A 115,343-nucleotide genomic window follows, 5' to 3' on the forward strand; every position below is an offset into this window, starting at 1 on the left:
CCAGGCCGTTCGCCATGACGGCGGCGGAGGCGCCACCACCGATGTCGAGGAAGTTGGCGGGCTTGACCCCACCGTGCGCCTCACCGGCGTACGCGACGACGTCCAGGGTGCTCATGACGAGACCCGCGCCGTTGCCGATGATGCCGACCTCGCCGTCGAGCTTGACGTAGTTGAGGTTCTTCGCCTTCGCGGCGGCCTCGAGCGGGTTGGCCGACGCGTGGTCGACGAACTCCTCGTGTCCCGGCTGACGGAACTCGGCGTTCTCGTCCAGCGAGACCTTGCCGTCGAGGGCGATGACGTCGCCGGAGGCGACCTTCGCCAGCGGGTTGACCTCGACGAGGAGGGCGTCCTCCTCGATGAAGGTCTTCCACAGCGTCACGAGGACGCCTGCGACCTTGTCGGCGACCTCGGCCGGGAAGTTCGCGGCCTCGACGATCTGGCGCGCGACCTCGGGGGTCACACCCACGTTGGCGTCGATCGGCGTCTTGGCGACGGCCTCGGGGCGGGTCTCCGCCACCTCCTCGATCTCCATGCCGCCCTCGACGGACGCGATGGAGAGGAAGGTGCGGTTGGCACGGTCGAGGAGGAAGGAGACGTAGTACTCCTCCAGGATCTCCGGGGCCGTCTCGGCGATCATCACCTTGTGGACCGTGTGGCCCTTGATGTCCATGCCGAGGATGTTGGTCGCGTGCTCGACCGCCTCGTCGGCGGTCGCGGCCAGCTTCACGCCGCCGGCCTTGCCACGCCCGCCGACCTTCACCTGGGCCTTGACGACGGACTTGCCACCGAGACGCTCGGTGGCTGCGCGGGCCGCCTCAGGCGTGTCGATGACTTCACCGGCCAGCACCGGTACATCGTGCTTGGCGAAGAGGTCCCTCGCCTGGTACTCGAACAGGTCCACGCGCTTCCGTCCCTATCAGTGATCTCGCGGTTCGTTGTCTGCGTGGGCGTGCCGCGAGGGCAACGTGACGTCCGCCGTCTGTCAGTCACAAGGGAGGCGCACACGGTGTCCGAGCGCGCGGCATGTCCGTCTCGCAGGTTATCGCTGCTTGCAGGAGGCCCCTAAATCGAGGGTCACACCTGAGCGGTGATACCTGTCACATGATGCCGGGATCACTGGCACCCGGTGCCGGGTGTGAGGAGATCGGGAGGAGACGGGAAGGGCCTCACCGGGTTGGGGTTGACCCGGTGAGGCCCCCTGAACAGCCCTTTGAGGGCTCAGGTCGGTCGATCCTCACCCCAATGAGGATCACTCGACCCCACCCGTGAGGTTTCGGTCGGACGAACCGGTGGCTTTCGGCCGTCCGGGGGCCTGCCGCCTCACGGAGTCAACCGGTCAGACGGGAGGGGCGTCTGTCCCTAGCCGGGGAAGACCGGGATGTTCCGGTGCCCGTCCCGGGTACCGGCCGCCTCGGAGCGCGCGGCACCGCCGGGCACCAGCCGCAGCGGGATCCGGTGACGCGGGGTGACGGCGTAGGTGTCGCCGTGCCGGGACGCGCCGCCGTCGAACACCGACGCACCGCCGCCCAGCACGCCGTCACGGTCACCGGCGGGTCCGCGGCGCACCGGCCCGGGAGTGTGAGCAGGAGCGTCGGCGGGAGCTTGGCCGGTGCGGGCGGACGCGACCCGGTGACCGACGTCGACCGAACCGCCGACGCCGGTGCTCACCGGGCCGTACGACGCCGTATCCGCATCCACCGCCGTGTCCGCCACCGCCACCTTCGCGCTCACCGGAACCGCCGGAAGAGCCGGAAGGGCGGGGAGAGCCGGAAGGGCGGGCAGACTCGGGAGGTCGGTGAGGCCGGCGACCTCAGGGAGCTTGGGAAGATCTGCAAGCTCGGGAAGCTCGGGGAGGTCGGGAAGCTTGGGGAACTCGGGAAGCTTGGGGAACTCGGGGAGCCCGGAAAGGTCAGGGAGGTCGGAAAGGTCAGGGAGGTCGGAAAGGGCCTGCTCGATCGGCTGCCTCGGCGACGACGAGACCGGCGGCGGCGACACCCGCGCCGAGAGCCGTTCACGCTGTTCGCCCACGGTCGCCACCACGACATCGCCGACCGCCGGAACCGAACTCAGGCCCTCGGCCTGGTCGGTCACCGCGGCCGGCACGGACAGGACCGGCGGCAGGCCCGGAGCCGAGAGGGCCGGTGCGGACCCCGCAGGTGCCGACAGTGCCGGTGCCGACAGTGCCGGTGCGGTCAGGCCCTCCGCCGCGTGTGCCTGTTCCCCGCAGAGAAACCCGAGCGCGAACAACCCGCCCACCAGGAGCGCCAGTTGCACCACGCGCCGCCCGGCCGCGCCGCGCAGGACGCGCAGGATCCGCAGAGCGGCACCAGGCGGGGTGGTGAGCCAGGTCAAGGGGGGAAGTTCCTCCCGTGCGGCGACTACGTGCCCCCGATCCTTGCATGTGCCCCCCGCGTTGCGTCAGGCGGTGTCCGGCACGGGCAGCGGGCGCTTCTCGATCGCCGCCGCCATGACGTCCGGGAACAGGTCGGGCGTACAGGCGAACGCCGGTGCGCCCAGCGCCGCGAGTGCCGCCGCATGCTCCCGGTCGTACGCGGGCGTCCCTTCGTCCGACAACGCGAGCAGCGCGACGAACTGCACGCCGGACGCCTTCATCGCCGCCACGCGCTTGAGCATCTCGTCCCGTATGCCTCCCTCGTACAGGTCGCTGATGAGCACCACCACCGTCTCGGCGGGCCGGGTGATCTGCGCCTGGCAGTACGCGAGCGCCCGGTTGATGTCCGTACCGCCGCCGAGCCGGGTGCCGAACAGGACGTCCACCGGGTCGTCGAGCAGGTCGGTGAGATCGGCGACCGCGGTGTCGAAGACGACGAGCCGGGTGCTGATCGACCGCATCGACGCCAGCACCGCCCCGAAGACCGACGCGTACACGACCGACGACGCCATCGAACCCGACTGGTCGATGCAGAGGATCACCTCCTTCTTCACGGACCGCGACGCCCGTCCGTACCCGACGAGCCGCTCCGGCACGACCGTCCCGTACTCGGGCAGGTAGTGCTTGAGGTTGACGGCGATCGTGCGGTTCCAGTCGATGTCGTGATGGCGCGGGCGGTGCACGCGCGTGCCGCGGTCGAGGGCGCCGGTGAGCGCGGCCCGGGTGCGGGTGGCGAGCCGCTTCTCCAGGTCCTCGACGACCTTGCGGACCACGGCCCGTGCCGTCTCCTTCGTCGTCTCCGGCATCGCCTTGTTCAGCGAGAGCAGCGTGCCCACGAGGTGCACGTCGGCCTCCACCGCCTCCAGCATCTCCGGTTCCAGCAGCAGCCCGGACAGCCCCAGCCGGTCGATGGCGTCGCGCTGCATGACCTGTACGACGGAGGAGGGGAAGTACGTGCGGATGTCCCCGACCCAGCGGGCCACCGACGGCGCCGAGGCCCCGAGCCCCGCCGAGCGGTCCCGCCCCGTCCGCGCCCCGTTCTCCTTTCCGTAGAGCGCGGTGAGCGCCCGGTCCATCTCGGCGTCCCGCCCGGAGAGCCCGTGGCCGGTGCCGTCCGCCGTGTCACCCCCGAGCACGAGCCGCCAGCGCCGCAGCCGCTCCTGTCCGGCCTCGGTCGTCGCCGCGTCGGTCGTCGTCATGTGCCCACCCCCGCAAGCTCGTCGTCGTCGGCCGGGCCGGGTTCCGGTCCCGGCCCTGGTCCCGGCCCTGGTCCCGGTGCCGACCCCAGCAGCAGCCGCACCACCGGCAGGACGGCGTCCGCGCGTCCCTCGTCGAGCCCGGCCGCGAATCCGGGTGTCCCGGAGCCCGTGCCCGGCCCGCCGCCCCGCTGCCCCGGGCCGCGCCGGACCAGCTCGCCGAGCGTTCTGCGCACCCCCGGTTCGTACGCCGAGAACGTCCGCCGCAGCAACGGCAGTACGTCCGTGAACGCGTCCGCCGACACCGCCGTGAGCCATCCGTCCACCAGGCCGAGCAGCCGTTCGTCGTGCATGAGGAGCAGACCGCCCCCGGAGCCGCCTCCGACGAAGCCCTCGATCCAGGCGGCCGCGTCCGACGGCGGTGTCCCCGGTGACAGGGCGAGCCCCATCAGCCGCGCGGCCTCGTCCTGGTCCAACTCCCCCTCGTCCAGAAGCAGCCGCACGGTCCGCCCCCGGATCACCCCGGGCACGGTGTCCCGCCCGGACAGCACCCGCAGCACCCCCCGCCAGCGCTCCCGCAGACCCCCGCGAGCCGCCCGGGCCTCACCGCCGAGTTCCCGGTCGCCCCCCGTGAAGGCCCCCGGCCGCCCCCTGCCCCCGTCCGTCTCCACCGCTCCGGAGCGGCCCCTCGCTGTCTCGGCCGCCGTCCCGGTCGGTACGTCGGTCCGTGCGTCGGCCGGTGGGTCGGCCGGTGCGTCGGGAGGGGACCCGGTCGGTGCGCCTGTCGATGCCCCGGCCGGTGCGTCGGCCCGTCCCGAGGTCGTCGACGTCTCCTCCAGCATCCCCACGGCTCCGTGCACCGCGTCCACATGGCGCCGCATCTCGTCCGCCGCATCGGCGTCCAGCGAGGCGCAGGCCGGGGGGAGGCCGACGAAGACCCGTTCGGCGAGGCCGGCGGCCACCTCCGCCAGTGCTCGGGTGTCGGTGCCCCGTACGTCGCCGTAGCGCAGCGAACGCACCAGCGCGGGCAGGGCCTGAGCCAGATGGCCGACGTCCGTGTCGAGTGCCGCCCGGTCGGCGAGGACCCGCATCACCGTCGGGAGCGCGTCCGGCAGCCCGGCCAGGAGGCAGCGCTCGGCGAGCCCGGTCACCGCGGCGAGGTCCCGCGCGGCGACGGCGTCCGCTTCCGCCTTGGCGGTCGCCGCGGCGAGCACGGTCGTCCCCCACACCCCGGCCTCGGCGGTCCGCACCGACAGCTCCGGCTCCCACCGCAGCCGCCACGCCTCACGGAAGGTGCCCGTGCTGCCGGGCGAGGCGGCCGGATCGCCCCACTCAATACGCAGCAGGCGCAGCCGGTGCAGGAGCCTGCTGCGCTCGGCGTCGTTGCCCTTGCGCAGATCGAGCGCCAACTCGCGTGCGTCCGCCTCCGGTTTGAGCCGCAGCCGGCGCTGAAGCCGGTCGAGGTCGCGCTGCAACGGCACGGCGGGCGCACCGGCCGGCACCTCCCCCAGGACGTCCCCGACCACCAGCCGGTCGCGCACCAGCGCCAATGGAACGTCCGAGCCCTCGCACAGCACCGCGCGCACGGCGTCGGACGTCTCGCTCAGGCCGGGCAGTGGCCGGCCGCGCAGGGCGGCGAGCGTCTCGGCCAGCCGGACCGCCTCGATGACATGCGCCGAGGACACCATCCGGTCCTCCGCACGGAGCAGGACCGCCACCTTCGTCAGCCAGCGCTCGACCGGCCGGTCCGGCGCACCGAACAGGTGGGCGTACCAGCCCGGCGAGTCGATACCCGCCCCGTACCCCCCGGCCCGGGCCAGTCTGCGGTGGGTCCACGGCACCCAGGTCAGGTCGGCCTTGACCTTGGGCAACCCCTTGACCAGCGCCCGGTCGGCGGCGACGGCGACCTTCCGCCGCAGCGCGGGCACATGCCACGCCCCGCACACCACCGCCACCCCGTCCGGCCCGAATTCCCTCTGTGCCGCCCGCACTTGGATGCGCATGTACGCCTCCCGCACGAGATCCCGGCCGCCGCCGTGCTCCCCTGCTTCGGTTGCGCACGCCTCCCTCAGCGCCCCCATGGCCTCCTCGATCGCGGCGAACGGCGCGAACGGGTCCTTCGCCCCCGTCGACCGGTGCTCGACGACGTCCTCCCACCACCGCTCGGGATCGTCGTATCCGGCGACCGCGGCGAGCCGCCCTAGCGGGTCCCCCCGCACCCCCTCCCAGGCACCGGGCGCCTCGTCGTCCCCGCTCGCGCCCCCGTTCCCGTCCCCGCTCGCGCCCCCGTTCTCGCCCTCGCCCTGATGCTGCCCCTCTGGTCGCGGTCCTTTCTCCAGTCCCTCCTCATGTCCCTCCTCATGGCCCTCCTTCTCCCAGGCCAGGGTGTGGGTGGCCGGGAGGTCGATGAAGCGGGCGGGGACGCCGTGCTCCAGGGCCCAGCGGAGGGCTACCCATTCCGGGGAGAACTCGGCCAGCGGCCAGAAGGACGAACGGCCGGGTTCGTCGACGGCGTGGGCGAGCAGCGCGACCGGCGGCCGCATGTCCTCGTCGGCGGCGAGCGGGATCAGCGCGTCGGCCTCGGGCGGCCCCTCGACCAGTACGGTCCGGGGCCGGGCGGCGTCCAGCGCCGCCCGTACCGACCGCGCCGACCCCGGCCCGTGGTGGCGCACCCCGAGCAGCAACGGCCGGCCCGCCTCCGGGCCCTGGCCGCCGCCCTCCGCGACCCCCGTCATCCCCTGCCCTCACGCCTGCGGGGCCACCTCGTGTCGTCGTCCACAGCCGCCCTCCACGCTCCGCGGGCCCACGCCCGAATCTCCTCGTTCCCGTTGCTTGCGTCGCTCCCGTTCACGCGCTCACCTCCCGGCAGGCCCGGTAGAAGTCCGTCCAGCCGGCCCGTTCCCGGACGACCGCCTCCAGGTACTCCTGCCAGACGACCCGGTCGGCCGCCGGATCGCGGACGACGGCGCCGAGGATGCCCGCGGCCACGTCCCCCGCCCGCAGCACGCCGTCGCCGAAGTGCGCGGCCAGCGCGAGACCGCCGGTGACGACGGAGATGGCCTCGGCGGTGGACAGCGTGCCGCTCGGCGACTTCACCTTCGTACGCCCGTCGGAGGTGACGCCTGCGCGCAGTTCGCGGAAGACCGTCACCACCCGGCGGATCTCGTCGATGCCGTCGGGAGCGGCCGGCAGGTCGAGGGAGCGGCCGATCTGGTCGACGCGCCGGGCGACGATGTCCACCTCCGCCTCGACGCTCTCGGGCAACGGCAGCACCACCGTGTTGAAGCGGCGGCGCAGGGCGCTGGACAGCTCGTTGACCCCGCGGTCGCGGTCGTTGGCCGTGGCGATGAGGCTGAACCCGCGGACCGCCTGCACCTCCTGCCCCAACTCCGGTATCGGCAGTGTCTTCTCGGACAGGATGGTGATGAGGGTGTCCTGTACATCGGCCGGGATCCGGGTCAGCTCCTCCACCCGCACCGTCGCCCCCTCCGCCATGGCCCGCATGACGGGGCTGGGCACCAGCGCGTCCCGGCTGGGCCCGTGCGCGAGCAGTTGCGCGTAGTTCCAGCCGTAGCGGATCGCCTCCTCCGGCGTGCCCGCGGTGCCCTGCACCAGCAGCGTCGAGTCACCGCTGACCGCCGCCGCCAGGTGTTCGGAGACCCAGGTCTTGGCGGTGCCCGGGACGCCGAGCAGCAGCAGAGCGCGGTCGGTGGCGAGGGTGGACACGGCGACCTCGACGAGGCGGCGCGGGCCCACGTACTTCGGCGAGATCACTGTGCCGTCCGGCAGGACGCCGCCGAGGAGATAGGTGGCGACGGCCCACGGCGACAGCTTCCAGCGGGCCGGGCGCGGGCGGTCGTCCTGCGCGGCCAGCGCGGTGAGTTCGTCGGCGAAGGCGTCCTCGGCGTGCGGACGCAATGCTTCCGCCGGCTCGTTCCCACTCGGTTCCACGGACGTCGGATCTGTCGTGGGATCTACGGACACGGACATGGCTGAGGCCCCCTCCAGCTCGGCCGGTTCGGCATCTGGTGTCCACCGTGCACCACGCCACTGACAATGCGATCCGACCTGCGAAAACGTCCTCCCGGCCACCCGCGACGGACGGCCTGCCGACGGTCGGCGGACGCTCGCCGGACCGATTGTCAGTGGTGGGATCTACCTTCGATGACATGACTCAGCAGGGGGTGCGCTGGACGGCGGACCAGGTGCTGGCACTGGCGCCTGACTCCACGTCACGCAAAGCGGGAAGCAAACTCGGCACGGCCGGTCCGTGGTCGGGCACGGGCAGTTCGCGGGAGGGGGCGGTATGGGGCTTGTGCGAGGGCAGCGGCGGCACGCCGTACCGGACGGTCGTCGACACCGCGGACGGGACCGGTCCGGCGTACAGGTGCAGCTGTCCGAGCCGTAAGTTCCCCTGCAAGCACGCGCTCGGGCTGCTGCTGCTCTGGTCGGGCGGCGAGGGGGCGACGCCGGCGGGGCGGGCACCGGACTGGGCCGAGCAGTGGATCGCGGGACGCAGGCGTACACAGGAGAAACGGGAGGCCGGCCCCACGGGTTCCGGATCCGGCCCCGCCGATCCGGAGGGGGCGCGCCGCAGGGCCGAGCGACGCGCCGAGCGGATCACCTCGGGGGCGACGGAACTGGAGGAGCGGCTCGCCGATCTCCTGCGCTCGGGCCTGGCCACCGCCGAGCAGTCGGGGTACGCGCTGTGGGAGGAGACGGCGGCCCGCATGGTCGACGCGCAGGCGCCCGGACTGGCCTCTCGTGTGCGGGAGTTGGGGGCGGTCCCGGGGTCCGGGCCCAGCTGGCCGGCGCGGTTGCTGGAGGAGTGCGCGCTGCTCCATCTCCTCGACCAGGGCTGGCTGCACCGTGAGCGACTGCCGCAGGCCCTGGCGGCGACGGTCCGCGCCCGCGTGGGGCTGCCGACCTCCCCGACGGGCCCACCCGTCCGCGACCACTGGCTGGTGCTCGCCCAGTACGACACGCCGGATCCGAAACTGACGACCCGCCGTATCTGGCTGTACGGCACCGCCTCGGGCCGCACGGCCCTCCTCCTCTCCTACGGCGCCGCGGGCCGCGCACCGGAGCTCACGCTGCCCGTCGGCCTCGCCCTGGACGCCGAAGTGTCGGCGCACCCGGGATCGGGACAACGGATCTCCCTCGGCGAGCAGTTCGCCCCACCCCTCCTCACCGGAACCCGTCCCCCGGGCATGACGACGGCCGAGGCGACCGCCCGCTACGGCGAGACCCTGCGTCACGACCCCTGGCAGGACTCCGTCCCGGTGACGCTGGACAACGTCATACCGACCCCGGACGGCGACTCCTGGCAACTGGCGGACGCCGAGGGCGACAGGGCACTGCCGCTCACCTCCGCGGCGGTCTCGCGCCCCGGCCTGTGGCGCCTGGTCGCCCTCTCGGGCGGCGCCCCCGTCAAGGTCTTCGGCGAGTGCGGCCACCGTGGCTTCACCCCGCTGACGGCCTGGCCGACGACCCCGGGAGAGGCGGTACGCCTGTGCTGAACCAACGCCCCGCATCAGCAACGACAGCCCCACCATGCGCCCTAGGCACCCCAGGCACCCCAGGCGCAACAACCACCACGACGACGACGGCAGCAGAAGGGAGTCTCATGGACACCACCCCGCCCCTCCCCCCACCGACCGCCTGGGAGGACCTGGTCACCGCCGCCCTGCTCGGCACGGATCGCCGTACGCCCCCGGGCGCGGCCCCCGGCCGGACCGCGCCGGCCGCGCTCCTGGACGCGGCGGCCGCGGAGACCGTACGCCGACGGGCCGGCCTGCGCCCGGGCCGGGCGGCCCCTCGGCCGGCGCCGGCCGCCGAGGATCCCCGTCCGGCACTGCCCGTCGCGGCGGCGCGTCGACTCGCCTTCCTGCTGGCCGACCGCCCCGGCACCGGCCCCGGTGGCCGCAGAGGCACCGCACCGGATCTCATGGAGCTGCTGCCCCAGTGGCTGACGGCGGTGAACGCCCGAGGGTTCGCCGCCCCCGCCGAGTCCCTGCCCGCGCTGCTCGACGCGGCGCGCGGACGTACGGACCTGCGCCCGGCGGCGCTGGAGTTCGCCGGACCGCGCGCCCTGTGGCTGGCCCGGCTGAACCCCGACTGGCGGTTCGCACTGCGCGCCACACCGGGCGGCGGCACCTCGCTGCCGGGACCCACGCAGACCGAACGCGCCGAAAGGCTGTGGCAGGAAGGCCTGTTCGCCGAGCGGGTCGCCCTCCTGGCGTCGATCCGCTTCCGCGACCCCGACGCAGCCCGCGAACTGCTGGCCGCGTCCTGGTCGACGGAGCGTGCCGAGGACCGGCTGATGTTCCTCGACTCACTGCGTACCGGCCTCGGCACCCGGGACGAGCCCTTCCTGGAACAGGCCCTGACGGACCGGAGCCGCAACGTGCGGGCCACCGCCGCGGAACTGCTCTCGGCGCTGCCGGGTTCGGCACTCGCCGCGCGGATGGCGGTCCGGGCCGGCGCGTGCGTGGCCGTCGACCACACCCTGGACACCCCGACGCTCCTCGTCGAGGCCCCGCACGAGTGCGACGCCGCCATGGAACGCGACGGTGTGTCGGCGAAGGCGCCGCCCGGCCGGGGTGAGCGGTCCTGGTGGTTCGGCCAACTCGTGGAGGCGGCCCCGCTCGCCACCTGGCCGGCGCGCCTGGGCGGCCGTACGCCGGAGCAGATCGTGGCGTTGCCGGTGGCCGACGACTGGCTGGGCGAACTGCACGCGGCGTGGTGCCGGGCCGCCGTCCGGCAGCGCGACGCCGACTGGTCGCGGGCGCTGCTCGGGGTGCCGTCGGCGCCGGGCGCGGGCGGGCCGGGCGCGGTCTCCCTCGCCGAACGGGCCAAGCTGCTGGGCACGCTTCCGGTGGCCGAACGGGCCGAGTGGGTCGCCGGTTTCATCGCCGCCCACGGCCTCTCGGAGGCGTTCCAACTGCTCGGCGTGTGCCCCGTGCCGTGGGCCACGCCGCTCGGCCGTGCCGTCGTGGACGCGCTCAACATCGCACGGGACGCGGGCAGTTACCCCTGGAGCTTCAGCGGCGTCATGGGCCTGGCCGAACGCTGCCTCGACCCCGAGGAGGCAACCCGCCTGGACGCCCTCCTGGCAGTACCGGACGAACCGGAGGACGCCTCCCCGGGCGCCGGCGGCTACTGGGCGGAGGCATTCCAACGACTGGGCAGGACACTACGCCTGCGGGCAGTGATGGCAGCGGAACTCAACTCAGGAACGCCGGTCCCCGTATCCAGCCCGTCCGGCGATTGAGGACGAGGCCCGTTCAGGGCCGACCGGGGGCTGGGGGCAGCGCCCTCAGGGAAGGCCCGCTCCAAGCCACCCGCACACCAACTCGCTCAGGCGCCGGCAGGCTGCCGCACGTTCGCCCGGACCCAGTCGACGATCGAAGCGGTGGTCGCCCCCGGCGTGAAGATCTCCGCGACCCCCTTCTCCTTCAACGGCGCGATGTCCGCCTCCGGGATGATGCCCCCGCCGAACACCAGGATGTCCGCCGCGTCCCGCTCCTTCAGCAGCTCGATCACCGCGGCGAAGAGCGTGTTGTGGGCCCCGGACAGGATGGACAGACCGATCGCGTCGGCGTCCTCCTGGATCGCCGTGCCGACGATCTGCTCGGGCGTCTGGTGGAGCCCGGTGTAGATGACCTCCATACCGGCGTCACGCAGCGCCCGCGCGATCACCTTGGCCCCGCGATCGTGGCCGTCGAGCCCCGGCTTGGCCACCACCACGCGGATCGGACCGGCTGCCACACCCATCACTGCCTCCATGAAGCGACTACGTCCATCCTCAACGGCACGGACACCCCGTGCCAGACCGCCCGGGGAAGTGAACGAACGTTATCGCCAGCATCCCGCAACCGGCAGTTTCACGGTGTGGACCGAGGGGGAAATCACACGAAGGGACACTTTCACCGCGCACCGATCCCCGCGCCACGGGGGAACGGTCGCACCGGGAGCCGCGAAGAGGTCGCCGTACCGTCACGCCACAGGCCGCTGGCGTGGCGGTACGGCGCATCGGAAGGCACGATGGGCACGTAGGACAGGTAAGGCACGACAGCGGGGAGCCTCGTCGCCAGACCGGCAGGGCTCCTTGTCGTCATCGGTGTAACGGGTGTCACACAAGCCGTACACGCCCCGCACGCCAGGCCGCACCCGCCCCACTCCCTGCCGTGCCCGATCGACCTCCTCCACCGCGACTTCCACGAGGGCACACGGGGGACAGAGAAGTCCTCAGCGTGCCGACAGGAGGTCGGCCATGAAGGTCACCCGGGCACTTCAGCCCTTTCTTCCGCTGTGCCAGCGTCTGCTGCCGGACATGCGGACCCTTCCGGGCATCCTGCACCTCTCCAGCCTCCCGAGCCTGCCGAACCTCCCAGGATTCCCCGGCCTCCCCGGCCTGCCCAGCAGACTGGCCGGGCTGTCCCTGACGCTCCTCAAGGCGACCGCTCTGGATCTCGCGATCCTCGCGGGCCACCTGCTCCTCTACCCCTCCGGCATCGCCCAGGAGCGCCGCGCCACGGCCTGCCCCGCGCTGCCCAGGGCGGCCGGCGCCGGGGACCCGGCACAGCTGCCGACCAAGGCCCCGCTCCCGGTCGTCCTGCTGCACGGGTTCATCGACAACCGTTCCGTCTTCGTCCTGCTGCGCCGCAGCCTCGCCCAGCACGGCAGGCACCGGGTGGAGTCGCTCAACTACTCCCCCCTGACCTGTGACATCCGCACGGCCGCCGAGCTGCTCGGCCGGCACATAGAGGAGATCTGCGAGCGCACCGGCAGCTCGCAGGTCGACGTGGTCGGACACAGCCTGGGCGGCCTCATCGCCCGCTACTACGTGCAGCGGCTGGGCGGTGACGGCCGGGTCAGGACGCTGGTCACGCTGGGCACCCCGCACTCCGGCACCCGGGTGGCGCCGCTGGCGAACGCGCACCCGATCGTGCGCCAGATGCGTCCGGGCTCCGAGCTGATCGAGGAACTCTCCCGGCCGGCGCCGGGCTGCCGTACGCGGTTCGTCAGCTTCTGGAGCGACCTCGACCACCTCATGGACCCACTGGAGTCCGCCTGCGTCGAGCATCCCGACCTGTTGGTACAGAACGTCCGGGTGACCGGGATCGGTCACCTCGCCCTGCCTGTCCACCCGGCTGTCGCCACCGGCATACGGCAGGCCCTCGACACGGCACCCACGGGAGCGACCGCCGGCACCCGGACCGGCAGCCGAGCCGGCACCCGCACAGACACCCAGGCCGGCGGCCTCACCGTCGCCTGACAGCGGCCCCGCCGACACCTGCGCCGGCACCCTCACGACCGTCCGACCGCCCGTCGAGCGCCGTCCGACCACCCTTCGAGCGCGCTCCGAGCGCCCTCCGATATCGAACGTCATTCGAACGTAGGGCCAAACCCGCGCCCGCCGTCCCCCGAAACACGGCCGAATGCCCCTTTCCCGCAGGCACGAAACCTGCGGAAGATTGTCGTGCCCGCGTACTGCCGGGTACAGTCGCCGCACTGCTCTGGCAGCCCCTGTTGTCGGCGAAAGAGAAGTTGGTGAACGACCGTCACCCGTCGGGGATCATGACCACCCCGACCCCGGCTTCCGACGCCGCTTCGGCGCACTACGCGTCGTACGGCACCCAGGAAGCCCAGTACGACGGCTTCACCACGTACCACGGTTACGAGACCGGCGCCTTCGACGCCGGCGCCCACACCACCGGCCACTTCACGCCGGCCGACCCGCTCTTCGGTGAGCTTCCGGGCGACGGCACGGCCGCCGTGACCGGCACGTACGACAACACCCAGTGGGGCACCGGCGGCCACCAGGTCCCGGACACGGGCAGTCACCAGACCCTGAACTACGACGGGTACGCGGCCCAGCACCACGCCGCCTACGACACGGGCGCGTACGACGCCACCGCCTGGTCCACGGATCACCACCAGCAGCTGAACGCCGTTCCGCAGCAGGGAACGGCACCGGATGTCAGCGGACAGTGGGACGCGAGCACTTGGCTCCAGCCCGACCAGTCCGTGAGTCCCGCCGACCAGACCCAGCAGTGGGAATGGGGCACGCAGGCCTTCGACACCGGCGCCTACGACGCCACGCAGTGGAACTCCGACGGCGGCGAGGGCGCCCAGCAGGCCTCCGACGAGCACGAGCGGCAGGCCGAGGTCCCGTTCGACCAGCAGGCCACCGCCACCTTCGAACAGGTCGGTCTCGACGAACACGCCCCGGCCGAAGGCGAGTTGTCCGAGGGCGACACCCCGCTGCTCCTCCTCGACGACCAGGAGGAGGCGGCCCCGGCCCCCGCGCCGGGCGGACGCGCGGCCGCCCGCAACGCGAACCGTTCCCGGCGCCGGATGCCCGCGAAGCGCTCCGCGCTGCTGACCGTGGCCGTGCCCTCGGCCTGCGTGATGGGGGTCGCCGGGATCGCCGCGGCCTCGGTCGGCACGCTGACCGGCGGCGACGACAAGGACACCACGGCCTCCGCCTCGGACGCGCAGCCGGTGAAACCGTCCGCCGCCAACAACAAGCTGGACGCCCAGCTCGAGACCCTCAGCGCGGGGGCCGACGACTTCGCCGACCGGGCCAGCCGGACGCAGGAACGTCTCGACCTCAAGACGCAGCAGGAAGCCGAGAAGAAGAAGGCGGCGGCCGAGGCGGCCCGCAAGGAGCGGCTCCGCCCCAAGTACGCCCTCCCGGTCGCGCAGCACGGCCTCAGCGCCTACTTCGGCCAGGCCGGCATCAACTGGATGTCCCAGCACACCGGTATCGACTTCCCCGTCTCCTACGGCACGACCGTGATGGCGGCGACCGACGGCACCGTGCGGACGCAGTGGAACAGCGCCTACGGCAACATGATGATCGTGACGGCGAAGGACGGCACGGAGACCTGGTACTGCCACCTCTCCACCTACCGCGTCTCCTCCGGTACGACGGTCAAGGCCGGCGACCCGATCGCGTACTCCGGCAACTCCGGCAACTCCACCGGCCCGCACCTGCACTTCGAGGTCCGGCCCGCGGGAGGCTCCGCGATCGACCCGCTGCCGTGGCTGCGCAGCCACGATCTCAACCCGACGTAGCCGCTCGACCCGAGGTAGCCGCTCGACCCGAGGTGAACCCGAGCGTGACTGCGACCGCTCGCCGTAAGCGCATGAAGTGAGCCCCCGCCCCCGAAGCGGGGGCTCACTTCATGCGCACAGCCACAAACACGGGCGCGGCCCCGGCCGCTACAGCTTCTCCACCGGCGCGTACCGCAGCAGCAGACGCTTCGGCTTGACGTCGCCGAAGTCGACCGTCGCCTCCGCGTTCGCGCCCGTGCCCTTCACGCCGACGACCGTGCCGAGACCGAACTGGTCGTGGGTGACGCGGTCGCCGACGGCCAGCGTGACCACCGGCTTGTCCGCGGCGGACCGGCGCGTCGCGAAGCCGGACGCGCCCGCGGCCGAGGAACGCGAGCGGGACGAGGACAGCGAGGCCGCCACACCGGAGACGGGACCGGAGGACACGGGCGCGGTCGCCCCCGTCCGCTTCCAGTCCACATGCGTCGGCGGGATCTCCTCCAGGAACCGGGACGGCGGGTTGTACGACGGCTGCCCCCACGCGCTGCGCAGCGCGGACCGCGTCAGGTAGAGCCGCTCCCGCGCGCGGGTGATCCCGACGTACGCCAGGCGGCGCTCCTCCTCGAGCTCCTTGGTCTGGCCGAGGGCGCGCATGTGCGGGAAGACGCCGTCCTCCATGCCGGTGAGGAAGACGACCGGGAACTCGAGGCCCTTGGCGGTGTGCAGGGTCATCAGGGTGATGACGCCCGAGCCGTCGTCCTCGTCGGGGATCTGGTCGGAGTCGGCGACCAGGGCGACCCGCTCCAGGAATGCGGAGAGCCCGGCCGGTGTCGTGCCCTCGCCCTCCGCCTCGCCGGTCTCCTGCTCGAACTCCAGGGCGACGGCGGCGAGTTCCTGGAGGTTCTCGATCCGGGTCTCGTCCTGCGGGTCGGTGGAGGCCTGCAACTCGGCGAGGTAGCCGGTGCGTTCGAGCACGGCCTCCAGGACCGTCGCAGGACCGGCGCCCGACTCGACGATCGTGCGGAGCTCCTCCATCAGCGCGTTGAACCGCTTCACGGCGTTCGTCGACCGCGAGGCCATGCCGTACGCCTCGTCGACCCGCTTCAGGGCCTGCGGGAAGCTGATCTTCTCGCGCTGGGAGAGGGCGTCGATCATCGCCTCGGCGCGGTCGCCGATGCCCCGCTTCGGCACGTTGAGGATCCGGCGCAGCGGCACCGAGTCCTCCGGATTGGCCAGCACGCGCAGGTAGGCCAGGACGTCCCGGACCTCCTTGCGCTCGTAGAAACGGACCCCGCCGACGACCTTGTAGGGCAGGCCGACCCGGATGAAGATCTCTTCGAAGACACGGGACTGGGCGTTGGTGCGGTAGAAGACGGCGACATCGCCCGCCTTCGCGTCGCCCGCGTCCGTCAGTCGGTCTATCTCGTCGGCGACGAACTGCGCCTCGTCGTGCTCGGTGTCGGCGACGTAGCCGGTGATGCGCGCGCCCGCGCCCGCGTTGGTCCACAGGTTCTTGGGGCGGCGGGACTCGTTGCGCTCGATGACGGCGTTGGCGGCGGACAGGATCGTCTGTGTGGAGCGGTAGTTCTGCTCCAGCAGGATCGTCGTCGCGTCCGGGTAGTCCTCCTCGAACTGGAGGATGTTGCGGATCGTCGCGCCGCGGAAGGCGTAGATCGACTGGTCGGCGTCACCGACGACGCAGAGCTCGGCCGGTGGTACGTCGTACTCGCCCGGGGGTACGTCCACGGGGTGCTCGGAGGTGCCGACCAGCTCGCGCACGAGGGCGTACTGGGCGTGGTTGGTGTCCTGGTACTCGTCGACCAGCACGTGACGGAACCGGCGGCGGTAGTGCTCGGCGACGTCCGGGAAGGCGCGCAGCAGATTGACCGTCGTCATGATCAGGTCGTCGAAGTCGAGGGCGTTCGCCTCGCGCAGCCGGGACTGGTACATGGCGTAGGCCTGGGCGAGGGTCTTCTCGAACCCGTCGGCGGCCTGGGCGGCGAAGTCCTCCTCGTCGATCAGCTCGTTCTTCAGGTTGCTGATCTTGGCGCTGAAGGACTTGGGCGGGTAGCGCTTGGGGTCGAGGTCCAGGTCGCGGCAGACCAGGGCCATCAGACGCTTGGAGTCGGCGGCGTCGTAGATCGAGAACGACGACGTGAAGCCGAGCCGCTTGCTCTCGCGGCGCAGGATGCGCACGCACGAGCTGTGGAAGGTCATCACCCACATCGCGTGCGCGCGCGGGCCGACGAGCGCTTCGACGCGCTCCTTCATCTCGCCCGCGGCCTTGTTGGTGAAGGTGATCGCGAGGATCTGCCCCGGGTGCACATGCCGCTCGGCCAGGAGGTGGGCGATGCGGTGGGTGAGCACGCGTGTCTTGCCGGAGCCGGCGCCGGCCACGATGAGCAGCGGCGAGCCCGCGTGGGTGACGGCCGCGCGCTGGTTCTCGTTCAGCCCCTCCAGGAGCGCGGCCGCGTCCAGGACGGGGCGCGGGGCGCCGTCGCGGTAGTGGGTGTCCCGGTCCGGGGGCACGTCGAACTTCCCGCCGAACAGATCGTCCGGAACCGACTCCGGTCCGTGATCGTCCTCGGGCGGTGGCGGGGGTTCCTCCTCGTGGGCGCGGGGGCCCTGGAGGTTCGCCAGGAAGCTGTCGTCAAAGAGGCTGCTCATCGCTCTCCGAGTCTAGGGGGCGCCACTGACAACCCGGCGCCGTCCCGGGAACATCTCCCGCCCTCACCCTCCGGGACACCCCTGTCACGGTCCGCGACCCGCGCGACCTCGACGCGGACTTCCGGCCGAAGGTCACGAAAATGTATCGGGCATATCGCCCATCAACCTTCACACGGACCACACGAGTTGGCTACCGTGCCGAAAGGCCGTACGACCCCCACCGGCGAACCCCGCCGGACCGCACGGCCTCCGCCGAGTCCGACGCGTCCGCTCACGCCGACGGAACCGGGGAGTCACCGAGACCTCGGGGTGAATCGGCCCAACGCCCTTCCGGGGGCGGGCCGTAGGGCAACCCTTCCGACATACCTGCCCGAACCCTCCCCCAGTGCCCGACCAGCCTGGGAGAGACCCCCACCGCTGACCCGGCAGGCGGAGCACTGGAAGGAGTCGCCTCCCTTGGCGTCGCAGCACCGCAAGCCGCGCTCCGCGGGCGCGCGCGTGGCGGGGATACGCACCCCCGCCCTCGCCACCGCCGCCCTCACGTCCGTGGCCCTGCTCTCCCAGACGGCGAACGCCGCTCCGTCGGACGACGGCAAGCCGAGCCTGGAGGAGGTCGAGAAGAAGGTCGACGACCTCTACCGCCAGGCGGAGTCGGCGACCGAGAAGTACAACGCCGCCAAGGAGAAGACGACCAAGCAGCGCAAGCGCACCGACAGCCTCGTGGACGACGTCGCCCAGCGCACCCAGAAGCTCAACGAGGCGCGGGAGGAGCTGGGTTCCTACGCGGCGGCCCAGTACCGCACCGGCGCCTCCGCGCCCGACACGGCGGCCTTCCTGCTCGCGGACACCCCGCAGGACTACTTCGACCAGAACCAGCTGATGAGCCGGCTGACCGACCGCCAGAAGGGTGCGGTCGACGACTACGTCACCGAGCAGTCCGCGACGATGAAGCAGCGCCAGGAGGCCACCGAGAGCCTCGCGACGCTCACCGACGCGCAGAGCGACCTGAAGATCGCCAAGGCCGCCGTCCAGAAGAAGCTCGGTGAGGCGCGCGAGCTGCTGTCCCGGCTGACGGCCCAGGAGAAGGCGCGCCTCGCGGCGATCGAGAAGCAGCGGCAGGAGGAGGCCGCGCGCAAGGCGGCGGAGCTCGCCCGGCAGCAGGCGGCGGAGCAGGCCGCGGCCCAGCAGGAGAGCGGCGGCGCGTCGGCGGGCACGGGGTCGTCCTCGACCGCCCCCTCCCCCTCCACCTCCGGCTCCGGCTCCGAGGACCCCTCGTACGCCACCAAGGCCGAGAAGGCGCTCGCCTTCGCCCGCGCGCAGATCGGCAAGCCGTACGTCTGGGGTGCCACGGGTCCCGACTCCTACGACTGCTCGGGCCTCACCCAGGCCGTGTGGAAGGCGGCCGGCGTCACCCTCCCGCGCACCACCTACGACCAGGTGGACGCGGGCACCACGGTCTCCCTCGCCGACGCCCGGCCCGGCGACCTGATCTTCTTCTACGACGACGTCAGCCACGTCGGCGTCTACATCGGCAACGGCATGATGATCCACGCCCCGAAGCCGGGCGCGTACGTCCGCGAGGAGTCCGTCTTCTACGACGGCGAGTCGGGCATCCACAGCGTCGTACGCCCGACCTGAGGACGAAGGGCACCCGGGACACGGGAGCACGCGCGCGTGGGGCTTCGTTCTCGAGCGACATGATCCACCCCACCCCCTGCACCCCACCCCGGGCCTGCCCACACCCCCGCACCCCCACCTCGGACCTGCGCACACCCCTCGCCTGCACCCCGGACCTGCGCACACCCCTCGCCCTGCACCCCGGACCTGCGCACACCCCTCGCCCTGCACCCGCGCGTTTTTCTGCGCGCCCGCGCGCGTGCCCCGCTTCCGCAGCGCGCCGTGCTCCTTAGCATCGGCCGCATGCCAGGCTCCCACGCCCTCCCGTCGCCGGCCCCCTCCCCCGGCTCCCCGCTCCACGTCTGGTGGGCGCAGCGGCCACCGGCGGCGGGTGCCGCGGTCATGGCGACCGGCGTCCTGTCGATCGGACTGCACCTGACGGGATACGACGTCCTGTCCCGCGTCACCCTGGCGATGGCGGGCGTCGCGTGGGTGGCGCTGGCGGCGGACTTCATCGTGCGGCTGGTGCGCAAGCGCGAGCGGTGGCTGACGGAGGCGGGCATGCCCGGGGCGCTCAACGCGGTGGCGGCGACGACCGTGCTCGGCACGCGGGTCTCCACGCTCGGCCGGCACACCCTCGCCGAGGCGCTGCTGGCGCTGGCGGCGGTGCTGTGGCCCGTGCTGCTCGTGACCGTCGTACGGCAGTGGAGGCGGGGCATGCCGGGGGTGGTGTTCCTGTGCTGTGTGGCCACCCAGGGGCTCGCCGTGCAGGGAGCGGTCCTCGCGGAGGCGGAGGCGGTGGCCTGGCTCGCGCACACCGCGCTCGTGCTGTTCTGGCTCGGGCTCGTGCTCTACGGCGTCGCCCTGGCCCTCTTCGACCTGCGGCAGGTGGCCGAGGGCGCCGGGGACCAGTGGGTGGCGGGCGGCGCGCTCGCCATCTCGGCGCTGGCGGGGGCGGGTCTCCTCGCGGCCGACGACGGGGGCCTGTACCTGTGGAACGCCGACGACACCGGCGTCCTGCGCACGGTGACCGTGGCGCTGCTGGTGCTCGCCCTGGCCTGGTACGCCGTCCTGCTCCTCGCCGAGGTGCGGTGGCCGCGTCCGCGCTACGACATGTGCCGCTGGGCGACCGTGTTCCCGATGGGCATGACGGCGGCGGCGACCTTGTCCGTCGCCGCCGCTGTCGACGTGCCGTCGCTGAAGGGACCCGGAGAGGTGCTGCTGTGGGTCGCGGCAGCGGCCTGGCTGGCCGTCGCCGTGGCGGCCCTGGCCGCGGCCCGCGTCTCCCTCAGGTCCAGAGCACCGCGATGAAGATGTTCGTCACGGTCAGCAGTCCGACCAGGGCGAACAGGGGCTTCTTCACCGCCGTCTCGTCCCGCTTCACATAGACGAGGGCGAGGATCACGATCAGCAGAGCAAGCTTCACGCCGATCTTGGCATTGTCGACGTCCTGGTCGTCCGCCCGGTTGAGGCTGACCAGGATCACACCGGTGACCAGCATGGTCACCGCGCCGCGGAGCATCAAGGGGGTGAAGCGGGCCGTGTCCTGGCCGCCCAGGGCCTTCAACTGCGTGAGGTAGCCGCCCAGAAGCGAGGCGATGCCGATGATGTGCAGGCCGACGAAAAGATGAATGAGTAAGTTCATGAGGCCGGATGCTATTGCGCGGTGGAGGTGTCCCGACAGCCGCTCTCCGCCAAGGCTCAAGCCGCATATATGCGCCCCATAGCATCTGGCCCCTTTCACTTGTCTCGAAATAGCCGTTTCGGTCAACGCGCCGCGCGAACCCGACGGCCCGGGTCCGATCTTTCGGGCATTTGTGATCATGAAGTGGTCCGCTCGTGTCACTTCCGCACTTCGCGTTACCGGACTGTCACAGCCGGGCCTAGCGTCCTCCCCCAGGTGACCGGCTCCCCACCGCCGCCCGGGCCAGGGGCGGCAGTCGGCCACCACCGCCGAGAAGGTCCGGCGGCGTCCCGCTCCCCCTGTGCGGGCCGTCGCCGGACGCGTCAACCGCCCTCCGGGGCCGTCCGTCCGCTCCCCCGACGGCTCTCCGGCAGCTGTACGGACGGATGAGGCGGTCGTACGAAAGGACGTGCAGTCCCACGTGGCAGCGCACCGCAAGCCCCGACAGCGCTCGCTCGGCGGCCAGACGGCCCGCACGGCGTTCACCCTCGCTCTCGCGGGCGCCGCGACGGCGACGGCCTTCGACGGGACCGGACAGGCCGAACCGAACCTGACTCCGGTCCAGGTCAAGGCGAAGGTGGCGAAGCTCTACCAGGAGGCGGAGGAAGCCACCGAGAAGTACAACGGCGCCCGGGAGAAGGCGACGGCGGCCGAGCAGCGACTGGAGAGTCTGCGGGACGAGGCGGCGCGCAAGGAGGAGAAGCTCAACACTGCGCGGGAGACGCTGGGTTCGATGGCGGCGGCGCAGTACCGCAGCACCGGGCTCGACCCGGCCGTGCAACTGGCCCTCTCCGACGACCCCGACCGCTACCTCGACGGCGCCGCCTTCGCCGAACGGGCCGGCGACCGCCAGTCGGCCGCCGTCACCCGAGTACGCAGACAGCTGCGGGAGATCGAGCAGCTGCGCGGCGCCGCGCGTGTCGAACTGACCTCGCTCAAGACGCGCCAGGCCGAGCTGAAGACGCACAAGAAGACGATCACCGGCAAACTCGACGCGGCGCGCCGCCTGCTGAGCCAACTGACGGCGGCGGATCGGTCCCGGATCGGCGAGGAAACGAGCGGCGGCACCGCGAGCGGCCGCGCCTCACGCTCCTCGGCAGACGGACGCGACGGCCTCCAGGCCCCCGGCACAACCACCGACCGAGCCCCCAACTCCCGTGCCGCAGATGCCGTTTCCTACGCCTATTCCAAGCTCGGCAGCCCCTACGTGTGGGGCGCGACCGGGCCGAACGCCTTCGACTGCTCGGGCCTGGTCCTCGCCTCGTACCGCTCCGCCGGCGTCTCCCTGCCCCGCACCACCTACGCCCAGATCGGCGCCGGACAGCGCGTCTCCCGCTCCGAACTCCTCCCGGGCGACATGGTGTTCTTCTACTCCGGCATCACCCACGTCGGCCTCTACATCGGCGACGGCCAGATGATCCACGCACCGAACCCGTCGGCTCCGGTGCGCGTGGCACCCATCGACGAGATGCCGTTCGCGGGCGCGACACGCGTCGTGTGAGTCCGCCCGGTGAGGCACGCCCAGTCAGGCACGCCCAGTCAGGCAGCCCGTCCCTCACACCAGCCGTCGTGCCGTGGCCCAGCGGGTCAGCTCGTGCCGGTTGGACAGCTGGAGCTTGCGCAGCACCGCCGAGACATGCGACTCGACCGTCTTGACGGAGATGAAGAGCTGCTTGGCGATCTCCTTGTAGGCATAGCCCCGGGCGATGAGCCGCAGCACCTCGCGCTCGCGCTGGGTGAGACGGTCCATGTCCTCGTCGACCGGCGGAGCGTCCGTCGAGGCGAAGGCGTCGAGCACGAACCCGGCGAGTCGCGGCGAGAACACGGCATCGCCCTCCTGCACCCGGAAGATGGAGTTCACGAGGTCGGTGCCGGTGATCGTCTTGGTGACATAGCCGCGAGCGCCGCCCCTGATCACCCCGATCACGTCCTCCGCGGCGTCCGAGACGGACAGGGCGAGGAAGCGCACCGGCCGCTCGGCGTCGGCCATCAACGGAGCGCAGCGGCGCAGTACTTCGACCCCGCCGCCGCCCGGCAGATGGACGTCGAGGAGGACCACCTCGGGCCGGGTCGCGGTGATCACCGTGACGGCCTGGTCTACGTCCGCCGCCTCGCCGACGACCTCGACGCCGGTCTGCTCGGTCTGGCCGATCTCGGCCTGCACTCCCGTACGGAACATGCGGTGGTCGTCGACGAGGACCACGCGCACATGGCGCCCGCCCGTGCCGCCGCCGGAGGACTGCGCCGGCTCGGCCGCCTCCGCCGCTCCCCCTGTGCTGTTCGTGTCGGTCGGGTCGCTCATGACGTCTTCTCCGCCCTCTCCATCTCCAGTTCGACCTCCGTGCCGCCGTCCGGGACGGCCCGCAGTCGCGCCGTGCCCCCGTGGCGCTCCATGCGGCCGATGATCGATTGTCTGACGCCCATGCGGTCGGCGGGTATCGAGTCGAGGTCGAAGCCGGGTCCGCGGTCCCGGACGGACACGAAGACCGTCCTGCCCTCGACTTCGGCGTAGACCTGCACGGCGCCGCCCTCGCCACCGTACTTGGCCGCGTTCACCATCGCCTCACGCGCGGCCTGCATCTGTGCCCCGACCCGTTCGTCGAGCGGGCAGTCGCCGACGACCACGACCTCGATGGGGACGCCGTGCTTGTCCTCGACCTCGGCGGCGTTGCGCCGCACCGCGTCGGCGACCGTGGTCGGCTCGTCGGCCTCCTCCTTGCCGGTGCCCTCGGGTTTGTAGAGCCAGGTGCGCAGGTCTCGCTCCTGGGCGCGGGCGAGGCGGCGCACCTCCCCGGCGTTCTCCGCGTTGCGCTGGATCAGGGTCAGGGTGTGCAGCACCGAGTCGTGGACGTGTGCGGCGACCTCCGCGCGCTCCTGGGCCCGGATGCGCATCAGGCGCTCCTCGGAGAGGTCCTGGGTCATACGGACCAGGTAGGGGCCGGCGAGGAGCGTGATGCCGACGAGGACGGCGAGGGCCGCCTGGAGCACGGAGCCGAGGTGGGCGGCGGAGCCCTGGAGGACGAAGATGCCGGAGACGCCGGCCGTGACGAGCAGGACGCCGGCGCCCGCGCGCAGGAGCGTGAGCGTACGGCGTCTGCGGCCGACCTCGACCCAGCGGGCCCGGCGCGCGTTGTCCGCCTGGCGCCAGACGAGGGCGACGCCCGCGCCGACGAGTACGGCGGGCAGCAGATACGCCTTGGCGCCGCTGCCCAGATTCACATTGCCCACGAAGACCATGGCGATGACGACCATGAGGAGGAGCGCGACGATCTGCCCCTTGTCCGGTTTGCGGGCGACGAGCCTGCGACGGCCGTCGGGCGCGGTCTCGGTGCCGACCAGCGCCGGGGGCTTCTGGCCGCCGACCCCGCCGACCCCGAGCGGCACGAAGAACCAGAAGGCCGCGTAGAGCAGGGCGCCGAGGCCGTCCGCCATGAACAGGCCGGCGAAGACGAGCCGCACCCACACCACGGGCAGCCCGAGATGCCCGGCGAGCCCCCGCGCCACGCCCCCGAGCCAGCGTCCGTCACTGCTGCGGTAGAGCTTGCGCGGCGGCCGCGGTTCGACGAGTGGCACTGTTGCGGCTTCCGGCATGCCAACGATGGTCACACGGGCGCCGGTCCCGGGCATCAGGGTTCGCCCCCGAGACTCCCCTGATCTCCGGGGTCCTCGCCCGTCGAACGCCTCCCCCGCCCCGGATCAGGGCCGATATCAGGGTCCGACCAGGGTCGTTCCGACTGCCGCGAGGGCGGCTCGCCCGCCACCATGGACTCATGACAGATCACCAGCACGCCGCGGACGCCGTGCCCGACGGGGGCACCGCGCCCGACGCGGCCGCCCCGTCCTCCGGCGCCCGGGGCGCCGCGGGTGAGGAACCTCGCGCGCACGAGCGGGCGGGCGCGCACGAGAAACAGGGAGAGGGCGCGGGACGCGACCCGTCGGAGGGCTCCGGCCCGGACGCGGGCACGAATACCGGCGAGGGCACGGACGCCGACGACAGGACAGTGGTCGAGGCGGCCACCGAGGCCGCGACCGCCGCCGCGGCGGCGGCGGCCCGCACCGGCGCGGCAACCAACGGCGGGACGGAATCCGACGACGGTTCGCCGGACGGAAACCGAGGGCCGGGAGAAGGCCCGGGCCCGGGGGGAAGCCGCGGACCGGGTGGTCCCCGGGCACCGCAAGCGGCCGAAGCGGTCGGGCCTCCGCCCAGGTTCCGGCGGGACCGGGAGCACAAGGTGCTCGCCGGGGTGTGCGCGGGCCTCGGGCGGCAGTGCGACATGGATCCGGTGATCTTCCGGATCACGCTCGCCGTGCTCTCCGCGACCGGCGGCATCGGCCTCATCTTCTACGGCTTCGCCTGGCTCTTCGTCCCCTACTCCGACAACGAGCAGAACGAGGTGCGCAAGCTCCTGACCGGCCGGGTCGACGGCCAGGCTCTCGCGGCCGTGCTGTTCGCGCTGGTCGGCTGCGGGGTGTTTCTGTCGATGCTGAACAACGGCAGCGTGCTGACCTTCGCCGTTGTCGTCTCCTTCCTCCTCGCGGGCGCCGGCTACTGGTCACGGCACCGGGACGCCTCGGACCCCGACCCGCTGGCCGCACAGGCCGTGGCCGACGCCCCGCCGGAGGCCCAGGCACCGCCCGCCCCCTCCGCCTACCCCTCCTGGTGGCGCGACCCCATCGTCAAGGACGGCACCCACGACGGCGGCACGGGCTATCTGTGGGGCCCGTGGGACGCCCGGGCCCGGGACATCACGGAGACCATCGACGTCGACCTCGTCGGCCACACGCGCCGCCCCGAGGACATACGCACCCTGCACAGGCCGTACGCCGGACCGCGCGGCCCGCGCTGGATCGGTGGCTGGCTCTTCCTGCTCGCCGTTCTCGCGGCCGCCCTCGTCACCCGGCTCACCTGGGACGACCACCCGCTCGGCACCAGCCTGCAGGCGGGGCTCGCGGCGGCGCTCATCGTGCTCGGCGTGGGTATCGCGGTCAGCTCGTTCCTGGGGCGGACCGGAGCGGGCTCGGTCTTCCTGGCGATCGTCACGGCGGGTCTGCTGGCCGGTACGGCCGTCCTGCCCAAGGACATCGGGACGCACTGGATCGACACGGTGTGGCAGCCCGCCGCGGTGGCGGACGTACGGACGGCCTACGACCTGGGCACCGGGGACGGCACCCTGGACCTGTCCCGGCTGCAACTCGCGAAGGGACAGACCGTGAGCACCAATGCCGAGGTGGGGGCGGGCCGACTGCGGGTGATCGTCCCGCCGGACGTGACCGTGAAGGTGAGGATCGACGTGGGGCTGGGAGACATCCAGCTGCCGGGCGACGACGAGAAGGATGTGGACGTGCAGCCGGGCAAGCACAAGGAGGTGACCCTGTCGCCGGTCTCGGGCGCCAAGGACGCCGGGACCATCGACCTCGACCTCCAGGTCGGCGTGGGACAGGCGGAGGTGGCCCGTGCTGCGTCATGAGTTCCGGCCCGGCAGGCTGGTCGCCGGCGCCTTCTTCACCCTCGCGGGCGTCATCTACGCAGGTGACGCGGGCGGCCTCTGGGAGACGCCGTGGTTCGTGGTGATCCCGGTCGTCACGGCCGGACTCTGTCTGGCGGGCGCGACGGGCGTCGTGGCGAGGAGCATACGCAGACGACGAGGCCCGTCCCACCGGACCACTCCGGCCGAGACCGGCCCGGACCCGGCCGCCTGATCGACTGACCGGCCAACCGGCCAACCGGCCAACCGGCCAACCGGCCGAGGGGCAGACGGGCTGACCGGCTCACCAGCGGAGGAACAGACGGGCGGGGGGGCAGACCGGCGGAGGGGCAGACGGGCAGTCCGGCCGGCCGGACGATCCACGCGTCGCGGTGGGCCGTCCGGGCGTAGGCCCTACCTGCCCCTGGTTCCCGCTCGCTGTCGCCGCCTGGAGCGCCAGGCGGCGTCGAGGGAGAGGACGGGGGCGCCGGCGAGAACCAGGGGCAGCCAGGCCATCAGGTAGGCGAGGTCACTGGCGTACCGCTGTTGTAGGGTCCTCCCCCGTGAAGCAAGTACGGGTCCTGATCGCCCTACGGATCAGCAACGAGACGGACGCCTCTACCTCCCTGGAAAGGCAGCTACAGGACTGCCGACAGCACGTCGCAGAGAGGGCACACCTCGGGTGGGTGGAGGTGGGCGTAGCCAAGGATGCCCACATCTCCGCTACCAAGTCTCACCCATTCGAGAGACCAGAACTCGGCGAGTGGCTCAACAATAAGGCACCTGAGTTTGATCTGATTCTCTTCTGGAAGATGGACCGCTTTGTTCGCAAGGTGGTCGACATGCAGGACATGATTAGGTGGGCATCTGAGCATGGCGGTAAGGCACTGGTCTCCGTAAAGGAACCCGTCCTCGACATGGTGGGCCCTTTCCGCCATGTCATCATCGATCTGTTTGCGGCCATTGCTGAGATGGAAGCCCAGAACATCAGCATGAGGGTCAAGAGCTTTCAGAAGTACGCCAAAACCAAAAATGTCTGGGCCAAGGGAAATCCTCCTTACGGTTACGAGACCTACCGTGGAGAAGACGGGGCAATGTATCTCCAGGTTCGGGAGAGCCAGAAGAAGGTAATCCGCGAACTGCATGAGCGGGTGATTGCCGGTGAGTCCTATTCAGGGATAGCCGATGACCTGAACGAGAGAGGTGTCCTCTCTCCAGGGGCAGAGCGCATGTCCAATCGGAGAAAGGAACAAGGTGTTCAGCCTCCCATCTGGCGGCCCCGTTCCATCACCTCCATCCTCCAGTCTGAAACCATCCTCGGCTGGAAGTGCGAGGAAGTGAAGGTTCCCGGAAAAAAGTACGGGAGGTCTCAAGCGATCCTCACCGCTGAGGGAAAAATCAGGATGGCTGATCCCATCATCGAAGACGAAGAGTGGGTCAAGCTGCAAGAGGAAATGCAGAATCGCCCTAGCTCCGCTCGACGCACGACAAAGAACACGACTGCCTATCGGGGGGTTGTCCTGTGTGGAGGCTGCGGCCGGAACCTTTACCTATTCAATCCGGAGAGGCAGCAGGGCAAGCCGGTGTACCGCTGTAATGCTGCGGCCAATCGAAAGTCCTGCGGAACGGGATACGCATTCCGTGCTGAGAAGGTTCGGGAGATCGTAGAGACCATGGTCCTGGGAGTAGTCGGAGAATTCCCCATGTTCGAGAGGATCTACGTAAAGGGATCTAGCAACACTCAGAGGCTCCGAGAGATTGAGTCCTACGTCCAGGAGCTACAGCAGTCCGTTAGGCCGGGAGGCAGGAACTCAGCCGGGTTCGCCAAGACCTCCACTGAGGCCGAGATTGCTGCTCTATTCGAAGAACATGATTCCCTGTCAGTAGAGGGAGACAAGCCGGATCGTTACGAGTTCCGGGATACCGGGGAAACATTCCGCCACATGTGGGAACGCAACAAGAACAATGAGGCTGAGAGGACACGGCATCTACTGAAGGCAGGAATCAGCATCCGACTCAATCCCCAAAAGCCGGGAGTCTCGAATACCCTCGACTTCAACGCAGAGGTAGACCTAGGGAATCTGTCGGAACCGTTCACAGCTCACTGACCAATAGCAGCAAGTAAGGGCCCGGCCCGCTCGGTCGGGCCTTTCTGTTGCCTCAAGGGCTCTGACAAATCCACAGAAGGGCTGCTTTCATCACCGACACTGGACCTGAATGGGTCATCTGAGCCCTACACAACCCCCGGCACTCGGTCGGGGGTTTTCTCATGTCCGCACGGAAAATAAGGAATCCAGGATGTGGACAGATTCAGCAAAAAGCGCCTCTCGCCCAGTAATACCAAGCCCCCGTGATTGTAGTCACACGCCTAAATTACCTCTCTTTATTGCCCCCCAAGGCCACGAGGACCCGTACGCGTTGGAAGCCTCTCTCACGCTCCGATCGGGAAACGCTCATAGGCAGACCCTCCCCCCACCCCCTGGACCCATATGAGCACTCACAAGCACTCTCAGCAACACCACGAAACGAGTGCTGCTAAAGCTTCCGTCGACATCATCGACAAACAAGTCTGAGCGCTTGCCTAAGCTCCTTTCTCCCAACCTTCGGGCTGGCACTCTCGCTCTCTTCTCTCGGCCTCTCAGATCGAAGCTCACGACGTTGCCGACACGGCAGACCAAAGCCACTCAACGTAGGTAGACGATCGGTGCCGGAGGACGGGCCACAAGGGGGCCGCTGGACGGCTCAAGACCCCGGAGTCAGGTTGGGCGCTGGGGAGGCCCTGAGATGGCGGCAGGGGGCGACACAGGGCCCCGGGGGTCTTGCCGACAAGCCATTACCCCAGACATGCCGAAGGGGCCGATCCCCAGGGGTCTTGCTGAGCAACCGTCCCGGCCACTCGATCCAGGTCAAAGAAGGGGTCCCCCCCTATGCCGACGGCCGTACTCCCTGGCTTGGGACGTCAACTCATGGGCAGTTATTGATACTTGCTCTTAGGCAGCTGGAAAACACCCCTTACCTGAAATTCACCCTCCCACTTACTTAGTTACTTAGTTACTTAGTTAGGTGGTCCACCTAAAAAAGTCTGAGACCCAGATCACAGAGACTCCGTACAACCATTCAGGCTGCCCTCGTGTCTTACCTAGTGGTCAGACTCATCGGCCGACCTACCCCAGTCGAAACCGGCTGGAAACTCGACGGCGCTTTAGCCTGCCTTAAAACTGTCCAAGTCGCATCAATGCAAACCGGAGGTCAGGCTTGCCGTTCCCGCAGATGAACCCGAGAGAATGCCGAGACGCTCTAGCCGCCGAGCTATCCGAAGTGCTGCACAAGCAGGGGCTGAGTCAGCCTGAGATATTCGAAACTTTGCAACGTCTGGGGGTTCCGGTATCCGTGGCCCACACGATCAGCCATAGCGCCAACCGCTAGTTTCATCTAAACCTTGATGTTCTATTTGATCTGAGCTTCCGCCGGACGACCAGCTCGACCCAACAATCCAATATAACGAGAACCCATCAGGGGCTAGTCATTTCGACTGGCCCCTTTTTCATGCCCAAGGAGCCAACACATGAACACTCACGACTGCACAGTCCCTCTCGGCTGCACGCCCTTCGATCCTTGCTCGACCTTCTTTGAACCTGCGACTCCCCTGGAAGACCGACGTCTTCCCGACCTCCGGCCCGAGGAGGCCAATAAGACGACTGGCCCTGAAACACCGATACCGAACGGCCGAGCGGTGAAGGCTACGTACGACGTCAAGGAGCTGGTCTCTCGCATGTTGATTGATGAGTTCGGTCCAGGCGGCTGGATTGCAGAGAACTACGGAGATCAGTTCAATCGGGAACACCTTCTCTGGACTCTCGTTCTCATCCGAAGTGTGAACGGTCGTACCGGTTGCACCCACCGAGGAGACAAAGACATTGCCCAATCTCTCGGATACACAGGGAACAACCACCCAGGGACTGAAACCCGAAAGCTACTGAAGAAGATGGGGTTCTTCATCGAGACCGGCCGGAAGAGTGGCCGGGTAAAGGAGCTACGCCTGTCGGTCCCGAGTGCACTCCTGAACTCTGAGACCTACCAAGGAACCTTTGATGACTCACTGGTGTGACTTCAGGTCTCCATGTTCCCCCTGGAGGGGGAACTAAGTAGGAAGCAGTAAGAGTAAAGCTCAGAGCCTAAAGCTCTGAGCATATAGATATAGGTAGCTCGACTGAGGGTCGAGCAGTAAGCCGACAAATGCGGCTACGTAGATATCTCTATCTCAGATGCAAGGGAACCGTAAGAGTTCCCGATAGATGTTCGTCATCCTCAGATGGATGACTTGTTATCGGCCAGCGGGCAGAGCTGGCCTCTATGTAGATCTGATCCCGAACGGATCAACCCACCGTCAGCCTTATTAATCAGGAGCCAACCCATGAGCAAGCAGAAGAAGACCAAGACCGAGAAGCTGGACGATGCGGCTACCGCCATCCTCACCAAGAATGGATGGGTAGACCAGATGGTCCCCGAGTCCAAGCGGAACGAGGACTCGTCCCCGGTCTGCGCCTCAGCCGATTGGCTTGCAGGAGGAATCGAAGATTTTCTAGACCTGAACCTGACTAACACTGGCTTCACTATCCAGGGGGAAGCCCGGTCCACTGAGGTCATCCATTACTGCCAGTGGAGGGATGCGGCTGGGGCTTGCATGGAAGAGCTGTACGGCCCCTCTGAGCGACGGGGACGGGGCCGCCCTCGGAAGTGGTGCCCGAAGCACCAGAGACCCGCTAAAAGCCGGACTGAGAGCCTTCGTGCGGCTGGCATATCGATCGAGACTCATAGGAACCTGAGCTACAGGCCGAAGAGCGAGGTAGTGGTTAGCCTGCCGGTTCCCGAGTTTCTTCGAGGGTTGGTTTCGGATCGCACTGTGTGCCTGACTGCCGACAAGGCCAAGTGGATTAGCAAGCCCTCGAACGACAGTGGATCGAATGTTGATCAGTATGAACAAAACAGAGCGGTCTGGAGGTCCGGCAACCTTCCTCGTCGTGTTCGTTAGCCGTCTATGTTCGTCCCAGAAACCTGACGGATGGTCAGGGCCGGCGGCGACCGGTCGGAAATCGCATGACGTAAGTCCAATCTTCCCCGAAGGAAGCGCTGACATCGATCTGGCACTTATTGGTAGAAGGTGAAGGGATCAGATGACCTCTCTCAAGTTCTCTCGATCTTCTTTCTCTCCGTAACAAGGTTCGTGTGGCTCCGCCGTTGTTCATGGTGGGGAAGGCCCCTGGCTTTCGAGTCGGGGGCCTTCCCTTTTGGGCCATAGAGCTTTGCCAAATCATAGAAAGGTAGGCCCAGTGAAGACGTGTGCTAGATGTCAGCACGACAAAGCGCTGACTGAGTTCAATAAGAGCCCGACCCATTCGTCAGGCCTACAGCCATATTGCCGGGAGTGTCAGCGTGAGTACTTCCGAGCGTGGTCGTCCAAGAACCAGCGAATGACGTTTCCCCGTCACGCCGCATAACCACCGAGACAGGAGCAAGAGCCATGAGTGAAGAGATTACTGAGACTGAAGAGCCCTTCCGGGCGAAGACCATGAATTCTTACGCCGACATGATCGCCATGATTCAGCGGCATCCGCAGTTGCGAGAGGGGTACGGAGATGACGAGTAACGCTACGCCCCGACTGCTCGAACCAAAGGGAGCCCGAGCGGTCTTCTACCGAGATCCAGGACTGGCGAAAAGCACCGATCGGATACCGGTGTGGCTCACCTACTCGGCCCCGGTGCTTCACCACGTGATTCCCGCCGCCCCTATCGGGACCAATAGCAGCGCTGTTGGCTTCACCCTGGTCGCTTCCCCAGACGGCGCAGTGCGCGTCTACAGCCGTCCGGCAGGGGAATACCTCGGCCTGGTCGAACGGGGATTCCGAGGATGGCTCCAACGCCTCCAGCTTGAAAGGCAAGCGCGGAAACGTGCACAGAACGAACGAGAAGCACTGAGGAAGAGCGAGAAGGCCGCCCTAGTTGCGGCCGAGATCCTGAAGGAGACCAACTGACATGACATACAACCCGACCAGCTATGAACCCGAGCGTTTCAACGACATTCCCGATATGGCTTTCAATAGGGCCCCTGCGAACCAGGGACATATTTCGGAACTGGAGCGCAGGAACCGACTTCTTGAAGCCAAGGTCGAGTACCTTTCCGATCCGACGAAGCGGAAGGATTACGTCTGCCCTGAGCTTCCATCGGCTTACTTCGATCACCCTACAGATGACAGTGGAGTGATTGAAGCTGGAGCCAAGCTGAACAAGACCCTCGATTACGTGAGCAAGCAGATCGATTCTCACACGGTTCAGATGGTGGAGTTCAATGCGGCCGTTACTTCTCTCCGTAAGGCTGAGTCTGATTACCAGAAGGCCCTTACCCAGTCTATCGAGGACGGGAAGGAAGCACCGGACTTCGAGACCGAAGACCTTTCCCCGCGACACAGGGCGCTTGACAAGCTTGAGGCTGTTATCTCGGCAGGTGTTCGCAAGGCGGAAATCGAAGCTGCCATTCTCCAGGACGAGTATTCCCGTCTGTTCGCCAGCCAGGCCTACCGAGCCTGGGCTGATAAGGAGCGTGACAAGCGGTGGGCTGACTACCGTAAGGCTGTGGACCTCGTTAATACTGCGCTGTCTGCTATCGAGAGCATCAATTCGAAGCTTCCGCATGCGTTCGGAGACGAGTACGGAATCCCCTTCGAGGCCCCGGCCGAGCGCGTGTATGGCGGCCTCAATGGGTTCGCTGAGCAGCAGGACTACAAGCCGACCATCCGAGAGGCTGTATCCATTCTCCAGGAGCACGAGCCTAAGGCTTACAGGCTGTCCCAGTTGGATGAGGACGACAAGGCTCACTACGCATTGCGTTCTGCTGAGGCAAAGATAGAGCGAGAGGATAGTCGGACCTCTGAAGAGAAGTGGCAGGATGCCGACAACGCGAATTACTCGCACTACATTGCCAGTGGCGGGATACTCAAGTGAGTGAGAATGGCGCCATGAATGAGGCGCGAGAGTGGGTTCAGAAGCGACGGGCTCAAGAGCGCGGAGTAATGCTTCCGCCCCAGGAGATAGAGCCGGAATTCGATGATCTCAGGTTGGGGCGTGGAGGAATGGACCCGAGTGATTCGGAGTCGGTTCTCGATTGGAGTATCGATAGTGACTACCACACTCCGCTGAAGTTCATGTGGTGAAACGAGGAAGCCCCCGGACCTAACCGGGGGCCTCTTCTTTGTTTGTGGGGGACGGCTGCTGTTGGTTTGCGGGCCGCCCCCTTTCCGGAGGAAGGTCGGTCCTATTCGTCTTCGCCTCCCTCGGAAATTTAGGGTTCAGCATCGTCACGGGCATGAATGGTGCGATCGGACCGAGCATGGCCGCTACCTCCTCGGGCATTCGATGTGAACATAAATCGTGTACGGCCCTGCGGACTGCCGTTCAATGACACCACGGCGCACACGTTCAAGAGACTTGATCGGCCTCAAGCAGGCCGGGCAGGTCTCGCCCCTGGGGGCGTAGGTCACGTATTCCCATTGGCGTGCGTCCGTCGTTTCGGCCGGTGCCGGTGTGCTCATCAGGTTGCCTTCCCCGCGCCGTCTGTCCGTGGGTCAATCATTGCGGACGTCGAGCGAGGATGACCCGTTTATTTCCGTGGTCGGGTAAATTCCTTGGCCCAGCCGGACAACATTTCTCGGCAGTCTTCCCCGAACACTCCGTGGGTCTCGTACCGCTCGAAGCTTTCTCGGTATGCAGTCACATCACGGTGATCACGCAAGATCAAAGCCCCAGTGCCTGTCTCGACGGTGGCAAGCCTTCGGTCGTACAGAGTGAACGTGTTGAGGGGAGTTTCCGGCACGTGGCCGGTGAGAGGGATAACCCCTAGGCGCACATTAGGAAGCCGGGAGACAGACGCTAGGCGGTCGAGTTGCATAGCCATTGCCAGGGGCGGCAACAGAGGCCACCGAACGGCTTGTTCCGTCAGAATGAACGTGAACGACTTTTCGGTGTTGAGCAAGACACTCTGCCGCTCAAGCTTCTTAGCGATGGTCTTTGACTGATCCCCAGGAACGTCGGCAATGCTGGCCCGTACATATTCGGGCGTCGCGAGTAGGCCGGTGACCATGGACAGCAGGAAGAACCGAAACTCCGTCGAGGCCGCTTCGAGCCTCGCTAGCTCGTTCTGCTTCTTGTCCAGCCCTCGACGGCGAGAGGACCAGTGATCCTGCCACTCGGTATTTGCAGTACGAGCAAGGGACAGGAGTTCTTCGACTTCCGGCCCCTCGGCCCCAAGGGCATCCAATATCAGCTCAACGTCGACTAGAGCAGGAGTGAGTCTCCCGCTCTCAATGTTGCTGACTTTGGTTTGTGACAGGTTGCAGCGGCGAGCCAGCGCCGTTTGGGTGACACCGGCCCGCTTCCGCAGCGTGCGCATTGCTTCGGCTAGGTCTGATCTGGACTGACCCAGTCGTTCAGGTTCGAGCGTCAAGACCTTTCACGTACTCCTCGAAGGGCACCGACTCAGTTACAGCGATCCGCTGGTATTCGATGAACGGAGTCACGTCACCCTCGAATATCTCGCGGCTGATCTGCCGTCCGTCTGAGTGGTAGTTCATCAGCACCACTTCGGCATGATCGAACATCCAAAAGTCCTGGACACCGGCGAGTGGGTTTTCCCGGTCGGTCACATCGAGAATGCGAATGTCTTCACCGGCCACCGAGTGAGCACGGTAGTAGCGGTGAAACTCGAACTTGAGGTAGTCGGAGAGAGGCCGAGTCACAACGTGTACGCGGCCCTGTGAGCGCCCCTCGGTCACCTGTCGGCGTAGCCGGTCGGTGTAGTCGTTCGAGACCGCCAGAGGGTCGATACGGGCCCCTGAGCGGAACGCTGCGAACTCCTCGGTCTCCGACGGCATGAGGTACTGCGGCAGGGTCTCCAGTCGCCAGGCTTCCCGCGTGAAGCCCTCGAACCGTGCTGCCCACTGCTCACCAGCCAAGAGCACGTACGGCCTCCCTCAAGACGGCTTCCGGGATCTCTACGAGCCCTTCCCCCTCGGGCGGCTGGAACGCCCCGGACACGTCCCCCTGGACGACGAACGAGCCTGAAGCGGTGCGGTAGACATTCGGGCAGTCGTCCTGACCGCACTCCCCGTTGCCGTTGCCGGTCAGTCGGGTCAACCCCTCGCGTGGCATCTGAACTCCCCATGGGCTGGCCCCTGTTGGGGCGTCTGCCTTGACCGTACGAGGGGGCCCGAGTGGCGTCCATGCGGCCGGGCCAATATTCGCGAAATCGGGTATCTCTGCGGTCGACCGACAGGCGGAGCGCCCCCCGGCTAGACACACAGAAGCCCCCGGCGGACGCCAGGGGCTCGACTGTTGGCCAAGAGCTAGGAACGTGGCCGCTTCCGCCTCCTGATCAGGGCATCTACCGAGAGGTAGGGGGCTCCGGCCAGTACGAGCGGCACCCAGCAAAACATGTACGGGAGGTCGTTGCCGTAGTAGTACGGGTCCGAGGCCCAGCTCACCGTCAGCCACAGGCTGAGCGAGATCAGGGCGCCGCCGAGCGCGGCGAGCCGGGTGAGGACGCCCAGCAGGGTGCCGATACCGACGGCGAGTTCACCGAAGGCCATCGCGTAGCCGAAGCCGACGGGGCTCTTCAGGGCCATGTCGACCAGGGCCGGGATGGCCGAGGAGTCACGGACGGCGCGCATGGTGTCGCCGATCGAGCCGGCGCCGCTGTCCTTCAGGAAGGCACCGTCGGTGAGTTTGTCGAGGCCGGCGTAGATGAAGGTGACGCCGAGGAAGATGCGCAAGGGAAGGAGGGCGTACCGGGTGGCGGTGTCCCGCCAGTCGCGGCCGCCGCCGTCGAGATAGGGGGGGTAGGTATCCGTCCGCATGCCATGAGTCATCGCCCGTAGCCGCCTCTCGCCCGGAGTGGTGGGACCCCTCAACAGACCATACGTACGAAATGGGGGGTGCGCTCAACTGTTTGCACGAGCTCTCGGCACCACCGGTTCACTTCGCCCGACCGATTCACTCCGGCCCGTCGGCCCACCCGAGCCCGAGGGGTCCCCTCCACCCCCACTGTTCGGTCCCGTTCGGTCCGGTTCGATCCGGTTCGGTTCGGTTCAGTCCGTGACGTCGATGGCGTACCGGTTGGTCTCCGCACCCGCGGCCGTGACGACCTGTACGTCCACCCGGCCCGGTTCCACGTCCGCCGGGACGGGGACGGTGAGGACGGCGTCGGTGGGGTTGCTGAATCCACCGGTGACCGGCACGAGGGGGACGTGCACATGGACCGGGCCGATGCGGACGACCATGCGGGAGAGCCGGTCGGCGGTCTGGGCGCCGGGCGGGACGAATCCGGCACCGCGGATCTCGATGTCGTCGCCGGTACGGATCGGGGCGTCGAGGTCGCCGGCCTCGCGGGAGCGGACGACGGAGAGGATGACGGGGCGGCCGCCCTCCGCGTACTTGCCGGCGAGGTAGGTCGCGGCCGAGACCAGGACCACGACCGCCAGGCCCCAGGGGAGGTCGGGCAGCTGGTCGGGGCGGCGGGCCAGCCGGACCGCGGCGAAGGCCAGGGCGACGGCGCAGATCACGACGTACTGGATGTCGGCGAAGGTACCGCGGCCGGCGTCGTCGGTCAGCAGGTCGGCGGCCCGGGGGCGGTGGGCGCGGACCTTCTGGAGCCGCTGGCCGAGGACCCGCAGGCCGACCACCCGGCGCACCAGCACGGCGATCCCGCAGACGACGGCGAGGACGGTCACCACGCCGGCGCCGCGGGAGAGATCGAGCCCGGCGAGCAGCGCGTCGCGTTCGGCGTGGCCGGAGGCGGCGGCGAGCCGGCCCACCAGGACCAGCACCGCGTAGGCCACGAGCAGCACCCAGCCGACGGCGACCGCGCGGGAGGTGGAGAGGCGGTTGTCCTCGCCGATCACGGGGGCGAGGGCCCCGCCGCGCGCCCGGTGGAACCAGGAGGCGGCGGTCAGCGCGCCGGCCACGACCAGCGCGGCGAGGAGTCCGGCGGTGCGGGCGTCGGTCCAGCCCGCGCCGATGGCGGTCAGGGACTGCACCAGCAACAGCGCCACGACCGACACCCACACGGTGACCGCCGTGCGGAGCCACAGGCGGGACAGCCAGGCCTCGCCCTCGGCGCGGCCGCGCTCGGCGACGAGCTCCGCGGACTGGGTGAGCTCCTCGGAGACCCACTGGCGGGAGGCCGAGACGGAGTGGGCGACGGCGGCCGGCAGGCCGTGCCCGGCCGCGAACCCGTCCCGTTGGACCAGGAACTCCGCCACCGCTCGCCGGTGTCCCGCGCGGGCCCCGTGCGGGCAGTCGCCGCAGGTACAGCCCCCGTCGTGAGTGCCCGGCCCCCTGCTCGACTCGGTGCCCTGTCTCGCCTCCTGTACCGCCATGTCCGACGCCCGCCTTCCCCACGACCCGATCGGATGGCGACCCTCGAAGGACCCTGTCCGGATCCCGGCCGCCGCACTGTGAACAACTCCCCCGCAATGACAGCGAATTGTGCCCTACGGCACACCCCTTGTTCCCGGCAGGTCTGGTCAGCGCGGGTGAAGCGGGCAGGGCCGTGTTGACCCGACTGCGAGAATTTCCGTATGGCCGAGATCATCCAGCGTGACGGGACCTGGGCCTTCGACGGCACATCGGTCAGGATCACCCCGGGACTCCACCGCTCCGTACCGCTGTTCCGGCAGACGTACGGGGAGATCACCGTGCCCCTGGAGGCGGTCGCCGGGATCGTCTACGAGCCCGAACGCAAGCGCGGGCGGCTGCGGATGCGGCTGCGCGAAGGGGCGGATCCGCTGCTGCACGCGACCGGCGGCCGGCTCCCCGACCGTGCCGATCCCTACCGGCTCACCGTGGACGTGGACCGTTCCGGGGTCGCCGAGTACCTCGCGGAGGAGATCCGGCACGCGCTGCTCCTCGACCAGGTCCCGGGCGAGCCGACCAAGGCCTACCTCCTGCCGGGTCCGCCGGTTCCGGTCTCCGTGCGTTCCTCCGACGGCACGGTCTCCTTCGACGGGACCCAGGTGCGGGTCGACTGGGCGGACACCTCGGACCGGGTGAAGCGGGCGACGGGCCCGCGCGTGATCAACGTCGGCGATGTCGTGCGGGTCGAGTGGCTGCCCAACTCCGGCCTGGAGGACGGCTTCCTGCGGTTCGTGACCCGCGAGACGGTGTTCTCGAAACTGCCGGCCGAGAAGGACCCGTACGCCCTGGACCTGTGGGGGAACGTGAGCCGCGACCTGCTGACGGCCCTGGTCGCGACCGCGGTCACCGCCCGTCTCCCACATCCCTCCACCCACACGGGTACGGAGCGGGAGCACGAGCGCGACCAGGAACGTGAGCAGGTACGCGAGTACGGGAACCCGGCTCGCGGGCGCGGGCTCGCGGCGTCCGTCCCGCCTCCGTCCGACCACCACGACGTCCTGCTGCGCCGACTGCGCGAGTTGGGCGAGCTGCACCGGGACGGGGTGCTCACGGACGAGGAGTTCACCCGGACGAAGGCAGTCGTCCTGCGCGGCTTCTAGAACGCGCACCGGCACGCGTCCGCCGTCCAGCACGCGGCCGCCGTCCAGCACACGGTCTCCGTCCAGCACACGGCCCCCCTTCAGCACACGGCATGCGGACACCGGCTGCGGACACGACCGCCGGGGCGGGGCTCAGCTCAGCAGGTCCGGCTCGCTCCGGCTGATGTCCTGCCACAGCGGCTGGTAGTTGATCCACGCCACGAGGTCGCCGCCGAGTTGTTCCCTGGTCGCGACCGCCGCCCGGTGGTCGATCAGGACGGGCCGGCCCGCCGCCCGCGCGGTCAGCTGGACCTGGCTGGAGCGTTCCATCGACAGGAACCACCAGGCGGCCGCGTCCACCGAGTCGCCGACCGTCAGCAGCCCGTGGTTGCGCAGCACGAGCGCCTTGCGGGAGCCGAGCGCGGACGCGATCCGCCGTCCTTCCTCCGCGTCGACGGCCACGCCGGTGTAGGCGTCGTAGAGCGCGTGGTCCTCGTAGAACGCGCAGCTCTCCTGGGTGATGGGGTCGAGCAGCTCACCGAGCGCGGCGAGGGCACGGCCGTGCACCGAGTGGCAGTGGGCGACGGCGACGACGTCCGGGCGGGCGGCGTGCACCTGGGCGTGCACGGTGAAGGCCGCCTGGTTGACGTGGTAGCGGCCCTCGACGACCTGTCCGTCGGCGTTGGCCAGCACCAGGTCGCCGACGGTGACGTGTTTGAAGGGCATCCCGAACGGGTTGACCCAGAAGCAGTCGTCGAACTCCGGGTCGCGGGCGGTGATGTGCCCCGAGACCCCGTCCTCGAAGCCGAGCCGCCCGAAGATGCGTACCGCGCCCGCCAGGCGTTCCTTGCGGTGTCGGCGCTCGTCCTCCACCGAGTCGTGCATCGGCGGCATCGCGAACTGAAGCCGGTCGGTGGGCAGGGGGGCAGGCGGCGTGGGCCCGTGCATCGGTCCTCCAGCACTGGTTGCTTTACGACGCGGAAGTTACCGTCGGTCAGTGCAAAAGGGCAGAGCCGTTATGTAAAGATGACGATTTCCGTCACCTTCGGAGCACACCGTGAGTCTCACCGACCGCCACATCACCGCCCTCATGCGCCAGATCGCGACGCGCAACGACATCGAGCTGGTCCACCCCTTCGCGGAGCTGGAGACGTTCGGCTCGCTGGTCTACCTCGCCGAGTGCTACGGCTTCCGGTACGAGAGCGTGCGCCTGGTCGGCAAACACCGCATCATGCACGTCCAGCTGGTGCGCGACTCCAGCCCCTGGGCGCGGCAGCGGGCCGCGGCGAACTCGGCGGCCTTCCCCGACCCGGGCCCCGGCCGCCCGGTGCCGGGCATGTACCTGGGCTCGCTCACCCCGGTCCCCGAGGTGCAGCCGGAGGTCGACGTGATCACGGCGCTCATCCGCCACGACGCCCTCGGCGCGGCCGCCAACCGCAAGCAGCTGCTGGGCATCGGCTGGGGCTCGGCGGTGCTGTTCCTGCTGATGGCGGTGCTGACCGGCAAGTACGCGGTCCTGCTCCCCCTCGCCGTGCTGATGCCGCTGTTCATGCTGGGCTCCCTCAAGGTCAACACGACCCGGCGCGCGAAGCTGGCGCAGCGGCTCATGGCGGCCGGCTGCACGCCGGTGCGGGACGCGGCGGGGCTGGAGCGGTACGTACGGCCGGTGCCGCAGGGTTTCTGACCCGCAGCGCTGGTGACCCCCGGCCCGGCCATACCCGACAGCGGATGTCGGGTATGGGGGCCACACTCGCCGTATGACAGCGAACTGGGCGGCCTTCGCCGCAGCCGAACCCGCACTCGCGAAGATCACCGAGCAGCGCTTCGGAGCCTTCACGCATCACGTTCTCGCGACGCTCCGCAAGGACGGCTCCCCCCGCACCACCGGCATCGAGGTCCGCTTCCTCGGGGGTGAGCTGTGGCTCGGGATGATGCCGGACTCGCTCAAGGCCCTCGACCTGCGCCGTGACGCACGCTTCTGCCTCCAGGCCAACCCCGGCGAGGGCACCGGGATGGGCGGGGGCGATGTACGGGTCGCGGGTCGGGCGGTCGAGGTGGCGGACGGGGAGGCGAGGACGGCGTACGTGACAGAGGTGGAACCGCCGCAGCCGTTCCACCTCTTCCGCACCGAGCTGACGGAGGTCGTACGGACCTACGTCGAGGACGACACCTATCTGGTCGCCCAGGTCTGGCAGCCCGGAGCGCCGGTGCGCACGCTCAAACGGACCTGACCTCAGAGGGCCTCAGAAAGCCTCGGAGAATTTCAGAGCCTCAGAAAGCCTCAGAGCCTCGGGAGGACCTACTCCCACTCGATGGTGCCCGGCGGCTTCGAGGTCACGTCGACGACGACCCGGTTGACGTCGCGCACCTCGTTGGTGATCCGGGTGGAGATCTTCGCCAGGACGTCGTACGGGAGGCGCGACCAGTCGGCGGTCATCGCGTCCTCGGAGGAGACCGGGCGCAGGACGATCGGGTGGCCGTAGGTGCGGCCGTCGCCCTGCACGCCGACGCTGCGGACGTCCGCGAGGAGGACCACCGGGCACTGCCAGATCTCACGGTCGAGACCGGCGGCCGTCAGCTCCTCGCGGGCGATCGCGTCGGCGTCGCGGAGCAGGTCCAGGCGGTCCTTGGTGACCTCGCCGACGATCCGGATACCGAGGCCCGGGCCCGGGAACGGCTGGCGCTGGACGATCTCCTCCGGCAGGCCGAGCTCCTGGCCGACCATGCGGACCTCGTCCTTGAACAGCTTGCGCAGCGGCTCGATCAGCTGGAACTCGAGGTCCTCCGGCAGACCGCCCACGTTGTGGTGGGACTTGATGTTCGCGGTGCCGGTGCCGCCGCCGGACTCGACGACGTCCGGGTACAGGGTGCCCTGGACCAGGAACTCCACCGCCGGACCCGCGTCCGCGATGATCTCCGCCTGGGCCTGCTCGAAGACCCGGATGAACTCGCGGCCGATGATCTTCCGCTTCTCCTCGGGGTCCGAGACGCCCTTGAGGGCGGTGAGGAAGCGCTCCTCCGCGTCCACGACCTTCAGCTGGACGCCGGTCGCGGCCACGAAGTCCTTCTCGACCTGCTCGGTCTCGCCCTTGCGCATCAGACCGTGGTCGACGTACACGCAGGTCAGCTGGGAGCCGATGGCCTTCTGGACGAGGGCCGCGGCGACCGCCGAGTCCACGCCGCCGGAGAGGCCGCAGATGGCGCGCTTGTCGCCGACCTGCTCACGGATGGCCGCGACCTGCTCGTCGATGACGTTGCCGGTGGTCCAGTCCGGGGTGAGGCCCGCGCCGCGGTACAGGAAGTGCTCCAGCACCTGCTGGCCGTGCGTGGAGTGCATGACCTCGGGGTGGTACTGGACGCCGTACAGCTTCTTCTCGTCGTTCTCGAAGGCGGCGACCGGGACGACGTCCGTGGAGGCGCTGACGCTGAAGCCCTCGGGGGCGGCGGAGCAGGCGTCGCCGTGCGACATCCACACCGCCTGCTCGGCCGGGGTGCCCTCGAAGAGGGTGGAGGACGAGCGGGAGACGTGCAGCTCGGTGCGGCCATACTCCCGGGCGCCGGTGTTGTCGACCGTGCCGCCGAGGGTCTGCGCCATCAGCTGGAAGCCGTAGCACATGCCGAAGACGGGAACGCCGGCCTCGAAGATCTCGCGGTCGAGGCGGGGGGCGCCCTCCTCGTACACGGAGGAGGGGCCGCCGGAGAGGATGATCGCCGCCGGGTTCTTGGCGAGCATCTCCTGGACCGGCATGGTGCTCGGCACGATCTCGCTGTAGACCCGCGCCTCGCGGACTCGACGGGCGATGAGCTGGGCGTACTGCGCGCCGAAGTCGACGACCAGGACGGTGTCGGGGGCGGCGGCAGTAGGAGTCGCTGATGACACGGGGGCCTTCCGGCGGTGGGGCGGGGTCTCTGTGTAACCCGATTCTACCGAGGTGGACGTGGGACCGGTCCCGGCACCGGAACGACCACCGCGTCTCAGGATGCGAACCGCCTCGCCAACCGCCTTGGACCTCACCCGGCGACCCTGCATACTGGCCGCATGCTCACGCACCCCACCTTCGTCTTTACCTATGGCAACCGGCCCACCGGCTGCCATGGTCGTGCTGCTTGAGCAACTGACGAGCGACTTCCCAGGCGCCCCGGGCCGACAAGGCCCGGGGCGCCTGTCGTTTCTCCCGGGTCCTGCCGCTCCGGGGCACCCGTATCCACCACAGGAGCCCCCATGACCACCATCGACCTGACCGGCGCCCGCACCCCCGAGGCGGCCGACGTGATCACCGGCGCCCGTGAGCGCATCGACTCGCTCGACGACCGGATCATCGGTCTGATCCAGGAACGGATGGCCGTCTCCGCCGTCATCCAGGATGCGCGGATCACCTCCGGCGGCCGGCGCGTGAACCTCTCCCGCGAGATGGAGATCCTCGGCCACTACAGGGACGCCCTCGGCAAGCCCGGCACGTCCCTGGCGATGACGCTGCTCGAACTGTGCCGGGGCCGGGTCTGAGGTCGGGCGTCAGTTCGGCCCCCGTCAGCCCGCTTCTCACCCGTACGGGCGCGTGACCGCCTCCCGGACGGCTTCGTTGGTCCCGGTGTCCGTTCCAGCCAGGGGCGGGCCCGGAATAACCACGCGTGGCTCGCCGGAGCGATGAGGCGTACGGATCGTGCCGTGCGCCGTGGGACCTCGCTCCGGACAAGTGACCGGACGGCAGGGGACAGCAGCCCGGTCACCCAAGAGAACGGCCGGCCTCGGGGACGCCCGGGGCCGAGCCGACCGGCGAAAAATGCAAAAATGCACAAGGGCTGGGTCAAACGGTTGCGGGCGCCGCGCTCATCCAGCACGATGCGTAGAAAGCCCCGACCAGCCCCAAGTCCCCCTCCGGGCAACCCTCTTCCGTGCGTTGCCCGCACTGCCACAGGTCCAGGCCAGCGGCGCGACCCCCCGGCGCCGCTCCCAGGCACCGGCGCTGCCCTGACGCCGGTGCTGACGATAAAGAAGGGCCTCGCGGATCCGTCCCGCGGGGCCCTTCGTCATGCCCCCGCAGGAAACGGGCGCCGCAGGTGTGACGCGCGCCATATAAAGATTCTGTGAGCCCAGTACAACTGTTCACAGCTTTGGCCTGTCACACCTAGCGAACCAAAGGCCACATCCCGACCCCCATGCGGAAGGCCTCCCACCGGATCGACCGAGGTCTTCATGAAGCTTCGCCGTACGCTCGTCACCATGGCCGCGACGGCCGCCATCGCGCCGCTCGCCCTGCTGTCCGCGCCCGCCGCCTTCGCGGAGGAGAGCGGCTCACCGTCCGCGAGCGCGTCCGACGGCACCTCCGCCTCGCCGTCCGGTTCGAGCGAGTCGAGCCCGTCCGCCTCCGCCTCGGAGTCCGACACCTCGTCCCCGTCGGCGTCCGGATCACAGAGCGGCAGCGCCTCCAGCTCCCCGTCCGGCGGCTCGTCGCCGTCCGCGTCCGGCTCGGGCAAGGCCTCCGCGAGCCCGTCGGCGAGCGAGAGCGAAGACGGGTTCGACCCGTACACGGACTGCGAGTCCTTCGAACTCGACGAGAAGCTCACCGCCCAGATCAAGGGTCTGCCGAGCAAGATCGTCGCCGGTTCCGGCTGGCACGGCTTCAAGTTCGTCGTCACGAACGACTCCGACCAGGACCTGAAGAACGTGTACATCGACGCCTTCATGGAGTACGGCGACGACACGGACGCCTGGCTGTCCGAGGGCCTCGCCGTCATCCAGGTCAAGGAGGACGGCAAGTGGACCGACAGCTTCCAGGACTATGACGTGGACGAGAACGGCAAGCAGGCCAACCTCACGAGTTCGTTCGTGGGCCTGCTCGACTCCTTGGAGAAGGACTCCTCCGCCACCCTCGACCTGCGACTGAAGGTCAAGTCCTCCGCGCCCGCGGGCTCCTCGCTCGCCTTCAGCGAAGCCGTCTACGCGGGCAAGGACTCCACCTGCTACGGCAACGGCGACCTGTACGACATCGAGATCCTCGCCGCCGGCAGCTCCGCGGACGGTGTCGACGACGCCAAGCCGAACGGTGACAAGCCCACCGACGGCGCCAAGCCCCAGGGCAGCGCCAAGCCGATCAGCGGCAGCCTCGCCTCGACCGGTTCGAACTCCGCGCTGCCGATGATCGGACTGGTCGGCGGGTTCGCCGTGGTGGCCGGCGCCGGTGCGGTGTTCGCGGTCCGTCGCCGCAAGGCGGGCACGCACGCGTAACACGCGTACAGACCAGCGAAGGGACCTGCGCTCGGAGGGGGGCGCAGGTCCCTTCGCCTTATGTCCGGGCGGATCCGCTACTGCTTGGGCGGGACGGCCGGGATTCCCAGGAACGGCAGGCGCAGCGCGCCGAACGCCTCCGCCGGTACCGCCGGGCTGACCGGCTCCACCGGCTTCAGCCGCTCGTAGGCCGCGCCCTGCGTCGGACGCGGGTCCGTCTCACCCTTGTTCGGCCAGTACGACATCGCGCGCTCGGCCTGGGCGGTGATGGTGAGCGACGGGTTCACGCCCAGGTTCGCCGAGACCGCGGCGCCGTCGACGACCGAGATGCCGGGGTGGCCGTAGAGGCGGTGGTACGGGTCGATGACACCCGTCTCGCGCGAGTCGCCGATCGGGCAGCCGCCGAGGAAGTGCGCGGTGAGCGGAGTGCCCATCAGCTCGCCCACGTTGGAGCCGGCGAAGCCGTTGATGTCGGCGGCGATCGCGGAGGCGGCCTCGGAAGCGGCCCTGATCTGCTTGGGGTTGGGGGCGCCATGTCCCTGGCGTGCCGTCAGCAGGCCGCGGCCCACACCCGTCGGCTTCAGATACGTCGTCAGCGAGTTGTCCAGGGACTGCATCACCAGGCCGATGATGGTCCGCTCCGACCAGCGGCGGTTGGAGAGCGAGCGCAGGACGAGGAGCGGGTGGCGGGCCGCGTTGGCGAGCCAGCCGGCGACCCTCGACGAACCCTCCGCGTACGGCACTTGCAGGATCGACAGGCCGCCCATCGAGTTGGAGCCCTTGCCGTAGCGGACCGGCTCGATGTGGGTGCTGTCGTCCGGGTGGACGGAGGAGGTGATGGCGACTCCGCGGGTGAAGTCCACCTTCGCCGCGCCCGTCGCCTTGCGGTAGCGGCGGTCGTCGGTCTGCGCCCCGACCAGCGCCTCCGAGTTGGTACGGGTCAGCTCACCCAACCGCTCCGAGAGGTGCGGGAGTTGACCGCCTGCCTTCATGCGGTGCAGCAGCGTCTGGGTGCCGTAGGTGCCCGCGGCGATCACCACGCGGCGGGCCTTGAAGACCCTGCCCTTCGCCTTGCGGCGGTCGTCGGTGGGGAGTGTGGCGACCGCGTAGCCGCCCTGCGAGTCGTCCGTGACCGAGACGACCGTCGTCAGGGGGTGCACGACGGCGCCCGCCTTCTCGGCGAGGTGGAGGTAGTTCTCGTTCAGGGTGTTCTTCGCGCCGTGCCGGCAGCCGGTCATGCACTCACCGCACTCGGTGCAGGCCTTGCGGGCCGGGCCGACGCCCCCGAAGTAGGGGTCGGCGACCTGTTCCCCCGGCTCGGCCTTCGCCGTCCCGTCGGCGTCCTCGCCGTCGCCGAAGAACACACCGACGGGCGCCATGTGGAAGGTGTCGCCGACGCCCATCCGCTCCGCGGCCGCCTTCAGATGCACGTCGGAGGGGGTCGTCGTCGGGTTGAGCCGTACGCCCAGCATGCGCCGCGCCTGGTCGTAGTACGGCTTCAGCTCCTCCTGCCAGTCGGTGATGTCACGCCACTGGGGGTCGTCGAAGAAGGGCTTCGGCGGTACGTAGAGGGTGTTGGCGTAGTTGAGGGAGCCGCCGCCCACGCCCGCGCCGGCCAGCACCATGACGTTGCCCAGCAGATGGATGCGCTGGATGCCGTACATGCCGAGCCTGGGGGCCCAGAGGTAGTTCTTCAGGTCCCAGGAGTTCTTGGGCAGCGACTCCCGGGTGAAACGGCGGCCCGCCTCCAGGACACCGACTCGGTAGCCCTTCTCCGTCAGGCGCAGGGCGGTCACCGAGCCGCCGAAGCCGGATCCGACGACGAGGACGTCGTAGTCGTAGGTGTCCTGGGACACGTGCTCTCCTCTTTGAGAACGGGTGTGAGGGGGTGCGCGCCGGCGCGGGCGCCCTAGCGGAAGCGGAACGCCTTCATCAGCCGCAGACTCCGGCTCATGAACTCCGCGTACTTCTCGTCGTTCATGCCCAGTGCCGGAGCCATCGGAAGGAGGCGCTGCTGGGCCACCGTCTGGGCCTCGGTGTACTTGAGGATGCCCTCGGAGCCGTGGCGGCGGCCGAGACCGGAGTCCTTCATGCCGCCCATCGGGGACTGGACGCTGCCGTAGGCCGGGGCGTAGCCCTCGTTGACGTTCACCGTGCCGGTGCGCAGGCGGGAGGCGACGTCCCGGCCGCGGCGGCCGTCCTTCGTCCAGACCGACGAGTTCAGCCCGTACGGCGTGGAGTTGGCCTGCTCGACGGCCTCGTCGTCGGTCTTGAAGCGGTAGATCGAGACGACCGGGCCGAAGGTCTCCTCGGTGCAGACGGACATGGGTTCCGTCACTCCGTCGAGGATCGTCGGCTCGAAGAAGTACGGGCCGATGTCCGGGCGGGCGACCCCGCCGGCGACGACCTTGGCGCCCTTGGCGACGGCTTCCTCCACGTGCCGGGTCACCGTCTCCAGCTGGCGCTCGCCCACCAGGGAGCCCATGTCGGCGCCGTAGGCCAGGGAGGTGCCCAGGCGCATGGCCTTGGTGCGGGCGGCGAAGCGCTCGACGAAGGCGTCCGCGATCGACTCGTGGACGTACAGCCGCTCGATGGAGATGCAGAGCTGGCCCGCGGAGGAGAAGCAGGCGCGGACGGCGCCGGCCGCGGCCTTCTCGATGTCGGCGTCCTCGAGGACCAGCATGGCGTTCTTGCCGCCGAGTTCGAGGGAGACACCGATGAGACGGGCGGCGGCGCCCTGGGCGACCTCGCGGCCGGTACGGGTGGAGCCGGTGAAGGAGACGTAGTCGGCGTGCCGGACGACCTCCGGGCCGACGACGGGACCCTCACCGAGGACGACCTGGAAGACCTCGGCGGGCAGACCCGCCTCGACGAGCAGGTCACGGGCCCAGAGGGCGGTCAGGCAGGTCTCGGTGTCCGGTTTCATCACGACCGCGTTGCCCGCGACGAACGCCGGCAGGGCGTCGCCGACCGACAGCTCCAGCGGGTAGTTCCAGGGGGCGATCTGGCCCACGACACCGCGCGGGTGGCGCAGTTCGGTCACCTTCGTCAGCGTCGGCATGGCGCCCGCGTGCCGCTTGGGTCGGAGGTAGGCGGGGGCCTTGCGGCCGTAGTGCCGGGCGGCGACGGCCACCGCCTGCACCTCCTCGTGGGCGTGCAGACGGGCCTTGCCGGTCTCCAGCTGGATGAGGTCGAGCACCTCGGCCTGGCGCTCCAGCACCAGGTCGTGGAAGCGGAGCAGCACGGCGGCGCGTTCCCGCACGGGCGTCCGCTCCCAGACCGCCTGCGCCTTGCGGGCCGCCTCGAAGGCCTTCAGTACGTCGTCGGGCGTGGACTCGGGCAGGTCGGCCAGCTTCCCGCCGGTGAACGGCGTGTGGTTGGCGGTACGGCCGGAGCCGGTCACCCCCTTGGTGAGCTGGGCGACCAGCTCCGGCGTGACCACGTCTGCGGCGGTACGGACGCCGGTGGGGGCGGGGGCGAGGGGGTTGGTACCGGTCGTGGTCGTCCCACTGATCTCGGTGCCGGTCTTTTCCGGGGCCTGCGAGTCCGTCATGAGGCGCAGGGTATGACGTGGGGAAGACTTTGGGTACCCGCCGGTAATACGGTTTCACCGACCGCACACATGGCGCCAGCGTTCACTGGCACAAACCTGCTGATCAGGACGTCATGCCCGGTCATTTACCGATCTCCAGCCGGTCGCGCGCCTCCTTGAACACCGCCGTGCCCTGCTTCTCCTCCGGCGTCCCCTTGGGCATGTCGACGCGCAGCTCGTACATGCGGGCGTCGGCGGTGAGGACGAACAGCTCCATGACGCGGGTCGGGGTGGCGTCCAGACCGTAGGTGGTGTCGGCGAGGGCGGCCTGGGCGCCGTGGAAGCTGGTGCGGGTGGTCTGGGTGCGCGCGTCCGGGGCGTGGCCGTTCCAGATCTCGTGCGCCTGGGCGGCCCTGGCCATCGGGGCGGCGGGCGCCTTGTCCCAGAGGGTGAGGCGTACGTCGACCGCGCCCGCCGAGTAGACCACCAGGCGCGGCTGCCGACCCGCGTCGGCCTGCCGGGCCGACTGCCGGTACCGGCTCGGGAGGGAGAGGACGGCGGCCAGCCCGGCCTCGCGGTGAGCGACCCACCGCGCGCCCGCGACGGCGGAGGCAGGGGTGGAGGCGGAGGCGGGGGCGGAGGCGGATGGTTCCGTCGGCGCCGAGCCGGCGTAGGTCACCGGCCGCTCGGCCGCCCCGCTGTCGGCTCCGCCGAGCCAGGAGCTGCCCCACCAGGTCCCGCCGGCGAGCAGCCCGACGAGCACGGCCAGAGTCAGCGAGCGACGCGTCAGCGGGCGCAGGAGGCGGCCCGCACCGGCCGGCCCTGGCTCGGTGGCCGGGGCGGGGTGGGGCTGTGGTCCGGGGTGGCCGTTCGCCGCGTGCCGCGTGCTCGGTCGCGCCGGGTCCGGCCCTGCCGCCCCCACGCGCACCGTTCCCGCGTCCTCACCGAACTCCCGCAAGGCCCGCACGTCCTGAGGCTCGGCCCCCTCCGCCTTCTCCCTCTCCGCCCCCTTCGCCGCCTTCTCCCCCTCCGCCTTCTCCCTCTCCGCCGCCTTCGCCCTCTCCGCTTCCTCCGACTCCTCAGTCCCGCGCTCCCCCTGCTCCCCTTGCTCCCCTTGCTCCCCGGCCGGGACCGGTCGGCCCTCCGTGATCGCCGCGAGGATCTCGGCGACCTCCGCCGGGTCGGGCCGCTGTACCGGGTCGCGTACCAGGAGCCGTACGACGAGGGGGCCGAGCGGGCCGGCCTGTTTCGGCTCCGGTGGGTCCGCGGCGATGACCGCCGCGAGCGTGGACTCCACGGTCGTACGGCGGAACGGGGACCAGCCCTCCACGGCCGCGTACAGCAGGACGCCCAGGGACCAGAGGTCGGAGGCGGGGCCCCCACCCCGTCCGGCCATCCGCTCGGGCGCGACGAACTCCAGCGAGCCGACGAACTCGCCGCTGGCGGTGAGGGACTCCTCGCCCTGGATGTGGGCGATGCCGAAGTCGGTGAGGACGACCCGGCCATGGAGGTGCCCCCGCTCGAGCGAAGTCGAGGGTGGGGGAGGGCCGAGCAGGACGTTGGCGGGTTTCACGTCCCGGTGGACGATGCCGACGGCGTGCGCGGCACGCAGCGCGCCGAGGACGGCGAGGCCGATCCGGGCGGCCTCGGCCGGATCGAGGGGGCCGCGCTTCAGCACCTCGTGCAGGGATTCGCCGCGGACCAACTCCATGACGATCCAGGGGAGTCCGCCCTCCGGGTCGGCACCCGCACCCTCCTCGACCACGACGTCGTGGATGGTGACGGCGGAGGGGTGGTCGACCCGGGCGGCGGCCCTGGCCTCGCGGTGCAGGCGGTGGGCGGCCCGGCGGTGGAAGTCGTCCTCGGGATCACCGGGCAGCCGGGGCTGCTTGACGGCGACCTCGCGTTCCATGAGCTCGTCGCGGGCCCGCCAGACGGTGCCCATACCGCCGGAGCCGATACGTTCCAGCAGCCGGTAGCGCCCGCCCACCGTCCGGCTCTCGGCGCCGCCGGGGTCCCCGTCGTTGCTCATGCCTCCATGACTACCACGATCTCCGGCGCCCTCACCTGCCCACGGCGAACCGTCCCGTTTCCAGCCGTCGCACCTCCACCGCACCCGGCCCGGCGAAGTGTGCGGGTATCACCAACTCCCCTTCCTCTGCCGCACGTTCGAGGATCCGGGCACGCTGAGCCGCCGCGAGTGCGGGGTCGAGGCAGAAGCAGCTGCTGCACTCGGGCCGCAGCACCTGCACCGGGTTGTGCAGCAGGTCCCCGACGAACACGGCCCGTTCGCCGCGCGAGGCGACCCGCAGGACGGCCGAGCCCGGGGTGTGGCCGGGGGCCGACTCCAGGGTGAGGTGCTCGTCGACGCGGTGCTCCCCCTCCCAGAGCACCGCCTGCCCGGCCCGGTGCACGGGAGCGACGCTGTCCTCGTAGACCAGGCGGTCGTCCTCCCGCACGCCGCCGCCGTAGCCGCCCGCGGGACCGAAGTAGGCGTCGTCGGCGGCCGGGAGGAGGTAGGAGGCGCGAGGGAAGGTCGGCACCCACTCCCCCTCGACGTCGAGGGTGTTCCAGCCGACGTGGTCCGCGTGGATATGGGTGTTGACCACGACGTCGACGTCCTGCGGGCGCACGCCGGCCCGCTCCAGCCGCCCCGGCAGGTCTCCCTGCCGCCGGTGGAAGTGCGGGAAGCCGGGCCGCTCCCGCCCGTTGCCGACGCCGGTGTCGACGAGGACCGTCCGGCCGGCACTGCGCACGACCCAGGTCTGCAGCGCCGACATCACCCGGTCGCTGTCGGGGTCCCAGTGGTCCGGGGCGAGCAGTTCCCGGTGCTCCTTCCACACCTCGGGACCGCAGCCGGGGACGAGGTCGCGAGCGGGCACGAAGAGGGACTGCCACTCCACCACCCGAAGGATCTCGACGTCCCCGACCGTGAAGCTCTGCACATGTTCGTCAGTCATGTCGGCGAGCCTAGGGAGGCACCCCTGAGCGTTTCGATGCCCGAACCGCTCAACCGGATACGCGTCCGCCTCACCTACGCTTCCCTCATGGACGTGGTGAGCGACGCGATCTCCTCGGTACGCACCGGACGGCCGCACTCCGACCGGCTGGGGGTGAGCGGGAGTTGGTGCACCCGGATCGCCGCCTACGAGGGGGCCGGCTTCCATGTCGTCCTGGCGGGGAGCTGCTGGCTGCTGCCGGAGGGCGGTACGGGGATCCCCCTCGGCCCGGGGGACGTCGTGCTGCTGCCGCACGGTGCGGGGCACGTGCTGGCCGACGGGCCGGTGGACGCGGCGACGGCGGCCCGTGCGGTGCCGTTCGAAAGGGTCCGGCCGCGTCACACGGCGGGTGACGTGGAGCTGTTGTGCGGCAAGTACCGGCTGGACCGCAGCCGTACGCACCCGCTCCTTGCGGAGCTGCCCCAGGTGGTGCACCTGGCGAACCGGGCCGACCGGCCGTCCGAACTCCGTGGCGCGGTCGACCTGCTGGCCCATGAGCTCGACGGCCGCCGGCCGGGGTCCTCCCTGGCCCTGCCCAGCCTGCTCGACCTGCTGCTCGTCTACATGGTCCGGGCGTGGCTGGCGCGGGCCGCGACGGGCACCTGGCCGGCCGTCCTCGGCGACCCGGTGGCCACGGCCGCGCTGCGCGCGCTGCACGCGGACCCGGCCGCGCCCTGGACCAACGACAGTCTCGCGGCGCGGGCGGGTGTCTCCCGGGCGACACTGGCGCGCCGCTTCACCACACTGGTCGGCCGTCCGCCGATGGCGTACCTCACGTGGTGGCGGCTGACGCTCGCCGCGGCCCGGCTGCGCGACACGGACGCGCCGCTGGCGGCGGTGGCCCGGGAGACGGGGTACGGCAGCCCGTACGCCCTCTCCCACGCCTTCAGCCGGGAGTTCGGGACGACCCCGGGGCGGTACCGGGCCGCTCCCGGCCAGGGACCGGCCTAGAGCTTGTCGATCTTCAGGTTGGCGATCGCGGTGTCGGCCACCTCGCGGCCGCGCCGGGTGAAGTCGCCCTTGCCCGGGTAGCCGATCATCAGTTTGTACATGTCCCCGCCGGTGGACTTGTAGTACAGGATCCTGAGCTCGCGCGGGGCCGGTTCCTGAGTGTCGGTGGTGGTGTAGACGACCGTGTTCCCGGCGGCCTTCTGGTCATGGAAGGTCATGTTGTCGTCGGTCGAGGTCTTCGGCCCCTCCGGCATTTCGAGCTCGTAGCTGCCGGACTCCTTGAAGTCCCCGTCGTCGGCGTACATCTCGGCGGCCGCGGAGGCCTTGATCTCGTGGCCGGTGTCCTCGGCCTTGCGGTCCACCAGCAGGACGACCGAGATCGCGCCGCTCGGGTCGGTGTAGCTGACCCAGTGTTCGTCGTCGGCGGCGTTCTTCCCCGGCTCGCCGCGTACGTAGGTGTCGGGCACCGCCAGCGTCGCGGTGACCGTCTTCTCGGGCTTCGTCGTCCAGCCGTCCGGCAGCGGCCCCGCGAACGGGTCGGCGACCACCAGGTACGCCGCCACCGCCGCCGCGACGACCGCCGCGCCGAGCCCGGTCCACACCGCGCGGCCGAACCGGCTCCGGGCGCGCGGGACTTCCACCTGCCGTACGACCTGGGTGGGCTGGGGCGCGGGCGGCTCGGCGGCGGCCTCCAGCAGGGCCCGCACCCGTGCGGCGGCCGGGCGGCGCGCCGGGTCCTTCTCCAGCAGACCGTTGACGGCCTCGGCGAGCGGGCCCTGGGCGGCGGCGGGCGGCGCGGGCACCGCGTTCAGGACGGACTGGAGCGTGGCCGGGGTGTTGCTGCGGCGGAACGGCGACACGCCCTCCGTCGCCGCGTACAGCACCACGCCCAGGGACCACAGGTCGCAGGCCGGGCCGGGGCGCTGGCCCAGCACCCGCTCGGGGGCGATGTACTCGGGCGAGCCGACGAACCCGCCGGTGTCGGTCAGGTTGGTCTCGCCCTCGATCTGGGCGATGCCGAAGTCCGTGAGGACGATCCGGTCGTGGCTGCCGAGGAGGATGTTGTCCGGCTTCACGTCCCGGTGCAGGATGCCCGCCGCGTGCGCGGCCTCCAGCGCGCCGAGCACCTCCAGGCCGACCCTGGCCGCCTCGCGCGCGCCGAGCGTGCCCTCCTGGAGGGCGTCGCCGAGCGAGCGTCCGTGGACCAGCTCCATCACGATCCACGGCCGGCCGTCGACGACCGCCACGTCGTGCACGTTCACCACGGCCGGATGGTCCAGCCGGGCCGCGGCCCGCGCCTCGCGGCGCATCCGCTCGAACGCGTTGGCCTGTTCACGTTCGGGAAGGTGGTCCGGTACGCGGGGTTCCTTGACGGCGACCTCGCGGTCCACCGTCTCGTCCTTGGCGCGCCACACCGTGCCCATGCCGCCGTGCCCGAGCTTGGCGAGCAGCCGGTAGCGTCCCGCGATGAGCCGCCCGACGCCCGGCTCCTGCGGCGGGGCGACCTGGACGGGCACCGCCGCCTGCTGTTGCGGTGCCGGCCTGGGCGGTTGCAGAACAAAACTCGTCGTCTCGTCGGCCTCGTGGCCGGCGCCCCCGTCGAAACTCATGGGTCCATCCATATCGCGCCAGGCAGGCCGGTATCCACCGGCGGCCCCCACCGGTCACAGACCCGTGACGCGCAACGTTCCTTATCTCCCGTTTAGGTCGATACGGCGAACGTGTCGACCGCGACGTCGAAGTACTCCCGCGCCTCCCGCACCTTCCCGACCGGCGCCGACACCCACACGTCGTACAGCAGCCCGCCCTCCTCCCAGCACAGGTCGTACGTGTGCCGGGGCCCCTCCGCCGCGCTGAAGCCGTTCCAGGTGAACTCCCAGAGGGCGGCGGGGTGCCCGCCGTGACCGGTCTCGGTGACCCGGCCGTCGTGGTAACCCGGGTTGGTGTCCGGGCCCTCGGCGGCGGCCGACTCCATCACGGCGAGCGGGCCGCCGGGCGGTGCGGCGGCGACCTTGATGCCGAGCCGGAAGACCTGCCCGGGAGACATGTAGAAGACCCGCTCGCCCTGCGGTACGCGGGTGAAGTCCTCCGGCACGGCGAGCGAGAACCCGGCGGGATCCACCGCCACGCGGTAGCCGGAGGGGGCGGTGGGCGTACCGGGACGGTCGTCCGAGGCGGGGGAGGCGGAGCCGGCCGTGGAGGACGCGGCCGGCCGGGAGGGCCGGGAGGACGTGGTGGCGCCGGACGGGGAGCGGGTGGCCGAGGAGGCCCCGGTGGGCGTGGGGCTCGTCGAGCCGCTCGCCGAGGACCCCGGCGCCGAACTCGTGGGCGTGCGCCCGCCGTCGCCGTCGCCGTTCAGCAGCAGCGCCGCCGCCGACACCCCAGCCCCCGCCATCGCGGCGACCAGCAGCGCGGCCACCAGCACGCCCCGCGTGGAGCGCTCCCGGGCCGGTGCCTCCCACCGCGGCCGGGGCAGGTCCGCCTGGGTGGGCGTGTACCTCGACGACACCGGCGTCGGCGTACGCCCGGTGTCCAGATAGGCGCGCAGCAGCCGCTCCGCCTCCTCGGCAGCCAGTCGCCGGTCCGGATCGCGTTCCAGCAGCCCGCGCACGACGGGCAGCAGCGGCTCGGCCTGCGCGGGCGTCCGGATCTCGGCGAACACGACGGCGTGCAGAATGCCGCCCAACGAGTCGCGGCGAAAGGGGGATTCGCCGCTCAGCGCCGTGCACAGCAGCGCGCCCAGCGACCACAGGTCGGCTTCCGCGCCGGTCCGCGCCCCGGACATCCGCTCCGGCGCGGTGTACTCGGGCGAGCCGACGAACGACCCGGTCTCGGTGAGCGTGGTGGCGCCCGCGACCTGCGCGATACCGAAGTCGGTGAGGACGACGCGGTCGCTGTCGCGTTCGAGCAGGACGTTGGCGGGCTTGATGTCCCGGTGCAGGACCCCGGCCGCGTGCGCGGCGCGCAGGGCCCCGAGCAGGGCGATACCGATCCGGGCCGCCTCGGCGGGCTCGATCGGTCCCCGCGCGGCGATCCGGTCGGCGAGCGAGCCGCCGTCGATCAACTCCATGACGATGTACGGGCGTTCGCCGTCCTCGACGACGTCGTGCACGACGATGATGTGCGGGTGGCTCAGCTGGGCCACCGCGCGGGCCTCGCGCAGTGTCCGGTCGCGACGGCCACGCGCCTCCTCGTCGGAGAGCGTGTCGTCCTGGGTCAGCTCCTTGACGGCGACACGCCGTCCGAGCAGCTGGTCGGTGGCGCCCCACACGACCCCCATGCCTCCGCGCCCGAGTCTCGCGTCCAGCCGGTAACGGCCCGCGATGACCCGTACGGCGTCCCCGCCCCCCTCTGTCCCCATGGGCTCATCATGCCCCACCGGACGTCACGCCTCCGGGGCGCCGTCCGGCCAACTACCGGGACGGGCAGAACTCTACGAAGTCGGCTCCCGCCAGCTCTGCAGTACGGTCTTGAACTGCTTGGCCGCCTCGGTCCAGTCCTCGGCGGGCGAGGACATGTAGATCGCGTACTCGGTGCCGTCGCGGGACACGTACGTCTCCTCGATCGCGCGGCGCGGCCCGGGGAACTCCGTGTCCTTCGCCAGCGCGGTCCAGGTGTACTCCCACTCGGAGCCCTCCCGGTCCCGGTAGACGTTCTTCTCCAGGGTGACCCGGTTGTAGGCGACCAGCCGCTTGAGCTGCTGCTCGAGGTCGATCTGGTGCGCGTACGGGTCGCTGAAGTCGGGGGACCTGTCGAGGGCGATACGGATGAAGTGCTCGCCGCCGTCGGGCGTGTAGTCGATCTGCTTGAGGTCGCCGTCGTCCTGGTACACGTCCCGCTCCCAGCCCTCGGGGAGCGAGAGCCCGAAGCCCACCGGGTCGTTGATCTCCTTCCAGGAGTCGGCGCCCTGCTCGCCGGGGGTGCTCGTCCCGGCGGGGGTGCTCGGGCTCGGCGAGGTGGACGCCGACGCGGACCCGCCGGTGCCCTGCCGCCCCTCGTCCCACTTCTGCCACGCCACGGCCGTACCCCCGCCGACCAGCGCGGCGAGGACGACCACGAGCGCCAGCACGCGACGACGGCGCCGAGGCGGCTGGGACTGCCGGGTGTCCGGACCCGGGCCGATGTCCGTCGGCCCCACGGCGGTAGCGGCGGTCACGGGGTGACCGGGAACGGGCGTCGCCGCCTCCGGCGTCACCGGAACGTACGCGGTGCCGGCCGTCGGGTGGGACAGCGGGTGCGCCCCGGAGTGATGCCCCCCGGCGGTGCGGTCGGGCCCTCCGTACTGCGTCGGCACGTACGCCTGTGCCCCGCTGGGGCGCCGGCCCTCGGCCGCCTCCGCGAGGAGTTGCTCGGTCTCGGCGGTGTCGGGACGGGTGGCCGGGTCCTTGCGCAGCAGGGCGGTGATGACCGGGCCGAGCGGGCCGGCGTACCGGGGGTCGGCGGCCTCCTCCTCGACGACGGCCTGAAGAGTGGTCAGCGGCGAGGTGCGCCGGAACGGCGACCGCCCCTCGACCGCCGTGTACAGCGTCGCGCCCAGTGCCCACAGGTCGGAGGACGGGCCGGGGTCCTGACCGCGCACCCGCTCGGGGGCCAGGTAGTCGACCGAGCCGACCACCTCTCCGGTCCGGGTGATGGTGCTGTCGCCCTCGATCTGGGCGATGCCGAAGTCGGTGAGGAGGACGCGGCCGTCGTGCGAGAGCAGCACGTTGCCGGGCTTGACGTCACGGTGCAGGACGCCGGCGGAGTGCGCGGCGCGCAGGGCACGCAGCACCCACAGACCGATCCGGGCCGCCTCGGTGGGCTCGACCCGCCCGTCCTCCTTGACGGCGTCGGCCAGCGAGCGGCCCTCGACCAGTTCCATCACGATCCACGGCCGGCCGTCGTGCTCGAGCACGTCGTGCACGGTGACCACGGCGGAGTGGTTGATCCGCGCCGCGGCGCGGGCCTCCGCCCTGGTCCGCGCCAGCAGGACCGCCTGGTCGCCCTCCGCGACATAGAGCGCCGCCGTCAACTCCTTGATGGCGACGGCCCGGTGGAGCAGCTCGTCGTGCGCACGCCACACCCGGCCCATACCGCCGCTCCCGATGGCGTCGGCGAGCCGGTAGCGACCCGCCAGGAGCAGGCCCTGCATCTGATTCACGTTGCCCCGCAATGCTCTTGACAGCGCAAGCCTAAGGACCGGGCACCCTCCGGGGAACCGGCAGGGTGCCAAGGTGACAGCACTGTGACGGTTGTCGCTTCCCCGGCCGGCAGGGAACCGAACGGAACCGGGTGGGACCGGACGGGCGCTCAGCCGGTGTACTGGTAGGTGGCCGACGCCTGCTCGAACAGCCTGGTGACCTCGTCCCGCTCGGCCTCCGGGCCCCTGACCTGCACGATGTGGTACCGCCCCGAGATGAGGATCGCGACGTTGCGGACGTACAGCGCCCGCCCGTCGCCGCCGGTCCAGGTGAACTGCCCCTCGGCCATGGTCCGAGCGCCCACCGTCGTCGTGCGCAGCCCGGAGGCCGTCGCCCAGCTGGAGTCACGGTACGGTTGGAGCTCGCTCTCCTTCTCCCGCTGGTAGACCATCGGGTCGCTGCCGTTCGACGCCGCACTGTCGCGGCCGGGTACGACGATCAGCTCGAAGTCGCCGTGCGTGTACACGACCTGGCCGCGCCCGTTCTTCGGGGTGCGGTCCCAGCCGTTGGCCACGGCGACCCGGAAGCCGGCGTCGTCCGCGCGGACGGTGAACCCGTCGGCGGCCTGTGCCCCGGACCCGCCGGTCTGCGTCTGGGTGGCCTCCGCTCCCGAGGACGCGGAGGACGGGGAGGCGCCGGTGCCCGGCGAGGTCTGGTCGGGCCTGGGTTCGCTGCTCGCCTCGGGAGCCTGGCCGCCCGGTGCTCCGGTGGCCCCGGTCCGCTGGGAGCCGTCCGTACCGGCCGCGCCCTCCTCGTCCGCCTTGGGCATGAACATCAGGGCGTACGCGATCGCCCCGGCCAGCAGGAGCAGGATCAGCACCAGCAGGGTGCGGCCCAGGCTGCGGGGCGAACCGCTCGCCTCCGGCCGGCCGCGTTTGTGCCGCCCGTGGGTGGCGGGCAGACCGGCACGGCGTCTGCGCACCAGTTCGCCCCGGCGGCGGACGATCGGCAGCCGGCGCGGATCGGTCGGCGGCGCGGCGACGACGTACGTGCCCGCCTCCGGCTCCGGCGCGGACCGCACCAGCGAACGCAGCCAGCCCCGCAGTTCCTCGAAGCCGAGGCGCTCGGTCGGGTCCTGGCGCAGCAGCGACTCCACGACCGGCCTGAGCGGTCCGCACTCCTCCGCGAAGGCCGGCGGCTCGGCGCACACCATCTGCACCAGCTCGGCCGTCGACTCCTCCGGGTAGGGCGCATGCCCCTGTACGGCCCGGAAGAGCAGCGCGCCCAGCGCCCACAGGTCGGTCGCGGGACCGATCGGCGCGGCCAGCTGCCAGTTCTCGTGCACCGGCCCGGCCTGCTCGGGCGCCCAGCGTTCGGTGACCGGACCGACCACGGCCATCCGCGCCTGACGTGCTCGCTCGGCGGCCAACGCGGTGGCGGGCCCGCGCCGGGGCACGCTCCCGGGCGTCCCGGCCACCAGCTCGTCCCACCGGGCCCCGCCCCGCGCCTCGCCCGACGGCCCCTGGCCCTGGCCCTGTGCGGGCGCCTGAGCGCCGGGGACGGGCGTGAGCGAAGGGTGCGACGCCGGAGGGGCGGCATACGGTGCGCCGCCGGCACCGGGACCTGGACCGGCGGTGTGGAGGTGAGCGGGCCGGCCCTGGCCGTACCCGGCGGGGCCGGGCACGGGCGCGCCCGAGACGCCGTAGGGGTCGGCGATCTGCCCGGGGGGATTGCCTGCCGGGGTCCCGTGGCCGTCGTCGCCCGGGGTACGGGCGCCGGGCAGGGCCGCACGTCCGTTCTGCTGCGCCTCCTGGGCCTCCTGCACCCGGGCCGCCGCCCGCGCTCCCGCGCGGTACGCGGCGATCGCCCCGGCACGCGCGGCCCGGATGTCTCCGCCGGTCTCCACGGGCGCCCTGCGGGCCACCGCCCCGGACGCCCCGCCGCCACCGGACGGCTCACCCGCCGGCACCGGCAACGCGCCGGACGCCCGCGCCTCTATGGCGGCCCGCCGAGCGGCCTCGGGATCGACCGCACCGGTACCGAGCCCACCCCCACCGGGGCCGACCCCGACGGAACCGGCGAAACCACCGAAGCCGCCCGAGCCACCGGAACCGGCGGGGCCACCCGGGCCGCCGAGAGCGCCCGGTCCGTCCTGTCCCTGCCGGGGCTCAGGCGCGGAAGTCCGAGGCCCGACGACGCTCCCGCCGTGGCCGCCCGCGTCCCCGTTCCCCCGGGCCGCGGCCCGCTCACGCCCCGCCGCGTCCGGCGCCGGCACCGGGTCGTACCCGCACAGCGCCTCTTCCGCCGCGCCGACCGCCAGGCCGGTCAGCATGACCCGGCCGTCGTCGCAGACGAGGACCGTGCGCGCGGTGATGTTCCGGTGCACCCAGCCGTGAGCATGCAGCACCCGCAGTGCCATGAGCACGTCGGAGGCGACCTCGGCCGCGCGGTACGGCGTCAGGGGCTTCTCGGCGAGCAGTGCCGACAGCGGCCGTGCGGCCACCAGTTCACTCACTATCCACAGCGAGCCGCCCTCGGCGAACACGTCGAAGACCTGGTCGAGCCGCGGATGGTCGGGGATGCTCGCCGTGGCCTGCGCCGCCTCCATGGCACGCCGGACGACGGGGTCGGCGGGCCTTCGCGTCCCCTCGCCCGCACCCACGCCCCGTGGCCTCGGCCCCCGTGCCCCGCGTTCGCGCGCCGTGAAGCCCTCGGGCAACCCCTCCGCGTCGAGTACCTCGGCCTCGACGACCTCCGGCAACGGCACCTGGCGGACCAGGACTTCCTGCCCGCTGTAGGTGTCGAAGGCGCGTGTCTCGGTGAGTTCGTACTCGTCGGAGGGCGGCAACGGCAGGCGGTAGCGGTCGACGAGTACTCGACCCGCGTAGTCGTCCACGTTGCCTCCCCCGGCCGCCCGGTCGGTCAATTCCGTTCGCGTTGCGTGCTGTTACAGCCGTATCCGGCCGTATAGCTGGATGCGTACGGTCCGCAAGCACTCACGATACGTGCCGGAGGCAACTCGCAAAGAGGGGATGCCAGATCTCACGCCCGAACACGGCCACTCGGCGGCCGCTACTTCTTGGGCGTGAACGTCTCCGTCAACGTCGTCCAGGTGGTCTGCCGCAGGTCGGTACCCCAGGCGGCGGACTTGGCCGTGTACATCAGCGCGTACCCGAGGCTGTCGTTCACGACGAAGCCGCGGTCGATGGTGCGGTACGCCGTCCCGCCGTCCGTGTAGGTGAACTCCCAGTCGGCCGTGTTCCAGCCGCGGTAGTCCACCGCCGCTATTCGGATCTTCTTGTACTGAGAGCGCGTCATGTAGCGCTCCTGGTTCTTCCAGTCGGCGACGGGATCGCCCTTGGGCGTGGTCGTCCAGGCGACGAGCAGCTTCTGTCCGTCGGGCCCGGTGAAACGGTCACCCGCGGAGTCCGAGGACTGGTACTTCCACCCCGTGGGCAGCCCGATCGAGTACCCCTGACCGCCCTTGTGCGTCGTCGTCCTGCTGTCCCCGGACGCGGAGACGCCGGATCCGGCGCCCCCGGCCGCGGAGGTGTCGCCCGACGCGGAACCGGAGGACGCGGCCGCGGACTCCAAGGACGATCCGTCCGTACGGGTCCCGCTGTCCTCGTCCTCCTTGGTGTCGGCGCTCGCACTCGCGCTCCCGCCGGCCACCGTCCGGGAACCGCCGCCGCCCTTCGCGCCGCCTGCGGTGTCGTCGCCACCACCGAGAGTGAGGGCCAGCACGGTACCGAGCACCGCGAGCGCCACCACGACGGCGATGATCACCAGCGTCCGCTTGGGCACCACATCGGTCAGCGGCGCCCTGGGCACGGACCGCGGCGGTAGATCCGGCGGCGTCATCACGGGCCACCCGGAACTCCGCCCGGCACCCCCGCCATTGCCCCCGGAACCAGCACCGGCACCCACGCCGCTGCCCGCACCCGCACCCGCACCTGTGCCCGAACCGGAACCGGAACCGGAACGCGCCGCCGGTACGGACGGCGAAGCCTGCGCCGCACCGGACACCGGCCTGGACGCCGAGGTCGGCGCCGACCCCGTCGTGGCCCGGGAGGCCGGGGCCGGGGGCGCGGCGGCGGACGGAGCGGCGGCGGAAGCGGTGGCCCCGCTACCCCGGCCCGCACCACCCTGCTGCGCACCGCTCTTCCGCGTCTCGGGCGCCCCCACGGAACCGGAAGCGGTTGTGCCGTTAGTCGACTTGGCGCGGGCCGCGGCCGCCGAGGTCGCGGCGCCCGCCGCGACGGCGGCCTTGCGCACGGAGCGGAACGCGCCGCGCAGCTTCTCGCCCGCCTCGGCGCCCGCCGAACTGCCCCTGCCTCCGGCGGCGTCCGGCAGCACCGGCAACGGCACGACCTTCGTCGCGTCCGCCGGCTCGGAGTGCCGCGGCTCGGGCGCGTGCAGCACCGCGTTGAACATCGCCCGCGCACCGGCATCGTCGAGCCGCCGCGCGGGATCCTTGGTGAGCAGGCCGTAGATGACGTCCTTCAGCGGACCCGCGTTCTTCGGCTCCTCCAACTGCTCGGTCATCACCGCGGTGAGCGTGGCGATCGCCGAACCCTTGTCGTACGGGGGCGAGCCTTCGACCGCCGCGTACAGCAGACCGCCGAGCGACCACAGGTCGGCCGCCGGGCCCGGCTTGTGACCGCGGGCCCGCTCCGGGGAGATGTACGAGGGCGCGCCCACGAGCATGCCGGTGGAGGTGATCGACGGGTCGCCCTCGACCTGCGCGATACCGAAGTCGGTGAGCACGACCCGGCCGTCCTCGGCGATCAGCACGTTCGACGGCTTCACGTCACGGTGCAGGATGCCCTCGCGGTGCGCCGAACGCAGCACGTCGAGAATGGCCAGCCCGACCTCCGCCGCACGCTTCGGCTCCAGCACGCCGTCCTCACGGATGACCTCGGCGAGCGACTTGCCCTCGACGAGTTCCATCACGATCCACGGCCGGTCGTCCTCCTCGACCACGTCGAAGACCGTCACCGCGCTGTTGTTGCGGATCCGCGCGATGGCCTTCGCCTCGCGCAGCGTCCGCGTGATCAGCCGGCGCTTCTCGTCCTCGTCGATGTTCCCCGGGAACCGCAGCTCCTTGACGGCGACCGTGCGTCCGAGGGTCTCGTCCTCGGCGCGCCACACCGTCCCCATGCCGCCGCGGCCGAGTACGTCTCCCAGCCGGTACCGCCCGGCGAGGAGACGTGCGCTCTTGTCCTGACGGGATGCTCCCGCCCGCTCCGCCTCCGACATGCGTCCCCTCATGCAACCCGCCCTGACAGAGCCTCCATTGTCCCTCACCCGACAAGTGCCCGACGCCCAGGGTGCCTCTCATCCCCTCCCGGCCGCACTCAGGAGCGGTGAATTCCGGCCAGAAGGTGCAGCACGCTCCGGCCACGGAGCCCCCACGAGCCCCTTTCGTCGGGCGGGGACCCGATGAAGTGAGGCGCGACCGGCCCTGGATGATGAGCCTGCCGGGAGTGAAGAGAAGAAGGGAGGAGCCGTGATGCGACCGCTTCGCAGCATGGTGGCCGTACCCGTGTCCCTCGCGCTCCTCGGCCTGTTCACGACCGGCTCACAGGCGACCCCCGTGCCCGCCACGGACTCTCTCCTCCCGCTGCTCCTCACCCGGGGCAAGGCGCCCGCCGCCGCCCTGCTGGCCCGTGAGGAGAGCGGCACCCGCTACGCGGAGGCGGGCCCGGGCGTCTCCCGGTCCGACCACTTCCGGGCCGGCAGCATCACGAAGACCTTCCTCGCGACCCTCGTGCTCCAACTGGCCGCCGAGCACCGGCTGTCACTGTCCGACACGGTGGAGTCGCATCTGCCGGGTCTGGTGCGCGGGGCGGGCAACGACGGGCGCGCGCTGACCCTGCGTTCCCTGCTCACCCACACCAGTGGCCTGTACGACTTCACCCGGGACACCGAGGGCACCGTCCCCGTGCTCCCGCTGCAAGCCGTCCGTATCGCTGTCACCCACCCTCCGGCCGACCGCGGCCGCTTCGCCTACTCCAACACCAACTACGTCCTGCTCGGCCTGGTGGTCGAGCAGGTCACCGGCCGCTCGTACGCCACGGAGGCGGAGCGGCGGATCATCGCTCCCCTGCGCCTGACGGGCACCTCCTTCCCCGGCTCCCGCACCTCTCTGCCCTCCCCGCACGGCCGCGCCTACGACCCGGACGGGACCGATGTCACCGAACTCGACCCGCGGGTGGCCGGGGCCGCGGGCGAACTGGTGACCACACTCACCGACCTGGACCGCTTCTACGCGGCGCTGCTCGGCGGCGAACTGCTGCCCCCGCGCCGGCTGCGCGAGATGCTCGACACCCGTACCGCACACGGCTCGTACGGCATGGGTCTGTTCCCCGCGAAGCTCCCGTGCGGCGTCACGGTGTGGGGGCACAACGGCCGGATCTCCGGCAGCTACGTGCGCACCGCGGCCACCGTCGACGGTCGGCGTGTCCTCACGTTTCGGGTGAACACGACGGCGATCGCAGACCCCGCCCTCGAACCGGCCCTGCTCGCCGCCGAGTTCTGCCCTCGCAATCCGTAGAACGAGCCGGCGCCGAACGGAGATCCCGGATCGCTACACCCGTTCGAGTGAAACGACCACGCGAAAGCCGAACCCGGCCGGACCCGGCCCGACGCGGCCGGGCAGGACTCGGACAGGGCCAGGTCAGGACCCGGACGGGGACGGGGCAGGACCCGGACGGGGACCGGGCAGGACCCGAGCAGGCAAGGGAACGGAACGTCAGAGCTGCACGATGTCCGGTGCTCCCAGGCGTGCCGCGTCCGCCGTCAGGTCGTCGGGCTGGCGCTGGGACTCGCGCTCGGCCTCCACCCGCTTCTCGTAGTGCTGGACCTCGCGGTCGATGTGGTCCTTGTCCCAGCCGAGGACCCTCGCCATCAGCTCGGCGGCCTCTCGGGCGCTGCGCGTGCCGCGGTCGAAGGTCTCGATGGAGATGCGGGTGCGGCGCGTCAGGACGTCGTCCAGGTGGCGCGCTCCCTCGTGCGAGGCGGCGTAGACGATCTCGGCGCGCAGGTAGTCGTCGGCGAACTGGAGCGGCTCGCCCAGCGTCGGGTCGGCGGCGATGAGGTCCAGCACCTCCTCCGCCATCGCCCCGAAGCGGTTCAGCAGATGCTCCACCCGCACCACGTGCAGCCCGGTCCGCGCGGCGATCCGCGCCCGCGCGTTCCACAGCGCCCGGTAGCCCTCCGCGCCCATCAGCGGCACGTCCTCCGTGACGCAGTCGGCGACCCGCTGGTCGAGCCCGCGCACCGCCTCGTCGACGGCGTCCTTCGCCATCACCCGGTAGGTCGTGTACTTGCCGCCCGCCACGACCACCAGGCCCGGCACCGGATGCGCGACGGTGTGCTCCCGCGACAGCTTGCTGGTGGCGTCGGACTCGCCGGCCAGCAGCGGCCGCAGCCCGGCGTACACGCCCTCGACGTCGTCGCGGGTCAACGGCACCCGCAGGACCGAGTTCACATGCTCCAGCAGATAGTCGATGTCCGCGCTGGAGGCGGCCGGGTGGGCCTTGTCGAGGTCCCAGTCGGTGTCGGTGGTGCCGATGATCCAGTGCCGGCCCCACGGGATGACGAACAGCACGGACTTCTCGGTGCGCAGGATCAGGCCGGTGGACGAACTGATCCGGTCCCTCGGCACGACGAGGTGGATGCCTTTGGACGCGCGGACGTGGAACTGCCCGCGCTCTCCCACCATCGCCTGGGTGTCGTCGGTCCACACACCTGTGGCGTTGACGACCTGCCGGGCGCGGATCTCGTACTCCCCACCGCCCTCGACGTCCTGTACCCGCGCGCCGACGACACGTTCGCCCTCGCGAAGGAAGCCCGTCACCCGCGCGCGGTTGGCCGCCTTGGCCCCGTAGGCCACGGCCGTGCGTACGAGGGTGGCGACGAAGCGGGCGTCGTCCATCTGGGCGTCGTAGTACTGCAACGCGCCGACCAGCGCGTCCTTCTTCAAGGCGGGGGCGACCCGCAGGGCGTGACCGCGGGTCAGGTGGCGGTGCGTCGGCAGGCCCCTGCCGTGCCCGCGGGCCATGGACATCGCGTCGTAGAGCGCGACGCCCGAACCGGCGTACAGCCGTTCCCAGCCCTTGTGCTGGAGCGGGTACAGGAAGGGCACGGGCTTCACGAGGTGCGGAGCGAGCCGCTCCAGCAGCAGCCCGCGCTCCTTCAGCGCCTCCCGTACGAGCGCGAAGTCGAGCATCTCCAGATAGCGCAGGCCACCGTGGATCAGCTTGCTCGACCGGCTCGACGTGCCCGACGCCCAGTCGCGCGCCTCGACCAGCCCCGTGGACAGGCCGCGCGTCACGGCGTCCAGGGCGGTGCCCGCGCCGACCACACCGGCTCCCACCACCAGCACGTCCAGCTCCCGCTCGGCCATGGCTGCCAGTGACTCGGCTCGCTGTGCCGGCCCCAGTGTCGCTGTCCTCACCGCTGCCTCCCGCTGTAGGTCGCGCCGGCCGCACCCTCAGGGCGAGATCCGGTTCGTATCCCTCATGCCCAAATTCTGACCTTGATGCCCGGCTTCAGCCACCACTCGCCCCCAGCCTGTGGACAACTCTCACGGAACCCGAACCGGCCTTCCGGAGAACACGGCGGAGAACGCGGCGGAGAAGACGGCGGACGACACGGCCGGTCACCGCCGGTCGGCACACCGCCCGAGCAGGCCGGTCGACACAACCGGCCAACACAGTCGATCAATCCCGCATAACGGTCATATTTACTCCTAGTCTGACATTGCGCTCGTCCACTCTGTCCACCGGGCTTGCGCACCTGTCCCACCTCGGTTACTGGGAAGGACGGCATACGCCATGCCCGCAGATCTCGCCGTCATCGGACTCGGCCCGTTCGGCCTGCCCCTGGCCCAGGCCGCCGTGGCCGCCGGAATCCCCACCATCGGCTACCGCACCGGCCCCGAGGCCGGCTCCCTCAGCCCCGCCGAACTGCGCCGGATGCTCTCGGGAGGCTTTCGGCCCGCCACCAACCCGGCAGAGCTCGGCCGGGTGCGCACCGCCGTCATCTGCGCCCCCACCCCGCGCGACGCGGACGGCGGACTGGACCTGAGCCAGCTGGAGACGGCCGCCCGCACCCTCGCCGGGCACCTGCGCCCGCACACCACCGTGATCCTCGAGTCGCCCGTGTACCCCGGGGCCACGGAGGAATTCCTGCGGCCGCTGCTGGAGGAGACCTCCGGCCTCCGCGCGGGACGCGACTTCCACCTCGCCTACTCCCCCAGCCGGGTCGACCCCGGCAGCCGCGCCTTCAACCCGGCCAACACCCCGAAGGTCATCGGCGGCCTCACCCCCGCCTGCACCGAGTCCGCCGCCGCCTTCTACAGCCGTCTCACCGACAAGGTGGTACGCGCGCGTGGCCTGCGAGAGGCCGAGACCGTGCAGCTCCTGGAGACCAACTTCCGGCACGTCAACATCGCCCTCGTCAACGAGATGGCCGTCCTCTGCCACGACCTGGGCGTCGACCTGTGGGACGTCGTCCGCTGCGCGGAGACCAAGCCCTTCGGCTTCGAGACCTTCCGCCCCGGCCCCGGCGTCGGCGGCCACTCCGTCCCCCTGGACCGCACCGGCCACCCCGGCAGCCCGCTGCGCATGGTCGAACTGGCCCAGCAGGTCAACAGCCGCATGCCCCGCTACGTCGTCCAGCGCGCCGCCGCCCTCCTCAACGAGCACGGCAAGTCGGCCCGGGGCGCACGCGTGCTGCTGCTCGGCGTCACCTACAAGCCGGACCTCGCCGACCAGCAGAACACCCCCGCGCGCGAGATCGCGATCCGCCTGATGGAGCTCGGCGCGGCCGTCAGCTACAACGATCCGCACGTCCCGTCCTGGAGCGTCCTGGACCGCCCGGTGCCGCGCGCCGACTCCCTCTACGAGGCCGCCGCCGACGCCGACCTGACGATCCTCCTCCAGCAGCACCGGACGTACGACCTCCAGGGCCTGTCGGTGAAGGCACAGCTGCTGCTGGACACGCGGGGTGCCACCCCCACGGGGGCGGCGCACCGGTTGTGAAACGGAGCGCGCACGGCCTCCTCGGGCTCCGGGGACTGGTGGCGTGCGCCACGGCCCGCCGGTAACGTACGGAACAGGCGGAGCCCACCGCAGCGGTCACTGCGGCAGGCTCCAGGATGGATCACGGAGTGTCCGCCCCTAGTTGGTATGGGGGCGGCCGCTCACCATCCGAAAACAGGCGGAGCCCACCGCAGTGGCCACTGCGGCAGGCTCCAGGATGGATCACGGAGTGTCCGCCCCTAGTTGCTATGGGGGCGGCCGCTCACCATCCGAAAAGACGCAAGATCCACCTCCTCCGGCACTGCACCGTCCGAAGACGGAGTCGGTCCCAGCGGGTGGGCTTGCGGTGACGTCCCATGGGCGCCCCCTTCCACGACGCCGCCATGACCCGGTGGACGGCACGTTCAGGAACTCGGGCCGGGCCCCGAGGGCCGGGGTCCGGAACCATGTCCTTGGAAGGGGGCACCCCACACAACTGGGGCGCCGACCCGGACGCTATCGCCCGCGACCGCCCTGACCAGCCCGGTTCCGCCCTGAACGCAACCGCGCGCCCCCGCTCCGCGTCACACGCCCCTGCCCGTCCGGGCATGCGGCAGGGGCCGGCCACCTCACCCGAGTGAGTTGACCGGCCCCTGCCGACGTCCTACGGAAAAAGCGCCTATCGCCGGTGCACCGAGTCCGCGACCGTCACCTCGACGCGCTGGAACTCCTTGAGCTCGCTGTAGCCGGTGGTGGCCATGGCGCGGCGCAGGGCGCCGAAGAGGTTCATCGAGCCGTCGGGCGTGTGCGAGGGGCCCGTGAGGACCTCCTCGATGGTGCCGACCGTGCCGAGGTCGACCTTCTGCCCACGCGGCAGCTCCTCGTTGACCGCCTCCATGCCCCAGTGGTGGCCGCGGCCCGGCGCGTCGGTCGCGCGCGCGAGCGGCGAGCCCATCATCACCGAGTCGGCGCCGCAGGCGATCGCCTTGGCCAGGTCGCCGGACCAGCCGACGCCGCCGTCCGCGATCACGTGCACGTACCGGCCGCCGGACTCGTCCATGTAGTCGCGGCGGGCCGCCGCCACGTCCGCGACCGCCGTCGCCATCGGGACCTGGATGCCCAGCACGTTGCGCGTGGTGTGCGCCGCGCCGCCGCCGAAGCCGACCAGGACGCCCGCCGCGCCCGTGCGCATCAGGTGCAGGGCCGCCGTGTAGGTGGCGCAGCCGCCGACGATCACCGGCACGTCGAGCTCGTAGATGAACTGCTTCAGGTTCAGCGGCTCGTGCGAGCCGGAGACGTGCTCCGCCGACACGGTCGTGCCGCGGATGACGAAGATGTCCACGCCCGCGTCCACGACGGCCTTGGAGAACTGGGCCGTGCGCTGCGGGGAGAGCGCGGCCGCGGTGACCACGCCCGAGTCGCGCACCTCCTTGATGCGCTGCCCGATCAGCTCCTCCTTGATGGGGGCCGCGTAGATCTCCTGGAGGCGGCGGGTCGCGGTCTCCGCGTCCAGCTCGACGATCTCGTCGAGCAGCGGCTGCGGGTCCTCGTGCCGGGTCCACAGGCCCTCGAGGTTGAGGACGCCGAGGCCGCCCAGCTCGCCGATGCGGATGGCGGTGGCCGGGGAGACGACCGAGTCCATGGGGGCGGCCAGGAAGGGCAGCTCGAACCGGTAGGCGTCGATCTGCCAGGCGATCGAGACCTCCTTCGGGTCCCGGGTACGGCGGCTGGGGACGACGGCGATGTCGTCGAAGGCGTACGCCCGGCGGCCGCGCTTGCCGCGCCCGATCTCGATCTCAGTCACGTGTGTGGCCTTTCCCTGATGCGTTGCAGCGTCTTCCAGTATCGCCGACGGGTACGACAAGGGCGGCCCCGGAGTCTCCGGGACCGCCCTCGGTACGCCTTACGAACGCTTCACGCGCGCGTGGGGGTCACTTGCGGCTGTAGTTCGGCGCCTCGACCGTCATCTGGATGTCGTGCGGGTGGCTCTCCTTCAGGCCCGCGGACGTGATCCGGACGAAGCGGCCGTTGTCCTGGAGCTCCGGCACGGTCCGGCCGCCGACGTAGAACATCGACTGACGCAGACCGCCGACCAGCTGGTGGACGACGGAGGACAGCGGGCCGCGGTAGGGCACCTGGCCCTCGATGCCCTCGGGGATCAGCTGCTCGTCGGAGGCGACGCCCTCCTGGAAGTAGCGGTCCTTGGAGAACGACTTGCGCTCACCGCGGGTCTGCATGGCGCCCAGGGAGCCCATGCCGCGGTACGACTTGAACTGCTTGCCGTTGATGAACAGCAGCTCGCCCGGCGACTCCTCGCAGCCCGCCAGCAGCGAACCCAGCATCACCGTGTCGGCGCCCGCGACCAGGGCCTTGGCGATGTCGCCGGAGTACTGCAGGCCGCCGTCGCCGATGACCGGGACTCCGGCCTCCTTGGCGGCGAGCGCGGCCTCGTAGATGGCGGTGACCTGCGGGACGCCGATGCCGGCGACCACGCGCGTCGTACAGATGGAGCCCGGACCGACGCCGACCTTGATGGCGTCGGCGCCCGCGTCCACCAGGGACTTGGCGCCGTCGCGGGTGGCGATGTTGCCGCCGATGACGTCCACTCGCGTGTGGTTCGACTTGATCTTGGCGATCATGTCGCCGACGAGCCGCGAGTGGCCGTGGGCGGTGTCCACGACGATGAAGTCGACGCCGCGCTCGATCAGGGCCTGGGCCCGCTCGAAGGAGTCACCGGCGACGCCGACGGCGGCGCCGACCAGCAGACGGCCCTCGGCGTCCTTCGCGGCGTGCGGGTACTTCTCCGCCTTGACGAAGTCCTTGACCGTGATGAGGCCCTTGAGCACGCCCTCGTCGTCGACCAGCGGAAGCTTCTCGATCTTGTGCTTGCGCAGCAGCTCCATGGCCTCGACACCGGAGATGCCGACCTTGCCGGTGACCAGCGGCATCGGCGTCATGACCTCGTGCACACGGCGCGTGCGGTCGGTCTCGAAGGCGATGTCGCGGTTGGTGACGATGCCGAGCAGCCGCTTGTTGCCGTCGGTGACCGGGACGCCGCTGATGCGGAACTTGCCGCACAGCGCGTCGGCCTCGGCGAGCGTGGCCTCCGGGTGGATGGTGATCGGGTCGGTCACCATGCCGGACTCGGAACGCTTCACGAGGTCGACCTGGTTGGCCTGGTCCTCGATGGAGAGATTGCGGTGCAGAACACCGACGCCGCCCTGACGGGCCATCGCGATCGCCATGCGCGATTCGGTGACCTTGTCCATGGCGGCGGACAGGAGCGGGATGTTCACCCGCACGTTCTTGGAGACGTACGAGGCGGTGTCGATCTCGTCGGGAGCCATGTCCGACGGGCCCGGCAGCAGCAGCACGTCGTCGTAGGTGAGCCCGAGGGTCGCGAATTTTCCGGGCACTCCGTCGACGTTGGCAGTCATGACACCTTCCCCAAATGGCCTTGATCGGTGCGGATGTCCATGCTAACGGGAAGCGCACCTCCCGAATTCCACGGTCGAGCGTGACTCCGGGCTTCGTATGTTCGCACGGAAACGGTCGGCGCCCTGTTCATCGACGCCTGTTCCGAAGGGGCTGCTGCGGACTGCTACTGCTCGGCGAGCGCGCGCAGTCTGCTCAGTGCCCGGTGCTGGGCCACGCGGACCGCTCCGGGTGACATTCCCAACATCTGGCCGGTCTCCTCGGCGGTGAGGCCCACGGCGATCCGCAGCAGGAGCAGCTCCCGCTGGTTCTCCGGCAGGTTGGCCATGAGCTTCTTGGCCCACTCGGCATCGCTGCTGAGCAGGGCGCGCTCCTCGGGGCCGAGTGAGTCGTCCGGCCGCTCGGGCATCTCGTCGGAGGGGACCGCCGTCGAGCCCGGGTGGCGCATCGCGGCGCGCTGGAGGTCGGCGACCTTGTGCGCGGCAATGGCGAAGACGAAGGCCTCGAAGGGCCTGCCGGTGTCCCGGTAACGGGGCAGCGCGAGGAGAACCGCGACACAGACCTCCTGGGCGAGGTCCTCCACGAAGTGGCGCGCGTCGCCGGGCAGCCGGGACAGCCGGGTGCGGCAGTAGCGCAGTGCCAGGGGGTGGACATGGGCCAGCAGGTCGTGGGTGGCCTGCTCGTCGCCATCCACGGCGCGATGGACGAGCGACCCGATCGTCCCCACGGCAGTGACCGCCTCGTCATCGCGCATCGGTCCATGGTGCACTGCGGCCGGACCGGCCGCGGCACCGTGCCCGTCGTTGTGCACCGAAGCGTTATGAGCAGGTGCGCCGGAACTCATCCCCTGCGCCCTCCCCTCCCGCTCGACCGACTCGTCCCCGAGGAACTCCACACCTCAAGGATGCGGCATCCGCGGCGAAACGAGCAGCGGGCACCCGGCGAGAGCCTGTGCCGCCCCCGTCCGCCGTGCGGCGGGAGGGGTCCTCGTCCGACCTCCGCACCGCGTCTGAGCAGGGAGGTTCACCCATGACCCCGCTCTCCTCACTGAATGACGGATGTCACCCGAACCCGACCCGGTCGGATCTGCCGGACGGCCGGGGCCGCCCCGCCTCGGGCCGGGCCCCGTCCCGCTCCGGACCCGCACGGGCGGGCGGCGGGGACGGGAGGGCGGGGACGCGGCCTAACGGACCAGTCCCCACCGGAAGCCGAGCGCCACCGCGTGCGCGCGGTCCGAGGCGCCGAGCTTCTTGAAGAGCCGGCGGGCGTGCGTCTTGACGGTGTCCTCGGAGAGGAACAGCTCACGGCCGATCTCCGCGTTGGAGCGGCCGTGGCTCATGCCTTCGAGGACCTGGATCTCACGCGCGGTGAGCGTGGGCGCAGCGCCCATCTCGGCCGAGCGCAGCCGGCGCGGGGCGAGCCGCCAGGTCGGGTCGGCGAGCGCCTGCGTGACGGTCGCCCGCAGTTCGGCGCGCGAGGCGTCCTTGTGCAGATAGCCGCGGGCGCCGGCGGCCACCGCGAGGGCGACGCCGTCGAGGTCCTCCGCGACGGTCAGCATGATGATGCGTGCTCCGGGGTCGGCTGACAGAAGCCGACGCACGGTCTCGACGCCGCCCAGTCCGGGCATGCGTACGTCCATCAGAATCAGGTCCGAGCGGTCGGCACCCCAGCGGCGGAGGACTTCCTCGCCGTTGGCCGCCGTCGTCACGCGCTCGACGCCGGGCACGGTCGCAACCGCGCGGCGGAGCGCCTCTCGGGCAAGCGGGGAGTCGTCGCAGACGAGGACGGAAGTCATGGCCGCCCTCCGCAGCTGATGCGCGTCACCTTGTGCCTCCAGGCTGTTACGAATCGTCACCTGTGCGGTCGACCGTCTCGGACGCCTGCCCGAGCGTTTGTGTTTTCAACCGCCACCGCACTCTCAACGACGGTCACTCGAAAGAGTTACGGGGCTGCATGCATTCTTCGGCACTCTACGTGAGGGGGCGGATACAGAGGAGGTGACCACGCGGACCCTCAAGCTTTCATCACAAGCGATGCCCCATTCGGCCCTATTTCTTCCCTTTTACTGGTGTCTGAGGCTAGATTCGCAATGAGTCATATTTTCATCTCCTTAGATCGTAGTTGTACGGTCGTGGGCACCGTATCCGCTCTGAACGGCTACAAGGGGTCACGCAATGGCAGATTTCTCCCGCCTTCCCGGACCGAACGCGGACCTGTGGGACTGGCAGCTCCTGGCTGCCTGCCGCGGGGTGGACAGTTCGCTCTTCTTCCATCCGGAGGGTGAGCGCGGGGCGGCTCGGAGCGCTCGAGAGAACTCGGCCAAGGAGGTCTGCATGAGGTGCCCGGTCCGCGCGCAGTGCGCGGCGCACGCGCTGGCGGTACGCGAGCCGTACGGCGTGTGGGGCGGGTTGACCGAGGACGAGCGCGAGGAGCTGATGGGCCGGGCGCGCAATCGCCTGGTATCGGCGTCGTCGGGCGCGAGAGACGCCTCCTCGAACACATGAAGGAACGTTTCTGCACAGCGCTGTGAAGCGGCGGTTCCCAAAAAGGCGGGCACACACGCGTGTGCCCGCCTTTTTCGGCTGCTGTGCCCGCCCTTTTCGGCTGCGGTGCCCGCCGTTCTCGGCTGCTGTCAGCCGAGGCGCGCCGCCGCCCGCGCCAGCTGCTCCAGCGTGGCCGACACCGCCGGCACCTGGGCCAGGTCGGGCAGCGTGAGCGCGACGATCTCCCGCCGCACCGCCGGTTCCAGGGTCACCGCGCGGGCGCCACGCGGCCGGACGGACTCGATCGCGAGCTGGGGCAGCACGGCGACGCCGAGGCCGGCGCCCACCAGGCCGACCACCGCCGGATAGTCGTCGGTCGCGAAGTCGATGCGCGGCGTGAAGCCGGCGCTCTCGCACACCTGGACCAACTGGCCGCGGCAGCGCGGACAGCCCGCGATCCACGGCTCGGCGGCGAGGTCGCCGATCGCGACGGACCCCGAGGGTCCCGTGCGCGCCAGGCGGTGCCGTTCGGGGACGAGGGCGACCAGCCGGTCCGTCAGCAGCGGCCGTACGACCAGGTCGTCCCATTCGCCTTCGCCTGCCTGCTCGGCGTCGCCGGTGCCCGTCGCGCGTTCGTAGCGAAAGGCGAGAGCGATGTCGCAGTCGCCCTCGCGGAGCAGCTCGACCGACTTCGGCGGCTCGGCCTCCTCCAGGGAGACCCGGGTGCCGGGGTGGGCCGCGCGCAGGGCGGCGAGGGCGGTGGGGACGAGGGTGGAGCTGCCGCTGGGGAAGGACACCAGACGGACCCGGCCGGCGCGCAGCCCCGCGATGGCGGCGACCTCCTCCTCGGCGGCGGTCAGTCCGGACAGGATGCCGGCCGCGTGCCGGACGAGGGCCTCGCCCGCCTGGGTCAGCCGCATCTCGCGTCCGCTGCGGATCAGCAGGGGGGTGCCGACGGACGCCTCCAGCGCCTTCATCTGCTGGCTGACGGCCGGCTGGGTGCAGCCCAGTTCGCGCCCGGCCGCCGAGAAGGAGCCGGTGGCGGCCACGGCACGCAGGACGCGGAGATGACGGGCCTCGATCATCCGCCGAGCATAAGCGAGCCTTGGACAGTCGCGCGAATAATGCGTCGACACTTTGACCTCCGGGCTCGTACCGTGCCGCTATGAGGCTTCTGTCTGTCAATCTGGGCCGCGCGAAGGCCGTGCCGTACACCGACCAGCCGCAGGGCCTGACCGGGATCGACAAGCGGCCGGTCGAGGGACCCGTGCGGATCGCGGCGCCCGGCCCCAAGGGGGTCGGGGGGAGCGGACTGGCCGGGGACACCGTGTGCCACCTGCGCCACCACGGCGGCGACGACCAGGCGGTGTACGCCGTCGCCCGCGAGGACCTCGACGACTGGGAGCGCGAGCTGGGGCGCACGCTGGCCAACGGCGCGTTCGGCGAGAACCTCACCACCACGGGTCTCGACGTCTCCGGCGCGCGGATCGGCGAGCGCTGGCGGATCGGCCCCGAGGTGGTGCTGGAGGTGACGTCCGGGCGGATACCGTGCGGCACCTTCCAGGGCCACGTGGGCGAGAAGCGATGGGTGCGGCGGTTCACCGAGAAGGCGGCCACGGGCGCGTATCTGCGGGTCGTCGTGCCGGGTGAGATCCGCGCGGGGGATCCGGTGCGGATCGTCCACCTGCCGGAGCACGAGGTGACGGCCAGGATGCAGTTCCAGGCCGCCACCACGCACCGGGAGCTGCTGCCCCGGCTGCTCGCGGCGGGCGAGGCCCTGCACTCGGAGACACTGGCGGCGGCCCGGGAGTACGTGGCGAAGTACGGGGGCGGAGCCGGATCCGGGGCCGGGGACTAGTCCGGGGTCCGGGAGCTTGTCCGGATCCGGGGGCAAGTCCGGTGAGGGTTGCGGGTGCTGATTCGGCATCAGCCGAGTCGGTTTCGCGGGGCGGGGCGCGGCGCGGCGGGCGCGGGTGTGCGCACGGAGTCTTCACCTTCGGGAGGCCGCGTGCAGAGAACGGACGCCGGTACTCCGGGTCACTAATCTTCTGCCATGACAACGGCTCTGATTACGGGTTCGACCGCGGGCATCGGTGCCGCGTTCGCGCGCAGACTGGCGGCGGACGGGCATGATCTCGTCCTCGTGGCACGGGACATCAAGCGGCTGCGCGAGCAGGCGACCGAGTTGCACGACCGGCACGGCATCGAGGCGGAGGTGCTGACGGCCGACCTCGCCACGGACGGGGGCATCGAGGCGGTGGCCGCCCGGCTCGGTGACCGCAAGAACCCCGTCGACCTGCTGATCAACAACGCCGGCTTCGGCAACAAGGGCCGCTATCTCGACGTGTCCATGGCCGACGAGCTGAAGATGCTCAAGGTGCACTGCGAGGCGGTGCTGCGGCTGACGTCCGCGGCGACGGCGGCGATGCGCGAGCGCGGGCGCGGGGGTGTCGTCAACGTGGCCTCGGTGGCGGCCTTCGTGCCGCGCGGGACGTACGGGGCGTCCAAGGCCTGGGTCGTGCAGTTCACCCAGGGCGCGGCGAAGGACCTGGCGGGCAGCGGGGTGCGGCTGATGGCGCTGTGCCCGGGGTTCGTGCGCACGGAGTTCCACGAGCGGGCCGGGATGGGCACGGACAACATCCCGGGCTGGATGTGGCTGGACGCGGACAAGCTGGTCGCGGCGGCGCTGCACGACCTGGCGCGCGGGAAGTCGCTGTCCATCCCCGACCCGCGCTACAAGGCGCTGATGGGCCTGGTGAAGGTGACGCCCCGCTCGCTGCTGGGCGGGATCAGTTCGAGGACGGGCCGGAAGTACGGGCCGCAGTAGCGGGCCCGGCGGTGGGCGGGTGGCGTCGGCGCTCCGGTGGGAAAATGGGCGTGACAGGGACCGGACCCAGGGGGGCCGGAGGCGGCGTCATGACGTTCGTACAGCTCATCGACTGCAAGACCAGCCGGTTCGACGAGATGGACCGGCTGATGGACACCTGGGTCGAACAGACCAGGGGCAAGCGGACCGCGTCGCACGCGGTGGTCGGCAAGGACCGCTCGGACGCCTCGCACTTCATCGAGATCGTGGAGTTCCCTTCGTACGAGGAGGCGATGCGGAACTCGAACCTTCCGGAGACCGACAAGGTCTTCCGGGAGCTGGTGGCCCTGTGCGACGAGATGCCGACCTTCACGGATCTCGATGTCGTACGGGACGAGCAGTTGTACGCCGGGACGGCGCGGCGGTTCTTCGAGGCGATCGGCACGCGCGGCGCACTGCCGCCGCTCGACGGTCTGCTGGCCGAGGACTATCACGACCACGATCCCGCCAACGAGCAGGACACCATGGGGATGGACGCGATGCGCCGGGAGGTCGAGATGTGGCGGGGCGGGTTCGACTTCGCCTTCTCCCTCGACGACCAGATCGAGCAGGGTGACCGCGTGTGCAACCGGTGGACCTGGAGCGGCACCCACAAGGGTGACTTCATGGGGATCCCGGCGACCGGGAAGCAGGTCGGGATGACCGGCACGACCGTCTTCCGGTGCCGGGAGGACGGGAAGATCGTCGAAGCCTGGTGGCAGTACGACCGGCTGGGGCTGATGGAGCAGCTGGGCGCGCTGGACGCGCTGGAGCGGTAGGCGACGCGGAGGCCCGGCACCCCTTGTTCATGGGGTGCCGGGCCTCTGCCGTGCCTGCGACCTGGGTCAGTGCCTGTCGACCCGGGCCGTTGTACCGACGCGCTGCGTCAGTGGGAGTGACCGTGGGAGTGGCCCGCGGCGGCCGGCTCTTCCTCTTCCTTCTTCTCGACGACCAGGGTCTCGGTCGTCAGGAGGAGGGAGGCGATGGAGGCGGCGTTCTCCAGGGCGGAGCGGGTGACCTTGACCGGGTCGATGACGCCGGCCTTGACCAGGTCGCCGTACTCGCCGGTCGCGGCGTTGAAGCCCTGGCCCTTGTCGAGCTCGGCGACCTTGGAGGTGATGACGTAGCCCTCGAGGCCCGCGTTCTCGGCGATCCAGCGCAGCGGCTCGACGACGGCGCGGCGGACGACGGCGACACCGGTCGCCTCGTCGCCGGTCTTGCCGAGGCCGCCCTCGAGCACCTTGGCGGCGTGGACGAGCGCGGAGCCACCGCCGGAGACGATGCCCTCCTCGACCGCGGCGCGGGTCGCGGAGATGGCGTCCTCGAGACGGTGCTTCTTCTCCTTCAGCTCCACCTCGGTGGCGGCGCCGACCTTGATCACGCACACGCCGCCGGCCAGCTTCGCGAGGCGCTCCTGGAGCTTCTCGCGGTCCCAGTCGGAGTCGGTGTTCTCGATCTCGGCCTTGATCTGGCCGACGCGGCCCTGGACCTCGGCGGAGTCGCCGGCACCGTCGACGACCGTGGTGTCGTCCTTGGTGACGGTGACGCGGCGGGCGGAGCCGAGCACGTCGACGCCGACCTGGTCGAGCTTGAGGCCGACCTCTTCGGAGATGACGGTGGCGCCGGTGAGGACCGCGAGGTCCTGCAGCATCGCCTTGCGACGGTCACCGAAGCCGGGGGCCTTCACGGCGACCGCGTTGAAGGTGCCGCGGATCTTGTTCACGACCAGGGTCGACAGGGCCTCGCCCTCGAGGTCCTCGGCGATGATCAGCAGCGGGCGGGAGGAGTTGGTCTGGATGACCTTCTCCAGCAGCGGCAGCAGGTCGGCGATCGAGGAGATCTTGCCCTGGTTGATGAGGATGTAGGGGTCCTCGAGGACGGCCTCCATGCGCTCCTGGTCCGTCACGAAGTACGGGGACAGGTAGCCCTTGTCGAAGGCCATGCCCTCGGTGAAGTCCAGCTCCAGACCGAAGGTGTTGGACTCCTCGACGGTGATGACACCGTCCTTGCCGACCTTGTCCATCGCCTCGGCGATGAGCTCGCCGACCTGCTGGTCCTGGGCGGACAGCGCGGCGACGGCGGCGATGTCGGACTTCTCGTCGATCGGGCGGGCGGTGGCCAGCAGATCGTCGGAGATGGCCTTGACGGCGGCGTCGATGCCCTTCTTCAGGGCGGCCGGGGAGGCACCCGCGGCAACGTTCTTCAGACCCTCGCGTACCAGCGCCTGGGCGAGCACGGTGGCGGTGGTCGTACCGTCACCCGCGATGTCGTTGGTCTTGGTCGCCACCTCCTTCACCAGCTGGGCACCGAGGTTCTCGTACGGGTCGTCGAGCTCGACCTCGCGGGCGATCGTGACACCGTCGTTGGTGATGGTGGGGGCGCCGAACTTCTTGTCGATGACGACGTTGCGGCCCTTGGGGCCGATCGTCACCTTGACCGTGTCGGCAAGCTTGTTGACGCCGCGCTCGAGGGCGCGACGGGCGTCCTCGTCGAACTTCAGGATCTTCGCCATGGGAGCGGTTCAGCCCTCTCGGAAAACGTGGGTGAAACGAACGGCGCCCCCAGCACCCGGCTCACTGAGTCGCGGGGGCCAGGGGCGCAGTTCACTGCAAAACTGGGTGAATTACTTCTCGATGATCGCGAGCACGTCGCGAGCCGAGAGGACGAGGTACTCCTCGCCGTTGTACTTCACCTCGGTGCCGCCGTACTTGCTGTACAGGACTACGTCGCCGACCTTGACGTCGAGCGGCAGGCGCTCGCCGTTCTCGAAGCGACCCGGGCCCACCGCGAGGACAGCGCCCTCCTGGGGCTTCTCCTTCGCGGTGTCCGGGATGACCAGGCCAGAGGCGGTGGTCTGCTCGGCGTCGAGCGGCTGGACCACAATGCGGTCCTCGAGCGGCTTGATGGCAACCTTGGAGCTGGTGGTCGTCACGATCCGACCTCCCCCTTCGGAGATCTCACGGGGCTAACTGTCTGAGGTGGCGACCAGGTGGATCCGTCGTCGCGGGTGCCGGACCTGCCCGTCGCGTGTTGGCACTCTCCAGGGGGGAGTGCCAGAACTGAGACTATGACCGTGATTAGCACTCGGTCAAGCGGAGTGCCAATGCCTGCGGCGCGTCGGCCGGATTTCGGCTTGGGTGAGTAGACCTTTTGCCGTGGTGCGCCCGCGTGAGTCCCGTACCGGGGGCTGCCGCCCCCGGGCCCCCGCTTCGGCCCTGAAGGGGCCTCGTCCTCAATCGCCGGACGGGCTGAGATGCACGCGTCCTACAGATAGTCCTCCAGCCTGCCCACCGTCAGGCCCTGCTCCTGTACCCGGCGCAGCAGGTGCGTCGTGCGTTCCCTCAGGCCCGGGCCCGTCGACTCGTCCGGGGCCACGGCGATGATGTCGCCGGGGTGGAGGCGGTGGGGGCCGTGTGTGTAGGTGAGGTCGGTGGGGCCCATCGAGGCACGCCACAGGACGACGGCCGCGATGCCGCAGTCGGCGGCGGCGCGTCGGGTGGTGGTGTCGTAGGTGCCGTAGGGCGGACGGAAGAGGCGGGGGCGCAGGCCGAAGCGGGCGCGGAGTTTGTCCTGCTGGCCGCAGATCTCGGCGCGCTGGCCGGCGTAGGGCAGGCCGCGCAGGGCCGGGTGGTCCAGGGTGTGGTTCTGGATGTTCGCGCCGACGGACCGCAGGCGGGCGAAGTGGGCATAGCCCGGGCCCACCACGCTGTCCGTGAGGAACATGCTCACCGGCAGACGCAGCTCGCGGACCATGTCGACGAAGCGGGGGTCGCGCTCGGCGCCGTCGTCGTAGGTGAGGAAGACGACCTTGTCGGTGGTCGGGACGTGGTCGACGACCGGCGGGAAGGCCGCTCCCGGGCTGCCTGCCAGGGAGCGGGCGGGGTGGCGCGGCGCGGGGGCCAGCGGGGCCGTCAGACCCCAGCGGCGGTACGCGTCCTGCGCGGCCGGGCCGTGCGGGCGGACCCGGGCGGCGGCCTTCTTGCCGAGCCGTTCGATCGGGTCGACGGACTGGGCGCAGCCCGCCAGGGTCGCCAGTGTCGTGAGGGTCGTCAGGATCAGCAGTACGGCCGGCAGCCCCCGCGTCCTCACAGGTAGTCCTCCAGGCGTGCCACCGCGTACCCCTTCGCCGTGACCTTGTTCAGGAACCGGCGGACCATGTCGGGCATCGTGCCCTTCCAGTCGCCTCGGCCGCGGAAGTGGCTCAGGACGATGTCGCCGGGGTGGAGGTCCTGGTCCCACTCGCGGTACTCCCAGTGGTCGACGAAGACCTCCTCGGCCCAGAGCGGGGCGTAGCGCACGCCGCAGGTCTTCGCGGCGCGCAGGGTGTCCTGGTCGTAGTTGCCGAACGGCGGCCGGAAGAGGGTGGGGCGCTTGCCGTAGCGCTTCTCGATCACGTTCTGCATGCCGCAGATCTCGCGCTTCTGGCGGGTGTAGGAAAGGGCGGGCAGGTAGGGGTGGTGCAGGGTGTGGTTGTTCAGTCCCACGCCCCGGTCCTGCATCTTCTTGAAGTAGCCGTAGTCGTCCTTGACCAGGTAGTCGCTGAGGAAGGCGGTGTACGGGATCTTCAGCTCGCTCATCATGCGCAGGAACGCCGGGTCCTTCTCGGCGCCGTCGTCGATGGTGAGGAAGACGACCCGGTCCCTGGTCGGGATCGTGGTGAAGACGGGCGGGAGGCCGAGTTCCTCGTGATCGTGGACCTCGAAGCCCTTGCGGGTGGTGATCTCCGGCTTGTCCGCGGGCGGCGCCGGGGGTGTCAACGGGACCTTCTTCAGACCCCAGCGCTTCGCCGCGGCGACCCGGGCCTGGTGTGCGGCGCGGAGCCTGGAGGCGTACGAGTGCAGGGCGCGGGCGGGTGGCGCCGCGGGAGGCGGCCCCGCCTTCCGGGGCTGCTGGCCCGGCGCGGGGCGGGCCGCGCGGCCGGCGCCCTCGCCGCCTCCCGCGCAGCCCGAGGCGATGGTGGCCAGCGCGAGGACGGCCATCAGGCTCCGGACGCCCGCGCGCCGGCGGGCCGGCCCGCGCCGCCGCGGTACCCGAGAACAGCCGCGCTTCTCATCATTTTGTACGACAGGTCCCATGGCGCCGGATCCTCGCAGTCACCGCCCCGCAACCCCGTCCGACACCGCCGCCGAAGACACACCATCCACCGACTGGCCCAAAGAGACCGGCAGCGGCGGGCGGTGACCGGTGCCGCGGGCCGCTGGTCGACAATGAGGTGGTGAACGACCTCGCTCCCCTCCTCACCGCCGAGGGCCGTGCCCTCCTCGACCTGGTGCGCGGCACCGCTCCCGCCGACGAGCTCGCCGTCGCCACCCGGCTGCGCCGCGAGCACCCGGCCGGCCTGGTGTCCGCGGCGCTCGGCCAGGCCCGGCTGCGCCAGCGGGCGGCGGCGAAGTTCGGGGCCGAGGACGCGGAGCGGATGTTCTTCACGCCGAACGGCGTGGAGCAGTCGACGCGGGCGAGTGTCGCCGGATACCGGGCCGAGCGGATGAAGGCACAGGGCGTGACGTCGGTCGCCGACCTGTGCTGCGGGATCGGCGGCGACGCGATCGCGCTCGCCCGGGCCGGGATCCGGGTGCTGGCCGTGGACCGGGACCCGGTCACGGCCGAGGTGGCGCGCGCGAACGCCGACGCGCTGGGGCTGAGCGCGCTGATCGAGGTGCGGGAGGCGGACGTCACCGAGGTGGACACCGGTGGCTACGACGCCGTGTTCGTCGATCCGGCGCGCCGGGGCGGCCGCGGGCGCATCTTCGATCCCGAGGCGTACTCGCCTCCCCTGTCGTGGGCGGTCGGCGCAGCCCTCGCCGCCCCGCGCGCCGCCCTCAAGATCGCGCCCGGCGTGCCGCACGAGGCGATCCCGGCCGAGGCCGAGGCCGAGTGGATCTCGGACGGCGGGGACGTGAAGGAGGCGGTGCTGTGGTTCGGCACCGAGCCGGGGGCCGTGCGGGCCACCCTGCTCCCGGGGCCGCGGACCCTGCTCGGCGCCGGGCTGCCCGACCCGGACGTCCGGCCGGTCGGGCGGTATCTGTACGAGCCCGACGGCGCCGTCATCCGGGCCCATCTGGTCGCCGACGTGGCCCGGGAGCTCGACGGCGGGCTGATCGACGAGACCATCGCCTACGTCACCGCCGACGCCCTGCGGCCCACCCCCTACGCCACCGCCTACGAGATCACCGACCGGCTTCCCTTCAACGTGAAGAAGTTGAAGGCGCTGCTGCGGGAGCGGGAGGTCGGGATCCTGACCGTGAAGAAGCGGGGGTCGGCGGTGGAGCCGGAGGAGCTGCGCAGGAAGGTGCTCCCCAAGGGTCAGGGGCCGCACTCGGCGACCGTGTTCCTGACACGGGTGGCGGGGGCGCCGACGATGCTCGTCGGGGCCCCCGCCGGGTCGGCCGTTACTGCCGGTGGAGCGTCTTGAGCGGTGCCAGGTTCGGCTGGGCACCGACCGCGCCGGGACGCTGCGCGGTGGTGTCCGAGGCGTCGCCGTCGGTGCGGGCGGCGAAGGCACTCGCCGACGTGCTCGGCGGGATGACGCCGTTCAGGTACGGGGTGTACGTGACGTAGGCGCTGCCCGGGCCCATCGTGGCGCCCACGGTGTTCAGCGCGGCCGGGGAGATCGAGCTGTTGACGCCGAAGGCCGCCGTGAAGTTGACGCTGGCCGTCTCACGCTGGAAGTAGCTGGTGAGCTCGGGCGACGGAGCGGCGGCGCTGGTGGTCCACAGGAGAGGTCCGAAGACGTTCATCGCCGAGGCCGCCGACACGCCGTCGCGCCAGGAGCCGGAGTAGGCGAGGCCGGTCTGGCTCGGCGCGGACCACCAGAACATCGCGATGGCCACCGAGATCGACGGGTCCGTGGTCCCCGAGATCGGGTAGTACGAGTACGTCGACGGCCAGCGCGAGAAGCTCGAGTGGGTCAGCGCGTACTTCGCCGCCGCACCGACCGTGATGATCATGGTCTTGTCGGGGTTCAGGCTGTTCAGGTACGACTGCACCGACGCGGTCAGCTTGTTGCCGTTGGTGAGCACGACACCGCCCGCGCTGGCGGCGCCGTCCGAGCCGGCCGCGGCCGCCGCCGAGAGGGCCGCGCGGTACTCGGTACCGCCGGCCAGGAAGACGTACTTGGGGGCGGAGGTGATCGTCCTGGTCACCATCACCGAGGTCGCGTAGCGGTCCGCGCCGGTCAGCCGCACGGGGACGTAGCCGAGCGCCTTCACCTGGTTGAGGACCGTGTTGTCCAGGACGGACGTGCTGCCGACCAGGTACACGGGCTTGCCGGGCTTCAGCATCCGCTTCAGCTCGTTCTTCGTCGTCGAGGACAGCCCGGTCTTCTGGGTCATCAGCACCGGGCCCTCCTTCCGGCCGGCCAGGGCGGGCGCGCTGACGGCGTACGCCGGGTCGTCCTGGTTGACCAGCACCGCGGACTTGGCGTCCATCAGGCCGGGCACGCTCCCGCCGACGGTGTTCCAGGTCCAGCGGGAGGAGGCGGTGACGGTGAGGTAGGGGTTGGCGCCCCAGATCCGCGCGGTGCCGTTCTTGCGCAGCGGCTGCCAGCTGGGGTTCCCGACCTGGTTGCTCTGCGTCGCGCCGGTGACCGCGGTCAGCTCGCCGGTCGTCGTGTCGACGTACTCGACGGTGTGCACGTCGTCGCTGTTCGGCGAGGTGTGGGCGTCGAAGAGGATCCGCTTGCCGGTCGGCGACCAGGACGGGGCGGCGTACCGGCGCGGGCCGGTGGTGAGCTGCTTGACGTCGGTGCCGTCGGCGTTCGCCGTGAAGATCTGCGGGTTGCCGTCGGTGTCCTTGCGGACGAACGCCAGCTTGGTGCCGTCCGGCGACCAGGCGGGCTGCTCGGCGTCGGCCAGGGCGAGCTTGACCGTGTTCGCGGAGCCGTCGTAGACGTACACGCCGGCACCGGCGTTGCAGCTGCCCGCGCGGCGCTCGAACGCGACGAGGCCCTTGACGTTCACGCTCGGCTCGGAGTCGCAGACGGTGGCCGGTTCCAGGTTCGCCGGCAGCAGCGGGCCGGGCGCCCACGAAGCGTCGGAGGGGCCGTAGGCGAGCTGACCGCCGCTGGCGAAGACGACGTAGCGGCCGCCGTTCCAGAAGGTCAGGTCCTCGTACGGGGCGCTGGAGCGCAGGCCCTGCGCCCACGGCAGGGTGATCTTCTTGGTGCCGTTGGGCAGCACGCTGGAGATCTGGCCGGACACGCTGAGCACGCGGCTTCCGTCCGGTGCCCAGGTGGCGTAACTGCCCACGTTGGGGATGGTGCTGGTCTGGCCGGTGGCGGGGTCGACGAGCAACCCGCCGTCGTTGAGGATCTTGCCCTCGGTGCCCGGCCAGGGTCCGGCGTCGTCGGCGACGGCGCCGGGTACGGCGGCCAGGGTGCCCGCGGCGGCGAGCGCCGCCACGGTGGCGAGCGCCGCGGCACGGCGGCGCGTGAACATTCTCAAGTTGTAGACCCCCGGGGATCACATGATGTCGTCGGAGCCGCGCGTGGGCCGGGTCGGGTCGGCGTCGTCCCCCGTCGCCGTTTCCCCTCGGCCGCACAGTCGTTCCACAGCGGCCGGATCACTCTAGGTCGCCCCCGCCACAAAGGGAACGGACTTACGGCCGACAAACGTTCGAAATTACCGGGGCTTTAGGTGTGCGGGCCGCGAGGTGCCCTCAGTTCGGTCGGCACTCGTCGGCCCGCGCCCGCAGCAGCTCCCGTTCCCGTTCGTTGCCCGTCAGCTCCGCGGCCCGTTCGAACTCGGCCTTCGCCTCCGCCGTCCGGCCCAGCCGCAGCAGCAGGTCGCCGCGGACGCTGGGGAGGAGGTGGTAGTCGCGCAGGGTCGGCTCGGCGACGAGACGGTCGACGATCTCCAGCGCGGGTCCCGGGCCGTCCGCCATCGACACGGCGACCGCGCGGTTGAGTTCGACGACCGGGGACGGGGTCCGGGCGACCAGCAGCCCGTACAGGGTGGCGATGGCCGTCCAGTCGGTGTCCTCGTAGGTGTGGGCGTGCGCGTGACAGGCGGCCACGGCCGCCTGGAGGGCGTACGGGCCGGGGGCGCCGGTGGCCACGGCGCCGGCCCGGTCGAGGGCGGCGATGCCACGGGCGACGAGCATGCGGTTCCAGCGGCGCCGGTCCTGGTCCTTGAGCAGGACGGGCCTGCCGTCGGGGGCGGTGCGGGCGGCCGTGCGGGACGCCTGGAACTCCAGCAGCGAGACCAGGCCGTGGACCTCGGGCTCCTTCGGCATCAGGGCCGCGAGCTGCCGGGCCAGCCGCAGCGCGTCCTCGCACAGGGCCGGGCGCAGCCAGTCGTCGCCCGCGGTGGCCGCGTACCCCTCGTTGAAGATGAGGTAGATGACGTCGAGGACCGAACCGAGCCGGGCCTCGCGGTCGGGTCCGTACGGCACCTCGAAGGCGATGTTCCTGGTGGCCAGGGTCTTCTTGGCGCGGACGATGCGCTGGGCGACGGTCGGTTCGGGGACCAGGAAGGCGCGGGCGATCTCGGGAGTGCTCAGGCCGCCGAGCAGGCGCAGGGTGAGGGCGATCCGGGCCTCGGCGGAGAGCACCGGGTGGCAGGCGGTGAAGACGAGCCTGAGCAGGTCGTCGTCGATGGCATCCGGATCGGCGGGCTCCTCCGGCGGGACCGCCGGGTCCAGCCCGCGGCCGATCTCCTGGAGCTTGCGGGCGTAGTTCTCCCGGCGCCGGACCAGGTCGACGGCGCGGTGCCGGGCGGCGGCCGTGAGCCAGGCGCCGGGGTTGTCCGGCACCCCGTCGCGCGGCCACTGCTCCAGGGCGGCGACCAGGGCGTCCTGCGCCAGCTCCTCGGCGATGCCGACGTCCCGCACGACACGGGCGACGGCGGCGATGACGCGGGGGGACTCGAGGCGGAAGACGGTCTCGATGGCGGCACGGGGGTCCGGCGGTCGCGCGGCACGCGGATCCGGGGCGCCGCGGGAGTCCGAGGCGGCACGCGGGTCCGAGGCGGCACGCGGATCAGGGGCGGTGCTGGGGTCCGAGGCGGGACTGGGGTCCGAGGCGGGACTGGGGTCCGAGGCGGGCTGTTGTTCCACAGCCCACCATCGAACACCTCGGTGGTCGTTCAGGCCAAGGGAGGCAAGGAAGGCTCAGCCTTCCGCGATCTCCCGCACCTCACAGGTCACCGTCCAGTGCTCCTCGTGCACCTTCAGGAACCGCTTCGTCCACTCGATGGCCTCGGCCATGTCCTTGCACTGCATCAGCGCGTAGCCGCCGACGACCTCCTTGGACTCGGTGAAGGGCCCGTCGGTGAGGGAGATCTTCCCGCCCTCCCAGTGCGCGCGGACACCCTGCGCGGACGGGGTGAGCCCGGCGGTGTCGAGCATGACGCCGGCCTTGGTGACCTCCTCGATCAGCTCGCCCATCCGCTGCATCAGCTCGGGGCTGGGGCCCTCGGCGGGGGCGGTGGCCTCGTCGATCTTCACGAGCGACAGGTAGCGGGGCATGGTGACTCCTCGGATGCGGTGAGCCGGGTCCCTCCCGGCCTCTCACCCCTTCGTCGAACGGGGGACGACCGGATCGACACCCTCGCCGGGCTTTTTCGCGGAAACTTTTCCGGCCGGCGTTTCCGCAGCTCACGCCCCCTTCCGCACCCAGCAGGGCCGGTTCACCTCAGCGACGCCCACAGCTCGCTCGCCGCCGGTTCCTGTGCCACCACCCGGTTGGGGTCGGAGGGGGCCGCCACCACGGGCATGGTCACCGTCTCGAGGCGGGCGGCCGAGAGGCCCTTCAGGCTCTGGCCGAGCTCCATCAGCGCGGCGAGGGAGTCGAGGCCGGTGTCCGTCGTGAGGCTGCCGGTGACCGCGTCGGCGACCGTGTACAGCTCGGTGGGGCTGGTCAGCAGGTCGGTCGAGGCGATCTGCTGAAGCAGGGCCTTCACCAGCGTCTGCTGGAGGCCGATGCGGCCGAGGTCGCTGCCGTCGCCTATGCCGTGCCGGGTGCGGGCCAGGGCGAGCGCCCGGGTGCCGTCCAGATGGTGGGTGCCGGCCGCGAGGTGCAGATGGCTGTCGTCGTCGTCGATGTCCTCGTCGGTGGTGACGGTGACCCCGCCGAGCGCGTCCACGAGCTTCGCGAAGCCCGAGAAGTCGACCTCGATGTAGTGGTCCATGCGGACGTCGGTGATCGACTCGACCGTCTTGACGGCGCAGACGGGACCGCCGACCGAGTAGGCGGTGTTGAACATCGCGCCGTAGGCCACCGCCGTCGAGCCGCCGTCGGACAGCGGGCAGGAGGGGCGGGTGACGAGGGTGTCGCGCGGGATGCTGACGACGGTGGCGGTCGTGCGGCCCGCGTCGATGTGCACGACCATCGCGGTGTCGGAACGGGCGCCCGAGCTGTCGCCGCCGCCGAGCGCCTGGTTCTCCTCGCCGCTGCGCGAGTCCGAGCCCAGCACCAGGATGTTCACGGCCTCGGTGGGCAGTGGGGAGGCGGACGCCGAGCCGGACGGGGACGGGGCCGTGACCGCCTTCGCGGGGCGGTTGTCGCCGAGCGCGTTGTCGATGTCGACGCTCTTGATGTTGTCGTTGAGGTGCCAGTAGGCCCAGCCCGCCGTCCCGATGCCCACCACCAGGGCGGCGGCCAGGGTGAGACCGGCGGCCTTCAGCACTCTCGACCGCCGGCCCTGCTGTCTGCCCGCGTCGTCCTGCTCCTCGTGTCGCGTCACGCACAGGAACGTAAGTCCGAATTATGAGCGAACTGTTAGGACGGCCGCCCCACGGCGAACTTCTTGTGAAAATCTCACGATCCTCAGCCCAGCGTCACCGTCGGAACCGGATTGCTGCCGCTCCAGCTCGCGTTGAACCCGAAGCTCACCGAGCCCCCGTCCGGAACCGACCCGTTGTACGAGGCGTTCACACAGGTCACGGCCGCCCCCGACTGGGTGCAGCCGGCGTTCCAGGCCTGGGTGATCTGCTGGCCCGCTCCGTACGTCCAGGTCACCTTCCAGGAGGACAGCGCGGCGCCCGAGCAGGAGATCGTCACGTTCCCGGTGAACCCGGTGTTCCACTGACTGCCCACGCTGTACGCCGCCGTGCACGCGCCGGTCGGCGGAGGCGTCGTCGTGCCGCCCAGCGCCTCCGCGATGCCGTAGTACGCCGGTTTCGGCAGGTAGTTCGCGTCGTACGGCGTCGCCGCCCCCTGTCCCGGGAAGGTGCTCTCCACCCAGGAGTCGGAGTCGGTGAAGCCCCACACGGTGAGGTTCACGCAGCGCGCCACCGCCACACAGGCCGCGGTGACCGCCTTGTAGTCGGCCTTCTGCTGGGCCAGTTCGGCGCTGTCGGACGGGAGCGTCATCCGGATGTCCAGCTCGGTGATGGCCACGTCGACGCCGAGGTCGGCGAAGCGCTGGATGTTCTGCTGGAAGGTGGACGGGACCTGACCGAGGATGAGGTGGGCCTGGAGGCCGACCCCGTCGATCGGGACTCCCCGCTCCTTCAGCGACTTGACCAGGTTGTAGAGGGCGGTGCTCTTCGCGTTGACGCCCTCGACGTTGTAGTCGTTGATGTACAGCTTGGCGGCGGGGTCGGCGGCCCGCGCCCAGGTCAGCGCGTTGGCGATGTAGTCCGCGCCGAGGCCGTTGTACCAGAGGGTCGAGCGGTAGGTGCCGTCCTCGTTGAAGGGCTCGTTGACGACGTCCCAGGCGGCGATCTTTCCCTGGTAGCGGCCGACCTCGGTGTTGATGTGGTTCTGCAGCAGGGTGCTCAACTGGGCGGACGTCCAGGTGCCGTTGGTGAGCCAGTTGGGGTTCTGGCTGTGCCAGACCAGGGTGTGGCCGCGCACCTGCTGGTTGTGGGCCTGCGCGAAGGCCACGATCTGGTCGGCCTCCGCCCAGTTGAAGGAGCCCTGGGTCGGCTCCACCGAGCCCCACTTCATGGCGTTGCCGGGGGTCAGCGAGCCGAACTGCGCCCCTGCGATGTCGCCGTAGGTCCCGGTGAGCTTGGAGCCGGTGACCGCCGTGCCGACGACCTTGCCCTTGGCCGCCCCGAGCTCGCGCAGCGGGGTGTCGGCGGCGTGCGCCACTCCGCTCAGGAGGGCGCCGACGGTGGCCGCCCCGGCGAGCAGGGCGGCGAGACGTGCACGTATCGACGAACTGGAGGATCTCATTGCGGGTGCCTCCGAAAGTTTCGGTCGTGCAACCGATTGACTTCGGAGGAGTGTGGAGGCGTCCGTCACACCCGTCAATACGTCAACTTCCGGCCACCCGCGTCCCCGGGGTCCTACCGGGCGGGCGGCGCCCCGGTGCTCGTGCGCACCACCAGGCTCGTCGCCAGCTCCACCCGCGTCGCCGTCGGCGTCTCCCGGGACGCCGAGCGCCCCAGCTCCAGCACCAGCCGGGCCGCCGCCTCGGCCATCTCCGTGAGCGGCTGCCGTACGGTCGTCAGCGGCGGGCCCACCCAGCGGGCCACCGGCAGGTCGTCGAAGCCGACCACGCTCACGTCCTCCGGGATGCGCAGCCCCAGCTCACGGGCGGCCTCGTAGCAGCCGAGCGCCTGGAGGTCGTTGCCCGCGAAGACTGCGGTGGGCCGGTCGGGGCGGTCGAGGAGCTCACGGCCGAGCCGGTAGCCGGTCTCGTGGTGGAAGTCGCCTGTCTTGATCAGCTGCTGGTCGACCGGCAGCCCGGCCGTCTCCAGCGCGGCCCGGTAGCCGTCGATCCGGGCGCGGCTGCACATCATCTGCGGCGGCCCGCTGATCGCCCCGATCCGCCGGTGCCCCAGCTCGACCAGGTGCCGGGTCGCGGCGAGGCCGCCCTGCCAGTTGGTGGCCCCGATGGACGGCACGTCGGCGCCCGGGTCGCCGGCCGGGTCCATCACCACGAACGGGATGGACCGGCTGGTCAGCAGCGCCCGCTGGGACTCGTCGAGCCCGGACAGGACCAGCACGACCCCGTGCGGGCGGCGGGCCGCCACCTGGTCGGCCCAGGTCCGGCCGGGCGTGAGCCGTCCGGCGCTCTCGCTCAGCACGACACTCAGCCCGGCGTCGCGCGCCACGTTCTCCACGCCCCGGATGACCTCCATCGCCCAGGCGCTCTCCAGCTCGTGGAAGACCAGGTCGATCAAGGGGGAACGGGTCGCCTCGGCGCGGCGGCGACGGTAGCCGTGGGCGCGCAGCAGTTCCTCGACGCGGCTACGGGTCGTCGGGGCGACATCGGCGCGGCCGTTGAGGACCTTCGAAACAGTCGGTGCCGATACGCCGGCCTCACGGGCGATCTCCGCGAGCGTCGCGGTCTGCGTCGGCCGCGCTTCTGTCCGCGTTTCCACGGGCTCCGAGGGTGTCATGGCGGCGATCGTATCGCCACGCGACCTCTTGACGAACCTATTGCGACGCCATAGGTTCCCGGAACATTCGAAGTACAGCTCGAAACATTCGTACCAGTTGCTCTCCGCACCGACTGTCCACCTGGTGGCTCACCGACCTCTGACAGGAGTTTCATGACCACCGCCCCCTGGCGTGACCCCGCCCTGCCCGCCGCCGCCCGTGTCGACGACCTCCTCTCCCGGATGACCCTGGAGGAGAAGACCGCCCAGCTGTACGGCGTGTGGGTCGGCGCCGCGACGGACGGCGACGGAGTCGCCCCGCATCAGCATGACATGACCGCCGACTACGACTGGAACGAGCTGATCACCCGGGGGCTCGGCCAGCTGACCCGGTCCTTCGGCACCGCGCCCGTCGACCCCGCGCTCGGCGCCCGCGCGCTGGCCCTCGCCCAACGGCGGATCGCCGCGGCCGGCCGCTTCGGCATCCCGGCCGTCGCCCACGAGGAGTGCCTGGCCGGCTTCACCGCCTGGCGGGCCACCGCCTACCCGGTCCCGCTGGCCTGGGGCGCCGCCTTCGACCCGCCGCTGGTGGAGGAGATGGGCCGGGCGATCGGCCGCGACCTGCGCGCGGTCGGAGTCCACCAGGGCCTCGCCCCCGTCCTGGACGTCGTCCGCGACCCGCGCTGGGGACGGGTCGAGGAGACGATCGGCGAGGACCCGTACCTGGTCGGCACGGTCGGCACGGCCTATGTCCGCGGGCTCGAGTCCGCCGGGATCGTCGCCACGCTCAAGCACTTCGCCGGGTACGCCTCCTCGGCGGGCGCCCGCAACCTGGCCCCGGTGCGGGCGGGCACCCGGGAGTTCGCCGATGTGACCCTGCCGCCCTTCGAGATGGCCCTGCGCGAGGGCGGCGCCCGCTCGGTGATGGCGGCCTACACGGAACGCGACGGTGTCCCGGCCTCCGCCGACCCCGAGCTGCTCACCCGCCTCCTGCGGGAGGAGTGGGGCTTCACCGGCACGGTCGTCGCCGACTACTTCGGCATCGGCTTCCTCCAGACCCTGCACCGGGTCGCCGGCACCCCCGCGCAGGCGGCCCACCTCGCCCTGGCCGCCGGCATCGATGTCGAACTGCCCACCGTGAAGTACTACGGCGAGACCCTGGTCGCGGCCGTGCGCGCCGGCGAGCTCCCCGAGGAGCTGGTGGACCGGGCCGCCCACCGCGTCCTGCTCCAGAAGTGCGAACTGGGCCTGCTGGACGAGGACTGGCAGCCGCCGAGCCCCGAGTCGGTCGACCTCGACCCGGCGACGAACCGCGCCCTGGCCCGCCGGCTGGCCGAGGAGTCGGTGGTCCTGCTGGACAACCCCGACGGGCTGCTCCCGCTCGCCCCCGACACCCGCGTCGCCGTGGTCGGCCCGCGGGCCGCCGACGCGCTGGCCATGCTGGGCTGCTACTCCTTCCCGTCCCATGTCCTCACCCACCACCCCGAGGTGGACCTGGGCATCGACATCCCCACCGTGCTGGAGTCCCTGCGGGGCGAACTCCCCGACGCGAAGGTCACGTTCACGGAAGGGTGCGGGGTCTCGGACCCGGACCCGTCCGGCTTCACCGAGGCCATCGCCCGCGCCGCGGAGGCGGACGTCTGCGTGGCCGTCCTGGGCGACCGGGCGGGCCTGTTCGGCCGGGGCACCTCGGGCGAGGGCTGCGACGTGGCCGACCTGACCCTGCCCGGCGTCCAGGGCGAACTGCTGGACGCGCTGGTCGCGACGGGTGTCCCGGTCGTCCTGGTCCTGCTCACCGGCCGCCCGTACGCGCTCGGCCGCTGGCACGGACGGCTGGGGGCGGTCGTCCAGGCGTTCTTCCCGGGCGAGGAGGGCGGTCCGGCGGTGGCCGGCGTGCTCTCGGGCCGGGTGAACCCCTCGGGCCGCCTCCCGGTGAGCGTGCCGCGCGTGCCGGGCGGTCAGCCCTGGACCTACCTCCAGCCGCCGCTGGGTCTGGCGGGCGAGGTCAGCAACCTGGACCCGACCCCGCTGTACCCGTTCGGACACGGGCGCTCGTACACGCGGTTCGCGTGGGAGGACTTCTCCGGCCCGGACGCGGAGATCGGCACGGACGGCTCGTACGACCTGTCCGTCACGGTCCGCAACACCGGCGAGCGGGCGGGCGCGGAGGTCGTGCAGCTGTATCTGCACGACCCGGTGGCGAGCGTCACCCGTCCCGACGTACGGCTGATCGGCTATCAGCGGCTGGAACTGGCGGCGGGCGGGTCGGCCCGGGTGACGTTCCGCTTCCACGCCGACCTGTCGGCGTTCACCGACCGCGCGGGACGCCGGGTGGTCGAACCCGGGGATCTGGAGCTGCGGTTGGGGACGTCCAGCGGGCAGGCGCGGGAGGTGGCGCGGGTGCGGCTCGCCGGGCCGGTGCGCGAGGTGGGGGCGGAGCGGCGGCTGCGGTGCGAGGCGGACGTCCTGCGAAATTGACGTGTTCACGGGCGCTGTCCGTCTGTGACACCGACGCGGTGAACTCCCCCGAGCGCCGCCACCGCAGCCGCGGCCGCCTCACGCCGTTCGTTCGTCCCCCGTCGCGAAGTACCGGTCCACGTACTCCCCCGGCGGCAGCGTGCTCCCGCGCATGAGGGAGAACACCTCGGCGCCGTCGCCGGGCGTTCCGAACAGGGTGAAGGCCTGGGCGAGCCGCGCGTACTCGACGCCGTCGAGGTCCTCGCAGTACTCGGCGGCCTCGGCCTCCGCCCGCTCGACCGCCTCGTCCGCCGACCGGGCCGTCCACAGGGTGATGCGCTCCTCGTAGACGCCCAGGGGGCCGTGCCGGAAGACACACCTGACGCCGTACCAGGACGGTTCGCCGGTCGGTTCGTCCGGGGTGGGGCCTGCGCACCCGCTCCTCGCGGACGGGCCGCGGCCGCTCACGTCGGGTCCGGCACCGGCTCGAACCGCCACCGGTGCGCGGCCCGGCTCACCAACGCCGCGTCGGGGTCGGGAAGTTCGGGGAGGACGGCGTCGTAGTCGGCGTCCCACCAGGTGATGACCAGCACCCGGTCCTGCGGGGCGCGGAAGGTCTCCCGGCGCCTGGGCGCGGGCGCGAGATCCTGCGCCCGCGCCCAGGCCAGCAGGTCATCGCCCCGGCCGTTGACCGCCCGGGCCTCCCACATCAGCGCGACCGTCATGAGTAGAGGTTGTCCTTGCCGGTCTCGTGGGCGTGGACGTGGTCGTGGTCGTGCGGGCGGCCCGGCACATGGGGGTCGGTCACCGGCAGCGAGGAGTCCGCCGACAGGTCCCAGTCGGACGCGGCGCGTCCCCGGGCCACCATCTCCGCGCCCAGGGCCGCCACCATCGCGCCGTTGTCCGTGCACAGCTTGGGGCGCGGCACGCGCAGCCGGATACCGGCGGCCTCGCAGCGCTCCTGGGCCAGGGCCCGCAGCCGGGTGTTCGCGGCCACGCCGCCGCCGATCATCAGGTGGTCGACACCCTCGTCCTTGCAGGCCCGTACGGCCTTGCGGGTCAGGACGTCCACGACCGCCTCCTGGAACGAGGCCGCCACGTCACGGACCGGGACCTCCTCGCCCGCCGCCCGCTTCGCCTCGATCCAACGGGCGACCGACGTCTTCAGCCCGGAGAAGGAGAAGTCGTACACCGGGTCGCGCGGGCCGGTCAGGCCGCGCGGGAAGGCGATCGCCGAGGGGTCGCCCTCGCGGGCGTAGCGGTCGATGACCGGGCCGCCCGGGAAGCCCAGGTTCAGCACCCGGGCGATCTTGTCGAAGGCCTCGCCCGCCGCGTCGTCGATGGTCGCGCCCATCGGACGGACGTCGGAGGTGATGTCGCTGGACAGCAGCAGGGACGAGTGGCCGCCGGAGACCAGCAGCGCCATCGTCGGCTCGGGCAGCGCGCCGTGCTCCAGCTGGTCCACGCAGATGTGGGAGGCGAGGTGGTTCACCCCGTAGAGGGGCTTGCCGAGGGCGTAGGCGTACGCCTTCGCCGCCGAGACGCCGACCAGCAGGGCACCGGCGAGACCGGGACCGGCGGTGACCGCGATGCCGTCGAGGTCCTTCGGGCTCACGCCCGCTTCCTTCAGGGCCCGCTCGATGGTCGGGACCATCGCCTCGAGGTGGGCCCGGGAGGCCACCTCCGGCACGACCCCGCCGAAGCGGGCGTGCTCGTCGACGCTGGAGGCGATCGCGTCCGCCAGCAGGGTCGTGCCGCGCACGACGCCCACGCCGGTCTCGTCGCAGGAGGTCTCGATCCCCAGAACCAGGGGTTCGTCAGCCATTGTTCTCGGTTTCCTGTGTCCCTTGTACCGGGGTCGGTACTGATGTCGATGGATCGGTCAGCCGCATCACCAGGGCGTCCACGTTCCCCGGCTGGTAGTAGCCGCGCCGGAAGCCGATGGCCTCGAAGCCGAAGCGTTCGTAGAGCTTCTGGGCGCGCACGTTGTCGATCCGGCACTCCAGCATGACCTCGGCGCACTCGAAGGCGGTCGCCGCGCGCAGCAGCTCCGTCAGCAGGCGGCCGCCGAGACCGGTGCTCCAGTGGCCGCGGGCGACGGCGATGGTCTGGACGTCGGCGAGGTCGCCGGCCGCGGCCAGGCCCGCGTACCCGACGATCCGCTCGCCCTCGGCCGTGGTCTCGACCGCGACGAGATAGCGCCGGGTCGCCTCGGGGCCCCGGGCATGGGCCAGGTCGGACCAGAACATGCCCCGTGACCAGGCGTCCTCGGGGAAGAGGTCCTTCTCCAGCTCCAGCACGGGTTCGATGTCCCACCAGCGCATCTCCCGCAGTACGGGCCGGCCGGTCGGGTTGGCGGCTTCGGTCACTTGGGGGTGACCACCTTGTAGTTCTTCGGCACCTGGGCGTCCGGCCGGCGCAGGTACAGCGGGCGCGGGGCCGGCAGCTCCTCGCCCCGGACGAGCCGCTCGGCGGCGAGCGAGGCGAGGGCGGCGGCGGAGACGTGCTCGGGCTCGTGCGCTTCGGGGAAGGTGTCCGGGTACAGCAGCGCGCCCGCGCCGACGGACGGCAGCCCGGCCACCTCGTCGGCGATGTCGGTCGGCCGGTCCACCGCGGGGCCCGACACCCGGGTCCTGGAGTTGTCGTAACGCGCCCAGTAGACCTCCTTGCGGCGGGCATCGGTCGCCACGACGAAGGGGCCTTCGAGGTCGGCCGCGTAGGCGAGGCCGTCGAGGGTGCACAGACCGTGCACCGGGACGCCGAGCGCGAGCCCGAAGGTGTCGGCGGTCATCAGACCGACTCTCAGCCCGGTGTACGGGCCGGGGCCGACGCCGACGACGATCCCGGTGACGGCGTCGAGACTGCGCCCGGCCCCGGCGAGCAGCCGGTCGACGGCCGGCAGCAGCAGCTCGCCGTGCCGGCGCGCGTCCACCTGACTCGAGGAGGCGATGACGTCCGTGCCGTCGTGGAGCGCGACGGTGACGGCGGGGGTGGCGGTATCCAGAGCGAGCAAGAGCACGCAAACAGCCTACGGCTCCCGTGCCCCGGACATGGCCGCGCCGGTCGGAGGCGTGATGACTGCTAACGTCACCGCGAAACGTGACGTACGGGACAGACTGGGTGGTCGTCGATGCCAAGCAACAGCTCGACTTTCGTGGCCGGGCTCACCGCGGCGGCCCTGGCGACGGTCGCGTTCCTCACCTTCCAGGCGTCGGCGAGCGCACCCGTCGACCTGTCCCGGCCGCAGCGCAGCGGCGCCCCCGCGAAGGCGGCGAAGGCGCCCCGGGACAAGGACCACCCCGCCGCGCTGCCGGCCGACTCCGGCCTCGGCACGCGGGTCGTGTACTCGCTGGACGACGACCGGGTCTGGCTGGTCGGTTCGGACGGCGGGGTCAAGCGCACGTTCAAGGTCGCCCCCGGCAGTGTGGACCCGCTCCCGGGCACGTACGCCGTCACCTCCCGCGCGGCTGCCATCACCGGCACCGACGGCACTCCCATCGAGCACGTCGTGCGCTTCACCACCGCCGACGACGTGACGATCGGCTTCAGCGCGGCGCTGGACGGCTCGCTGCCCGAGCCCGACCCGACGGTGAAGACGGGCGGCATCCGGCAGACCGTCGCGGACGGCGACGCGATGTGGGACTTCGCGACGATCGGACAGGCCGTCGTCGTGATCCCGTAGGGGTGGCCCGGGTCCGGGGTGCGGCGCCCGAGCATCCCGTGAACGTTCCGACGAGACGTCGGCAAAATGTTGCGTCGGATGTCCGGTGCGTGGTCACATGGTATCAACTTCGTAGTTAGGTCTACCTAACTACGCCCGCCCCCGAACCTCAGGAGGCGTCCATGTCGGTCACCGAGCCCAAGGGCCGGCCGTCGCGGCCGTTCACGCTCGCCGGTGTGTCCATGCGTGATCTGCTGGCCTCGTGCGCGGCCGCGGAAGCCGTCTCGACGCCGCCGCGGCTGCCGGACCCGGCACTCACCGAGCGGCCGGTGGAGCGTCCCAGGGCGGCGTGAGCCCCACCGGTGTCCGCCGCGGCGGACACCCGTCCGGCCGACCGCCCGCCGAGCACGGCGACCGCACCTCGATCAGGCCGACAGCACGCCGAGGTCCGCCGAGGCCCAGCGCTCGCCGAGCCCCGTCACCGTCACGTGCCGCACCTCGTCCGTGGTGTCGCCGACGGCACGGTGGATGAGGACCTGGAGCCGGTCGTCGGTCAGTTCCTCGACCTTGCCCTCGCCCCACTCCACGACGATCACCGACGCGGGCAGCGACACGTCGAGGTCGAGGTCCTCCATCTCGTCGAGCCCGCCGCCCAGGCGGTACGCGTCGACGTGGACGAGCGGCGGACCGTCCCCGAGGGAGGGGTGCACGCGGGCGATCACGAACGTCGGGGAGGTGACGGCACCCCGGATCCCGAGCCCCGCACCGAGCCCGCGGGTGAGCGTCGTCTTGCCCGCGCCGAGCTCCCCGCTGAGCATCACGAGATCACCCGCGCGCAACAGCTTGGCGAGACGACGGCCCAGCTCCCCCATCTGCTCGGGGGAGTTGACGACGATCTCGACGCGGTTTCCGACGCGGTTTCCGAGAGGTCCGGGCTCAGCCGGGTTGTGCGCTGCTGCTGGTGCTTCCATAGCCGTTCACGGTAGCTCCTGCGGGCACGGCACCCGCGCGGGTGAGCAGGTCGGCGAGGCGGTCGGTGACCACTTCCGGGTGTTCCAGCATCACGAGATGCCCGGCGTCGGGGACGAGGACCAGCTCGGCGTCCGGCAGCAGGTCGGCGATCGCCTCGCTGTGCTCGCTCGGCGTGACCAGGTCCCCGATCCCGGCGAGCACCAGCACCGGCATGTCGGTGAAACAGGCCAGCGCCTCGGTCTTGTCATGATCCGTGAACGCCGGATAGAACTCGGCGACCACGTCGATCGGCGTGCCCTCGATCATCCGCTCGGCGAACCGCGCCACCGCAGGATCCACGTCCCGCGACGCGAACGAGTACCGCTTGATGATCCCGGCGAAGAGATCGGCGGTGGCCCGCCGCCCCTTCTCCACCAGGGCCGCCTGCTGCCCCAGCGCCTTCAGCACCCCCGGCAGCACCCGCCGCACCGCGTTCACGCCCGCGACCGGCAGCCCGAAGTTGACCTCGCCGAGCCGCCCCGACGACGTACCGACGAAGGCGGTGGCGACGACCCGCTCACGGATCAGCTCGGGGTACAGCGCGGCCAGGGCCATCACCGTCATCCCACCCATGGAGTGCCCGACGAGCACGATCGGCCCCTCCGGCACGGCCGCGTCGATCACGGCCCTCAGGTCGCGCCCCAGCTGATCGATGGTGACCGGCTCGCCGTCCCGTATCTGGGCAGTGCCGCGCCCGGACCGGCCGTGACTGCGCTGGTCCCAGTGCACGGTCCGTACGACGCCCCGCAGGGCCGCCCGCTGGAAGTGCCAGGAGTCCTGGTTGAGGCAGTAGCCGTGGCTGAAGACCACGGTGACGGGGAGCGGGGCCTTGCGCCCGAAGAGCCTGCGCCGCCGGTTCGCCGGGCCGCCCTGCGGCTCGACGTCGTCGACCTCGTAGTACAGCTCGGTGCCGTCCTCGGCGTACGCCTTGCCGGGAGTGCCGCGCAGGCCGCCGTACGGCCCCGTCGAGTCGAGCGCGAGCCGGGCCTTCGCCCGCATGCCGCGGCCGACGGTCATCCGCTCCAGGGCGACACCCGCCGCGGCGCCCGCGGCGATCACGCCTATCGCGGCGCCGGCGATGCCGGTCGCCCGGCGCCACCCCCCGCCCGCCCCCGTGGCGGAGGCGGCAACGACCGCCGAGGCGGCGCTCGCCACCGCCTCCGCGCTGCTCTCGCTCACGTACCGCTCCTCTTTGGCCGATGCCCGTGTACTGACTGCGGGTTACCCGTCCTGGTCACTCGTTCACATAGACGCGGGGTACGCGCGATCCGATGCGCGTGACGATCTCGTACCCGATGGTGCCGGCCGCCTGGGCCCAGTCCTGTGCCGTGGGTTCACCGCGGTCGCCCGGTCCGAAGAGGACCGCCTCCGCGCCGGGGCCGGGCTCGTCGCCGCCGAGGTCGACGACGAACTGGTCCATGGCGATCCGGCCGGCCGCGGTGCGCCACTTTCCGGCGACCAGCACCGGACCGCTCCCGGAAGCGTGCCGGGGAACACCGTCCGCATAGCCGAGGGGGACCAGGCCCAGGGTGGTCTCGCCCGGGGTGACGTAGTGGTGGCCGTAGCTCACGCCGTGGCCGCCCGGGACGTGCTTCACCAGGGCCAGCGAGGCCGCGAGGGTCATCACCGGGCGCAGCCCGAAGTCGGCGGCGGAGCCCAGCTCGGGGCTGGGCGACAGGCCGTACATCGCGATGCCCGGGCGGACCAGGTCGAGGTGGGTCTCCGGGAGCGTGAGCGTGGCCGGGGAGTTGGCGATGTGCCGCACCTCGGGCCGCACGCCCTGCCGTTCGGCGTACGCCACCATCTCGTGGAAGCGGTCGAGCTGGGGCGCGATGGAGGGATGTCCGGGCTCGTCGGCGCAGGCGAAGTGCGACCACAGCCCGGTGACCCGGAGCAGCCCCTCGCCCTCGGCCCGCAGCGCCTCGCCCACCAGCTCGGGCCAGTCGGCGGGCTGGCAGCCGTTGCGCCCGAGCCCGGTGTCGGCCTTGAGCTGCACGCGGGCGGCCCGCCCGGCGGCCCGTGCCCCCTCGACGACCTCCCGCAGGGCCCAGAGCCCGCTCACCGACACATCGAGTCCGGCCTCGACCGCCTCCCGCCAGGGGCCACCCGGCGTCCACAGCCAGCACATGATCCTGACGTCCGCCGGCAGCCCGCCGTCCGCGCGCAGCGCCAGCGCCTCCTCGGGCGTGGCGGTGCCCACCCAGCCGGCGCCGGCCGCGACCGCGGCGCGGGCACAGGGGGCGGCCCCGTGCCCGTACCCGTCGGCCTTCACCACGGCCATGAACTCCGCGCCCGGCGCCTTGGCGCGCAACGTACGCACGTTGGCCCGCAGCGCGGCCAGGTCGATCTCGGCACGGGCGCGCGACGGGGTGGCGGGCGGCTTGGCAGTCTCACTCATCGCGCCCAGTGTCTCAGAGGGCCCGGACAGCCCCCTAGGTACCGGGCCGGTGCCCCCACACGTAGACCCGGTCGCCCTTCTTCAGCACACTCCACAGCTTGCGCGCGTCACCGACGGTGAGATTGACGCAGCCCATGGAGCCGATGGTGGTGTGGATGCTGTCGTAGACGGCGTGGAAGGCCTGGCCGCCGTCGAAGAACTGCGCATACGGCATTGGGGCGTTGTAGAGCGTGGAGACGTGGTTCTTGTGCCGCCAGTAGATGGTGTGCCACCCCTTGCGGGTCGGGTGCACGGCCCGCCCGCTGCGCATCGACACGGGTCCGAAGACGACCTTCGTCCCCTTCTGCACCCAGGTCAGTTGCCGGTCGAGATCGACGCAGGCGACCCGGTGGGTCCGCACCGGACACTTCTTCCTGGCATTGGGGTTCTTCCTCGCGGCGACGAGCTGCATCCGCGCCCAGGTGACGGGCCCGGCGAACCCGATCGCGGGCTCGATCCCCTGCTGCCGCTGGAACGCCCGGATCGCCTTGCAGTCGGCGGCGGACTGCTTCCCGTCCACGGTCAGCTTCAGCCACCGCTCGACCGCCCGCTGGTACGGCCCGACGCGCTTGCTGCACGCCACCCGGGTCATCACCTCGTCCAGCGGCACGTACTCGACGAGCGCGTACGTCCCCTCCACCGCGTCCCGCGGTTCGACGGCGTCCTCGGCCGCGGTGGGCGTGTACACCCTCGGCGCGAGCACCTGGTCGGGCGTGTCGATCTCCCAGGACGGAGGTGACGGAGGAGGAGCGGCGCGAGCAGGCGTACTCAGGGGAAGAAGCGCGACGGCAGCGAGAACGAGAGCCACGGTTCGTGTGCTGAACATCCGATCAGACAAGCGCGCCGCGAACGTCCCCCAGGACTGCCGCGCGGCAGCGTCACCCTTTCAGCGGGGGCACTCTCGGCCCGCCCGGCGGTCGGGAAGGGCAGGGAAGGGCAGGGAAGGGAAGGGGCGGCGGGGGCGAGAAACCCCTGTCCCCTACCGCCGCACGTCCCGCCAGGCCCCCGCGACCGCCGCAGCCACCTCATGCGCCCCCACCGGCGCCCCGTCCGCGGCGAACCGCCCCGCCAGCCCGTGCAGATAGGCCCCCACGCTCCCCGCGTCCAACGCGCTCAGCCCCGCCGCCAGCAACGACCCGGCAAGCCCCGACAGCACATCCCCGCTCCCGGCCGTGGCCAGCCACGCCGTCCCCGTCGCGTTCACCCGCACCACCCCCGCACCACCCGCGTCCGCGACCAGCGTCGTCGACCCCTTCAGCAGGACGGTCGCCCGGTAGCGGGCCGCCAGCTCCCGCGCGGAACGCAGCCGGGCCCCCTCCACCTCCTCCCGCGCCACCCCCAGCAGCGCGGCCGCCTCCCCCGCGTGCGGTGTCATCAGCGTCGGCGCGGTCCGCCCGCGCACCGCGTCGGCGTCCGCGAGCCGCAGCCCGTCGGCGTCGATCAGCACCGGCACCTCGGCGGACAGCACCTCCGCCACCGTCTTGGCGTCGTCCCCGGCGCCCGGCCCGACGACCCAGGCCTGCACCCGCCCGGCCTGCCGGGGCCCCTGGTCGGACACGAGCGTCTCGGGGAACCGCGCGACGACCGCGTCCCCGGCCGGCCCCACGTACCGCACGGCCCCCGCCCCGCCCCGCAGCGCCCCCGCGACGGCCAGCACGGCGGCCCCGGGATACCGGGCGGACCCGGCGGCGATCCCGACGACACCCCGCCGGTACTTGTCGCTCTCTCCGCCGGGCACGGGCAGCAGGGCGGCCACGTCCGCGTGCTGAAGGGCCGCCAGCTCGGGCTCGGCGGGCAACTCGCCCCCGAGCCCGATGTCGACGAGCCGCACCGACCCGGCGTACTCCCGCGCCGGATCGACGAGCAGCCCCGGCTTGTGCGTGCCGAAGGTGACGGTGACGTCGGCACGGATCGCGCTCCCGTGCACCTCGCCGGTGTCGGCGTCGACGCCGCTGGGCAGGTCGACGGCGACGACGGCGGCCCGGGCCCCGGCGACGATCGCGGCCAGCGAGGCCGCGTCCGGCCGCAGCCCGCCCTTCCCGCCGATCCCGACGATGCCGTCGAGCACGAGGTCGGCCCGCCGGACGACGGCTTCGGCGCCGGCCGGCGCGACCGTGTGCCCGCCCGCCCGGCGCAGGGCCGCGAGCCCTGCGGCGTGCGTCCGCTCGGGCGCGAGCAGCACCGCGGTCACGCCCGCCCCGCGCCGGGCGAGCCGGGCGCCGGCGTACAGGGCGTCACCCCCGTTGTCGCCGCTGCCGACCAGCAGCACCACCCGCCGCCCGTACACCCGCCCCAGCAGGTCGGCGCAGGCGGCGGCGAGCCCGGCGGCGGCCCGCTGCATGAGGGCCCCTTCCGGAACCCGGGCCATCAGCTCCCGCTCGGCACGACGGACGGTCTCGACGCGATAGGCAGTACGCATACCGTCGAGTCTCCCCCGGACTCCCCCGCCACCGCACGCCGTCACCGGACACCGTCAGCCCATCCTGCGGTGCGCCCGTCGGTTCACCCTGCGGAGCGCCCTCCGGCTCAGCCTTCGGCCACCACCACCGCCGAGGCGACGCCCGCGTCGTGACTCAGCGACACATGCCAGCTGCGCACTCCCAGTTCGGCCGCCCGCGCCGCGACACTCCCCTGCACCCGCAGCCGGGGCCGCCCGCTGTCCTCGACGTACACCTCCGCGTCCGTCCACAGCAGCCCGGGCGGCGCCCCCAGCGCCTTGGCGAGAGCCTCCTTCGCGGCGAACCGGGCCGCCAGCGAGGCGGCACCCCGCCGCTCCCCGCTCGGCAGCAGCAACTCGCTCTCCAGGAAGAGCCGCTGGGCCAGCCCGGGTGTCCGCTCCATTGACGCCGCGAACCGCTCGATCTCGGCCACGTCGATACCGACCCCGATGATGCTCATGCCGAGCACCCTACGGCCGGACTGTCACAGCCTGCTGCTAGCCTGCGGCGACTTGATCACGTCAGTCGAAAAGCAGGATTTCACCGCCGCACGCGCTGGGGGGCCAGCCCGCGTGCCGCGGACAGTGACGCCAGGGGGCGGAGGAATGACCAGCACCACCAACGGCACGGCCGGAGGCGGACCCACGAGCGGTTGGGGACCGACCTTCGACCCGTACGACAACACACCCGAGCTGATCCCGATGCGCACCGCCGCGCAGGCCGGACACTGGCCGACGGTGCGGGCCTGGTTCGCGGGCCTCGACTCGGTCGACAAGCTCTCCTCCGCCGTCGGCCTCCTCGCCGACCTCCCCGGCGTCGAGAACTTCCTGGAGCGGGCGGCGGCGGAATCGCCCGGCGACCCGCTGCCGCGCACGCTGCTGGCCGAGCGGTACGTCTACATCGGCTGGGACATCCGCAGCGGCGCCCGCGCCCAGCACGTCTCGCGGGACCAGTTCACCCAGTTCCACGACTGGCTGCGCAGGGCCGAGCAGCTGCTGATCGAGATCTGCGCCGAGCACCCCTCGTACGCCCCCGCCTGGACCGCCCGGCTGATGACCGCGCGCGGCCTCCAGCTGGGACAGGCCGAGGCGCGCCGCCGCTACGACCGCCTGTCCGCCCACCACCCGCACCAGTACCACGCGCAGGTCCAGCTGCTCCAGCAGCTGTGCCCGAAGTGGAGCGGCTCCTGGGAGGCGGCGCACGGCTTCGCCCGCGAATGCGCGACCGCGGCCCCCGACGGCTCGAACTCCGGCGCCCTGGTCGCCCTCGCGCACATCGAGCGCTGGCTCGACCTGGACAGCGGCGAGGACGCGGCCTACATGCGGGGCCTGTCGGTCCGCGACGACCTGCGCAACGCCGCCCAGGTCTCCGTGCTGCACCCGGCCCACCGGCCCGACTGGAACTCGCTCGGCGCGCACAACGCGTTCGCGTTCGCCTTCTCGCTCGGCAACCACTGGGAGTACGCGGCCCCGCACTTCGCCTTCATCGGCGACCGCGCGACCGAGTCCCCGTGGCACTACGTGCCCGACAAGAAGTCCTCGTTCCTCAAGTCCCGCAAGGCCGCGCTGGAATCCCGAGGAGGCGGCAACCGATGAGCACCGACCTGCACGAGCACGACGACCGCGCCGATCTCGACGCCCTCGCCGGCCTCGTCTCGCACACCACCACCCAGCACATCCCCACCCTCTACGCCCCCGCCTCGGGCAACGAGATCACCGCCGGCCTCTTCTTCCGGGTGGGCCGCGCCGACGAGACCCTGGCCACCGCCGGCCTCACCCACCTCGTCGAACACCTCGCCCTGCACCGCCTCGGCCTGTCCGATCTGCACTACAACGGCGCGACGGCGAACGCGTACACCCTCTTCCACGTCACCGGCAGCGAGGAGGAGGTCGTCAAGTACCTCAACAGCGTGTGCGCGGGACTGCGGGATCTGCCGATGGAGCGGCTGGAGACCGAGAAGGAGATCCTGCGCACCGAGGCGGCCGGCCGGGGCAACGGCCCCCAGCACCAGATGCCGCTGTGGCGGTACGGCGCCCAGGGCTACGGCCTGTCGAGCTACAACGAGCTCGGTACCTGGAGCCTGACCCCGGACCAGGTGCGCCACTGGGCCGAGACCCGCTTCACCAGGGACAACGCGGTGCTGTGGATCACCAGCGACCGGGTCCCCGACGGACTGGACCTCACGCTCCCCCAGGGCACCCGCTTCCCCGCTCCGGCCGCGACCGGCGCACTGCCCAGGACTCCCGCGTTCATCAGCGGAGACGACGGCCATGTCGTCCTCACCTCGGTGCTCCGCCGCTCCACCGCGGCCAGCGTCTTCGCGGACGTCCTCGGCCGGGCCCTCTTCCAGGACCTGCGCCAGGAGGGCGGCTACTCCTACTCCGCGGAGGCCGACTACACCCCGCGCGACGCCGACTTCGCCACCCTCACCGCGTACGCGGACTCCCTCCCGCAGAAGCAGGACGCGGTCGTCGGCGGCTTCGTCGACACCCTCGCCCGGCTGCGCGCGGGCCGCATCGAGCAGTCCGAACTGGACTCCGCCCGCGCCAAGCTCCTCAAGATGTACGACACCCCCGACCTCGCGGCGGCCGCGCTCCCCTCGTACGCGCTGAGCCTGCTGCTCGGGCACCGGATCCTCACCCCCGAGCAGCACCGGTCCGAGCTGAACGCGGTGACCACGGACGACCTGCGCGAGGTCGCCCGGGAGACCTGGGACAACGCGCTCCTCCAGGTACCGGGCCGAGGGGTCGACTGGGCGGGCCTCACCCTCGCCCCGCAGCACTCGCAGGCCGCCGTGACCGGCACCCGCCACCAGTCCCTGGAGGACGAGGAGGTCACCCTGGTCATCGGCGCCGAGGGGGTGAGCCTGCTGACCCCGAGGGGCCCGGTCACCGTCCGCTACGACGCCTGCTCGGCGATGACCGCCCGCCCCGACGGCGCCCGCACCCTGACCGGCCACGACGGCTTCTCGGTCACCGTGGAGCCCACCCTGTACCGAGGAGTGACACCGGAACGCATCGCCGCGCTGGACGCGGCCGTGCCCGCCGGGGCAGTGGTACGGATGCCGGCCCGCGAGCCCGACCGCATCCCCCAGCCGCGCAAGCGCACCTCCGGCCCGCGGTCCGCCGGCAACGGCCGCTCCACGGTGGGCTGGACCATCGCCCTCTGGCTGGTCGGCCTGCTCGCGGCGGCATGGGGCCTGCTGTGCGGGATCATCACCGCCGACGAGTCCTCGGCGACCGCCCCGGAGTGGGACGCGGTGGTCGGCATCTGGATCCTGGAACTCCCCCTCGCCTTCGCCACCTGGAAGGTCTACGCGGCCAGAAGACAACGCGTCCGGAGCTGACAAGCGCCCCTGGGGGCGGGGGCCGTCGCAGACGGTCCGGCCCCCAGAGGCGCGGGGCCCTGTCGATCTGCGGCTCCGCCGCGTGGGCGCGACCAGCCACGGCGCACCCGCACCCGCGCGCGGCGAGAACCCCCACCCCCCTCAGGCGCCCCCGCTCACCCCACCCCTCACTCCACCGTCACCGACTTCGCGAGGTTACGAGGCTGGTCCACCTCGTTGCCTCGCGCAGTAGCCAGCTCACACGCGAACACCTGCAACGGAACCGTCGCGACCAACGGCGACAACAGCACCGGCGTGACCGGGATCCGCACGAGATGGTCGGCGTACGGCACCACCGTCTCGTCCCCCTCCTCCGCGATCACGATCGTCCGCGCCCCCCGGGCCCGGATCTCCTGGATGTTGGACACGATCTTGTCGTGCAGGACGGACCGCCCCCGGGGCGACGGCACCACCACGACGACCGGCAGATCCTCCTCGATGAGCGCGATCGGCCCGTGCTTCAGCTCACCCGCGGCGAACCCCTCCGCGTGCATGTAGGCGAGCTCCTTCAGCTTCAGCGCGCCCTCCAGCGCGACGGGATACCCGACGTGCCGCCCGAGGAACAGCACGGTGTCCTTGTGGGCGAGGGACCGCGCCAGTTCCCGCACCGGCCCCATGGTCTCCAGCACCCGCTCGACCGCACCGGAGATCTGCGCGAGGTCCCGGATGACGGCCCGGATCTCGTCACCCCACTTGGTGCCGCGCACCTGGCCCAGATACAGCGCGACGAGATAGCAGGCCACCAACTGCGTCAGGAACGCCTTGGTCGAGGCGACGGCCACCTCCGGCCCGGCATGCGTGTACAGCACCGCGTCCGACTCGCGGGGGATCGTCGACCCGTTGGTGTTGCAGATCGCCAGCACCTTGGACCCCTGCTCCCGCGCGTGCCGCAGCGCCATGAGCGTGTCCATCGTCTCCCCGGACTGGGAGATGGCGATGACCAGGGACCGCGAGTCGAGGATCGGGTCCCGGTAGCGGAACTCGCTGGCCAGCTCCACCTCGCACGGGATCCGCGTCCAGTGCTCGATGGCGTACTTGGCGATGAGGCCCGCGTGGAAGGCCGTACCGCACGCGACGATGACGACCTTGTCGACCTCCCGCAGCTCGGAGGCCGGGATCCGCACCTCGTCGAGCGACAGCGCGCCGGAGGCGTCGATGCGGCCGAGCAGGGTGTCGGCGACGGCCTTGGGCTGCTCGGCGATCTCCTTGAGCATGAAGTAGTCGTAGCCGCCCTTCTCCGCGGCCGACGCGTCCCAGTCGACGTGGTACGACCGGACGTCCGCCGGGCGCCCGTCGAAGCCGGTCACCGTCACACCGTCCCGCCGCAGCTCGACGACCTGGTCCTGGCCCAGCTCGATCGCCGACCGGGTGTGCGCGATGAACGCGGCGACGTCCGAGGCGAGAAAGGCCTCGCCCTCCCCGACGCCCACCACGAGCGGCGAGTTCCGGCGCGCGCCGACCACCACGTCCGGCTCGTCGGCATGCGCCGCGACCAGCGTGAACGCCCCCTCCAGCCGTCGGCACACCAGCCGCATCGCCTCGGCGAGGTCGGCCGTCACCGAGAACTCCTCGGCGAGCAGATGGGCCACCACCTCGGTGTCGGTCTCGGAGAACAGCTCGTGCCCCCGCTCGGCCAGTTCGGCCCGCAGTACGGCGAAGTTCTCGATGATCCCGTTGTGCACGACGGCGACCCGCCCGGCGTTGTCGAGATGCGGATGCGCGTTGGCGTCCGTCGGCCCGCCGTGTGTGGCCCACCGGGTGTGCCCGATGCCCGTCGTCCCGGTCGGCAGTGGCCGGGCCGCGAGCTCCTTCTCCAGATTGACGAGCTTGCCCGCCTTTCTCGCGGCGGCCAGCCCTCCGTCCGCCAGCACGGCGATACCCGCCGAGTCGTAGCCCCGGTACTCCAGCCGCCTCAGCCCGGCCAGCACTACCTCCAGCGCCGACTGAGACCCCACGTATCCCACGATTCCGCACATGCGCCGCAGCCTACGACCGAATCACGCCCGGAAAGAGCCTCCGCGTGCCCGATTTCGGAAATTCCCACGGCTGTACGCCCCCTCGGCCGGGCGTGACGGACCCCACCCACCATCCTGTTCAAACTCCGTTAACAATGGACTGTGATCTCTCCGGTCTCCCCGATGCCCCGGAGCGCCCACCGGCACAGGCCGGAGGCGACTCCCTTCGTCGACCTCACCCGATCCGAGTGGAGCGCGCTGCGCGAGAAGACTCCGCTGCCGCTGACCGCCGAGGAGGTCGAGAAGCTGCGCGGCCTCGGTGACGTCATCGACCTCGACGAGGTACGTGACATCTACCTGCCGCTGTCGCGCCTGCTCAATCTCTACGTGGGCGCCACCGACGGCCTGCGCGGCGCCCTGAACACCTTCCTCGGCGAACAGGGCTCCCAGTCCGGCACCCCGTTCGTGATAGGCGTCGCGGGCTCGGTGGCGGTCGGCAAGTCGACCGTCGCCCGGCTCCTGCAGGCCCTGCTGTCCCGCTGGCCGGAGCACCCGCGCGTGGAGCTGGTCACCACGGACGGCTTCCTGCTCCCCACCAGGGAGCTGGAGGCCCGCGGCCTGATGTCCCGCAAGGGCTTCCCCGAGTCCTACGACCGCCGCGCGCTGACCCGCTTCGTGGCCGACATCAAGGCGGGCAAGGGCGAGGTCACCGCGCCCGTCTACTCCCACCTGATCTACGACATCGTCCCGGACCGCAAGCTCACCGTCCGGCGCCCCGACATCCTCATCGTCGAGGGCCTGAACGTCCTTCAGCCCGCCCTGCCCGGCAAGGACGGCCGCACCCGCGTCGGCCTCGCCGACTACTTCGACTTCAGCGTGTACGTCGACGCGAGCGCCGAGGACATCGAACGCTGGTACCTCAACCGGTTCCGGAAGCTCCGTCAGACGGCCTTCCAGAAACCGGACTCGTACTTCAGGAAGTACACCCAGGTCTCCGAGGACGAGGCCGTCGACTACGCCCGCACCCTCTGGCGCACCATCAACAAGCCCAACCTGGTGGAGAACATCGCGCCCACCCGGGGCCGGGCCACCCTGATCGTCCGCAAGGGCCAGGACCACAAGGTGCAGCGGCTGAGCCTGCGCAAACTCTGACGGCTACCCTGCCTCCATGCTGCACCTGCGTCTGATCACCCCGTCGGGCAGCACCGACGACGTGGTCGCCCTGATCGAGAACACCGTCGGCACCACCCACCTCGTGGTGGTGCCGGGGGCGGCCCGCAACCCGGCCGGCGATGTCGTGATGTGCGACGTGGCACGCGAAGCCGGCGACGAACTCCTCACCGGACTACAGCGGTTGGGCCTCGACGAGACCGGCTCGATCGCCGTGGAGAACATCGACCTGTCGCTCTCGCTGCGCGCCGACAAGGCCGAGGCGGAGGCACCGGGCGAGGGTGCCGACGCGGTCCTGTGGGAGCACCTCACGGACGCCACCCACGAGGAGTCGACGCTCTCCGTCACCTATCTCGCGTTCATCACGCTCGCCACGATGATCGCGGCCTGCGGTGTGGTGCTCGACAACGCGGTCCTGATCGTGGGCGCGATGGCCGTGGGCCCGGAGTTCGGCCCCCTGGCCGGCGTCTGCACGTCGATCGTGCAGCGCGCTCCCCGCCTGGCCCTGCGCTCGCTGATCGCCCTGCTGGTCGGCTTCGCGGTGGCGATGGCGATGACGGTGGGCTTCAGCCTCTTCATGGACGCGATCGACCTGTTCAGCAAGGAACAACTGGAGGCCGACCGCCCCCAGACCGGCTTCGTCTACGCCCCCGACGCCTTCTCCTTCATCGTGGCCGTTCTGGCGGGCGCCGCCGGCACCCTCTCCCTGACCTCGGCGAAGTCCGGCGCCCTGGTGGGCGTCGCCATCTCGGTCACGACGGTCCCGGCAGCCGCCAACGCCGCCGTGGCCCTCAGCTACGGCGACATGGCACAAACCCGGGGCTCGACAGAACAACTCCTGCTGAACCTCCTGGGCATCATCCTGGCCGGCACCCTGACCCTGCTGGCCCAGAAGTACCTCTGGGCCAGACAACGCGACCGAACCAACGCGGGCTAGCGCGAGAGCCCTGCTCGCAGGAGCACGACGGAACGGATCAACACCGCCCAGCCACCGAGCCCTCAGGGGCGCGGGGAACTGCGCGACAAGCCACGGCGAACCCGCAGCCCGCACCGCACAGAACCCCCACCCCGAACCCGCCAGGAACGCGCCAGGAACCCACCCGGAAGACGGGCGCGCCGCTCAGCCCAGCGCCGACTTCACGACATCGGCCAGCCGCCCGGCAACAGACCGAGCCTGGTCGATATCCGCGGCCTCGACCATCACCCGCACGAGCGGCTCGGTCCCGGAAGGCCGAAGCAACACCCGCCCGGTGGCCCCGAGTTCCCGCTCCGCCTCCCCGACGGCAGTCGCCAGCTCGGCAGAGTCCCCCACCCGCGACCTGTCGACGTCCGGCACATTGATCAGCACCTGCGGCAACCGCTCCATCACCGAGGCCAGCTCCCGCAGCGAACGGCCGCTCTCGGCGACCCGCGCCGCCAGCATCAGCCCCGTCAGCGTCCCGTCACCGGTCGTCGCGTGGTCGAGGATGATCACGTGCCCGGACTGCTCGCCCCCGAGCGCGTACCCGTGCTCCTTCATCTCCTCCAGCACATACCGGTCGCCGACGGCGGCCTGCACGAGCTGGATCCCCTCCCGCTCCATGGCCAGCTTGAAGCCGAGGTTGGACATGACGGTCGCGACAACGGTGTCGGACCGCAGCGCGCCCCGCTCCCGCATGGCCAGCGCGAGCACGGCGAGAATCTGGTCGCCGTCGACCTCGTCACCCGTGTGGTCCACGGCCAGGCACCGGTCGGCGTCCCCGTCGTGCGCGATGCCGAAGGCGGCCCCGTGCTCGATGACCGCGGCCTTCAGCTTGTCCAGGTGCGTGGACCCGCACCCGTCGTTGATGTTGAGCCCGTCCGGCTCCGCCCCGATGGTCACGATCTCCGCGCCGGCCCGCGTGAACGCCTCCGGCGACACCCGGGCGGCGGCGCCGTGCGCCTCGTCGAGGACGATCTTCAGCCCGTCCAGCCGGTTGGGAAGCACGGCGATGAGGTGCGCGACGTAGCGGTCGAAGCCCTCGTCGTACGTCCGCACGCGTCCGACGCCGCTGCCGGTGGGCCGGCTCCAGGGCGCGCCGGTGCGGTGCTCCTCGTAGACGGACTCGATCCTGCCCTCGAGCTCGTCGGCCAGCTTGTGGCCGCCGCGGGCGAAGAACTTGATGCCGTTGTCGGGCATGGCGTTGTGGCTGGCGGAGAGCATCACGCCGAGGTCGGCGCCCAGCACACCGGTGAGATAGGCGACTGCGGGCGTCGGCAGCACGCCGACCTTCAGCACGTCCACGCCGGCGCTCGCCAGACCGGCCACCACGGCGGCCTCCAGGAACTCCCCGGACGCGCGCGGGTCCCGTCCGACGACTGCCACCGGCCGGTGGCCCTCGAACGTGCCCGCCTCGGCCAGCACATGCGCCGCCGCGACGGACAGGCCGAGCGCCATCTCCGCCGTCAGATCCGCGTTGGCGACACCGCGCACGCCGTCCGTGCCGAAGAGTCGTCCCACTTGTCCTCCTGAGGAAGCGTCAGTTTCAAAAGCCGTGCGGGTGCGTCGGACGATCGACCGACCAGTCGGTCGACGGCGGCTCCGCATCCAGGCATTGGATGCCCTGAACATCCGATCACACAAGCCTTTGAGCACCTTGTGCCGTTATACGCCCACGGCTGCGAGAAAACGAACGCCCCGGCGACACTGTGGCGTGCCGCCGGGGCGTTCGGAGTACGTACGAGCGGACCGCACGGGTCCGACCCGGAATACGTACGAGCAGGCAGCGAAGCTTAGCGCTTGCTGTACTGCGGGGCCTTGCGGGCCTTCTTGAGACCGGCCTTCTTGCGCTCGACCGCACGGTCGTCACGCGTGAGGAAGCCGGCCTTCTTGAGGGCGCCACGGTTGTTGTCGACGTCGGCCTCGTTCAGCGCGCGGGCGACACCGAGACGGAGCGCACCGGCCTGACCGGAGACACCGCCACCCGAGATACGGGCGATGACGTCGTAGCGGCCTTCGAGCTCGAGCACCTTGAAGGGCTCGTTGACTTCCTGCTGGTGCACCTTGTTCGGGAAGTAGTCCTCGAGGGTGCGACCGTTGATCTTCCACTTGCCGGTGCCCGGAACGATCCGGACGCGGGCGATGGCGTTCTTGCGGCGACCCAGGCCGGCGGCCGGCTGGGGCTCGCCGAAGCGGGAGGCGAGGGACTCCGAGGTGTACTCACCCTCGACGGGGACCTCGGACTCGGTGGTGTAGCTGTCGATGTCGACGAGCTCGGTCTCTTCGAGCGGCTGCTCGGCAGTGGTCTCGGCCACGGTTCTCCTCAGTTCTTTTCAGCTAGGGGTGTGGCCGGAATTACTGCGCGACCTGGGTGATCTCGAACGGCACCGGCTGCTGAGCCGCGTGCGGGTGCACGTCACCCTTGTAGACCTTCAGCTTCGACAGCATCTGACGGCCCAGCGTGTTCTTGGGGAGCATGCCCTTGACGGCCTTCTCGACGGCCTTCTCGGGGTTGTTCGCGAGGAGGTCGTCGTAGCGCACGGAGCGCAGACCGCCCGGGTACCCGGAGTGGCGGTACGCCATCTTCTGGGTCCGCTTGTTGCCGGAGAGGTGCACCTTGTCGGCGTTGATGATGATGACGAAGTCACCGGTGTCGACGTGGGGCGCGTAGATCGGCTTGTGCTTGCCCCGGAGGAGGGACGCGGCAGTGGTGGCGAGACGGCCCAGGACGATGTCCTGAGCGTCGATGACGTGCCACTGGCGCGTCACATCGCCGGGCTTGGGGCTGTACGTACGCACGGTTCGTAGCCTTCGCTTCTTCAGTGAATTGGTCCTGACAAGGTCACCGAAGACGATCACGACAGCCCAGACCGCACTGCGGTGACGCAAACCGCGTGCTGGTCGCTGGTCATCGGCCCGGTGGACCGGTGTAAGGGCCCGTCCCGTGAGAAGAGCAAGCCAATACACAACGAAGATGCAGGATACCCGCGTCTCGGGGGCCGGGTCAAAACGGGCCTGCCATCCGATCACACGTGAGCATGTCAGCCTGACCGGAACCCGCCGTCGGAAACCCCCTCCCGGAGTGGCCTGCGCCACACTACAGGTCCCGGCCTGCGAATATGCCGCACCAACCACCCGGAGATGTCACGTTTGCCCGCACTCGCACCGGGAACACCGGGGACTTCAGCGCCGGTTGAGGCGGAACAGCATCCCCCGCTCCCCGTCTAAGATGCGGCCCATGAGCTATGGGCAGGGGGGACCTCAGTCCCAGTGGGATCCGTGGAAACCGAACTCCCAGCAGCCGTGGACCAGCGGCGATGACGGCCGGACCCCGGACTGGGCCGCACTCGCGGAGGCGTCCGAGACGCGCAACAAACGCCGTCGCCTGTTCTTCATAGGCGGCGGCGCGCTCGCCACGCTCGCCATCGGCACCGCCGTGGCCATGGCCGTGGTGTCGGCGAACGGCAGCGACGAGGCGAACAAGCCGACTTCCTCGCTGCCCGCGACCGACCTGCCGAGCGCGTCCACCACGCCCTCCTTCGCGCCGACCAGCGCCCCGCCCCCGCTGGACCCGAAGGAGTTCGTCGCCAGCAAGGCCAAGGACACCGCCCCCAACGGGCCTGACCTGCTCTTCCCCGGCACCCAGCTGACCATGGGCTCGGCCGTGTACAAGAAGGGCCCCAAGGCCGACAGCACCACCTGCACCACGGGCGTCCAGGGCACCCTGCCCAAGGTGCTCACCGCCAATGACTGCACCCGCCTCATGCGCATCACCTACACCAAGGACAACATCGCGGTCACGGTCGGTGTGGCGGTCTTCGACACCGAGGCACAGGCCCTCAAGGTCAAGAGCCAGGCCGACAAGCAGAGCATCGTCAAGGCCCTCACCGGCGGGGACGTCAAGACCTTCTGCGACGGCGCGATCTGCCGCTCGACGACCAACTCCTACGGCCGGTACGCCTACTTCACCATCACCGGCTTCACGGACGGCAAGGACGTGACCACGAAGGACACGGCCGTCTTCGCCGCGGGCGACGATCTCGCGGAGTTCACCTTCCAGCGGATCCGTCAGCGCGGCGAGGCCCAGGCGTCCGCGGCGGCCGCGAACTGACCGCGGACGCCGACGCGGGGCCGGCAGGTCAGCAGCACCCGGCCCCGGGCAGCGTCCGCCTGTTGCGCGCCTCCTTGTTGCGTGCGGCGAGCAGCTCGTCGGCCGGGTAGCCGACCTCCTCCAGCGTCAGCCCGTGCGGCCGTACGACATGCACGGCCGAGTCCCGCACGCCCGCGGCCAGCACCTTCCCGGGCCACTCCGGACCCCGGTGCCCGTCGCCGACGAACAGCAGCGCCCCGATCAGCGAACGCACCATGTTGTGGCAGAAGGCGTCGGCCCGGACGGTCGCGGTGACGACCCCGTCCTCGCCGCGCACCAGGCTCAGCTCCTGGAGCGTGCGAATGGTCGTCGCCCCCTCCCGCCGCTTGCAGTAGGCGGCGAAGTCGTGCTCGCCGAGCAGCCGCCGGGCGGCCTCGTTCATGGCGTCGACGTCGAGCGGCCAGTCGTGCCAGAGGACGTGGCTGCGCAGCAGGGGGTCGACACCCCCCGGGTTGTCGGTGACCCGGTACGCGTAGCGCCGCCAGATCGCCGAGAACCGCGCGTTGAACCCGGCGGGCGCCTCCTCCAGGGACCAGATCCGCACATCCTTGGCGAGCCGCCCGGCGAGCCGCTTGAGCAGCTTCTCCCGGTGCTCGGCCCACAGCTCCTCCGGCAGGTCGACGTGCGCCACCTGCCCGCGCGCGTGCACACCGGCGTCCGTCCGCCCAGCCACTGTCAGCTCGTACGTGGTCTCCCTCGACCGGGTCACGGTCCGCAGGGCGTCCTCGATCTCCCCCTGCACGGTCCGCCGCCCGCCGGCCTGCTTGGCCCACCCGGAGAACCCGCTCCCGTCGTACGAGAGGTCCATCCGCACCCGTACGAACCCGGGCTGTACTTCGTCACTCACTCCTGGATCCTCTCAAGCCTGCGACCTTCGAAGACGCCTCCGGCGGTGCCTCCGGAAACGCGGAACGGGCCCGCCCCGAAGGGCGGACCCGTCCACTGCGAGGCGATGCCTCAGGCGTCCTTGGACTCCTCGGCCGCAGCCTCGTCGGCCGGCTTGGCGTCCTCGACGGCCTCGTCCTTCTTGAGGCTGTCTTCCTTGACCGCACGCTTGGTGGCGGCCTCGGCCTCACCCGTGGCCTGCTGCGCGACGGTCAGCGCCTCGACCAGCTCGATGACAGCCATGGGCGCGTTGTCGCCACGACGGTTACCGATCTTGGTGATGCGGGTGTAGCCACCCGGGCGGTTCTCGTAGCGCGGG

94 protein-coding genes (2 of these 94 running past the window's edge) are annotated in these 115,343 nt (G+C 71.0%); 35 read left to right on the forward strand and 59 right to left on the reverse strand.

Translation table 11 applies throughout. The features are described from left to right. From sucC to OG933_RS17885, 5 genes are all read right to left on the reverse strand, one after another. Positions 1 to 901 carry the 5' portion of an ADP-forming succinate--CoA ligase subunit beta gene (gene sucC / locus OG933_RS17865; RefSeq protein ID WP_020131112.1) on the reverse strand. 278 nt of this gene lie to the left of the window's left edge, so only the first 901 of its 1,179 coding nucleotides appear in the window; its start codon is at positions 899 to 901; its stop codon lies beyond the left edge, outside the window. A gap of 458 nt (positions 902 to 1,359) precedes the next feature. Next, on the reverse strand, positions 1,360 to 2,352 hold the full coding sequence (locus OG933_RS17870) for a hypothetical protein (RefSeq protein WP_405627806.1): 993 nt from the start codon (positions 2,350 to 2,352) through the stop codon (positions 1,360 to 1,362). Between the two features lie 66 nt (positions 2,353 to 2,418). After that, positions 2,419 to 3,591: a VWA domain-containing protein gene (locus OG933_RS17875; RefSeq protein WP_405627807.1), complete on the reverse strand. Its 1,173-nt coding sequence runs from the start codon at positions 3,589 to 3,591 to the stop codon at positions 2,419 to 2,421. Continuing rightward, positions 3,588 to 6,323, reverse strand: coding sequence for a DUF5682 family protein (locus OG933_RS17880; protein ID WP_405627808.1), 2,736 nt, complete (start codon positions 6,321 to 6,323; stop codon positions 3,588 to 3,590). Before OG933_RS17880 ends, OG933_RS17875 begins: the two co-directional genes overlap by 4 nt. A gap of 112 nt (positions 6,324 to 6,435) precedes the next feature. Further along, positions 6,436 to 7,578, reverse strand: a complete 1,143-nt coding sequence (locus OG933_RS17885; protein WP_362268660.1) for an AAA family ATPase — start codon at positions 7,576 to 7,578, stop codon at positions 6,436 to 6,438. 179 nt (positions 7,579 to 7,757) lie between these two features. On the opposite strand from OG933_RS17885, the gene OG933_RS17890 reads away from it, so the two are divergent. Further along, positions 7,758 to 9,107, forward strand: a complete 1,350-nt coding sequence (locus OG933_RS17890) for an SWIM zinc finger family protein (RefSeq protein ID WP_405627809.1) — start codon at positions 7,758 to 7,760, stop codon at positions 9,105 to 9,107. Between the two features lie 107 nt (positions 9,108 to 9,214). Next, complete coding sequence (locus OG933_RS17895; RefSeq protein ID WP_405627811.1) at positions 9,215 to 10,861, forward strand: DUF5691 domain-containing protein; 1,647 nt, start codon at positions 9,215 to 9,217, stop codon at positions 10,859 to 10,861. Positions 10,862 to 10,947: 86 nt separating this feature from the next. On the opposite strand, the gene OG933_RS17900 is transcribed toward OG933_RS17895, so the two are convergent. Continuing rightward, a complete protein-coding gene (locus OG933_RS17900) occupies positions 10,948 to 11,364 on the reverse strand; it encodes a cobalamin B12-binding domain-containing protein (protein WP_020132112.1) in 417 nt (138 codons plus the stop codon). A 499-nt stretch (positions 11,365 to 11,863) separates the two neighbouring features. Between OG933_RS17900 and OG933_RS17905 the strand changes: the two genes are divergently transcribed. Continuing rightward, complete coding sequence (locus OG933_RS17905) at positions 11,864 to 12,868, forward strand: esterase/lipase family protein (protein WP_405627812.1); 1,005 nt, start codon at positions 11,864 to 11,866, stop codon at positions 12,866 to 12,868. Between the two features lie 275 nt (positions 12,869 to 13,143). After that, complete coding sequence (locus OG933_RS17910; protein WP_405627813.1) at positions 13,144 to 14,673, forward strand: M23 family metallopeptidase; 1,530 nt, start codon at positions 13,144 to 13,146, stop codon at positions 14,671 to 14,673. A 147-nt stretch (positions 14,674 to 14,820) separates the two neighbouring features. Here OG933_RS17910 and pcrA read toward each other — a convergent pair whose 3' ends face one another. Next, positions 14,821 to 17,319 carry a DNA helicase PcrA gene (pcrA, locus tag OG933_RS17915; RefSeq protein WP_020132115.1) on the reverse strand — a complete coding sequence of 833 codons (2,499 nt, stop codon included), beginning with the start codon at positions 17,317 to 17,319 and terminating at the stop codon, positions 14,821 to 14,823. A 456-nt stretch (positions 17,320 to 17,775) separates the two neighbouring features. On the opposite strand from pcrA, the gene OG933_RS17920 reads away from it, so the two are divergent. Next, positions 17,776 to 18,957 (forward strand): NlpC/P60 family protein, encoded by a 1,182-nt coding sequence (locus OG933_RS17920; protein WP_405627815.1) that lies wholly within the window; start codon positions 17,776 to 17,778, stop codon positions 18,955 to 18,957. 282 nt (positions 18,958 to 19,239) lie between these two features. Continuing rightward, complete coding sequence (locus OG933_RS17925) at positions 19,240 to 20,247, forward strand: tellurite resistance/C4-dicarboxylate transporter family protein (RefSeq protein WP_405627816.1); 1,008 nt, start codon at positions 19,240 to 19,242, stop codon at positions 20,245 to 20,247. Here OG933_RS17925 and OG933_RS17930 read toward each other — a convergent pair. Continuing rightward, positions 20,225 to 20,581, reverse strand: a complete 357-nt coding sequence (locus OG933_RS17930) for a hypothetical protein (protein ID WP_054242407.1) — start codon at positions 20,579 to 20,581, stop codon at positions 20,225 to 20,227. The genes OG933_RS17925 and OG933_RS17930 overlap by 23 nt on opposite strands. Positions 20,582 to 21,041: 460 nt before the next feature. Here OG933_RS17930 and OG933_RS17935 point away from each other — a divergent pair, with 460 nt between their 5' ends. Next, positions 21,042 to 22,121, forward strand: a complete 1,080-nt coding sequence (locus OG933_RS17935; protein WP_405627818.1) for an NlpC/P60 family protein — start codon at positions 21,042 to 21,044, stop codon at positions 22,119 to 22,121. Between the two features lie 54 nt (positions 22,122 to 22,175). Here OG933_RS17935 and OG933_RS17940 read toward each other — a convergent pair whose 3' ends face one another. Both OG933_RS17940 and OG933_RS17945 read right to left on the reverse strand, forming a co-directional pair. Further along, a complete protein-coding gene (locus OG933_RS17940) occupies positions 22,176 to 22,922 on the reverse strand; it encodes a response regulator transcription factor (protein WP_362517722.1) in 747 nt (248 codons plus the stop codon). Next, on the reverse strand, positions 22,919 to 24,247 hold the full coding sequence (locus OG933_RS17945; protein WP_405627819.1) for a PspC domain-containing protein: 1,329 nt from the start codon (positions 24,245 to 24,247) through the stop codon (positions 22,919 to 22,921). Before OG933_RS17945 ends, OG933_RS17940 begins: the two co-directional genes overlap by 4 nt. A gap of 143 nt (positions 24,248 to 24,390) precedes the next feature. Here OG933_RS17945 and OG933_RS17950 point away from each other — a divergent pair, with 143 nt between their 5' ends. The 7 genes from OG933_RS17950 (at position 24,391) to OG933_RS17980 (ending at position 33,084) form a co-directional block, all read left to right on the forward strand. After that, positions 24,391 to 26,088 (forward strand): PspC domain-containing protein, encoded by a 1,698-nt coding sequence (locus OG933_RS17950; protein ID WP_405627820.1) that lies wholly within the window; start codon positions 24,391 to 24,393, stop codon positions 26,086 to 26,088. After that, positions 26,075 to 26,320 (forward strand): hypothetical protein, encoded by a 246-nt coding sequence (locus tag OG933_RS17955; protein WP_362517729.1) that lies wholly within the window; start codon positions 26,075 to 26,077, stop codon positions 26,318 to 26,320. The genes OG933_RS17950 and OG933_RS17955 overlap by 14 nt, the downstream gene beginning before the upstream one ends. A 328-nt stretch (positions 26,321 to 26,648) precedes the next feature. Further along, entirely contained in the window at positions 26,649 to 28,193 is a 1,545-nt protein-coding gene (locus OG933_RS17960) for a recombinase family protein (RefSeq protein WP_405627822.1), read from the forward strand. Positions 28,194 to 29,650: 1,457 nt separating this feature from the next. Further along, positions 29,651 to 30,193: a hypothetical protein gene (locus OG933_RS17965; protein ID WP_405627823.1), complete on the forward strand. Its 543-nt coding sequence runs from the start codon at positions 29,651 to 29,653 to the stop codon at positions 30,191 to 30,193. A gap of 306 nt (positions 30,194 to 30,499) precedes the next feature. Then, the gene (locus OG933_RS17970) at positions 30,500 to 31,117 is read left to right on the forward strand and encodes a hypothetical protein (protein ID WP_405627824.1); all 618 of its coding nucleotides are present in this window, start codon (positions 30,500 to 30,502) and stop codon (positions 31,115 to 31,117) included. A gap of 489 nt (positions 31,118 to 31,606) precedes the next feature. After that, the gene (locus tag OG933_RS17975; RefSeq protein ID WP_405627826.1) at positions 31,607 to 31,732 is read left to right on the forward strand and encodes a hypothetical protein; all 126 of its coding nucleotides are present in this window, start codon (positions 31,607 to 31,609) and stop codon (positions 31,730 to 31,732) included. A gap of 386 nt (positions 31,733 to 32,118) precedes the next feature. Further along, positions 32,119 to 33,084 carry a hypothetical protein gene (locus OG933_RS17980; RefSeq protein ID WP_405627827.1) on the forward strand — a complete coding sequence of 322 codons (966 nt, stop codon included), beginning with the start codon at positions 32,119 to 32,121 and terminating at the stop codon, positions 33,082 to 33,084. Positions 33,085 to 33,739: 655 nt separating this feature from the next. On the opposite strand, the gene OG933_RS17985 is transcribed toward OG933_RS17980, so the two are convergent. The 5 genes from OG933_RS17985 to OG933_RS18005 all read right to left on the reverse strand — a co-directional run bounded on the left by OG933_RS17985 (position 33,740) and on the right by OG933_RS18005 (position 37,511). After that, positions 33,740 to 34,582: a helix-turn-helix domain-containing protein gene (locus OG933_RS17985; protein ID WP_405627828.1), complete on the reverse strand. Its 843-nt coding sequence runs from the start codon at positions 34,580 to 34,582 to the stop codon at positions 33,740 to 33,742. Further along, positions 34,566 to 35,096 (reverse strand): DUF6879 family protein, encoded by a 531-nt coding sequence (locus OG933_RS17990; protein ID WP_405627830.1) that lies wholly within the window; start codon positions 35,094 to 35,096, stop codon positions 34,566 to 34,568. The genes OG933_RS17985 and OG933_RS17990 overlap by 17 nt, the downstream gene beginning before the upstream one ends. Further along, positions 35,080 to 35,286, reverse strand: coding sequence for a hypothetical protein (locus tag OG933_RS17995; RefSeq protein ID WP_405627831.1), 207 nt, complete (start codon positions 35,284 to 35,286; stop codon positions 35,080 to 35,082). Before OG933_RS17995 ends, OG933_RS17990 begins: the two co-directional genes overlap by 17 nt. Positions 35,287 to 35,480: 194 nt before the next feature. Further along, positions 35,481 to 36,002 (reverse strand): DoxX family protein, encoded by a 522-nt coding sequence (locus tag OG933_RS18000; protein ID WP_405627832.1) that lies wholly within the window; start codon positions 36,000 to 36,002, stop codon positions 35,481 to 35,483. Positions 36,003 to 36,221: 219 nt separating this feature from the next. Further along, positions 36,222 to 37,511, reverse strand: coding sequence for a hypothetical protein (locus tag OG933_RS18005; protein WP_362268672.1), 1,290 nt, complete (start codon positions 37,509 to 37,511; stop codon positions 36,222 to 36,224). 201 nt (positions 37,512 to 37,712) lie between these two features. Between OG933_RS18005 and OG933_RS18010 the strand changes: the two genes are divergently transcribed. After that, positions 37,713 to 38,648 carry a DUF4429 domain-containing protein gene (locus OG933_RS18010; protein WP_362517735.1) on the forward strand — a complete coding sequence of 312 codons (936 nt, stop codon included), beginning with the start codon at positions 37,713 to 37,715 and terminating at the stop codon, positions 38,646 to 38,648. 132 nt (positions 38,649 to 38,780) lie between these two features. On the opposite strand, the gene OG933_RS18015 is transcribed toward OG933_RS18010, so the two are convergent. After that, the gene (locus OG933_RS18015) at positions 38,781 to 39,575 is read right to left on the reverse strand and encodes a class II aldolase/adducin family protein (protein WP_171398987.1); all 795 of its coding nucleotides are present in this window, start codon (positions 39,573 to 39,575) and stop codon (positions 38,781 to 38,783) included. A gap of 109 nt (positions 39,576 to 39,684) precedes the next feature. On the opposite strand from OG933_RS18015, the gene OG933_RS18020 reads away from it, so the two are divergent. Next, positions 39,685 to 40,311: a hypothetical protein gene (locus OG933_RS18020; protein WP_362517738.1), complete on the forward strand. Its 627-nt coding sequence runs from the start codon at positions 39,685 to 39,687 to the stop codon at positions 40,309 to 40,311. Between the two features lie 73 nt (positions 40,312 to 40,384). After that, positions 40,385 to 40,858: a pyridoxamine 5'-phosphate oxidase family protein gene (locus OG933_RS18025; protein ID WP_405627835.1), complete on the forward strand. Its 474-nt coding sequence runs from the start codon at positions 40,385 to 40,387 to the stop codon at positions 40,856 to 40,858. A gap of 68 nt (positions 40,859 to 40,926) precedes the next feature. Here OG933_RS18025 and guaA read toward each other — a convergent pair whose 3' ends face one another. Next, positions 40,927 to 42,507 carry a glutamine-hydrolyzing GMP synthase gene (gene guaA, locus OG933_RS18030; protein WP_314224684.1) on the reverse strand — a complete coding sequence of 527 codons (1,581 nt, stop codon included), beginning with the start codon at positions 42,505 to 42,507 and terminating at the stop codon, positions 40,927 to 40,929. Between the two features lie 342 nt (positions 42,508 to 42,849). Here guaA and OG933_RS18035 point away from each other — a divergent pair, with 342 nt between their 5' ends. After that, positions 42,850 to 43,131, forward strand: a complete 282-nt coding sequence (locus OG933_RS18035; RefSeq protein ID WP_054242397.1) for a chorismate mutase — start codon at positions 42,850 to 42,852, stop codon at positions 43,129 to 43,131. A gap of 690 nt (positions 43,132 to 43,821) precedes the next feature. Next, a complete protein-coding gene (locus tag OG933_RS18040) occupies positions 43,822 to 44,853 on the forward strand; it encodes an LPXTG cell wall anchor domain-containing protein (protein ID WP_362517745.1) in 1,032 nt (343 codons plus the stop codon). 77 nt (positions 44,854 to 44,930) lie between these two features. On the opposite strand, the gene OG933_RS18045 is transcribed toward OG933_RS18040, so the two are convergent. The 4 genes from OG933_RS18045 to OG933_RS18060 form a co-directional block, all read right to left on the reverse strand. Beyond that, positions 44,931 to 46,709 carry a GMC family oxidoreductase gene (locus tag OG933_RS18045; RefSeq protein WP_362517748.1) on the reverse strand — a complete coding sequence of 593 codons (1,779 nt, stop codon included), beginning with the start codon at positions 46,707 to 46,709 and terminating at the stop codon, positions 44,931 to 44,933. A gap of 53 nt (positions 46,710 to 46,762) precedes the next feature. Further along, a complete protein-coding gene (locus OG933_RS18050) occupies positions 46,763 to 48,406 on the reverse strand; it encodes a succinic semialdehyde dehydrogenase (RefSeq protein ID WP_362517750.1) in 1,644 nt (547 codons plus the stop codon). A gap of 121 nt (positions 48,407 to 48,527) precedes the next feature. Continuing rightward, positions 48,528 to 50,417: a serine/threonine-protein kinase gene (locus tag OG933_RS18055; RefSeq protein WP_405627836.1), complete on the reverse strand. Its 1,890-nt coding sequence runs from the start codon at positions 50,415 to 50,417 to the stop codon at positions 48,528 to 48,530. A 31-nt stretch (positions 50,418 to 50,448) separates the two neighbouring features. Continuing rightward, positions 50,449 to 51,345: an MBL fold metallo-hydrolase gene (locus OG933_RS18060; protein WP_362517756.1), complete on the reverse strand. Its 897-nt coding sequence runs from the start codon at positions 51,343 to 51,345 to the stop codon at positions 50,449 to 50,451. Positions 51,346 to 51,432: 87 nt separating this feature from the next. On the opposite strand from OG933_RS18060, the gene OG933_RS18065 reads away from it, so the two are divergent. Beyond that, complete coding sequence (locus OG933_RS18065) at positions 51,433 to 52,335, forward strand: AraC family transcriptional regulator (protein WP_405627837.1); 903 nt, start codon at positions 51,433 to 51,435, stop codon at positions 52,333 to 52,335. Here the strand turns inward: OG933_RS18065 and OG933_RS18070 are convergent. The 5 genes from OG933_RS18070 to OG933_RS18090 all read right to left on the reverse strand — a co-directional run bounded on the left by OG933_RS18070 (position 52,332) and on the right by OG933_RS18090 (position 62,714). After that, the gene (locus OG933_RS18070) at positions 52,332 to 53,945 is read right to left on the reverse strand and encodes a serine/threonine-protein kinase (protein WP_405627838.1); all 1,614 of its coding nucleotides are present in this window, start codon (positions 53,943 to 53,945) and stop codon (positions 52,332 to 52,334) included. The two genes, OG933_RS18065 and OG933_RS18070, sit on opposite strands and share 4 nt — an antisense overlap. A 92-nt stretch (positions 53,946 to 54,037) precedes the next feature. Then, on the reverse strand, positions 54,038 to 55,696 hold the full coding sequence (locus OG933_RS18075; protein WP_405627840.1) for a serine/threonine-protein kinase: 1,659 nt from the start codon (positions 55,694 to 55,696) through the stop codon (positions 54,038 to 54,040). Between the two features lie 72 nt (positions 55,697 to 55,768). Continuing rightward, the gene (locus OG933_RS18080) at positions 55,769 to 57,466 is read right to left on the reverse strand and encodes a serine/threonine-protein kinase (protein ID WP_405627842.1); all 1,698 of its coding nucleotides are present in this window, start codon (positions 57,464 to 57,466) and stop codon (positions 55,769 to 55,771) included. 158 nt (positions 57,467 to 57,624) lie between these two features. Further along, positions 57,625 to 60,351: a protein kinase gene (locus OG933_RS18085; protein WP_405627844.1), complete on the reverse strand. Its 2,727-nt coding sequence runs from the start codon at positions 60,349 to 60,351 to the stop codon at positions 57,625 to 57,627. A gap of 176 nt (positions 60,352 to 60,527) precedes the next feature. After that, a complete protein-coding gene (locus OG933_RS18090) occupies positions 60,528 to 62,714 on the reverse strand; it encodes a serine/threonine-protein kinase (protein ID WP_405627846.1) in 2,187 nt (728 codons plus the stop codon). A 253-nt stretch (positions 62,715 to 62,967) separates the two neighbouring features. On the opposite strand from OG933_RS18090, the gene OG933_RS18095 reads away from it, so the two are divergent. Further along, complete coding sequence (locus OG933_RS18095; RefSeq protein ID WP_405627847.1) at positions 62,968 to 64,011, forward strand: serine hydrolase domain-containing protein; 1,044 nt, start codon at positions 62,968 to 62,970, stop codon at positions 64,009 to 64,011. Between the two features lie 198 nt (positions 64,012 to 64,209). Here the strand turns inward: OG933_RS18095 and OG933_RS18100 are convergent, their stop codons facing one another. Beyond that, positions 64,210 to 65,916 (reverse strand): glycerol-3-phosphate dehydrogenase/oxidase, encoded by a 1,707-nt coding sequence (locus tag OG933_RS18100; RefSeq protein WP_362517779.1) that lies wholly within the window; start codon positions 65,914 to 65,916, stop codon positions 64,210 to 64,212. A 379-nt stretch (positions 65,917 to 66,295) separates the two neighbouring features. Between OG933_RS18100 and OG933_RS18105 the strand changes: the two genes are divergently transcribed. Next, entirely contained in the window at positions 66,296 to 67,504 is a 1,209-nt protein-coding gene (locus OG933_RS18105) for a nucleotide sugar dehydrogenase (RefSeq protein WP_020132148.1), read from the forward strand. A 658-nt stretch (positions 67,505 to 68,162) separates the two neighbouring features. Here the strand turns inward: OG933_RS18105 and OG933_RS18110 are convergent. From OG933_RS18110 to OG933_RS18125, 4 genes are all read right to left on the reverse strand, one after another. Beyond that, positions 68,163 to 69,287 (reverse strand): GuaB3 family IMP dehydrogenase-related protein, encoded by a 1,125-nt coding sequence (locus OG933_RS18110; protein ID WP_020132149.1) that lies wholly within the window; start codon positions 69,285 to 69,287, stop codon positions 68,163 to 68,165. 127 nt (positions 69,288 to 69,414) lie between these two features. Then, positions 69,415 to 70,920 (reverse strand): IMP dehydrogenase, encoded by a 1,506-nt coding sequence (gene guaB / locus OG933_RS18115; RefSeq protein ID WP_020132150.1) that lies wholly within the window; start codon positions 70,918 to 70,920, stop codon positions 69,415 to 69,417. A gap of 164 nt (positions 70,921 to 71,084) precedes the next feature. Further along, positions 71,085 to 71,672, reverse strand: a complete 588-nt coding sequence (locus OG933_RS18120) for a sigma-70 family RNA polymerase sigma factor (protein ID WP_028807228.1) — start codon at positions 71,670 to 71,672, stop codon at positions 71,085 to 71,087. A gap of 429 nt (positions 71,673 to 72,101) precedes the next feature. After that, a complete protein-coding gene (locus OG933_RS18125; RefSeq protein ID WP_003948568.1) occupies positions 72,102 to 72,713 on the reverse strand; it encodes a response regulator transcription factor in 612 nt (203 codons plus the stop codon). Between the two features lie 379 nt (positions 72,714 to 73,092). Here OG933_RS18125 and OG933_RS18130 point away from each other — a divergent pair, with 379 nt between their 5' ends. Further along, complete coding sequence (locus OG933_RS18130) at positions 73,093 to 73,422, forward strand: WhiB family transcriptional regulator (RefSeq protein ID WP_020132152.1); 330 nt, start codon at positions 73,093 to 73,095, stop codon at positions 73,420 to 73,422. Between the two features lie 128 nt (positions 73,423 to 73,550). On the opposite strand, the gene OG933_RS18135 is transcribed toward OG933_RS18130, so the two are convergent. Continuing rightward, positions 73,551 to 74,486, reverse strand: a complete 936-nt coding sequence (locus OG933_RS18135; RefSeq protein ID WP_362517783.1) for a LysR family transcriptional regulator — start codon at positions 74,484 to 74,486, stop codon at positions 73,551 to 73,553. A gap of 80 nt (positions 74,487 to 74,566) precedes the next feature. Between OG933_RS18135 and OG933_RS18140 the strand changes: the two genes are divergently transcribed. The 3 genes from OG933_RS18140 to OG933_RS18150 all read left to right on the forward strand — a co-directional run bounded on the left by OG933_RS18140 (position 74,567) and on the right by OG933_RS18150 (position 77,025). Continuing rightward, positions 74,567 to 75,259 (forward strand): MOSC domain-containing protein, encoded by a 693-nt coding sequence (locus tag OG933_RS18140; protein WP_362517786.1) that lies wholly within the window; start codon positions 74,567 to 74,569, stop codon positions 75,257 to 75,259. A gap of 195 nt (positions 75,260 to 75,454) precedes the next feature. Further along, complete coding sequence (locus tag OG933_RS18145; protein WP_020132155.1) at positions 75,455 to 76,228, forward strand: SDR family oxidoreductase; 774 nt, start codon at positions 75,455 to 75,457, stop codon at positions 76,226 to 76,228. A gap of 89 nt (positions 76,229 to 76,317) precedes the next feature. Further along, positions 76,318 to 77,025 (forward strand): ester cyclase, encoded by a 708-nt coding sequence (locus tag OG933_RS18150; RefSeq protein WP_362517789.1) that lies wholly within the window; start codon positions 76,318 to 76,320, stop codon positions 77,023 to 77,025. A 107-nt stretch (positions 77,026 to 77,132) separates the two neighbouring features. On the opposite strand, the gene groL is transcribed toward OG933_RS18150, so the two are convergent. The 4 genes from groL to OG933_RS18170 form a co-directional block, all read right to left on the reverse strand. After that, the gene (gene groL / locus OG933_RS18155; protein ID WP_020132157.1) at positions 77,133 to 78,758 is read right to left on the reverse strand and encodes a chaperonin GroEL; all 1,626 of its coding nucleotides are present in this window, start codon (positions 78,756 to 78,758) and stop codon (positions 77,133 to 77,135) included. A gap of 111 nt (positions 78,759 to 78,869) precedes the next feature. Then, entirely contained in the window at positions 78,870 to 79,178 is a 309-nt protein-coding gene (groES, locus tag OG933_RS18160; RefSeq protein ID WP_020132158.1) for a co-chaperone GroES, read from the reverse strand. 332 nt (positions 79,179 to 79,510) lie between these two features. Next, the gene (locus OG933_RS18165; RefSeq protein WP_405627851.1) at positions 79,511 to 80,335 is read right to left on the reverse strand and encodes a polysaccharide deacetylase family protein; all 825 of its coding nucleotides are present in this window, start codon (positions 80,333 to 80,335) and stop codon (positions 79,511 to 79,513) included. Beyond that, positions 80,332 to 81,225, reverse strand: coding sequence for a polysaccharide deacetylase family protein (locus OG933_RS18170; protein WP_362517792.1), 894 nt, complete (start codon positions 81,223 to 81,225; stop codon positions 80,332 to 80,334). The genes OG933_RS18165 and OG933_RS18170 overlap by 4 nt, the downstream gene beginning before the upstream one ends. A 236-nt stretch (positions 81,226 to 81,461) precedes the next feature. On the opposite strand from OG933_RS18170, the gene OG933_RS18175 reads away from it, so the two are divergent. Beyond that, entirely contained in the window at positions 81,462 to 82,658 is a 1,197-nt protein-coding gene (locus OG933_RS18175) for a THUMP-like domain-containing protein (protein ID WP_405627853.1), read from the forward strand. On the opposite strand, the gene OG933_RS18180 is transcribed toward OG933_RS18175, so the two are convergent. The 6 genes from OG933_RS18180 to OG933_RS18205 form a co-directional block, all read right to left on the reverse strand. After that, positions 82,636 to 84,681 carry a cell wall-binding repeat-containing protein gene (locus OG933_RS18180; protein ID WP_362517798.1) on the reverse strand — a complete coding sequence of 682 codons (2,046 nt, stop codon included), beginning with the start codon at positions 84,679 to 84,681 and terminating at the stop codon, positions 82,636 to 82,638. The genes OG933_RS18175 and OG933_RS18180 overlap by 23 nt on opposite strands. A 220-nt stretch (positions 84,682 to 84,901) precedes the next feature. Continuing rightward, complete coding sequence (locus tag OG933_RS18185; RefSeq protein WP_362518338.1) at positions 84,902 to 86,131, reverse strand: RNA polymerase sigma factor; 1,230 nt, start codon at positions 86,129 to 86,131, stop codon at positions 84,902 to 84,904. Positions 86,132 to 86,353: 222 nt separating this feature from the next. Beyond that, on the reverse strand, positions 86,354 to 86,710 hold the full coding sequence (locus OG933_RS18190; RefSeq protein ID WP_020132164.1) for a YciI family protein: 357 nt from the start codon (positions 86,708 to 86,710) through the stop codon (positions 86,354 to 86,356). Between the two features lie 161 nt (positions 86,711 to 86,871). Then, positions 86,872 to 87,927, reverse strand: coding sequence for an LCP family protein (locus tag OG933_RS18195; protein ID WP_405627855.1), 1,056 nt, complete (start codon positions 87,925 to 87,927; stop codon positions 86,872 to 86,874). 83 nt (positions 87,928 to 88,010) lie between these two features. Continuing rightward, positions 88,011 to 89,366: an endo-1,4-beta-xylanase gene (locus tag OG933_RS18200; protein ID WP_405627856.1), complete on the reverse strand. Its 1,356-nt coding sequence runs from the start codon at positions 89,364 to 89,366 to the stop codon at positions 88,011 to 88,013. Between the two features lie 113 nt (positions 89,367 to 89,479). Further along, a complete protein-coding gene (locus OG933_RS18205; protein ID WP_362517808.1) occupies positions 89,480 to 90,538 on the reverse strand; it encodes a LacI family DNA-binding transcriptional regulator in 1,059 nt (352 codons plus the stop codon). Between the two features lie 153 nt (positions 90,539 to 90,691). Here OG933_RS18205 and OG933_RS18210 point away from each other — a divergent pair, with 153 nt between their 5' ends. Beyond that, positions 90,692 to 92,995: a glycoside hydrolase family 3 N-terminal domain-containing protein gene (locus OG933_RS18210; RefSeq protein ID WP_405627858.1), complete on the forward strand. Its 2,304-nt coding sequence runs from the start codon at positions 90,692 to 90,694 to the stop codon at positions 92,993 to 92,995. 78 nt (positions 92,996 to 93,073) lie between these two features. On the opposite strand, the gene OG933_RS18215 is transcribed toward OG933_RS18210, so the two are convergent. Genes OG933_RS18215 through tsaB form a run of 5 tightly spaced genes read right to left on the reverse strand, consistent with a single transcriptional unit; the run spans position 93,074 to position 95,993 of the window. Continuing rightward, positions 93,074 to 93,442, reverse strand: a complete 369-nt coding sequence (locus OG933_RS18215; RefSeq protein WP_405627860.1) for a hypothetical protein — start codon at positions 93,440 to 93,442, stop codon at positions 93,074 to 93,076. Continuing rightward, the gene (locus OG933_RS18220) at positions 93,439 to 93,699 is read right to left on the reverse strand and encodes a hypothetical protein (protein WP_362517816.1); all 261 of its coding nucleotides are present in this window, start codon (positions 93,697 to 93,699) and stop codon (positions 93,439 to 93,441) included. Before OG933_RS18220 ends, OG933_RS18215 begins: the two co-directional genes overlap by 4 nt. Next, a complete protein-coding gene (tsaD, locus tag OG933_RS18225; RefSeq protein ID WP_362517819.1) occupies positions 93,696 to 94,799 on the reverse strand; it encodes a tRNA (adenosine(37)-N6)-threonylcarbamoyltransferase complex transferase subunit TsaD in 1,104 nt (367 codons plus the stop codon). Before tsaD ends, OG933_RS18220 begins: the two co-directional genes overlap by 4 nt. Next, on the reverse strand, positions 94,792 to 95,298 hold the full coding sequence (gene rimI / locus OG933_RS18230) for a ribosomal protein S18-alanine N-acetyltransferase (RefSeq protein ID WP_362518341.1): 507 nt from the start codon (positions 95,296 to 95,298) through the stop codon (positions 94,792 to 94,794). The genes tsaD and rimI overlap by 8 nt, the downstream gene beginning before the upstream one ends. A 41-nt stretch (positions 95,299 to 95,339) precedes the next feature. Further along, a complete protein-coding gene (gene tsaB, locus OG933_RS18235; RefSeq protein ID WP_405627861.1) occupies positions 95,340 to 95,993 on the reverse strand; it encodes a tRNA (adenosine(37)-N6)-threonylcarbamoyltransferase complex dimerization subunit type 1 TsaB in 654 nt (217 codons plus the stop codon). 111 nt (positions 95,994 to 96,104) lie between these two features. Between tsaB and OG933_RS18240 the strand changes: the two genes are divergently transcribed. Both OG933_RS18240 and OG933_RS18245 read left to right on the forward strand, forming a co-directional pair. Beyond that, positions 96,105 to 96,656, forward strand: a complete 552-nt coding sequence (locus OG933_RS18240) for a hypothetical protein (RefSeq protein WP_362517822.1) — start codon at positions 96,105 to 96,107, stop codon at positions 96,654 to 96,656. Between the two features lie 161 nt (positions 96,657 to 96,817). Next, positions 96,818 to 96,988, forward strand: a complete 171-nt coding sequence (locus OG933_RS18245; RefSeq protein WP_362268704.1) for a hypothetical protein — start codon at positions 96,818 to 96,820, stop codon at positions 96,986 to 96,988. Between the two features lie 72 nt (positions 96,989 to 97,060). Here OG933_RS18245 and tsaE read toward each other — a convergent pair whose 3' ends face one another. From tsaE to OG933_RS18275, 6 genes are all read right to left on the reverse strand, one after another. Continuing rightward, positions 97,061 to 97,606, reverse strand: coding sequence for a tRNA (adenosine(37)-N6)-threonylcarbamoyltransferase complex ATPase subunit type 1 TsaE (gene tsaE / locus OG933_RS18250; protein ID WP_362517825.1), 546 nt, complete (start codon positions 97,604 to 97,606; stop codon positions 97,061 to 97,063). Next, positions 97,572 to 98,825 (reverse strand): alpha/beta hydrolase, encoded by a 1,254-nt coding sequence (locus tag OG933_RS18255; protein ID WP_362517828.1) that lies wholly within the window; start codon positions 98,823 to 98,825, stop codon positions 97,572 to 97,574. The genes tsaE and OG933_RS18255 overlap by 35 nt, the downstream gene beginning before the upstream one ends. A 55-nt stretch (positions 98,826 to 98,880) precedes the next feature. Next, positions 98,881 to 100,044, reverse strand: coding sequence for an alanine racemase (gene alr, locus OG933_RS18260; protein ID WP_362517831.1), 1,164 nt, complete (start codon positions 100,042 to 100,044; stop codon positions 98,881 to 98,883). Between the two features lie 34 nt (positions 100,045 to 100,078). Beyond that, positions 100,079 to 100,771 (reverse strand): L,D-transpeptidase family protein, encoded by a 693-nt coding sequence (locus OG933_RS18265; protein WP_405627864.1) that lies wholly within the window; start codon positions 100,769 to 100,771, stop codon positions 100,079 to 100,081. A 291-nt stretch (positions 100,772 to 101,062) separates the two neighbouring features. Next, positions 101,063 to 102,502 carry an NAD(P)H-hydrate dehydratase gene (locus tag OG933_RS18270; protein ID WP_362517837.1) on the reverse strand — a complete coding sequence of 480 codons (1,440 nt, stop codon included), beginning with the start codon at positions 102,500 to 102,502 and terminating at the stop codon, positions 101,063 to 101,065. Positions 102,503 to 102,609: 107 nt separating this feature from the next. Then, positions 102,610 to 102,981 carry a holo-ACP synthase gene (locus OG933_RS18275; protein ID WP_020132181.1) on the reverse strand — a complete coding sequence of 124 codons (372 nt, stop codon included), beginning with the start codon at positions 102,979 to 102,981 and terminating at the stop codon, positions 102,610 to 102,612. A 145-nt stretch (positions 102,982 to 103,126) separates the two neighbouring features. On the opposite strand from OG933_RS18275, the gene OG933_RS18280 reads away from it, so the two are divergent. Further along, entirely contained in the window at positions 103,127 to 104,116 is a 990-nt protein-coding gene (locus OG933_RS18280; RefSeq protein WP_362517840.1) for a hypothetical protein, read from the forward strand. Continuing rightward, entirely contained in the window at positions 104,113 to 105,867 is a 1,755-nt protein-coding gene (locus OG933_RS18285) for a M16 family metallopeptidase (RefSeq protein ID WP_405627866.1), read from the forward strand. Before OG933_RS18280 ends, OG933_RS18285 begins: the two co-directional genes overlap by 4 nt. Positions 105,868 to 106,034: 167 nt before the next feature. On the opposite strand, the gene glmS is transcribed toward OG933_RS18285, so the two are convergent. Continuing rightward, complete coding sequence (gene glmS, locus OG933_RS18290) at positions 106,035 to 107,882, reverse strand: glutamine--fructose-6-phosphate transaminase (isomerizing) (protein ID WP_405627867.1); 1,848 nt, start codon at positions 107,880 to 107,882, stop codon at positions 106,035 to 106,037. Between the two features lie 162 nt (positions 107,883 to 108,044). Between glmS and coaA the strand changes: the two genes are divergently transcribed. Together coaA and OG933_RS18300 are read left to right on the forward strand one after the other, a co-directional pair. Continuing rightward, entirely contained in the window at positions 108,045 to 109,013 is a 969-nt protein-coding gene (coaA, locus tag OG933_RS18295; protein WP_200839773.1) for a type I pantothenate kinase, read from the forward strand. Positions 109,014 to 109,029: 16 nt separating this feature from the next. Next, positions 109,030 to 109,968, forward strand: coding sequence for a DUF389 domain-containing protein (locus tag OG933_RS18300; protein WP_362517849.1), 939 nt, complete (start codon positions 109,030 to 109,032; stop codon positions 109,966 to 109,968). Positions 109,969 to 110,151: 183 nt separating this feature from the next. Here the strand turns inward: OG933_RS18300 and glmM are convergent, their stop codons facing one another. The 3 genes from glmM to rplM form a co-directional block, all read right to left on the reverse strand. After that, positions 110,152 to 111,510 carry a phosphoglucosamine mutase gene (gene glmM, locus OG933_RS18305; RefSeq protein ID WP_054242352.1) on the reverse strand — a complete coding sequence of 453 codons (1,359 nt, stop codon included), beginning with the start codon at positions 111,508 to 111,510 and terminating at the stop codon, positions 110,152 to 110,154. A 272-nt stretch (positions 111,511 to 111,782) separates the two neighbouring features. Continuing rightward, on the reverse strand, positions 111,783 to 112,304 hold the full coding sequence (gene rpsI / locus OG933_RS18310) for a 30S ribosomal protein S9 (protein ID WP_020132188.1): 522 nt from the start codon (positions 112,302 to 112,304) through the stop codon (positions 111,783 to 111,785). Positions 112,305 to 112,344: 40 nt separating this feature from the next. Beyond that, positions 112,345 to 112,788, reverse strand: coding sequence for a 50S ribosomal protein L13 (gene rplM / locus OG933_RS18315; RefSeq protein ID WP_020132189.1), 444 nt, complete (start codon positions 112,786 to 112,788; stop codon positions 112,345 to 112,347). A 439-nt stretch (positions 112,789 to 113,227) separates the two neighbouring features. Between rplM and OG933_RS18320 the strand changes: the two genes are divergently transcribed. Further along, positions 113,228 to 114,100, forward strand: a complete 873-nt coding sequence (locus OG933_RS18320; protein ID WP_362517855.1) for a hypothetical protein — start codon at positions 113,228 to 113,230, stop codon at positions 114,098 to 114,100. 28 nt (positions 114,101 to 114,128) lie between these two features. Here the strand turns inward: OG933_RS18320 and truA are convergent, their stop codons facing one another. Next, positions 114,129 to 114,986: a tRNA pseudouridine(38-40) synthase TruA gene (gene truA, locus OG933_RS18325; RefSeq protein ID WP_028807234.1), complete on the reverse strand. Its 858-nt coding sequence runs from the start codon at positions 114,984 to 114,986 to the stop codon at positions 114,129 to 114,131. A gap of 110 nt (positions 114,987 to 115,096) precedes the next feature. After that, a protein-coding gene (rplQ, locus tag OG933_RS18330; RefSeq protein WP_020132192.1) for a 50S ribosomal protein L17 crosses the window boundary here: on the reverse strand, positions 115,097 to 115,343 show its end. The gene runs 251 nt beyond the window's last position; 247 of the gene's 498 nt are visible here — the last part of the coding sequence; its start codon lies beyond the right edge, outside the window; the stop codon is at positions 115,097 to 115,099.

The organism is Streptomyces sp. NBC_00016, assembly GCF_045040885.1.
Taxonomy (GTDB): domain Bacteria; phylum Actinomycetota; class Actinomycetes; order Streptomycetales; family Streptomycetaceae; genus Streptomyces; species Streptomyces coriariae.

What these genes read in the sequence shown, in the direction of transcription:
- OG933_RS17875 (WP_405627807.1), bottom strand. Translation starts at nt 3,591, where the DNA reads ATGACGACGACCGACGCGGCGACGACCGAGGCCGGACAGGAGCGGCTG.
- OG933_RS17880 (WP_405627808.1), bottom strand. Translation starts at nt 6,323, where the DNA reads ATGACGGGGGTCGCGGAGGGCGGCGGCCAGGGCCCGGAGGCGGGCCGG.
- OG933_RS17885 (WP_362268660.1), bottom strand. Translation starts at nt 7,578, where the DNA reads ATGTCCGTGTCCGTAGATCCCACGACAGATCCGACGTCCGTGGAACCG.
- OG933_RS17890 (WP_405627809.1), top strand. Translation starts at nt 7,758, where the DNA reads ATGACTCAGCAGGGGGTGCGCTGGACGGCGGACCAGGTGCTGGCACTG.
- OG933_RS17895 (WP_405627811.1), top strand. Translation starts at nt 9,215, where the DNA reads ATGGACACCACCCCGCCCCTCCCCCCACCGACCGCCTGGGAGGACCTG.
- OG933_RS17900 (WP_020132112.1), bottom strand. Translation starts at nt 11,364, where the DNA reads ATGGGTGTGGCAGCCGGTCCGATCCGCGTGGTGGTGGCCAAGCCGGGG.
- OG933_RS17905 (WP_405627812.1), top strand. Translation starts at nt 11,864, where the DNA reads ATGAAGGTCACCCGGGCACTTCAGCCCTTTCTTCCGCTGTGCCAGCGT.
- pcrA (WP_020132115.1), bottom strand. Translation starts at nt 17,319, where the DNA reads ATGAGCAGCCTCTTTGACGACAGCTTCCTGGCGAACCTCCAGGGCCCC.
- OG933_RS17925 (WP_405627816.1), top strand. Translation starts at nt 19,240, where the DNA reads ATGCCAGGCTCCCACGCCCTCCCGTCGCCGGCCCCCTCCCCCGGCTCC.
- OG933_RS17930 (WP_054242407.1), bottom strand. Translation starts at nt 20,581, where the DNA reads ATGAACTTACTCATTCATCTTTTCGTCGGCCTGCACATCATCGGCATC.
- OG933_RS17940 (WP_362517722.1), bottom strand. Translation starts at nt 22,922, where the DNA reads ATGAGCGACCCGACCGACACGAACAGCACAGGGGGAGCGGCGGAGGCG.
- OG933_RS17945 (WP_405627819.1), bottom strand. Translation starts at nt 24,247, where the DNA reads ATGCCCGGGACCGGCGCCCGTGTGACCATCGTTGGCATGCCGGAAGCC.
- OG933_RS17950 (WP_405627820.1), top strand. Translation starts at nt 24,391, where the DNA reads ATGACAGATCACCAGCACGCCGCGGACGCCGTGCCCGACGGGGGCACC.
- OG933_RS17965 (WP_405627823.1), top strand. Translation starts at nt 29,651, where the DNA reads ATGAACACTCACGACTGCACAGTCCCTCTCGGCTGCACGCCCTTCGAT.
- OG933_RS17970 (WP_405627824.1), top strand. Translation starts at nt 30,500, where the DNA reads ATGAGCAAGCAGAAGAAGACCAAGACCGAGAAGCTGGACGATGCGGCT.
- OG933_RS17975 (WP_405627826.1), top strand. Translation starts at nt 31,607, where the DNA reads ATGAGTGAAGAGATTACTGAGACTGAAGAGCCCTTCCGGGCGAAGACC.
- OG933_RS17980 (WP_405627827.1), top strand. Translation starts at nt 32,119, where the DNA reads ATGACATACAACCCGACCAGCTATGAACCCGAGCGTTTCAACGACATT.
- OG933_RS17995 (WP_405627831.1), bottom strand. Translation starts at nt 35,286, where the DNA reads ATGCCACGCGAGGGGTTGACCCGACTGACCGGCAACGGCAACGGGGAG.
- OG933_RS18000 (WP_405627832.1), bottom strand. Translation starts at nt 36,002, where the DNA reads ATGACTCATGGCATGCGGACGGATACCTACCCCCCCTATCTCGACGGC.
- OG933_RS18005 (WP_362268672.1), bottom strand. Translation starts at nt 37,511, where the DNA reads ATGGCGGTACAGGAGGCGAGACAGGGCACCGAGTCGAGCAGGGGGCCG.
- OG933_RS18010 (WP_362517735.1), top strand. Translation starts at nt 37,713, where the DNA reads ATGGCCGAGATCATCCAGCGTGACGGGACCTGGGCCTTCGACGGCACA.
- OG933_RS18015 (WP_171398987.1), bottom strand. Translation starts at nt 39,575, where the DNA reads ATGCACGGGCCCACGCCGCCTGCCCCCCTGCCCACCGACCGGCTTCAG.
- OG933_RS18025 (WP_405627835.1), top strand. Translation starts at nt 40,385, where the DNA reads ATGACAGCGAACTGGGCGGCCTTCGCCGCAGCCGAACCCGCACTCGCG.
- OG933_RS18035 (WP_054242397.1), top strand. Translation starts at nt 42,850, where the DNA reads ATGACCACCATCGACCTGACCGGCGCCCGCACCCCCGAGGCGGCCGAC.
- OG933_RS18040 (WP_362517745.1), top strand. Translation starts at nt 43,822, where the DNA reads ATGAAGCTTCGCCGTACGCTCGTCACCATGGCCGCGACGGCCGCCATC.
- OG933_RS18050 (WP_362517750.1), bottom strand. Translation starts at nt 48,406, where the DNA reads ATGACGGACTCGCAGGCCCCGGAAAAGACCGGCACCGAGATCAGTGGG.
- OG933_RS18055 (WP_405627836.1), bottom strand. Translation starts at nt 50,417, where the DNA reads ATGAGCAACGACGGGGACCCCGGCGGCGCCGAGAGCCGGACGGTGGGC.
- OG933_RS18060 (WP_362517756.1), bottom strand. Translation starts at nt 51,345, where the DNA reads ATGACTGACGAACATGTGCAGAGCTTCACGGTCGGGGACGTCGAGATC.
- OG933_RS18065 (WP_405627837.1), top strand. Translation starts at nt 51,433, where the DNA reads ATGGACGTGGTGAGCGACGCGATCTCCTCGGTACGCACCGGACGGCCG.
- OG933_RS18070 (WP_405627838.1), bottom strand. Translation starts at nt 53,945, where the DNA reads ATGAGTTTCGACGGGGGCGCCGGCCACGAGGCCGACGAGACGACGAGT.
- OG933_RS18075 (WP_405627840.1), bottom strand. Translation starts at nt 55,696, where the DNA reads ATGGGGACAGAGGGGGGCGGGGACGCCGTACGGGTCATCGCGGGCCGT.
- OG933_RS18080 (WP_405627842.1), bottom strand. Translation starts at nt 57,466, where the DNA reads ATGCAGGGCCTGCTCCTGGCGGGTCGCTACCGGCTCGCCGACGCCATC.
- OG933_RS18090 (WP_405627846.1), bottom strand. Translation starts at nt 62,714, where the DNA reads ATGTCGGAGGCGGAGCGGGCGGGAGCATCCCGTCAGGACAAGAGCGCA.
- OG933_RS18095 (WP_405627847.1), top strand. Translation starts at nt 62,968, where the DNA reads ATGCGACCGCTTCGCAGCATGGTGGCCGTACCCGTGTCCCTCGCGCTC.
- OG933_RS18105 (WP_020132148.1), top strand. Translation starts at nt 66,296, where the DNA reads ATGCCCGCAGATCTCGCCGTCATCGGACTCGGCCCGTTCGGCCTGCCC.
- guaB (WP_020132150.1), bottom strand. Translation starts at nt 70,920, where the DNA reads ATGACTGCCAACGTCGACGGAGTGCCCGGAAAATTCGCGACCCTCGGG.
- OG933_RS18120 (WP_028807228.1), bottom strand. Translation starts at nt 71,672, where the DNA reads ATGCGCGATGACGAGGCGGTCACTGCCGTGGGGACGATCGGGTCGCTC.
- OG933_RS18125 (WP_003948568.1), bottom strand. Translation starts at nt 72,713, where the DNA reads ATGACTTCCGTCCTCGTCTGCGACGACTCCCCGCTTGCCCGAGAGGCG.
- OG933_RS18130 (WP_020132152.1), top strand. Translation starts at nt 73,093, where the DNA reads ATGGCAGATTTCTCCCGCCTTCCCGGACCGAACGCGGACCTGTGGGAC.
- OG933_RS18135 (WP_362517783.1), bottom strand. Translation starts at nt 74,486, where the DNA reads ATGATCGAGGCCCGTCATCTCCGCGTCCTGCGTGCCGTGGCCGCCACC.
- OG933_RS18140 (WP_362517786.1), top strand. Translation starts at nt 74,567, where the DNA reads ATGAGGCTTCTGTCTGTCAATCTGGGCCGCGCGAAGGCCGTGCCGTAC.
- OG933_RS18145 (WP_020132155.1), top strand. Translation starts at nt 75,455, where the DNA reads ATGACAACGGCTCTGATTACGGGTTCGACCGCGGGCATCGGTGCCGCG.
- OG933_RS18150 (WP_362517789.1), top strand. Translation starts at nt 76,318, where the DNA reads ATGACGTTCGTACAGCTCATCGACTGCAAGACCAGCCGGTTCGACGAG.
- groL (WP_020132157.1), bottom strand. Translation starts at nt 78,758, where the DNA reads ATGGCGAAGATCCTGAAGTTCGACGAGGACGCCCGTCGCGCCCTCGAG.
- OG933_RS18170 (WP_362517792.1), bottom strand. Translation starts at nt 81,225, where the DNA reads ATGGCCGTCCTCGCGCTGGCCACCATCGCCTCGGGCTGCGCGGGAGGC.
- OG933_RS18180 (WP_362517798.1), bottom strand. Translation starts at nt 84,681, where the DNA reads ATGTTCACGCGCCGCCGTGCCGCGGCGCTCGCCACCGTGGCGGCGCTC.
- OG933_RS18190 (WP_020132164.1), bottom strand. Translation starts at nt 86,710, where the DNA reads ATGCCCCGCTACCTGTCGCTCGTGAAGATCGACGAGGCCACCGCCCCC.
- OG933_RS18200 (WP_405627856.1), bottom strand. Translation starts at nt 89,366, where the DNA reads ATGAGATCCTCCAGTTCGTCGATACGTGCACGTCTCGCCGCCCTGCTC.
- OG933_RS18205 (WP_362517808.1), bottom strand. Translation starts at nt 90,538, where the DNA reads ATGACACCCTCGGAGCCCGTGGAAACGCGGACAGAAGCGCGGCCGACG.
- OG933_RS18210 (WP_405627858.1), top strand. Translation starts at nt 90,692, where the DNA reads ATGACCACCGCCCCCTGGCGTGACCCCGCCCTGCCCGCCGCCGCCCGT.
- OG933_RS18220 (WP_362517816.1), bottom strand. Translation starts at nt 93,699, where the DNA reads ATGACGGTCGCGCTGATGTGGGAGGCCCGGGCGGTCAACGGCCGGGGC.
- tsaD (WP_362517819.1), bottom strand. Translation starts at nt 94,799, where the DNA reads ATGGCTGACGAACCCCTGGTTCTGGGGATCGAGACCTCCTGCGACGAG.
- rimI (WP_362518341.1), bottom strand. Translation starts at nt 95,298, where the DNA reads ATGCGCTGGTGGGACATCGAACCCGTGCTGGAGCTGGAGAAGGACCTC.
- OG933_RS18240 (WP_362517822.1), top strand. Translation starts at nt 96,105, where the DNA reads ATGCCAAGCAACAGCTCGACTTTCGTGGCCGGGCTCACCGCGGCGGCC.
- OG933_RS18245 (WP_362268704.1), top strand. Translation starts at nt 96,818, where the DNA reads ATGTCGGTCACCGAGCCCAAGGGCCGGCCGTCGCGGCCGTTCACGCTC.
- tsaE (WP_362517825.1), bottom strand. Translation starts at nt 97,606, where the DNA reads ATGGAAGCACCAGCAGCAGCGCACAACCCGGCTGAGCCCGGACCTCTC.
- alr (WP_362517831.1), bottom strand. Translation starts at nt 100,044, where the DNA reads ATGAGTGAGACTGCCAAGCCGCCCGCCACCCCGTCGCGCGCCCGTGCC.
- OG933_RS18270 (WP_362517837.1), bottom strand. Translation starts at nt 102,502, where the DNA reads ATGCGTACTGCCTATCGCGTCGAGACCGTCCGTCGTGCCGAGCGGGAG.
- OG933_RS18275 (WP_020132181.1), bottom strand. Translation starts at nt 102,981, where the DNA reads ATGAGCATCATCGGGGTCGGTATCGACGTGGCCGAGATCGAGCGGTTC.
- OG933_RS18280 (WP_362517840.1), top strand. Translation starts at nt 103,127, where the DNA reads ATGACCAGCACCACCAACGGCACGGCCGGAGGCGGACCCACGAGCGGT.
- OG933_RS18285 (WP_405627866.1), top strand. Translation starts at nt 104,113, where the DNA reads ATGAGCACCGACCTGCACGAGCACGACGACCGCGCCGATCTCGACGCC.
- glmS (WP_405627867.1), bottom strand. Translation starts at nt 107,882, where the DNA reads ATGTGCGGAATCGTGGGATACGTGGGGTCTCAGTCGGCGCTGGAGGTA.
- coaA (WP_200839773.1), top strand. Translation starts at nt 108,045, where the DNA reads ATGCCCCGGAGCGCCCACCGGCACAGGCCGGAGGCGACTCCCTTCGTC.
- OG933_RS18300 (WP_362517849.1), top strand. Translation starts at nt 109,030, where the DNA reads ATGCTGCACCTGCGTCTGATCACCCCGTCGGGCAGCACCGACGACGTG.
- OG933_RS18320 (WP_362517855.1), top strand. Translation starts at nt 113,228, where the DNA reads ATGAGCTATGGGCAGGGGGGACCTCAGTCCCAGTGGGATCCGTGGAAA.